This is a genomic window from Nocardioides immobilis (assembly GCF_003515065.1).
GTDB lineage: Bacteria > Actinomycetota > Actinomycetes > Propionibacteriales > Nocardioidaceae > Nocardioides > Nocardioides immobilis.
The window spans coordinates 223,208-338,164 of the sequence record NZ_QXGH01000011.1 but is presented as its reverse complement, the minus strand read 5'-3'; the positions used below and the strand labels follow the sequence as shown (position 1 = coordinate 338,164).

The following is a 114,957-nucleotide window of genomic DNA, read 5'->3' as shown; positions in this document are numbered from 1 at the left end:
GGTCATCACCGGTGGTGGCCCCGGCGCGATGGAGGCTGCCAACAAGGGAGCGGCCGAAGCGGGCGGCGAGAGCATCGGCCTCGGCATCGAGCTGCCGTGGGAGGCCAAGCTCAACGACTACGTGACCTTCGGCCTCAACTTCCGCTACTTCTTCGTCCGCAAGATGATGTTCGTGAAGTACACCCAGGGCTTCGTCGTCCTCCCGGGCGGTCTCGGCACGCTCGACGAGATGTTCGAGGCGATGACCCTGTCCCAGACCCTCAAGATCACGACCTTCCCGATCGTCCTGATGGGCGTGGAGCACTGGAGCGGCCTCATCGACTGGATGAAGGGCTCGATGCTCGACGACGGGCGGATCAAGCAGACCGACCTCGACATGCTGACCCTGACCGACGACGTCGACGAGGCGGTGGCGTTGATGGTCGCCGCTCGCGACCGACACGCCTGAGAGACGTGCCGAGGACCGATCGATGCCGCAAGTGATGATGTGGGTCTTCGCCGTACTCATCGTGCTGGCGATGGCCGGCATCGCGCTGCTCGCCGCCGGACACGGCGAGCCGATGCAGCCGGCGTACGACGACCGTCCCGACGCCCGGGTGCCCCAGGACCGGCCGATCGCGCCCGACGACCTGCGGCGGGTGCGCTTCTCGCTGGCACTGCGCGGCTACCGGATGTCCGAGGTCGACGCCCTGCTCGCGCGGCTCGCCTACGAGCAGGAGCTCCGCGCCGCGGAGCAGGCCGAGCAGGAACGCCACCACCGGGCGCCCGATCAGACCGATGCGCCAGGCACCGACCCGCCCTTCCCGGTGCTGCCGCCGAGGCCCCCGACGGCGTGAGATGTGTGCCGCTGGTGCGCGGGTCAGGGGGCATGGGCGATAATGGTGCGGCTGAACCGAGCAGAGCCGATCTGCCAGTGATGATGGGAAGAGGGGTGCCGCATGGCGGCGATGAAGCCTCGGACCGGTGACGGTCCGCTGGAGGTCACCAAGGAGGGTCGGGGCATTGTCATGCGTGTCCCCCTCGAAGGCGGTGGCCGCTTGGTCGTCGAGCTGAATGCCGAGGAGGCAGGTGCACTCGGTGACGCTCTCAAGAACGTCGTCGGGTGACGGACCCCGTTCTTCCTAGCCAGGTTTCACCCCCCGAGTTCGCCCTGAGCGAGCTCCTCCCGGCCGCCATCGTCGGCGTCGACACGGTGGCGCTGCCGGTACTGCCCGGCCCGGCGGACGACGAGACGGCCGTCCTGCTGGGCCCCGGCGCCGCGGACGTGATCGACGCGATCGATGTCGACCTGCTCGCCGTCGCCGAGCTGCGCCGGATGACCGGCGCCGTCGGCGAGGTCGTCGAGGTGCCGGTCCCGGTCGGCACCGCGGCCAACCCCGACCTGCGGCTGGTGCTGCTCGTCGGCGTGGGCGCCGCGCGGCCCGTCGATCTCCGTCGCGCCGGCGCCGCACTGGCCCGCGCGGCGCGCGACCGCGCTGCGGTGGCGACCTCGATCCCGGCGGTGGCGCCCGACGATGACGCCGCGGCCAGTGGCGACGCCCTCGAGGCGTTCGTCACCGGCACCATGCTGGGTGCCTTCGAGTTCCACTGGCGGTCGACCGGCCCCGAGCGGCAGCCGGTGCGGCAGGTCGTGATCGCGACGCCGCCGGACCTGCTCGATGCGGACCAGCCGGCCCTCGAGCGCGCCATCGCGATCGGCGGCGCCGGCTGGCGCTCCCGGATGCTGGCGACGGTCCCGAGCAACCTCAAGAATCCCGCCTGGCTGGCGGCGCAGGCCGAGCAGATCGCCGAGGCGGCCGGGCTCGAGGTCCGGATCTGGGACGAGGCCGATCTCGCCAGGGAGGGCTTCGGCGGGATCATCGGCGTCGGGCAGGCGTCAGCGACGCCGCCGCGCCTGATCCGGCTGGACTACACGCCGGCCGGGGTGTCCGCCCGGGCGGCGAAGAAGCTCCCGCACGTCGTGCTCGTCGGCAAGGGCATCACGTTCGACACCGGCGGGCTCTCGATCAAGCCCGGACCGAGCATGGTCTCGATGAAGCGTGACATGACCGGCGGCGCCGTCGTACTCGCCACGATGGCGGCGCTCGCCGACGTCGGCTGTGCGGTGCGCGTGACCGGACTGGTGCCGGCCGCCGAGAACGCGATCTCCGGCACTGCGATCCGTCCCGGCGACGTGATCCGGCACTGGGGCGGCCGCACGACCGAGGTCAACAACACCGACGCCGAGGGGCGGCTGGTCCTCGCCGACGCCCTCGCGTACGCCGCCGCCGAGCTCGCCCCGACCGTTCTCGTCGACATCGCCACCCTCACCGGCGCGATGAAGGTCGCGCTCGGCCAGCAGGTCGGCGGCTTCTTCGCCACCGATGACGGGCTGGCAGCCGCGCTCCGCGAGGCGGGGGAGCACGCGGGGGAGCCCGTGTGGCGGTTCCCGCTGTACGCCGGCTACGAGGACCGGATCGCCTCGAAGATCGCCGATGCCGACAACTCCTCCGGAGCGCCCCAGGCGATCACCGCGGCCCTGTTCCTCCAGCACTTCACCGGCGGCCTGCCGTGGGCCCACCTCGACATCGCGTCCGTCGGCGACGTCGAGAAGGAGCTGCACGAGTGGACCGTCGGGCCGTCCGGCTTCGGCGCCCGCCTGCTGCTCACCTGGCTCGGGCGGGCCGAGCCGCTTGCCGGGATCGACACCGAGGAGAAGAAGAAGTGAAGGGTCTCACCGTCCGCTGGTCGCTCGGCGACGCGCCCGAGGGGGTCGAGGAGCAGCTGGCGACGTACGTCGCCGACACCTCCCACGCCCGCTTCACCGGCATGGCGGGCCTCGCCTACAAGACCTGGCGGATGGTGCCGGGCGCGTGGTTCGAGGGCTGCTACGTCTTCGCCGACGACGCCGCCCGGGAAGCGTTCCAGGAAACCTTTACGGCGAGCGCCGCCGAGTCGCCCGGTTCCCAGATCATCGGCAGCGCACCGATCCTGATCGAGCCCTGCGACATCGTCGCGATCGCCGAGGGTGCGTCCGGCTTCACGGCAGCGCCGCGCGCCTGAGCCGGCCCTCGAGGCTTGACTTCGAGTGCACTCCAAGTCCGACACTGGTCGGATGAGCTACTCGATCGCCGAGGCGGCCTCGCGCTCCGGGCTCACCGCCCACACGCTGCGGTACTACGAGCGCGACGGGCTGATGCTGGCCGGTGTCGACCGGTCCGCGTCCGGCCATCGCCGCTACACCGAGCGCGACCTGACCTGGATCGAGCTGATCACGCGGCTGCGCGCAACGGGCATGCCGATCCGTGAGGTGAGGAAGTACGCCGACCTCGTGCGCACCGGCGACGGCAACGAGGCCGAGCGCCTCGCCCTCCTGGTGGCGCACCGTGAGCGGGTCGAGGCGCAGCTGGCCGAGGTGACCGCGCACCTGCGGGCCATCGACCACAAGATCGGGATCTACGAGGGGAAGGTCGAGCAAGCCCGAACCAGTGCTTGACTTCGAGCGCGCTCGAAGCCGTTGAGTGGTCGTCATGACACTCAACACCCGCAATCTCGGTACCGACTCGTCACTGACCGTCTCCGCGCTCGGCCTGGGCTGCATGGGCATGTCGGAGTTCTACGGGACGGCAGACGAGGGCGAGGCGATCGGCACCATCCACCGCGCGCTCGACCTCGGCGTCACCCTTCTCGACACCGCCGACATGTACGGCCCGTTCACCAACGAGCAGCTGGTCGGCCGCGCGATCGCCAGCAGTCAGCACGGTCGCGACGTCGTACAGATCGCCACCAAGTTCGGCAACGAGCGACTGCCCGACGGCACCCGGGTCGGCATCAACGGCCGGCCGGAGTACGTCCACGCCGCCTGCGACGCCTCGCTGGCGCGGCTCGGCGTCGACGTGATCGACCTCTACTACCAGCACCGGGTCGACAAGACCGTGCCGATCGAGGAGACCGTCGGCGCGATGGCCGAGCTCGTCACGGCCGGCAAGGTCCGCCACCTCGGCCTGTCCGAGGCGTCGGCGGCAACCATCCGGCGGGCGCACGCGACCCACCCGATCACGGCCCTGCAGACCGAGTACTCGCTCTTCACCCGTGACATCGAGGACGAGATCCTGCCGACCATCCGCGAGCTCGGGATCGGCCTGGTTCCCTACTCCCCGCTGGGCCGCGGCCTGCTCACTGGCACGATCACCGAGTCGGGCGGGGCCGCCGGCGACGGCGACTTCCGGCGGTCGGCGTACTTCCCGAGGTTCCAGGGCGACGCCCTGGCCGCCAACCTCGCGCTCGTGGACAACGTGCGTGCGCTCGCGGAGGAGAAGGGCGCGACGCCCGGCCAGGTCGCGCTGGCGTGGGTCCTCGCCCAGGGGCCGGACGTCGTGCCGATCCCGGGCACCAAGCGGACCCGCTACCTCGAGGAGAACGTCGCGGCCGCGGCCGTCCAGCTCACCGACGACGACCTGGTCGCCCTCGAGAAGGCGGTGCCGCGCGACGCCGTCGCCGGCGACCGGTACGGCGACATGTCACACATCGACGCCTGATCCGGTCACTCGTCGCCTTCGGGGATCCACACCTTCTTCGCCATCAGCAGGCCGTCGCCGACCGGCAGCAGCACCGGCACCAGGCCGTCGGTCGCGGCGACCTCCTGGACGAGGGAGCGGATGGCGACCGTCTCGTCGTCGCGCTGGGCCGGGTCGGCCACGCGGTCGTGCCACAGGGCGTTGTCGAACGCCACCACGCCGCCGGGCCGCAGCAGGCGCAGGGCCTCGGCGAGGTAGGCGCCGTACTCCCGCTTGTCGCCGTCGGCGAACACGATGTCGTAGTGGCCGTCCGTGAGCCGGGGGAGTACGTCGAGAGCGCGGCCGGCGATGGTCCGCACCCGCTGCGGGGCGATGCCCTCGTCCTTGAACGTCTCGCGGGCCAGCCGCTGGTGCTCGGCCTCGACGTCGACGGTGGTCAGCACGCCGTCGGGACGCATGCCCCGCAGCAGCCACAGCCCGGAGACCCCGGCACCCGTGCCGATCTCGACGACGGCACGCGCCTCGAGCACGGCGGCGAGGAACCGCAGCGCGGCTCCGGCGCCGGAGCCCACTGCGACCGCGCCGACCTCCTCGGCGCGCGCCCGCGCGGCGTCGAGCACGTCGTCCTCGGCGATGTAGGTCTCGGCGAAGGTCCAGCTGGTCGGGCTGATCGGAGAGAGCGGAGAGGCGGCCACGGTGCAACCGTAACGGTCCGGATGCCTGGTTCCGTGGAGCCTCGGCGCGGAACGCCGCGTCGGACCACGGCGGTCGGAACATCGGGGTCCGGTCGTTCGTTGGGTGGAGAGATGCGGTCTCAGGGACTCGTGGACGCTTTCACAGGGTTTCCTCAGGCCGCGGGCATACCGTCATCGGACCAGAGGGAGGCGCACGCAGGTGCGGAGAAGGGCAGGAACGATGAGCGTCGAACGATCGGCCGGTGAGCCGACAGTCGGCCGCGCCCCTGCCGAGCTCCCCCTCGACTGGGAGTCGATCGTCGAGCAGCACTCCGACCGCGTCTTCCGGCTCGCGATGCGACTGACCGGCAACCGCCACGACGCCGAGGACCTCACCCAGGAGGTCTTCGTGCGGGTGTTCCGCTCGCTGCACACCTACCAGCCCGGCACGTTCGAGGGCTGGCTGCACCGGATCACCACCAACCTCTTCCTCGACCAGGCCCGCCGCCGTCAGCGGATCCGCTTCGACGCGCTCTCCGACGAGCGCGCGGCCCGGATCGCCGTCGCCGGCCCCGCCTCGGCGTACGACGACCGCACGTTCGACGACGACGTCGAAGCCGCGCTCGGCGCGCTGCCGCCCGACTTCCGCGCTGCCGTCGTGCTCTGCGACATCGAGGGCCTCACCTACGAGGAGATCAGCGAGATCCTGGGCGCCAAGCTCGGCACCGTCCGGTCCCGCATCCACCGTGGCCGAGCCATGCTCCGCGCCGCGCTGGCCCACCGCGCACCTCAGGGCGACCGCACCCGCTACGCCGGTCCGGCGCCCGTCGTCACCGGTCGGGGCCGCTCATGATCGGCCACCTCGGCGCCCGCGTGAGCGCCCTCCTCGACGGCCAGCTGTCGCAGGCGGAGGCCGAGGAGGCGTGGTCCCACGTCTACTCCTGCCACTCCTGTCGTGACCTCGTCGAGCGCGAGGGTTGGGTCAAGACCCGGCTGGCCGGTCTCTCCGGCGGCGCCGCCTCGTCCGACCTCAAGGGGTCGCTGCTCAACCTGACGCCCGGCGAGCGGTTCCTCGTCGAGGCCCGCGGCCGCGGCGGTGTCCGCCGCGGTGTCGGCGGCGCCGTGCTCGGCGGCGGGGCGCTCGGAGCGGCGATGGTGGGCGTGCTCGCGCTCGGGCTGACCCCCGGCTCGACACCCTCCAACGACCGTCGTCCCCCGGCCTCGCGGGTCGAGACGCCGACGGCCAGCGACGCCAGCGCGACCGACCCCACCGGCGTCGTACCCGCCCACGTCGGCGTGCCGGCCGGCGCCGCCGATCAGCTCGGCGGCCTCCCGTGGCAGCCCGCTTCGGCCGTGCCGACGTGGGTCATGCAGCTGCTTCCCCGGTAGTCCGGTCCCGGCGGCTATGACCATCGGCGATGATGGGTCCGTGAACGACGGACCCGACCTCGACCCCGACGCGACGCCGGAGCCCGGGTCGACCGAGCCCGAGCCGACCCAGCCGATCGGCGCGCATGCCGCCGCCGAGGAGCGCTGGGCGCCCCCTGGCGGCGCGCCCGTCGGTCCTCGCCACAGCGCGGGTGAGCCCAGCGCCGCTGAGCACGTCCCCGCGGAGCCCGCTCCGGCGGCGCCGCCGTCCGCGCCGCTGGGAACGCACTCCGCCGAGACCTACCCGCCCCCGCCGCCGATCACCCAGGTGATCCCTCCGGCTGCGAAGAGCCCGGCGCGAGCCCGGCCGTCCGGCTGGGTGTGGCCGCTCGTGGCGGCGCTCGCGCTCGTCGTCGGCACTGTCGGCGGCGTGCTCGGCGGCATCGGCTACTCCGAGTGGAACGACGACCCCGACACCGGACCCCGCGCCTCGTCGCCGGGCAGCGGCGTCGACTACTCCGACCTCAACACCCAGCCGCCGCTGGAGAAGCCCGGCAGCGTCGCCCGGGTCGCGCAGGAGGTGCTCCCCAGCACGGTGCAGATCATCGCCGAGTTCGAGGGCGTCGAGGCCGGTGCGACGGGGTCGGGCTTCGTGCTCGACGACCAGGGTCACATCGTCACCAACAACCACGTCGTCGCCGATGCCGCCGAGAACGACGGACCGATCGAGATCGTTGACCAGGACGGCAACCGCCAGCACGCGACCGTCGTCGGGCGCAGCCCGGTCTACGACCTCGCCGTGCTGCACGTAGCCGGCGGCGAGGACCTCGCGCCGGCCTCGCTCGGACGGTCCGGCCCGCTGCGCGTCGGTGAGCCGGTCGTGGCGATCGGCGCACCACTCGGGCTCAGCTCGACCGTCACGTCGGGCATCGTGAGTGCCCTGAACCGACCGGTGACCACCGGCAGCACGGCGGACGACTCGTCGTTCATCAACGCGATCCAGACCGACGCGGCGATCAACCCCGGCAACTCCGGCGGGCCGCTGGTCAACCTCCAGGGTCAGGTCGTCGGCGTGAACTCCGCGATCGCGACCAACGGCGGTGGCTCCTTCGACGAGGAGGCCGGCAACATCGGGGTGGGCTTCGCGATCCCGGTCGAGCAGGTGGTCACCACCGCCGACCAGATCCTCGAGACCGGTGAGGCGCAGTACCCCGTGATCGGCGCCCGCGTGCAGACCGGCGGACCCGCCCAGTTCGACGGCGCCACCGTCGACGAGGTGCTCGAGAACTCGCCGGCCGAGGAGGCCGGCCTCAAGGACGGCGACCTGATCACGCACGTCAACGGGACCCGGGTCACCGACGGGATCGGGCTCATCGTTGCGATCCGCACCCACCAGCCCGGCGAGACGATCGAGTTCACCGTCGAGCGCGGCGAGGACCAGCAGACGATCTCGGTCGTTCTCGACGGCGAGGTCGGCTAACCCCGCGAAGTGTCACTCCTGGTCGCGCGAGGTGTCAGGGTTGGTCGCTCGAGGTTTCAGCTTTGGTCCCGCGAAGTCGCGGGGTTGGGCGCGCGAGATGTCGATTTCGGCTGTGTCTGGATTGAGTGGTGCGTCTCGGCGCGCCAACCGTGACACCTCGCGCGATCAAGGCTGAGGTCTCGAGGTACCAACCGTGAAACTTCGGCGGACCAACCGTGACACTTCGGCGGACCAACCGTGACACTTCGTGGGCTACTCCGGCACGTCGGAGTCGACGAAGGGGTGCGTCTCGACGTACTCCTCGGTGGCCTTGTAGGCGCCCTGGATGTACTCCTCGAGCTTGCTGGCCTCGACCCGCCACTGCCCGCGGCCACCGATCTTGATCGCGGGGAGCTCGCCGCGGCGCACCATCGCGTAGACCTGCGCCCCCGAGGTGTTGAGCACGTCGGCGACATCGGCGAGGGTGAGGAAGCGCGGGGTACCGGCCATGGCCACCATCGTCCCATCCGGCGCCGCACGATCGCAGCATCGCCCCGCGGACCTGTGGACGGGCAGGTGACGAGACGGCCGCGGGACTGCATCATGTGCACGTGTCCAGTCTCGGGAAGACGGTCACGTCGACGCCTCCGGTCGCCACGCGCGTGACCAGGGCGGGGTGGCGTGACCCGCGGTTGTGGATCGGCCTGCTGATCGTGGCCGGTTCGGTGGTGCTCGGTGCGCGGCTGCTGGCAGCGGCCGACGACGCGGTCCCGGTGTGGGCGGTCGTCGACGACCACGGCGTCGGCGCGCCGATCGGCGCCGACGACGTCGTCGCCGTCCGGGTGCGGTTCGCGGACGACGCGGAGCTCGACCGGTACCTGCCGGCCGACGACCCGCTGCCCGCGGACATCGTGCTGTCGCGGGGGATCGGCGGCGGCGAGCTGCTGCCGCGGGCGGCGATCGACACCGCGCAGGACGTCGGCACCGTGGAAGTCCCCGTCGACCTCGAGCCCGGCCGGGTGCCGCCGACCGTCGACGCCGGGTCGGTCGTCGACGTGTGGGTCGGGGGTGGCAGGGACACCGGCGCCGAACCCGACCTGTTCCACGTCACCGTCGTGGCCGCGCCGCCGGTCGAGGAGAGCTTCGCCGTCACCGGCACCCGCCAGCTGGTCCTTGCGATCGACCCGGCGGACGTGGGGACGTTCCTCGCCGAGCTCGACGGGAAGGACGACCCCGTCGTCCGCATCGTCCGGGTGCCCTGAGCCGATGATCGTCACCCTCCTCGTGTCGACGGGCGCGGCCTGGGAGAGCCGCGCGCTGACGGCCCTCAACGAGCACCCCGGCGTCGTCGTGCTCAAGCGCTGCGTCGACCTCGACGACCTGCTGGCGGCCGCGAGCGCCGGCCAGGCCCAGGTCGCCGTGCTCGGCGCCGAGCTCCCCGGGCTCGACGGCGCCGTCGTCGACCAGCTCCGGCAGTACGGCGTCCGCGCGGTGGCTGTCGCTGCCGACGACGACGTCGCGCGCGCCCGCGCCCACCGGATCGGGATCGACGCCGTGGTCGCCGTCGACCGCCTCGGCGACCTCGCGGACGCGGTCGTGTGCGACCCGGGCCCGGCGCTGTCCGCGGCACCGACGGTCGCGGCCCTCGCGGGGCAACCACCGCCGAGGGCGGCGGCGCCGGCTCCGCAGGCGGGCCGGGTGATCGCGGTCTGGGGTCCGGGTGGCGCCCCCGGACGCACCACGCTCGCCACGGCGCTCGCGGCGGAGCTGGCCCAGCGTCGGCTGACCACGCTGCTCGTCGACGCCGATCCCTACGGCGGTGCCGTCGCCCAGCAGCTCGGCGTGCTCGACGAGGTCTCCGGGCTGCTGTCGGCCGCCCGGCTGGTCGCAGCGGGCTCGATCGACGAACGGTTCGCGACCGTGCAGCGGCGGCTCACCGACCACCTGCGGGTGATCACCGGGCTGCCCCGTCCGGACCGGTGGGTGGAGGTGCGTCCTGGCGCGCTCGCCGAGATCGTGGAGCAGGCCCGGCGCGAGGCCCAGGTCGTGCTCGACACGGGCTTCAGCGTCGAGCAGGACCCGGTTGCCGACGTCGGGGTGCGGCCCGAGCGCAACGGGCTCACCGTCGAGGCGCTGGAGGCGGCCGACGAGATCCTCCTCGTCGGCTCCGCCGACCCGGTCGGGCTGGCCCGGCTCGCGCGCGCGGTCACCGAGGCCCACGAGCTCCTCTCCGCCCCGGTCCTCCGACTGGTGGTCAACCGGATGCGGCCCACCCTCGGCTGGCGGGAGGCCGATGTCGTCAGCATGCTGGCCGGCTTCGGTCACAACGTGGGCGTGCACTTCCTGCCCGACGACCAGCCCGCGGTCGACCGGGCGCTGGTCGCCGGCCGCACCCTCGTCGAGTCCGGCGAGTCACCGCTGACCCGCGCCGTCGCCGGGCTGGTCGACGCGATGGCGGGGCTTCGCGTCGCTACGCGCTGAACAGCAGGTAGAGCCCGCCGGCCGTGAACGTCACCATCGCGGCGAGCAGCGGGAGCTGGCCGGTGATCTGGTGCTTGCGGGGGAGCAGCGCGATCGCGCGGTCGTGGGCGACGACGGCTGCGGCGACGTGGCCGATCACCACCGCCAGCACCTTGACCGTGGCCAGCACGCTCGGGTGGTACGCGAACCAGTACGTCGGCTCGACGCCGGCCGTCCAGAAGATGTCCCAGCCCTTGCCGAGCGGGTCGCTGGCACGGGCGAGCGTCTGGGTGCCGACGTCGACGAACAGCGTGAGGTAGTGCGCGATGATGTAGGCCGCGACGATCGGCACGATCGAGTGCGCCAGCCGGCGCGGCAGCTCGGCGCGGCGCACCTCCGGGCCGACGCCCGTCAGGGCGGCTCCAGCGGCGAAGATCAGGCCGGCGCCGACGCAGAACCCGAGCAGCGCCAGGTTGTTGAGGGTGTAGCCGGTGACCGACGCATCCTGGATCGTGCGGATCCAGTACGTCGACTCGCGGAACGAGTCGAACGCCGTACTGCCGAACAGGACGGCCACGACAGCGACCAGGCCCGGCCGGGACGGGATGGTGGCCGCGCCCGCGAGCGGGCTCCGCAGCGCCGGGCCGCCCGCCTCGCCGCGGCCCCAGACGGACAGCGACCCGGCGAGGGTCGAGTAGACCTCGAACGGGTCGGCGTTCTCGTAGAACCGGGAGCCGAAGACGGCGCCGCCGACGAGCATCGCGGCGACGTAGATCGCACACCACAGCCGGACCGTCCCGAGATCGGTCGGGGTCCGGTTGACCAGCTCCATCCAGACGAACGAGTAGAGGCCGATCGCGGCCGGCCAATGGCCGAGCCAGGCCGGGTAGTCGAGCACCCCGCGCTCGGGGTCGCCGCCGGAGACCCGGGCCAGTGCTGAGTTGATGGTGCGCATCGGGCTGATCGCGCGCCACACCGGCCCGAACAGCAGCGACGCGAACACGACGCCGACCCACAGCCAGACGTAGATGATGCCGAAGAACGGGTTGGTGAGCTGGTCCTCGCCGAAGACCGCGGTCATGGCGGTGAAGGCGAAGGCGATCAGGCCGACCAGCCTCAGGACGATGAGGCCCACCAGCCGAAGGACCCGCCAGACCGAAGTCTCCTCGCCGGGCTCGGCGTCGACCTCTTCCAGACCGGTGGCGTACCGGGGCGTGCGCCAAGCGACGACCAGCACGGTGAACGAGATGACGAGAGCCGCCACCGCGCCGGAGATCGCGAGGCCGAGCGAGATCGGGAGGTCGGCCTGACCGCCGATGCCATGAGCCTCGAGCACCCCGCCTGTCACTTCACCTCGAGCTGGACGATCACCTGGTCGAGGTTGTGCGACTCGACCTCGACGACCCCGGGACGGGCGATCTCGATCTCGAACGTCCTCGTGCCGGCCTCGTAGGTGATCTCCTCCTCCGGGTCGGAGTGGATGTGGATCGCGCCGGGCTCGTCGGCGGTGATCTCGAAGTCGATCGGCTGGCCTGCCCCGACCTCGATCCGGTCGCCGTTGGGCTCCACCTCGCCGTCCTCGAACGTGATCTGGACCACGACCGGCTCTTCCGATCCCTGGTCGCCGTCGGAGCCGCCGTCGGAGCCGTCGTCGGTGCCGCACGCCGAAAGTGCCGCTCCCACGAGGCAGATGAGCGCGATCCACTGCGCCTTCGTAGCTCTCACGTGATCCTCCTGCTCATGCGCCACCCGCGTCGCACGCGGACAAATACCGTTGTGGCCACAGTCCTCTGCCAGAATCTCACGCAACAAGTCGTGGGGCTTGACGGGGGGCTCGTCGCAGAAGGTAGGTAGTGCCGTGGTCGATCGTGTACGCGCACGCGACCTTGCTTTCTTGACCTCCGAGACCGCCGAGACGCCGCTCCACAACGCCACGATCGAGATCTTCGACCCGGGTGACTCGGGATTCGACTACACGCGCCTGGTTGAGCTGATCCGCGACCGGATCGCGTTCGTGCCGCGCTATCGCCAGCGGATCCAGGTCGTCCCGGGCCACCTCGCGGCTCCGCTCTGGATCGACGACGAGAACTTCGACCTGGGCTTCCACGTCCGGCGCTCCGCGCTGCCGCGCCCGGGTACGTCGGGCCAGCTCCTCGAGCTCGCGTCGCGGATCGTCTCCCGGCCGGTCGACCGGACCCGTCCGCTGTGGGAGGTCTACTTCGTCGAGGGCCTGGAGGATGGCCGGGTCGCGATCCTGTCGAAGACCCACCAGGCGCTCGTCGACGGCGTCCACACCGTCGACCTCGGGCAGCTTCTGCTCGACGCCCAGCCCACCCCGCGCGAGTTCGAGCCCGACGACTGGGAGCCGCGGCGCGCCCCGGCGCCCGGTGCGCTCGTCGCCGGCGCGGTGCGGGACGCGATCATCGACGGCCAGACCGTCGTCAACACGGTGCGCGGCACCGGCCGGGCCATGGTGCGCGAGGTCGACGAGCGCACCAAGCGGGTGCGCAGCGTCCTCGGCGCGGTCACCGGGCGCCGACCCAAGTCCCGCGGGATGATCAGCGGCGAGCTGTCCCAGCAGCGCCGGGTCGTGACCGTGCAGACCTGCCTGTCCGACTACCGCAAGGTCCGCCAGGCGCACGGTGGCACGGTCAACGACGTCATCCTCGCGACCGTCACCGGCGGCCTGCGGTCGTGGCTGATGACCCGCGCCGAGTCGATGGGCGGCATCCGGCAGGTCCGGGCCGTCGTACCGGTGTCGGTCATCGACGAGGAGCTCGAGGCGACCTCGCTCGGCAGCCAGATCGCGGCGCACTTCGTCGACCTGCCGATCGGCGAGGCGAGCCCGGTCGTCCGCCTCCACCAGGTCTCCTACTCGTTCCAGGCCCACAAGGAGACCGGGCGCAGCGTGGCGGCCAACCGGCTGGCCGGCGTCGCGGGCTTCGCGCCGACGACCTTCCACGCGATCGGCTCGCGGGTGGCGGCGGACGAGCTGCGCCGCGGCTACCAGCTGTCGGTGACCAACGTCCCCGGGCCGCAGGCGCCGCTCTACGCGGCGGGCGCGGAGATGCTGGCGAGCTATCCCGTCGCCCCGCTCGTTCCCGGTCACCCGCTGGTCATCAGCGTCACGTCCTACAACGGCGGCGTCTTCTACGGCATCACCGCTGACCGCGACCTCGTGCCCGACGCGGACCTGCTCGGCATCTGCCTCCGCGAGGCGCTCGACGAGCTGCTCGAGGTGTCGTCCGCCGGGCGCCAGCGCGCGCCGCGCGGTCGTCGTACGACGAACGCCCGGACGAAGCCGAAGGGCAAGGGCACCACGAGCTGAACCGGCGGGCGCCCTGTGGTTGGGCCGCGGTTGATTGTCTGACAGCATCGGGAGCATGGACGCCATCACGTTCCCCCCGGCTCCCACGAACGAGCCCAACCTGACCTATGCGCCCGGCACCCCGGAGCGCGACGCCCTCTCCGCCGAGATCCTCCGGCAGGAGGCGACCGAGCACCGGATGGACGCCTACATCGGCGGTGAGTGGGTCGCGGGCGGCGGGTCCGAGCTCGCGGTCGTCCAGCCGCACGACCACGCCCATGTGCTCGGCGTGCTGAAGCACGCCACCCAGGCCGACGCCCAGCGCGCGGTCGATGCGGCGACGGATGCCGCTCCTGAGTGGCGGGCGATGCCGTTCGACGAGCGGTGCGCGATCCTGCTCAAGGCGGCGGAGCTGCTGGCGGGTCCGTGGCGGCAGCGGCTGAACGCCGCGACGGTGCTGGGCCAGTCGAAGACCGCGTTCCAGGCGGAGATCGACGCGGCGTGCGAGCTGATCGACTTCTGGCGGTTCAACGTCCACTACGCCAAGCAGATCCTGACCGAGCAGCCGATCGCCAACAGCCCGGGCGTGTGGAACCGCACGGACCACCGGCCGCTGGAGGGCTTCGTCTACGCGATCACGCCGTTCAACTTCACCGCGATCGCGGGCAACCTGCCGACGGCGCCGGCGCTGATGGGCAACACGGTGATCTGGAAGCCGAGCCCGACCCAGCAGCACGCGGCGTCACTGACGATGGAGCTGCTGGTCGAGGCCGGCATGCCGCCGGGTGTGATCAACATGCTCCCGGGTGACGGGCTCGCGGTCTCCGAGTTCGCGCTCGCGCACCCGGACCTCGCCGGCATCCACTTCACCGGGTCGACCCCGACGTTCCAGCGGCTGTGGCAGACGGTCGGCGCGAACCTGCCGTCGTACCGCACCTATCCGCGGCTGGTCGGGGAGACCGGCGGCAAGGACTTCGTGATCGCCCACCCGTCGGCCGACCCCGAGGTGGTCACGACGGCGCTGATCCGCGGTGCGTTCGAGTACTCGGGACAGAAGTGCTCCGCGGCGTCCCGCGCCTACGTCGCGCGGTCGGTGTGGGAGCGGATGGGCGACGACCTGATCGCCAAGACCGACGCGCTGTCGGTGGGTGACCCCACCGACTTCTCCCACTTCCTCGGCGCGGTGATCGACGACCGGGCGTTCAAGAAGCACACCGCTGCGATCGAGCGCGCGAAGGCGACATCGGGCCTCCAGGTCGTCGCCGGCGGTACGACGGATGACGCGGTCGGCTGGTTCGTCCGGCCGACGATCGTGGTCGGTGAGGACCCGACCGACGAGATGTTCACGACCGAGTACTTCGGGCCGATCCTCGCGATCCACGTCTACGACGACGCCGACTTCGAGAAGGTCGTGATGCAGGCCGAGTCCGCGGCGCCGTACGCCCTGACCGGCGCGATCATCGCCCAGGACCGGTCCGCGATCCGGTGGGCGCGGATGACCCTGCGGTTCGCCGCCGGCAACTTCTACATCAACGACAAGCCCACCGGCGCAGTCGTCGGCCAGCAGCCGTTCGGCGGCGGCCGGGCCTCGGGCACCAACGACAAGGCCGGCGCCGCGTCCAACCTGCTGCGCTGGACCTCGCCGCGGTCCATCAAGGAGACGCTGTCGCCCCCGAAGGACCACACCTACCCGTACATGGGGTGATCATCTCGGTGGTCGAGGAGGTCGCGCAGCGTCTGTCCCGAGACCTGCGAAACTACCGCCGTGACTCCCTGGCACCTCGGCACCCTGCACCCCGTGGAGCAGGTGCTGACGATCGTGCTGGCCTTCGGCCCGTTCCTCATCCTCGGCGCGGTGGTCGTCGTCCAGCGCCGCAGGGACGCGCGCGAGGAGGCCGAGGAAGCCGAGACGGACCCGCAGTAGCTAGCGGGCCAGCCAGGCCACGCCGGTGCGGTTCTCGGCCCGCATCGCGCTGCCGAAGATCTTGCCGATCAGCGCCTCGATCTTCCCGGCGATGAGCGGGATCCGGACCGTGATGTCGAGGGTGACGGTCTCGGTGGTGACGCCGTCCTTCTCGGTGAGCACGGCGGTGCCGACCAGCTCGCCGGGCTTGCCGGGGATGGTCACGTGGATGTCGCCGTGCTCCGGGCTGGGCCAGGTCTCCGACTGCACGATGTCGGTCTCGGAGCCGACGAACTTCTTCGCGAAGCCCGGCACCCGGTCGGTCGGCTGGGAGTACGCGATCTGGACCTTCATCGGGTCGCCCTGCACGCCCTCGATGGAGACCGAGTGCTTGGTCGCGCGCTGGTCGACGCACACCTCGTTGCGGAAGGCCGGGTCCGCGAGCATCGCGGCGACGTCGGCCAGCGGTGCGTCGTACTTCAGCTCGTGCACGATCCTGGTTGCCACTTCAGCGGTCTCCTTCCAGCCAGGCGACGCCGACGGCCTGCTCGACCTCGAGTCCCCGACCGATGTTGTCGGCCATCACTTGTTCGAGCTTGCCCCCGAGGATCGGCACCTTGACGGTGACCTCCAAGTCGGTGACGTGACGGGTCCTGTCCCCGTCCGCGACGAGGGACACCGTGCCGACCGCCTTGGTCGGCTTGCCCGGCGCGAGGATCTCGATCGTGCCCGTCGTGGGGGAGGACCAGACCTCGGTGACGATGGCGCGCGTGGTGGGACCGGCGATCTTCTTGGCGATCGCCGGGAGCCCCTCGGTGTCCTGCACCTGGTCGATCACGACCCGGCGGCCCTCGGTGCCCTCCGGAGTGACGGTCACGTCGGACGACACCACGCCTTGCGCGACGCCGACCTTCTCCCGCCAGGCGGGGTCGGTGAGCATGGCGAACACGTCCGCCACGGGGGCGTCGTACGTCGCCGTCTGCTGGAACCTCATGGCGCACATCTTGGCCTATCGGCGGACACATCTCACCGGCGCCCGGCACTTTCCCCGGGCGATGTTGTGAGCCTCAAGCCCGCGGTCCTAGTGTGAGTTCGTGTCAACGACGACGCACCACACCGACCGGGACCAGATCTTCGACCAGGCCGCCGAGGTGGCCCGCCATGGCAAGGGCGCCTCGGCCCCACCGGGTGACGAGCTGGTCCCACTGCTCGCGGCGTACTACCGCCACGTCGGCACCGAGGAGCTCGCCGCCCGCTCCGACGTCGACGTCTACGGCGCGTACGCCTCGCACCACCACCTGGCCGCCGAGCGACAGCCCGGGACCACGAAGGTCCGCGTCTACACGCCCACCGTCGCCGAGCACGGCTGGTCGGCGGGCGGGCACTCCGTGGTCGAGGTGGTCACCGACGACATGTCGTTCCTCGTCGACTCGCTCACCATGGAGCTGGCGCGGCAGCACCGCGACGCCCACCTGGTGCTGCACCCGACGCTCGACGCGGTGCGCGACGACAAGGGCAAGCTGACCGCGCTGCGCCCGGTGGCGACGGGGTCGGCGGCGCCGCCCTCCGGGGCGCTGCGCGAGTCGTGGATGCACGTCGAGATCGACCGGATCGCGGAGGACTCCGACGAGGCCGACCGGCTCGCCGACGACGTACGACGGGTGCTCGGTGACGTGCGCGCCGCGGTCGAGGACTGGTCGGCCATGCAGGAGCAGGCGCGCACCATCGTCGCCGACCTCGAGTCGGACCCGCCGCCGCTGCCCGAGGACGAGGTCAGCGAGGGCCGGGCCCTGCTGGAGTGGCTCGCCGCCGAGCACTTCACCTTCCTCGGCTACCGGGAGTACCAGCTGGAGCAGGTCTCGGCTGATGGCGGCACCGAGGACGTCCTCCGGCCGGTGCCCGACAGCGGCCTCGGCATCCTCCGCGACGCCAGTGCGGGCGACCACAAGTCGTCGTCCTTCGGGCGCCTGTCCGGCGCGGTGAAGGCGAAGGCCCGCGAGAAGACGCTGCTCGTGCTCGCGAAGGCGAACTCCAAGGCGACCGTCCACCGCCCGGCGTACCTCGACTACGTGGGGGTCAAGGTGTTCGGCGCCGACGGCGAGGTGGTCGGCGAGCGGCGCTTCCTCGGCCTGCTGTCGAGCGCTGCCTACACCGAGTCGGTGCTCCGGGTGCCGTTGCTCCGCGACAAGGTCGACGCCGTGCTCGAGACGACGGGCCTCGACCCGCGCAGCCACGACGGCAACGCGCTCCTCGACACCCTCGAGACCTACCCGCGCGACGAGCTCTTCCACACCCCGGTCGAGGAGCTCGCCCCGATCGCGGAGGCCGCGATGCAGGCGCGCGAGCGCCGCGCCGTCCGCCTGTTCATCCGGCGCGACATGTACGGCCGCTACCTCTCGGTCCTCATCTACCTGCCCCGCGACCGCTACAACACCAGCGTCCGGCAGAAGTTCGTGCGGATCCTGTCCCAGGTGATCGGTGGCGGCCGGATCGACCCCGACTCGATCGAGTTCAACGTCAGCATCAGCGAGTCGACGACCGCGCGGGTGCACTTCGTGGTCCGGATGCCGGCGGGGGAGACGATCCCCGACAGCATCGACACCGCGGACGTCGAGCGCCGGCTGATCGACGCCTCGCGGTCGTGGCACGAGGACTTCCTCACCGCCGTGTCGGCCGAGTACGGCGAGGAGGTCGGCGCGATCCTCGGCCGGCGCTACGTCGACGCGTTCCCGGAGGCCTACAAGGAGGACTTCCCGGCGCGGACCGCGGCGGTCGACCTCGGCCGGCTCGAGGCGATCCAGGGCGACGCCGGCGTCGACCAGACGCTCTACTCCGAGCTCGACGCGCCCGAGGGCGAGGCACGGCTCAAGGTGTTCCGCGTCGGGTCGCCGCTGTCGCTGTCCGAGGTGCTCCCGATGCTGTCGTCGATGGGTGTGGAGGTCGTCGACGAGCGACCCTACGCACTGGCCGGCCTCGAGCGGGTCTCCCACATCTACGACTTCGGGCTGCGGTACGGCGCGCCCCTGCCGGACCAGGCGCGTGCGCTGTTCGCCGACGCCCTGCGCGCGATCTGGGACGGCTACACCGAGATCGACGGGTTCAACCGGTTGGTGCTGCGGGCATCGCTGACCTGGCGGCAGGCGATGCTGCTGCGGGCCTACGCGAAGTACATGCGGCAGGGCAACTCGCCCTTCGCGATCGACTCGATCGAGGGCGCCCTGGCCGACAACGTCGACCTGGCCCGGATGCTGGTGACGCTCTTCGAGACCCGCTTCGACCCCGACCTCGGCGACGCCGCGCGGGCGAAGGGCGAGGCCGACCTCGACGAGCGGATCAAGAAGGCGCTCGACGACGTCGTGAGCCTCGACCACGACCGGATCCTGCGCTCCTACCTGACGCACATCCGCGCGACGCTGCGCACCAACTACTTCCAGTACGCGGGGGACGGCAAGCGCCCGAAGTCGTACCTCTCGCTCAAGATGGAGCCGTCGGCGATCCCGGACCTGCCGGAGCCGCGGCCGAAGTTCGAGATCTTCGTGTACTCGCCGCGGGTCGAGGGGGTGCACCTGCGGTTCGGCGCCGTCGCCCGCGGGGGCCTGCGCTGGTCGGACCGGCGCGACGACTTCCGCACCGAGATCCTGGGCCTGGTCAAGGCGCAGATGGTGAAGAACACCGTGATCGTGCCGGTCGGCGCGAAGGGCGGGTTCTACGCCAAGCAGCTGCCCGACTCCTCCGACCGCGACGCCTGGCTGGCCGAGGGGATCGAGTGCTACAAGACCTTCATCCGTGGCCTGCTCGACGTCACCGACAACCTGGCGGCGGGGGAGACCGTCCCGCCCGAGCGCGTCGTACGACGTGACGGCAACGACTCCTACCTCGTCGTCGCGGCCGACAAGGGCACGGCGACGTTCTCCGACATCGCCAACGGCGTCTCGAAGGACTACGGCTTCTGGCTCGGCGACGCGTTCGCCAGCGGCGGGTCGGTCGGCTACGACCACAAGGCGATGGGCATCACCGCCCGCGGCGCCTGGGTGTCGGTACGCCGCCACTTCCGCGAGCTCGGCATCGACTGCCAGAACGAGGACTTCACCGTGGTCGGCGTCGGCGACATGTCCGGCGACGTCTTCGGCAACGGCATGCTCTGCTCCGAGCACATCCTCCTGGTGGCGGCGTTCGACCACCGTGACATCTTCATCGATCCCGAGCCGGACGCTGCGAGGTCGTACGCCGAGCGCAAGCGGCTGTTCGACCTGCCGCGGTCGAGCTGGCAGGACTACGACAGGTCGCTGATCTCGGAGGGGGGCGGGGTTTTCCCGCGCTCCGCGAAGTCGATCCCGGTCAACCACCAGATCCGGGCATGGCTCGGGATCGCCCGGAACGTCGATGCGATCACTCCGGCGGAGCTGATGAAGGCGATCCTGCTGGCGCCGGTCCACCTGCTCTGGAACGGCGGCATCGGCACCTACGTCAAGGCGTCGACGGAGACCAACGCCGACGCCGGCGACAAGGCGAACGACGCGATCCGGGTCAACGGCACCGAACTGCGGGTGCGGGTCGTCGGTGAGGGGGGCAACCTGGGCTGCACCCAGCGCGGCCGGATCGAGTTCGCCCGCGACGGAGGCAAGATCAACACCGACTTCATCGACAACTCGGCCGGTGTCGACACCTCCGACCGCGAGGTCAACCTGAAGATCCTCCTCGACCGGGTGGTCCGCGACGGCGACTTGACCCAGAAGCAGCGCAACAAGCTGTTGGCCTCGATGACCGACGACGTCGCAGAACTGGTGCTGCGCGACAACTACGAGCAGAACATCGCGCTCGCCAACGCCACCCGCAACGCGCCGTCGCTGCTCCACGTCCACGAGCAGTGGATGCGCCAGCTCGAGACCGAGGGGCGCCTCGACCGCGATCTCGAGGCGCTCCCCGGCAAGGCCGAGGTCAAGCGCCGGCTCGAGCATGGCGGCGCCCTCACCCAGCCGGAGCTCTCGGTCCTGATGGCCTACACCAAGATCGTGCTGGCCGAGGAGCTGCTGGCCTCCGACCTGCCGGAGGACCCCTACCTCCTGCTCGATCTGGTGTCCTACTTCCCGGAGGCGGTCCGCGAGGGCTTCACGCCGCAGATCGAGGAGCACCCGCTCCGGCGCGAGATCATCGTGACGCAGGTGGTGGGCGACCTCGTCAACGGCGCCGGCATGACCTACTGGCCGCGGCTGGCGGGGGAGACCGGCGCCTCGGCCGCCGAGCTGACCCGCGCCAACTTCGTCGCGCGCGAGATCTACGGGTCGCTGCCGCTGCGCGAGGAGCTCGCCACCTACGACAACAAGATCGACGCGGCCGTGCAGACCCGGATGCGGGTCGACATGCGCACCCTCGTCGAGCGGGCGTCGCGCTGGCTGGTCACCAACCGCCGGCCGCCGCTCGACAGCCAGGCCACGGTCGACCTGTTCGCGGGACCCGTCCAGGCCGCCATGCTCGAGCTGCCGCAGCTGCTCATCGGCCGCGAGCTGGCGGCGTACGACTCGCGGCGCTCCGCGCTGGTCGAACAGGGCGTGCCGGAAGACCTCGCCGCGCGGGTGGCGTCGTACGACGTCGCCTACGCGCTGCTCAACGTCGTCGAGATCGCGACCCGTGACGACCTCGAGCCGCGCGACGTCGCGCGGGTGCACTTCGCCCTGGGCGAGCGGCTCGGCATCTCGGTGCTCCAGCAGCGTATCGTCGACCTGCCGCGTGCCGACCAGTGGCAGACGATGGCCCGGGCGGCACTCCGCGACGACCTCCATGCGGTGCACGCGCGGCTCACGGCCGAGGTGCTCGCCAGCACCTCCGCCGACGAGGACGTCGATGCCAGGGCCGACCCGGACGAGCTTCGGGACGAGGCGACCCGCCGGGTCGCCGAGTGGGAGGCAGCCACGGGCGGCGTGGCCGAGCGGGCGGTCGAGACGCTCGGTGCGATCTGCGCGGACGAGGACACCGACCTCGCCCGGGTGTCCGTCGCGCTCCGGGTGGTGCGCGGGCTGCTCGCCTGAACCAGCCCCGGTCCCGTCCGGGCGGTCACTCCCAGGAGAAGCAGAGGATGTACGTCGCTCCGGCGTCCCAGAACGCTCGGTCCGGCACGTCGGCGTACGCGAAGTGCTCGGGGTCGGTGCTCGGACAGAGTGCCCGACCGCCGTCGTCGGTGAGCTCGGCGGTGGACGGCGGGTCACCCACGTGGACGACGGACTCGGTCACCCGGTACTCGTGGGGCAGGTCGCACGACGTGTAGAGCCCTGCGCTGGAGGTGTAGTCCTCGGCGCACAGCGCCACCTCGTCGGCGAGGGGGAGGTCGTCGACGGTGTCCTCAACGGGGTCGGGCAGTGGTTTGGTCTCGCCGCCCGCGCGGAGGGTCAGGTCGCACCGGGCCCAGTCGGCGCCCGCGTCCGCTTGGTCAGCGGTGGGGACGAAGTAGATGACGGTCCATGAGGAGCGGGCGAACGCCTCCACGTGACCGCCGAGGTAGGAGATGCTGGTCCGCGCGCACTCGGATCCGATCGCCGCCCACACGGAGTCCGGGTTCGACCGGTCGACGGACTCCGGCAGGGTCGCGACGTCGGTGGTGATCGTCGTCGCGGCCTCGTCGTCGCACGGCACGGGGGGCTTCGTGTCGTGGTCACCCGAGAGGTCGGCCGACGTCAGGGCGTGGCAGGTGCCGACCTCCGGCGTGCCGAGCGCGGCGCGCTCGGCGCCCGGATCGTCGCTCGGCGGCGGATCATCGTCGTCCCCGCCGGCGAACACGACCACGCCGACGACGCCCGCGACCACCAGCACGAGCACGGCAGCGAGGGCGCCGTAGAGCCAGCCGGGCACCCCGCGCCGAGCGGGTGGGGGCACGGGGGAGTAGTAGGTCGGGGGAGGTGCAGGCGCCCACGGCTGCTGCGTCTGGGGCTGACCCTGGGGCTGACCCTGGGGCTGACTGTGGGGCTGGCCGACGGACGGCGCCACCGTCACCTGGCCGGGGCCGCCGGGCGGCGGCGGGACCGGCATCGGCGGCGGCGCCAGGGTCGGAGGCAGCGGTGCCGAGGACGGGACCGGCTGGTCCCACTGCGCCCGGTACGAGCGGACGTCGGCGTCGTTCACCATGCCGGTCGCGTAGGCGAGCACCGCGCAGGCCCAGGCCGACCGGCGCTCGTCGGTCGCCCGTTTGCGAGCGAGCGTCGTCGCGGTCTCGGTGATCGCGCCGTGCGGGCTCGCACCGACCTCCCGCAGCTCACGGAGCCGCTGGAACGCGCCGAGCTCGACCGCATCGACGACCAGGCGGATCTCGCCGGCCCCGGCGCCGTCCGTGTCGATGTAGTCCGACAGCGCCGACACCAGGTGCTCGGTGTCGTCGAACGCCGCGGGGCTGCGGCGGTAGATGTCCTCGACTGCGTGGTGGATCTCCATCACCGTGAACGGTATTCCGGCGCGACGGTGAGAGCGGTCGAATCGCCGAATTCGCCGCCGCAGAAGTCCGGCGACGAGACCGGTCGGGCCGGTCGTCGTACCTTTAAACGATTCGCGTCTGTCGGTGCGCAGACCTATGGTCGGAGCACCGATGACGACCTCCACGCCTCAGCTTCCTGGTCGGTCGGAGCGTGACCCGCTCGGGCCTGATCCGGACAATCCGCCTCCCGCAGGCGTCCACTCCTTGTGGCGCCTGCGGTCCTACCTCCGCCCGCATCGTGTGGCGCTGGTGATCATGGTGACGACCGCGCTCGCCGGCATCGGGGTAGCGATCGCGATCCCGCTGGTGATCAAGGCGCTCATCGACGGCCCGATCACGGACGGCGAGGTCGACCCGGTGCTCCCGCTGGGCCTGCTCGTGCTCGCCCTCGGCGTGCTCGAGGCGTTCCTCACCTGGTGGCGGCGGTGGATCCAGTCCAACGCCGTCCTCAACGTCGAGACCGCGATGCGACGCGACCTCTACGCGCACCTGCAGGCACTGCCGATGAGCTTCCACAGCCGGTGGCAGTCGGGTCAGCTGCTCTCGCGCGCCACCACCGACCTGTCGTCGATCCGCCGGTTCTTCGGCTTCGCGATGCTGTTCCTGTTCATCAACATCCTCCAGGTCACCGCCGTGACCGGCGTGCTGCTGGCGATGTACTGGCCGCTCGGCCTGGTCGTCGCGTGCACCGCCGCGCCCATCGTCTGGCTCTCGATGCGCTTCGAGAAGGAGTACGTCGTCGTCTCCCGCCGGGTGCAGGACGAGCAGGGCGACCTGGCGACCCGGGCAGAGGAGGCCGCCGTTGCGATCCGGGTGATCAAGTCGTTCGGACGGAGCCGCTTCGTCAGCGACCAGTACGAGACAGCCGCCCGCCAGCTGCACGCGACATCGATGGACAAGGTCCGGCTCTCAGCCCGGTTCTGGACCTTCCTCGAGGTGATCCCCAACTGTGCGGTCGTCGTCGTCCTGCTGTTCGGGGCGATCGGCGTCGGCCGCGGCGCGCTCACGCCCGGCGAGCTGGTCGCGTTCATCACCTTGATGCTCTCGTTGGTGTGGCCGGTCTCCTCCCTCGGCATCATCCTCGCGATGGCGCAGGAGGCGATGACGTCGGCCGCTCGCATCCTCGAGATCTTCGACACCGAGTCCGACATCGTGAGCGGCACCCGCACCATCGACGAGCCGCGCGGCCACCTGCGCTTCGAGCACGTCGACTTCGCCTATCCAGGCGCGCTCGACGAGCCGGTGCTGCGCGACCTCAATCTCGACATCCAGCCCGGCGAGACCGTCGCCGTGGTCGGTGCGACCGGATCGGGGAAATCAAGCCTGACGGCGCTCGTGCCCCGGCTGTTCGACGTGACGGCCGGCGCGGTCACCATCGACGGCGTCGACCTGCGCGACCTCGACGTCGCTCATCTGCGTCAGCTGGTGGCGACCGCGTTCGACGACCCGACCCTCTTCTCGATGAGCGCGCGCGAGAACCTCACCCTCGGGCGGGACCCCGAGACGAACCCAGCGTCCGACGCGGAAATTCAAGAGGCGCTCGACGTCGCCCAGGCCGGCTTCGCCCGCGACCTGCCCTGGGGCCTCGACACCAGGATCGGCGAGCAGGGGATGGCACTCTCCGGAGGACAACGGCAACGACTCGCGCTCGCCCGCGCGGTGCTGTCGCGCCCCGCCGTGCTCGTGCTCGACGACACCCTGTCGGCGCTCGACGTCCACACCGAGGCGCTCGTCGAGGAGGCGCTGCGCCGGGTGCTGGTCGACACCACGGGCATCATCGTGGCCCACCGGGCGTCGACGGTGATGCTCGCCGACCGCGTCGCGCTGCTCCAGGACGGCACGATCACCCACGTCGGCGAGCACCGCGAGCTGCTCGCCACCGTGCCCGCCTACCGCGAGCTGCTCGCGGCCGACCCGTCGCTCGAGGAGGCTGTCTCATGACCGCCACCGACTGGCGCGGCGTTGCCAAGGCCGACGAGGACGAGCGAAACGAGCGCATCGAGCGGAAGTTCGTCGGTGGCTCGGGCACCTTGCTGCGGGAGCTGCTGCGACCCTACAAGTGGGCGATGTGGGTGCTGGTGGGGATCGTGCTGGTGGAGAACGCCGCCCGCCTCTCGATCCCTTACCTCGTCAAGGAGGGCATCGACACCGGCATCCCGCCGATCCGTGCCGACAACAACCTCGAGCCGCTGTTCGTCATCGTCGGCATCGTGCTCCTCGCGACGCTCACCCAGGCCGTCGCGCGCAACCTCTTCCTGGTCCGCTCGGGCAAGGTGGGCCAGGACGTCCTGTTCGAGGTGCGCCGGCGGGTGTTCCGGCACTTCCAGGCGTTGAGCCCCGCGTTCCACGACGACTACACGTCCGGCCGCGTGATCTCACGGCAGACCTCCGACGTCGACGCGATCTACGAGATGCTCGAGACCGGCTTCGACGGACTCGTCACTGCCGCGCTCACGCTCGTCGGCACCGCCGGACTGCTCCTCTTCCTCGATGTGAAGCTGGGTCTGGTCGCGCTGTGCTGCGGACCGTTCCTGTTCTGGGTCACCAACTGGTTCCGCAAGTCGTCTGCCAGTGCCTACCGGGTCACGCGTGAGAAGGTCGCGCTCGTCATCGTCCACTTCGTCGAGTCGATGGGCGGGATCCGCGCGGTGCAGGCCTTCCGCCGGGAGCCCCGTAACCAGGAGATCTTCGACGACGTCAACGACCAGTACCGCGCGGCCAACCTGACGTCGTTCCGACTGGTCGTGTGGTTCATGCCCGGCATCCGGCTGATCGGCAATGTCACGATCGCGGTCGTCCTGATCTACGGCGGCTACCTCGCCTACCACGGTGAGGTCACGGTCGGCGTGCTGGCCGCGTTCCTGCTCTACCTGCGGCAGTTCTTCGAGCCGATGATGGAGATCAGCCAGTTCTACAACACCTTCCAGTCGGCGTCGGCGGCGCTGGACAAGCTCGCCGGTGTGCTCCGGGAGCAGCCGGGCGTGCCCGAGCCGACCCGGCCCGAGGCCCTGCCCGCGCCGCGCGGCGAGGTGCGCTTCGACGCCGTCGACTTCGCGTACGTCGACGACCGGCCGGTCCTCGAGGGCCTCGACCTGCGGGTGCCGGCCGGCCAGACGCTTGCGCTCGTGGGCACGACCGGGGCCGGCAAGACCACGGTGGCCAAGCTCGCGACCCGGTTCTACGACCCGACGGCCGGCCGGGTCCTCCTCGACGGGGTCGACCTCCGCGACCTCACCTCCGACGTGCTGCGCCGCGCGGTCGTGATGGTCACCCAGGAGAACTACCTGTTCTCCGGCACCATCGCCGACAACATCCGGTTCGGCCGGCCCGACGCGACGATGGAGGACGTCCAGGGCGCGACGCGGGCGCTCGGCGCGCACGACTTCATCTCCGCGCTGCCGGACGGCTACGAGACGGCGGTGGCCAACCAGGGCGGCCGGCTGAGCGCCGGGCAGCGGCAGCTGGTGGCCTTCGCCCGCGCGTTCCTCGCCGACCCCGCGGTGCTGATCCTCGACGAGGCCACCTCGTCGCTCGACGTGCCGTCCGAGCGGCTGGTCCAGCAGGCGTTGCGCACCGTGCTCGCCGGCCGGACGGCGGTGATCATCGCCCACCGCCTCTCGACGGTCGAGATCGCCGACCGGGTGATCGTCATGGAGCACGGGCGGATCGTCGAGGACGGCACCCCGGCGGACCTGATCGCCTCCGGCGAGGGCAGGTTCTCCGACCTGCACGAAGCATGGCTGGACTCGCTGGCCTGACGCGCAGGGTCCCGGTCGCGGTGGCGGAATTCGTCCGGAAGGCTGATCCTCGCGGTTAGGGCACCACGCACGGGATAGACGCAATAGGCTGACGCAGGCTGAACCACCCCCCAGGAGGATGCATGTCCCACGTCATTGCCTGGTCCGGCGCAGCGGAGCCGATCGTGACGGCCAAGCTGCTCGACATCGCCGTGATCCTCGGGCTGCTGGCACTGATCATCGTGGTCGCACGACTCGCCGGCGCCGCCGTCGGCAAGATCGGGATCCCGCCGGTCGTCGGCGAGATCGCCGCCGGCGTGCTGCTCGGCCCGAGCCTGCTCGGCATGGAGCTGAGCGGCGACCTGTTCCCGATCGAGCAGCGTGGCTTCCTCGAGGTGCTGGCCCGGGTCGGGCTGGTGCTCTTCATGTTCGTCGTCGGCCTGGAGCTCGACATCTCGCTGGTCAAGGGTCGCGGCAAGGTCGCCGGATCGGTCTCGGTCTGCTCGATCGTGCTGCCCTTCAGTCTCGGCATCGGACTGGCGAAGGTCTTCGTCGAGACCGACGCGACGGCAGCCCTGAAACCCGACGGCGTCGACTTCTGGCCGTTCGCGCTCTTCATGGGCGCGGCGATGTCGATCACCGCGTTCCCGGTCCTCGCCCGGATCCTGACCGACCGGCGGATGCACCGCACCGAGACCGGGGGACTGGCGCTGGCGTGCGCCGCGACGGACGACATCATCGCGTGGACGCTGCTGGCGGTCGTGCTCGCAACGTCGGGCATCGAGGGCAGTCACGGACACCTGCCCGGGTGGGCGATCTACCTGGCGATCCCGTTCGTGCTCTTCGCGATCTTCGTGGTCCGTCCCGCGCTGACCTGGCTGACGTCGGCGTACAGGAAGGCCGGCGAGCTGACCCCCACGATCCTCAGCGTCGTCCTGGTCGGCATGCTGCTGTTCGCGGGCGCCACCGAGGTCATCGGGATCCACTTCATCTTCGGGGCGTTCCTCTTCGGCGCGATCATCCCGCACGAGAACGCAGCCGCCCTACGACACGAGATCCTGGTCCGGCTGGAGCAGATCGCGGTGCTCCTGCTGCTGCCGGTCTTCTTCCTGATCTCGGGCCTCAAGGTCAACATCCAGGGTCTCGGCTCGGAGCACATCCTGCCGCTTGTGGCGATCCTCGCGGTAGCCATCGTCGGCAAGTACGTCGGCGCGTACGTGGGCGCCCGGATCCAGCAGGTCCCGCACTGGCAGGCCAGCTCGCTGGGGCTGCTGATGAACACCCGCGGCCTGACCGAGCTGATCATCCTCAACGTCGGCCTCGAGAAGGGCCTGTTGAGCCAGGAGCTGTTCACGCTGATGGTGATCATGGCGCTGGTGACCACGGTGATGACCGGCCCGCTCCTCAACTTCACCTACCCGCAGCGACGCGTCGCCCGCGACATCGCCGAGGCGGAGCGGGCCGCCCTCGGCGACGAGGCGGTCGACCGGATCTTGGTGCTGAGCCGGCCCGGTGCCGACAACGAGGTCCCGCTCGAGGTCGCGGTCGCGATGCTTGCCGGTGCCCAGCCCGCCGAGATCGTCATCGCCGACCTCCAGCCCCAGGGCCGCCTGCTCGACCTCGGCAGCGGCCTGTCCGGCGAGCTCGCCGAGATGGCCGAGGCCATGGAGCGCCAGCAGGTGCTGGTGCGCCGCGGCGAGGAGGTCGGCGTGCCCGTCCGGGTGATCGCGCACCCGAGCGCCGACGTCGAGGAGGACCTGGCCGAGCTCGTGCAGGTGCTCGCCCCGCAGGGAGTGGTGGCCTGGTCCGACGACCCCTCGCTCGACGCCGTGCTCGCGGTGGTCGACTGCCCGGCCACGGTGGTCGCGACGGGCACCGAGCGCTTCCCGGACAGCGTCCCGGTCTCGGTCGCCTTCACCCCCGACAGCAACGGCGACGCAGCGGTCGTGCTCGGGGCGCGGCTGGCGGTGGCGCGACAGGTTGCGCTGCAGCTTCCGGCTGAGGGCGGTCGCCGCCTCGCCACCATCCGGGCCGCGCTCGAGGAGCGGGGTCTCCGGGTCACCGAGCCGATGACCCCCGACCCCGACTCGGGGCTGACGGCAGCGGTGATCGACGTTGCCGCCGTGGACGCGGTCCCGACCGCATCCCTCGGAGCTCGCAGCGAGCCGGACGCCGTACCCGTCGACTTCGCCACCGTCGACCTGGGTGCCACCGCCGCGATCGGCGCGGAGTAGCACAACGCGAAGCGGGGAGCCGCCGATGGCGACTCCCCGCTGGCTGCGTCTTCGCTCAGCCTCCGGCGTGCGTGTTGAACGCCAGCGTGCGGTGACCGATCCGCATCCGGGTGCCCTGCACCAGGATGTGCTCCCCACCCGGTGGCATCCGCTGCCAGTCGGGCGTCTTCGGCACGTGGATGAACGTCCCGTTGGTCGAGTTGTTGTCGATCAGTACGACGTCCCACCCGCGCAGCTCGAGCCGGGCGTGCACCCGGGAGACCTGGTTGGACTGGTCGATGATCGGCAGTCCGCGGAACTCGCCTGCCTGGACCCGCTCGTCGGCGTTCGGGTCGCGGCCCAGGAGGTAGGGGGTGTCGAGCTGGAACACGGAGCCGTCATCGAGCACGACGACACCCAGCGGCGGTCGGACGCCGGCCACGAGCACCGGTGTCTGCTGCACCATGTTGATGCCGCAGACGGCGCAGAAGAGCTGGCGCGGGTCGTTGAAGTGGCGGTTCTTGCAGTAGACCCCGCGCACCTCCTGCCGCGGCGCGTCGCCAGCCTCCTGGATCACGCTCACGTCGTCGACGAGCGGCAGCGGCTCGAAGTCGTCGTCGTCCATCTCGCCGATCAGCACCGACTGGAACTGGATCTGCTCGTCGGGCTGCGGCGGCGGCAGCGGCCGTCCGGCCGGCGGAGCGGCCTGTGCCGGGTGCGGGTGGTCGTGCTCGGCGTGGTCGTGGTCGTGTCCGTGGTCGTCGGCCATCACCGGCTCGGGAGCGGGCGGCGGCTCGGGCGCAGGCGGGGGAGCGGGAGCGGCGGGCGGCTCCGGCGCGGCCGGCGTCTCGGGCCACACCGGCGTCTCGGGCACGGCCGGCGCCTCGGCGGCCGGCATCTCGCCGGTCGGCTCGTCGCTCGCCACCTCGGCGGGCGCACTCATGGTGTCGCTCATCGCGGGCGCCATCATCATCGAGTCACCCGTGGGGGCCCCGCTCGGCACGACCAGGGCGCCGGCCTGGATGACGCCGCCGTCGAGGCGGTACGACGACCCGGGGTCGGCCGGGCTCGCACCGGGCAGGGTCACGGTCACCTCGTCGATCGGCCACGGGATCAGCCGCTCGACCCAGGCGAGGGAGTCGGCGCCCGAGATCCGCTCGTCACCGACGGTCACGACGACGTCGCCGTCGACGAACACGGCGAGGCCCGTCGAGTGCGGCGCCAGCGCCGCGAAGCCCGGTGACTGCTCGACGGCCGTCGACAGCATCAGCGCGTAGCCGCGCACGAGCTGGCGGCCCTGACCGCCGTTGGCGGCCACCATCTGCGCGTGGTCGACGTACGGCCGCACCACCTCGGGGTCGGTCGAGCCGACCAGGAGCACGACCGGTCCGATCCGGGCGAGGGTGCCGTCGCCGGCACCGGGGACGACGGTCGCGCGGGTCCAGTCCTCTGCTGACTGCTTCACGTCACACGATCCTTCCGCCGAAGAAGCGCCACCGGATGAGCGGCACCCGCATCGGTCCGTTGGTCCAGAGCCAGATGATGAACCAGATGACCGAGAAGTCGATGAAGAACGCCCAGAAGAAGAACGACGGCAGGTTCCCCTCGTTGACGCCGTCGACCATGCCGGGGACCAGGCCCAGGTCGAGGAGCAGCCAGACCAGGGCACCCTCGTTGATGGCGGTGATCAGGCCGAACAGGGTCGGCCAGTCCTTCTCCCAGCGGAACTGCTGGATCACGTGGTAGATGAGCTCCCACACGATCCCGAGCACGAGAACCGTGGCCAGGATGATGTAGGTGATCCGGTAGAAGTCACCGTCGAACCCGGGGAGCCCGGGCCGACCGTCGGGCAGGACCGGCGTGATCAGGAACGTGATGATGCCGCCGAAGACGACGAGCATGAAGATGCGGGTCTGCAACCGCCCGTTCAAGGTGGGCAACATCAGTGGGCTCCTCGGCAGGTCCAGGGGGCAGGGGAGTGGTCGGGCTGTCGGGTCACGGCGCGCTCCCGAACAGCCACTTCCACCACTGGATCGTCGAGCGCACCGGACCGATCCGCTTGCAGAACTTCCGCTTGTGGAGGTCCTGGTAGATCTCCTGCGCGGCGACCTGCAGGCCGAGGAAGGTGTCGACGCCCGGGAAGTAGCCGCCGAGGGTGGTGGCGCCCGAGGCGTACATCGCGCCGTTGCCCGAGCGGGTGCCGATCAGCTCGAAGTTGCGGTCCACGTTGAGCCGGCCGGAGGGGTTGCGGCTCGCGCCGCCGTGCTCCAGCAGGTCCTTGAGCAGCCGGTGCTCGGCGATGTCGGCCTCGAGCCCGGTGCAGTCGATGACGAAGTCGACCTCGACCGGGACCGTGCCCTGCGCCGTCCGCACGTGGTTGACGATCCGCTCGCCGTTGGGCTGCATGTCGTCGACGGTGCCGACGAGCGGGGTGTACCAGCCCTCGCGGCGGCCCTGGTTCATCTGCTTCTGCCAGAGCTTGCGCCACGGGGTGTTGGTGCCGCCCATGCGCTTGTAGATCTCGGCGCGCTGCTCGCCCTCGAGTCCGCGGACCTGCTTCTTGAGCTGGCCGCCCCACACCGACTTCGGGTAGTTGAAGCCCTGGTAGGCCCAGCCGTTCTCGCCGCGCCGACGCATGAAGATCCGGGTCTTCCCGCCGCCGGGGCGCGAGTCCTCCTCGTTGCCGTAGCCGTCGTTGGTGCCGTGGTAGTAGGTCCGGAACAGGTGGACGATGTTGGTCTGCGCGCCCTTGAGGAGGCGGTCGTCCATCAGCCGCTGCAGCACCCGGGATGCGACGATGCCGCCCCCGCGCACCATCACGGTGCTGGGCTGCTGCAGGAGCCGCTCGTAGACGTGCTCGTGCGCCTCGTAGGCGTTGACGATGTGGCGGTAGTCGTTGTGCTCGGTGCGGTAGCGCTGGAGCTCCGGGAGGAACTTCAGGCCGGGGTAGCCCACGGCGAGGTGGACGTACTGCGACCGGAAGGCCACTCGCTTGGTGGCGGAGGCCCCCTCGGGCGGCGTGAGGATCGTGAAGTAGCCGCCGCCGTAACGGCGGCGCACGATCCGGACCAGGCCCTTGACGAGCATCTCGTCGTAGCCGATCCGGTTCTTCTCGCGCTCCATCGTCTCGAAGGCCTGGCCGGCCTTCGGGGTGTAGTAGTCGGAGAAGATCGGCTCGGTGAACAGGCCCCAGAGGACCTTGAGGTTGAAGTTGCGGACGCCTTCGCTGAAACCGTACGACGGGAAGCCCCAGATGTTGTCCGGCCGCGACGCGGAGTCGGACCGGAGCCGCTCGCCGCGCGGGATCTGGGAGACCCGGGTGAGGTACTCGTAGGTCTGCCACGGGTGGTCGAGGGTGCCCAGGACCCGCATCTGCGAGGTGGGCACGCCTGCGATCCGCAGGTAGTCGACCGTCACGAAGCTGCCGATGCCCGAGCCGACGGTGACGAACGGGACGTCCACGATCGGGATGCCGGCGCCGGCGACGAGCTCGTCGGTCCAGAAGTCGGTCGCGAGCATCTGGTCGGTGAGGTCACCGGCGGGCATCGGCTGAGCCGGCAGGTACGTGTTGGGGTCTGTGGTCGGTACCACCGATGCTGCAGTGGGCTCGATCAACGTGCCTCCTTGGTCGTTGGGAGGTTCCGCCTCAGGTGCGTCCGGAACGCTACACCGGCTACCCCTCACCGCGCCTCCGAATCATGAACAGGGAAAGGTTCGGGGCGAAAACCGTCCGGCAGGATGAATACCCGAAACGGGGTTGCGGTTTTGGGCGACCGGATCGGTGGCACATGCCATGCTGTTGACCCGAAGGGCGACGCTGCCTCCGTGCACGGAACGTTGGTGGCGCTGCCGCCCGTCAAGAGCCATCGGAGGAGCGCGTGCAGGGCATCGCGGACTATGAGTTCATCCGGCCGCTGGGGGAGTCGAACTACGGCACGAATTATCTGGCGAACGCGCCGGCGCGCCTCGGCATCGAGGCCGACGAGGTCGTCGTCAAGGTCATCGCCGGCCCGACGTCGGACGACGCGTTCCGACGGGCCACCCGGGAGCTGAAGCACTTCAGCGTCGCCGACTCCGACCGGCTGGTCGCCGTCTACGACGCCGGCCGTCACGGCGGGGCGTTCTACTACGCGATGGAGTACCTCCCGCTCGGGTCGCTGGCGAAGCCCAACGTGTCGCTCGATCCCGGCCGTGCGGTCGCCGCCGTCCGGGACGCGGCGCTCGCCGCGCACGCACTGCACGAGCGCGGCATCGCCCACCGCGACATCAAGCCCGACAACATCCTGATCGCTGACGACGGCGGCCGGCTCTCCGACCTCGGCCTGTCGCAGCTGCTGTCACCCGGCATGGTCATGACCGGACTCGGTCAGATCGGGCTGGAGTTCACCGACCCCTCGATCATGCTGGGTTCGGCCGCCTCGCGGGCCAGCGACGTCTGGTCGCTCGGCGCCTGCCTCCACTACGCCCTGACGGGCCGTGGTGTGTACGGCGACCTCCGGAGCACCGAGCCGCTGCTGCTGGTCCGCTCCATCCTGGCGTCGCAGCCGACCCTCGCCCCGGACCTGCCGCCGGCGGCTGCCGAGCTGATCAGTGCCTGCCTCGCGACCGACGTGACGGCACGGCCGCGGACCGCTGCCGAGGTCGCCGAGCGGGCCTCCGGCATCGCGACCGGACTGGGAGCCGGGGTCTGACCGACGGGGTGTGGTGACGCACCCGCGGCCGCGGGGTAACTAGGATTCCCGACGCCGGCCGGCGACGAGATCACCAACGGGGAGATTCATGGAACTGCACGAGAGCCTGTACGCCTTGGGGCGGAGCCAGGGCCGGGAGCTGTTCAACGACGCCGACAGCTTCCGTGGGGCGCTCGACGACTACCTCGACGAGGACAGCGCGTCCACGGGTGACATCAACCTGCTGGTCGACGCCGTCCGGCTCGGTGCCTACCAGGCCATGATCTCGATGCTCGACAGCGGCGCCGACGCGGACCGCGCGGTCAGCGAGGCCGGCGGCCGGCTCGCGCGCGACCGCGGCAGCGCGGACGTCGGGGGCGCCATGTGGGCGCTCGCCGTCCTCGGCTACGCGACCGGCAAGGTCTCCGACGTCCAGGTGCGGCGCTACCGCACGCAGCACAACTCGGCGCCCGCGCCGCCGCCCGGCGGCCCGGCGACCATGCTGCCGCCGCCGGGCGCTCCCGGCAGCACCCCCGCTCCGGGCCCCGGCCCGAGCATGGGCGCGCCGCCGCCGACCTCCCCGGTCTGGCCGAGCTCCGGCCCCACCCCCGGCGTCCAGTCCGGTGTGCCCGGGTCGGCGCCGGGCCCGACCTCGCTCGGGTCCTACGGCGCCCCGCCGCCCCCGGCGTCGTACGGCGGCTACGGCCACGCGGCGCCGCGCAAGAAGCGCAAGGTCTGGCCGTTCGTCCTGATCGGCGCGGTCGTGCTCGCGCTCGTCGTCGGTGGCGGCATCTTCGCGATCATCAAGGCCACCGATGACAGCGACGGTGACGGCGACAACGACGCGAAGACCGGCTCCACCACCAACACCGAGGACGAGGGGCCGGACGTGTCCTTCGAGGCGCTCAACGAGCGCTACCAGAGCCTCGGGACGATGGTGACCTCCGGCATGGACGACTGTGTCGCGGCAGACCCGCAGTCGGGCCAGGAGGAGAAGATCTCCTGCACCTTCCCGCAGGGCACGCTGGTGCTGACGACGTACTCCTCCGACGCCGAGCTGAGGGCGGCACGTCAGCGCCGGCTCAACTACGCCGAGGGAACGATCGTCTCCGACGTCCAGTCCGGCGCCTATTACCGGTTCGACCCGACGACGGCCGACCCGGAGAGCACCGGGACCCCGATCATCTACTGGGACAGCCAGGCCGGCGTGCAGTCGGCCGAGCTGGCCGGGGCGACCGGAGTCACCGCCGACCAGCTCGACCCGGCGTTCGAAGCCGTGTCGGCGACGGTCACGCCGCCCGACGGCCCGACCGACCTCGCCGTGGACGAGTTCATGACCACGTTCACCATCATCAACTGCAACCGGATCCCGACCGAGACCAGCGGCGAGACCGAGGAGAGCGAGTGCCGGCGGTCCGGACGGCGCACCTGGGTCGGCAAGTTCGCCAAGGTCAACGACCTTCGGCAGTATCGGAACAACGCCAGGACACTCGCGCGCCAGGACGACGACATCGTGGTCGACTACTGGTTCACCGACGAGAACAACAACGACCAGCAGGACGACGACGAGCCCGAGCAGGGCAAGATCTACGGCTACGTCGAGGAGCAGGACAGCGGCAGCGAATACGGCGTCCTCTACATCGACGACCTGGACTGCCGCTGCTATCTGCAGATGTACGACAAGGGACAGGGCGACCCGCTCAAGCTCTACAACCTGATCTTCCCCTGATCGCGTCTTCTCAGGGTGCGTCGAGGGTGTCGGCGAGCTCGGGACGCGAGAGCGTGCCGCCGGGACCGGTGGGACGGTCGGTGGCGCCGGCGCCGAGGTTGCTGCGCGCGATGATCACCATCGAGGTGTCGTCGCCGCCGATCTGGGCCGGCTCCTCCAGCCACTGGGGCAGCTGCTCGCGGATCCACTCGAGGCCGCGGGTGCGGCCGAAGTCGACGAGCTGCTCGCCGGTCTGACGCCACCACCCCCCGGCGTCGACGCGCGAGGTGCCGAAGCCGTCGGTGCAGAGGAACATGAGCGCGACGTCCTCGACGCGCGTGTCGATCACCGCCGAACGGAGCGCGCGCAGCGGCTCGGGCTCGCAGAGCGAGCTGGTGCGGACGCCGTCGAGGTCGGGGTCGTCGGGGACCGCGCGCAGCGCCTCGCCCTGGTCGGTGACCAGGACCGCGTCACCGTCGCCGATCTGGAGGACGACGAGGAGGTCACCCGAGACGGCCGCCGCGAGCAGCGTGGTGCCGTAGGGGCGCAGCGGGTCGTTGACGGCTGCGTCGTACCGCTCGTCGGCGGCGTCGAACGGGTTGGCCTCGATGTGGTGGCGGACCTTCGTGACCCAGGTGTCGACGATCGCCTCGGCAGCCGAGGTGACGATGTCGCCTGCCGTCTCGGGGTCGGTGAGCTCGCCGACGATCCTGCGCAGCTCCTCGACGGCACTGACGGCCGCCAGCGCCGAGCCGATGTCGCTCCGGAAGTGGGCCTTGTGCCCGTGCCCGTCGGCGACCGCTGCCACTGCCTGCGCGCCGTCGGTCCAGGTGAGGACGGCGTCCTGCAGCGGGAGCTCGTCGCGGAGATGCACGGATCCGATCCGTGAAGCGGAGAGGACCGTCCACCCTGGGTGCTGCTCGAGGCTCACCCGAGCGTGCTCCAGATCGGGTCGCCGATCGGGCTCGGCGGCGCAGCGGTGAGACCGCCGCCGCCAACGATGGGCCGCGACGCGACCTTGCTGGCGGCCTTGGACGCCCAGACGATGTACTCGACCAGCTGCTCGGGGTTGTCGGCGCGCAGCAGCGGGACGTCCTCGTCACCGATGAACCGGCGCAGCGAGTGCATGTCGGCGTCGCGGCCGACGCCGAGCGCGAGCCGCACCGCGGTGGCGCCCCACCGGTTGTTGAGCAGGGCCTGGAGGCCCTCGGCGAACGTGGTGCCGCTGCTCTGGGTCGGGCGGCCGTCGGAGACCAGGATGATGGCGGGAGGATAGGCGCTGGTGCCCTCGTCGAGGAGCGCGAGCGCTTCGGTCAGGGTGAGCAGCGCGCTGCCGAGCTCGGTGAATCCGCGCGGCACCGCCTCGAGCCGCTCCCAGTGGATCTGGTCGACAGGCGTCGGCTCCTCGATCACCCAGCGCGGCTCGTTGGCGAACGCGAGGACCCGGATCAGCATCTCGGCGTGGGGGTTGGCGCGGGCCTCGTCCTTGAGGTGGGGGAGCACCTCGGAGATGGCGTTGTTGAGCGCCTGGATGCGTCCACCGCGCATCATCGAGCCGGACACGTCCAGCACGAATATGAAGTGGAGGGGCTTGCGCGCCAGGGCGCCGCCCAAGCGGTCACTCATGCCATCTCCTGATACCGGGGTTTGGACGCCGCCGTCGCTGCTCAGGCTATAGATTGTCACACACGGACCCCCGATCTGGTGGGGTTCCGGCGGCGGAACGAGAGGCACGGAGGTCGGCGACACCCATGGTGCTGGCAGAGGGCGTCGAGGTCGACCTCGGGCCGCTGGGTCGCGCGCGGGTGACATCGCTCCTGGGCCAGGGTGGTCAGGGCTACGTCTTCGAGGTACGACGCGACACCGGTGAGCCGCTCGCGCTGAAGTGGTACAAGCCCGAGAGCGCCACGACCGAGCAGTACCAGGAGATGCAGCAGCTGGTCGAGATCGGCTCGCCGCACCGCCGGTTCCTGTGGCCGCTGAGCATGGCCCGGGTGCACAGCCAGCCGAGCTTCGGCTACGTCATGCACCTGCGCGACCCGCGGTTCCTCGAGCTCAGCTACCTCCTGCTCAACGGCGACCGCGACGGCAACCCGCTCGACGTGTCCTTCTCGTCGATCATCGAGCTGTGCCGGCAGCTCAGCTACAGCTTCCTGCGGCTGCACGCACGCGGCCTCTGCTACCGCGACATCTCCTTCGGCAACGTCTTCTTCGACCCGTCCAGCGGCGACGTGCTGATCTGCGACAACGACAACGTCGGCATCGACAACGGCACCGGACGGGTGCTGGGGACGCCGTACTTCATGGCGCCCGAGGTGGTCCGCGACACGACGTACCGGACGCTGCCGAACACCGACACCGACCGGCACTCGCTGGCGGTCCTGCTCTTCTACTCGCTGTTCCTCGGCCACCCGCTGGAGGGCAAGCGCACCGATGCCGGCATGCGGGACGCGCACTGGCTGATGAGCCACTTCGGCACCGAGCCGCTGTTCTGCATGCACCCGACCGACGACAGCAACCGGCCGGCCGACATCGTCCAGCAGTACTGGCACATCTACCCGCAGTTCCTGCGCGACCTGTTCGTCCAGGCGTTCGTCGACGGCATCGAGCGCCCCGGAGCGCGGGTCACCGAGGGCCAGTGGATCAAGGCGATGGACCGGCTCCGCGACGGTCTGCTCGCGTGCCCGACCTGCGGCACCACCAACTTCTGGAGCAGCGGAGAGCCGGACCCGGTCTGCTGGCAGGACGGCACCGTGGTGCGGCCGCCGTACCTCCTCCAGGTCGGGCGGCGGACGGTCGCCGTCGGGCCCCAGGCCGCCATCCGGTCCGACCACCTCGCGTCCGGCGTCGACCACCCGGTCGTCCTGGGCGACCTGCGCCAGCACCCACAGGAGCCGGAACGGTGGGGCCTCCACAACGCCTCCGACTTCCCCTGGCCGGTCGCCTATCCCGGCGGCCAGAGCTTCGTCCTCGATCCCGACCGCACGATCGAGCTCGTCACCGGAGCCCGGATCCAGATCCGGAACGCGACCGTCCAGGTTCGGCAGCCCGTCGCCGCTCCGCCCGGCTCTCCCGCCTAGGCTGGTCACCATGTCTCCGCTGGTGGTCGAGGTGGACGGTCGGGTCCTCCGCCTCGAGGGGAACTCCGTGATCCGGATCGGTCGGGCGATCGACGCCGAGGTCGTCCTGACCGCCGGTTCGGTGTCCCGCCAGCACGCCGAGCTCCGTCCGGTCGACGGGGAGTGGGTGCTGGTCGACAGCGGCAGCCAGTTCGGGACGTACGTCGACGGGGTCCGCGTCGTCGAGCACACGATCAGGCGCAAGACGGTGGTTCGGTGCGGTCCGGTCGCCGCCGGCTCGGAGCTGACCATCACCCCCGCGGCGCTCGCGGCGGTGGACGAGAAGTCCGCGGTCCACCCGCCTGCTCCGCCTCCGCCTCCGCCTCCGCCTCCCGCGCCGGCCGAGTCGTTCGACGAGCCCACCATGCCGCCGATGCCCGGCGAGCGGCCGGTCGCGCAGTCCCGCTTCGCGCCGCCCCCGCCGCCTCCCACGCCGGCCTCCCTCCCGACACCACCCGCATCGCCCGCCTCCGTTCCGGGCCCGTCCGGCACCCGCGTCGCCGGTGCCCCGGTCCCACCACCGCAGGTCGTCCCGGCCGGGTTCGACCAGACCCAAGTGCTGGCGGCCCAGCCGGCCGCGCCGGCCGCCCCAGGCGGGCCGCCTCCGGCGCGCTCGGGCCCCGACCTGCTGCTCGTCGCGGAAGGACAGGAGCACCGGTTCCGGCACCCCGCGCAGATCACCATCGGGCGGCTGCCGGACAGCACGGTGGTCCTGAAGGACCCCGCCGCGTCGCGCCTGCACGGCACCGTGGCCAGCGTGCCCGGCGGCTGGACCTACACGAACCACTCCAACGAGGGCACGTTCCTCGACGGGCGCCGCGTCACCACGAAGAAGTTCGACGACCGCACCGTGCTGCGGCTCGGCCATCCGGTCGCCGGACCCGAGGTCACCCTGGTGCCGATCCTGTCGGCCGTGGAGGAGGAGAAGCGGATCGCCCGGCGCCGCCTCACCCGCCGGCTGCTGGTCGCGGGGATCGCCGCCGGCGTACTCGTCCTGGTCCTGGGCATCGCCGCGGTGGCCGTCGTGGTGGGGCGCGACGACGACAACGACGGCTCCGGCAACGACGACGCGGCGACGTCCGACTCCACGGACGCCCCGACCGACGTCACGACGGACCCCGGATCGCCCGACGACCTGACCGAGGCCGAGCTGGACGCGGCGAAGGCCGCGACGGTGAAGATCATCGCCGAGAGCCACTCGCTCGAGTTCCCCGACCAGGAGTTCGCGTACGCCGGCTCCGGGTCGATCATCCGCGAGGACGGGCTGATCCTCACCAACGCCCACGTCGCCGCGCCTGAGACGCCGGGGATCGTCGAGACCTACGGACCCGAGGCGGCGATCGCCAACCCCGAGTTCCTGCTGATCTCGATCACGGACGGCGCGACGGACACGACGGCGCCGCCGGAGTACCGCGCGTGCCTGGTCGAGGCGGACGGCTACCTCGACGTCGCCGTCGTCCAGATCTGCGCCAAGGCGGACGGATCGCCCCTCGACGAGGAGCCCGACCTGCCGACGGTGCCGATCGGCGACTCCGCCGATGTCCGCGCCGGCGACGACGTCACGGTGCTCGGCTTCCCGGGCGTGGCCGGCTCGGGCGACTCGATCACGGTCACCACCGGCGCGATCTCCACGGTGCTCAACGACCCCGATCTCGGGCCGCGCTCGGAGTTCGACACCGAGGCGCGGATCGCGCCGGGCAACTCGGGCGGCATGGCGGTGGACAACGACGGTCAGCTCATCGGCCTCCCGACCGCCCTCGAGTTCGACCAGGGCACTCCGATCGCCAGTGGCCGGATCCGCGCGATCGATGTCGTCCGCCCGTTGATCGAGCGCGCCGAGCAGGCGGTCGGCTGAGCCCGGCCGACGCGCGTTCCGGGGGCAACCTGGCTTCCGGCATCATGATCGGGTGCTGATCGTGCGCGAGGTGCCCCGTCCCGGGGTCCGCGTGTCCGCAGGACTCGCAGCGGCGGAGACGACCGCCGCGCTCGGGATCGCGCACACCGCGGCCGGCGGAGCGCTGCCCTCGGCGGGGTGGCTGCTGGCCATCGCAGTCACGGCGTACGGCGCGAGCCTGCTCGTGCTGCGCGGCCGGGTGCCCGTGCGCGTGGCGATGCCGGCGCTCGTCGGGCTGCAGGTGGTCCTGCACGCGTGGCTGGTCGCGATCACGGCCGACACCGGCGTGCACCCGCACGGCTCGGCCTCCGACCCCCTGCTCGGCCTGACCTGGCCGATGCTGCTCGCGCACCTGGCGGCAGGCGTGGTCGCTGCGGTCGCCTGGGCGCTGCGGCGGCGCGCGGTCGACGTACTCCTCGGCTGGTCGGACACCCCCGGCCCCGAGATCCCGCACCGCGCCCGGGTCGCCGCGCGCGCCGTACGACCGACGCCGCCGGGACGCTCGGCGCGGACGTTGCCGACGCGCGGCCCACCGCGGCCGCTGCACGCGGCCGCCTGACCGAGTCCTCGACGAACCCTGTCCGGATCGGTCGGTCGGCTGCGCCTGCCTGCCGCACACCGATCCCCAGACAAGGAACACACCATGCATCTCAGACACATCGTCCTGCCGGCGGCCGCAGCCGCCGGCGCCCTCGCGCTGGCCGTCGCGCCAGCGTCCGCACACGTGACCATCACGCCCGACACGACGGCGGCCGGCTCCTACGCCGTGCTGACCGTCAGCGTCCCGCACGGGTGCGAGGGCTCGCCGACGACCAAGGTTGCGATCCGGCTGCCCGACGAGATCTACGCCGTCACCCCGACCCGCAACTCGTTCTGGGAGACGGACACGGTGATGAAGCGGCTCAGTGAGCCGATCGCCGACGCCCACGGCAACGAGATCACCGAGCGGGTCGAGCAGGTCGTCTACACGGCCCGCACGCCGCTGCCCGACGGGCAGCGCGACACGTTCGAGCTCTCGCTGCAGCTGCCCGACGCCGAGGGCGAGACACTCGCGTTCCCGGTCCTCCAGTCCTGCCAGCGGGGCGAGACCGGCTGGACCGAGGTGGCCGCTGAGGGGCAGGACGCCGAGGAGCTCGAGCACCCCGCGCCGCTGGTGACGATCACCGCGGCCGAGGGCGGCCACGGCGGCGAGGCGCCGGCGGTCTCCACCGACGCGGACGGGGGCGACGGCTCCGACGACGACGGCGACGGCCTCGCCCTGGCCGGGCTCGGCACCGGCATCGTCGGGATCGTGGTCGGCGGCCTCGCCCTGGCGCGCACCCGGAAGGCCTGAGCCGATGGTGAGGCGTGCGCTGACGGCGGTGCTGCTCGCCGGGCTCCTGGTGGGCTCGGCGGGCGCGCCGGCGTCGGCGCACGCCTCGCTGGTCTCGTCCGATCCTGCGGAGGGCGAGCTCCTCGCCGAGGCGCCGGACGAGGTGACGCTGACCTTCGACGAGCCGGTGTCGGTGGTCGACGACGGCATCCGGGCCTACGACGCGGCCGGCGATCCGCTCGACGTCGAGGCCGGGGCGCGCGACGAGGTGGTGACGGCCGACCTGCCCGCCGACCTCGCCGACGGGACGTACGTCGTCACCTGGCGGTTCGTCTCCAGCGACGGCCACCCGATCGCCGGGTCATTGACCTTCCACATCGGCGCCCCGAGCGAGAGCGTCGCCCCACCTCGCGACGGGCCCGCGACCGACGACACGGCGATGCGGGACGTCGCGAGCATCGTCCAGGCGCTGTCGTACGTCGCCCTGCTGCTCGCGGGCGGCCTCACCATCTTCCTGTCCTGGACTGCGCGGGGCATCCGCCTCCACGACGCCGTACGACGGCGGCTGCTGCGGCTCCAGCGCGGATCGGCGCTCGCCGCGGTCGTGATCGCCGCGGTCGGGGTCGCCGTGTCCGGCGCCTACCAGCGCGGAGCCGGCATGGGCGGCCTGATCGAGACCGCCTCGCTCGACCCTTCGCTCGTCGGTGACGACCTCACGGTCCTCGTCCTCCAGGCGATCGGGCTGGGGCTGGCGGTCGTCCTGGCCGGCCGCTCCACCCCGTCCCTCGCCGGCGACATCGGCGCCGCCCTGGCCGTCTGGTCGCCGGCGCTGGTCGGCCACACCCGCGCCTACGAGCCCGTGTCGCTGCTGGTCCTCACCGACGCGCTGCACCTCAGCGCCGGTGCGGTCTGGCTCGGCGGCCTGGTGGGCCTGGCCGTCGTACTGCCCTCCGTCGCCGGCCGGGAGCGCGACGGCGCCCTCGTGCTGAGCCGGTTCTCGACCGTCGCCGCGGCCCTGCTGGCCGTCCTGGCGGTGGCCGGCGTCCTGCTCGGGTGGCGGATCCTGGGCTCCTGGAGCGGTCTCGTCGACACGACCTACGGCCGGCTGCTGCTGGTCAAGGTCGGGATCGCGCTGGTGGTGGCCGGCGTCGCAGCCTGGAACCGCTACCGGCTGCTCCCGCAGGTGAGCGACGGCCCGCACGAGGCGCGGCGGCGGGCGACGTACGGCGTCCGCCGGGTGGTCCTGCTCGAGGCGGCGCTCCTGGTCGGGCTGCTCGGCGTGACCGGCTTCCTGGTGGAGCAGCCGCCGCGCGCCGAGTCCGGGGTGGCCGCGCCGGCTCCGGCGACCACCGTGGCGCGGGCGGTCGCCGGCGACCTGCAGGTGCTGGCGGTGCTCGACGCGACCGGCGGCCGCCAGCGACAGCTGCTGGTGCAGGTCCAGGACCTCGGTGGCGAGCCGGTCGACCTCCACGACCGGCCGGTGGTGTCACTCCGCAGCGCCGAGGTGGACCTCGGCGCGGTTCCGGTCGCACCGACCGGAGCGGGCACCTTCGTCGCCGACGTGACCTTCCCGACCGCGGGGGAGTGGGAGGTGCAGGTGAGCCTGCGCGTCGGCGAGTTCGAGAACCCCGTCACCACGCTGACCGTCGAGGTCGACTGACGATCAGGCGGCAGGCTCGACGGTCGCCGTGACCGGCACCGTGTGCAGCAGCCCCTCGACCCGGACCTGCACGACCAGCCGGTAGTCGCCGGCCCGCTCGAACGTGGTGTGGAAGGTCAGCCGGGTCCCGTCGTCGGTCGGCTCGGGCTCGCCGTACGGATGCACGTGCACGAACACCCGGTCACGCGCGGTGCGGCCGCCGGTGCGGAAGCCGGACACGTGCGCGGAGGTGCCGAGATAGGTCCCGAGCGTCACCGGCTCGCCGTCGACGGTGGTGACGACCAGGTGGAGCCGGCCGTTGTCGCCAACGGCGCCGGTGCCGTCGACCCGCACCTGGATCAGGCCGTCGTCGCCGGCGTCGCTGGTCGGCAGCGGTGCCGCGCGCCAGCTGCCCGGCACCGTGGCCACCGCTCCGAGCACGACAGGTCGTTCCGCCCCGCTCGGCAGGAAGTCGGCGATGACCCGGTAGCCGCCGGGGTCGTCGAGGTCCACCGGCGCGGTCCAGGTGCCGTCCTTCGCCAGCGTGGGGTGCAGGTGGCGGTAGACGGCGTAGTCGGTGCGGACGACGTAGAGGTGCATCTGCTTCGTCTGCTGCTCGGTGAAGTCGGTGACCGGCCGACCGTCCGGGCCGAGGATCCGGAAGGTCATCGCGCCGGGTCCGTCCGCTCGCCGGGGGAGCCGGACCTCGGCCAGCCGGTAGCCGCCGGCTGTCGCGCGGGTGCCGTCGCCGACCGGGGCCGGGTCGGCCTCGCCCGGTGCGTGCGCGTGGCCGGCGCCCTCGGCCGGTGGGTTGAGCACGATCCGGTCGGGATCGGCCGGGGGCTCCTCGGCTTCGCACGCGGCCGTCAGTGCCAGGGCGAGGACGCTGACGACCGCCCAGGAGAGGCGGCCCGCGGTCGTCGTACTCATCTCGCCGCCGAGTCTAGGGAGTCGGTCCTCGTGGCCTGCCGAGGGCGGCGGCCGACGGGAGACCTTCCGGGCCTGGCGGGCGATGTCCGGAGAATGTTCGATTCGTGCAGGAAGGTGCAGTGCAAGAACTTGAGCGTATGCGGGGGGAATGCCGCGTCACTAGGTTCCGGCAGGGTGCCCGATCGGACGCCCGAGGACGCGGCCCCACCCGGGCCGCCCGAACCACCAAGGTGACACACATGTCCACAGCAACACCCCGCGTCATCACGCGGGCGATCGCCACTGCCGCAGTGGCGCTCGCAACAGGCGGTGCCCTCGTCGGCTCAGCCACCTCGTCCGGGGCCGCGCCCGGGGCTCCGGACGCCCACCCGCTGAGCATCCAGAAGGACGACCTCGCGCCGGTCGTCGGGCGATCGGCGGCCGGCGCCATCGACGGCCGCTACATCGTCGTGCTCAACCAGCAGGCGTCGCGGACGGTCGCGGCCGACGCGCGTGCCCTGGCTGTCGACAAGGGCGGCCGGATCACGCACCAGTACCGGACGGCCCTCAACGGCTTCTCGGCGAAGCTGCCCGACCGCGCGGTGCAGGCGCTCCGGGCCAACCCCGCCGTCGCCTACATCGAGGCGGACCGGCGGGTCTCCATCGACGGCGACCAGACCGGCGCCACCTGGGGTCTCGACCGGGTCGACCAGCGCAACCTGCCGCTGAGCTCGACCTACCACTACGACCAGACCGGCGCGGGTGTGAAGGCCTACATCATCGACACCGGCGTGCTCACCACGCACAGCGAGTTCACCGGCCGCACCGCCACGGGCTACTCGGCGATCGGTGGCACCCCCACCGACTGCAACGGTCACGGCACCCACGTGGCCGGCACCGTCGGCGGCACGACGTACGGCGTCGCCAAGGGCGTCACGATCATTCCCGTCCGGGTCCTCGACTGCAACGGAAGCGGCACCGACTCCGGCGTGATCGCGGGCATCGACTGGGTCACCTCGAACCACACCAGCGGCCCGGCGGTCGCCAACATGAGCCTCGGCGGCGGCGTCTCCTCGGCGCTCGACACCGCCGTCAACAACTCGATCAACGACGGCGTCTTCTACGGGGTGGCGGCCGGCAACGACTACGGCGCCAACGCCTGCAACGGCTCGCCGTCGCGGGTCGCGGCCGCGGTCACCGTCGGGTCCACCACCAGCAGCGACGCCCGTTCGGACTTCTCCAACATCGGGTCCTGCCTCGACATCTTCGCGCCGGGCTCGAGCATCAAGTCGGCCTGGCACACCTCGACGACCGCGACCAACACCATCAGCGGTACGTCGATGGCCACGCCGCACGTGGTCGGTGCAGCGGCGCTCTACCTGCAGGCCCACACCGCCGCGTCGCCGTCGTCGGTCTCGTCCTGGCTGACGACCAACGCGACCACCGGCAAGGTCACCAACCCCGGCACCGGCTCACCGAACCGGCTGCTCCACACGCTCGAGGGCACCACCCCGCCGCCGCCCCCGCCGCCGACGGGCAACCTGCTCGCCAACCCTGGCTTCGAGTCCGGCAACACCGGCTGGAGCGCGACGTCCGGCGTGATCACCAGCTCGACCAGCCGTCCCGCTCGGACCGGCTCCTGGAAGGCGTGGCTCAACGGCTACGGGTCGAGCAGCACCGACACCCTCAGCCAGAGCGTCACGTTGCCGGCGAGCGGCACCAAGACGCTGGCGTTCTACCTCCGGATCGACTCGGCGGAGACGACCACGGCGACGGCGTACGACACGCTCAAGGTCCAGATCGTCTCGGGCGGCGTGACCACCACGCTCGCGACGTACTCCAACCTCAACAAGAACTCGACGTACGTCCTGAAGTCCTTCAGCCTCGCGGCCTACGCAGGGAAGACGGTGACGGTGCGGTTCGCCGGAGCCGAGGACTCCAGCCTGCAGACGAGCTTCGTCATCGATGACACGTCCGTGAGCTAGCCGAAGTGGGTGCGCGCCCGGTCGATCAGGAGCACCATGTGATCCATGGCGGCGTTGATCGACCGGGCCGCGCTCGACTCGGCGACCGCGTACGGGACCCTGGGTGAGGACGGACGGTCGGGGGCTGCCCTGCAGCGGCTCACGCTCGCCGACGGGCGTCGTGTGGTCGTCAAGCACTACGACCCCGCGGCCGACCTGGTGATGCAGATGGTCGGCGACGACCACGGTCGCGAGGTCGCGCTCTTCCTCTCCGGCGCGCTCGACGACCTCCCGCCGACGGTGCACCACCCGATCCTCAACGCCTGGTACGACGGCGACGGCCGCGGGGTCGTCGTCATGCGCGACCTCGGCGACGCCGTGATCACCTGGGACCATCTGCTGCCTCCGGCACAGGTGCGCGTGATCCTCCGCGGCCTGGCCGACCTCCACGCCGCGCACCGCGGCCGGACGGAGCCGACCGACACGTCGCTCGACCGCCTCATCGGCATCTTCCAGCCGGCGCGGATCGCGCGCTTCGCCGGCAACGGGCTCATCGACGCCGCGCTCCGGGGGTGGGAGTACTTCGCGGAGGTGGCGCCGGACGAGGTGGGACAGAGGGTGCTCGCCCTCGCGCTCGACAGTGGCTCGCTCCTCCGGGCGATGCGGGACCAGACGCCCACTCTGCTGCACGGGGACGTGGCGACCGTGAACCTGGCGCTCGAGGGCGACGGCGTGACGCTGTTCGACTGGGGCCTCGCCGCGGTCGGGCCGGCCGAGTTCGACGTCGCCCGGATGCTCGTCGGCTGTGCCCATGTCTTCGACCTGACCTTCGACGAGTTCCTGGCGCTGCAGCGGGAGGTGGCGGGCGCGGACCACGACGAGGCGTCCTTGGAGCTCGCGCTGCTCGGCGGCCTCACCTGGTTGGGGTGGAACAAGGCGCTCGACATCGTGGAGCACCCCGACGAGGGCGTGCGCGCCCGGGAGCGGGCCGGACTGGACTGGTGGCTGGCGCAGGCCGGCCGAGCCTTCGAGAGAGGACTGGTGTGATGGACACCGAGGAGATGCACCGCCGTACGGTCGAGTGGTGGAAGGTCTGTGTCGACGGCGTCGACGACGAGCAGTGGGGCGAGCCGACGCCGTGCGCCGACTGGGACGTGCGGGAGCTGGTCAACCACGTGACGGGCGAGGACCTGTGGACGGTGCCCCTCCTCGAGGGCAGCACGATCGAGGACGTCGGCGACCGGTTCGACGGTGACGTCCTCGGTGACGCACCGGTGGCTGCCGCCCGTTCGGCGGCCGACGCGGCGGTGACCGCCGTCGGCGGGCTGCTGCCGCAGTGCGACACCGTGCACCTGTCGTACGGCGACGAGCGGGCCGACGAGTACGTCTGGCAGCTGGCCGCCGACCACCTCATCCACGGGTGGGACCTGGCGGTCGCGATCGGGGCCGACGCCCGGATCGATCCCGAGCTGGTGGCGGCGCTGGCCGAGTGGTTCGCCTCGCGTGAGGAGATGTATCGCGGCGCGGGCGTGGTGGGCGACCAGGTCGCGCTCAACGGCGACGACCAGCACGACCTGCTCGCGCGGTTCGGTCGCGATGAGGGTTGGACGCCTTCCGGCTCGTAGAATCGGTACCTATGCCTGAGTCCCTCTTCTCCCGCCTCGAGCCGCACCTGCTGTCGGTGTCCAAGCCGATCCAGTACGTCGGCGGCGAGCTCAACTCGGTGAGCAAGGAATGGGACGAGACCGAGGTGCGCTGGGTGCTGATGTACCCCGACGCCTACGAGGTCGGGCTGCCCAACCAGGGCGTGCAGATCCTCTACGAGGTGCTCAACGAGCGGCCATGGATCCTGGCCGAGCGCACCTACGCGGTGTGGCCCGACATGGAGGCGGTCATGCGGCGGGAGGGGATCCCGCAGTTCACCGTCGACGGCCACCGCCCGGTCGGCGCGTTCGACGTGTTCGGCGTCAGCTTCTCGACCGAGCTCGGCTACACCAACCTGCTCAACGCGCTCGACCTCGCCGGCATCCCGATCCACGCCGTCGACCGCACCGACGACCACCCCGTCGTGATCACCGGTGGGCACGCCGCGTTCAACCCGGAGCCGATCGCCGACTTCGTCGACGCGGTCGTCCTCGGTGACGGCGAGGAGGTCGTGCTGGCGATCTCCGAGGTCGTCCGTGAGTGGAAGGGCGAGGGGTCCCCTGCTGGATCGATGGGAAGCGGGCGGCTCGAGCTGCTCCGGCGTCTGGCCGTGAGCGGTGCCGTCTACGTGCCGCAGTTCTACGACGTGTCGTACGACGCCGAGGGGTTCATCGCGAGCGTCGTACCCAACCAGCCCTGGGCGCCGGACCGGGTCCGGAAGCACACGCTGATGGACCTCGACTCCTGGCCCTACCCGGCCAACCCGCTGGTGCCGCTCGCCGAGACCGTGCACGAGCGGTTCAGCGTCGAGATCTTCCGCGGCTGCACGCGCGGCTGCCGGTTCTGCCAGGCGGGCATGATCACCCGCCCGGTGCGTGAGCGCTCGATCGAGACCATTGGCGCGATGGTCGACAACGGCATCAAGAAGACCGGCTTCGAGGAGGTCGGGCTGCTCTCGCTGTCCAGCGCCGACCACACCGAGATCGGTGAGGTGGCCAAGGGTCTGGCCGACCGCTACGAGGGCTCCAACGTCTCGCTGTCGCTCCCGTCGACCCGGGTCGACGCCTTCAACATCACCCTTGCCAACGAGTTCTCCCGGAACGGCCGGCGCTCCGGCCTGACGTTCGCGCCCGAGGGCGGCAGCGAGCGGATGCGGAAGGTGATCAACAAGATGGTCACCGAGGAGGACCTGATCCGCACCGTTGCGACGGCGTACTCCCACGGCTGGCGCCAGGTGAAGCTCTACTTCATGTGTGGCCTCCCGACCGAGACCGACGAGGACGTGCTGCAGATCGCCGAGCTGGCGAAGAAGGTGATCGCCAAGGGTCGCGAGGTCTCCGGCCGCAACGACATCCGCTGCACGGTCTCGATCGGCGGGTTCGTGCCGAAGCCGCACACGCCGTTCCAGTGGGCGGGTCAGCTCGACGTGGCGACGACCGACCGCCGTCTTCGCGAGCTGCGCGAGGTCGTGCGTGCCGACAAGCGCTACGGGCGTGCGATCGGCTTCCGCTACCACGACGGGCAGCCCGGCATCATCGAGGGACTGCTGTCGCGCGGCGACCGCCGGGTCGGCCGGATCGTCGAGCAGGTGTGGCGCGACGGCGGCCGCTTCGACGGCTGGAGCGAGCACTTCTCCTACGATCGCTGGACCGCTGCCGCCGAAGCCGCGCTCGACGGCACCGGCGTCGACCTCGACTGGTTCACCACCCGCGACCGCGAGTACGACGAGATCCTCCCGTGGGACCACCTCGACTCCGGCCTCGACAAGGACTGGCTGTGGTCGGACTGGGAGGACGCGCTCGCCGTCGGCGACGGCACCTCCGACGTCGAGGTCGAGGACTGCCGCTGGACCCCCTGCTACGACTGCGGGGTCTGCCCGGAGATGGGCACCGAGATCCAGATCGGTCCCACCGGCCACACGCTGCTGCCCCTCACCCCGGTGTAGCCAGCCGGAAGTTCTGGCGGATCTCCGGCCGGCCTGTCGACCTCGTCGGCAGTGAATCGTGCCGCCGACCGGCGGCTGACCGACGTCCTACGGCTGCTCGGGCGTCGCCATGTCGAACGCGCCACGCAGGTGCCTGCCGTCACCGTTGACGACCAGGCAGGCGACCTTGTCGTTGGTCACGGGTTGGGCGGTCTCGGTCAGGGCCCAGATGAAGTAGTCGCCCGCGCGCAGGATCTCCTTCTGCCGCTCGCTGAACAGGTTGCGGCAGTTGACGTCGATCTGGCTGTCGTCGTCGAAGTCGTAGCCGGCAGCCTCGTCGGCGTCGAGGACCTTGACGGCCAGGACCTCCGCGTCGTGGGCGGTCGAACAGTCCACGACCTCCAGCCCGGACACCGGGTCGGTCGTGCCCGGATCGAGCCCGGAGCCGTTGACGCACTGTCCCTCCGCGAGGTCGTTGGCGTAGATCTCCGTGCGCAGGGGTGCCGGGTCGCCTACGTCGTCCGAGCTGCCGATGCCGCCGATGATCCCGACGAGGCCGCTGATGCAGCTGCCGAACGTCGTCACGACCACCGCGATCGCCACACCCCACGGCCAACGCCGGTTCTTGGTCGGTGCCGGCGTGAGCAGCGGCGCCCCGATGGCCGTTCCGTACGGCGTGCTGCCGTACGGCGCGTTCCCGTACGGCACGAACGGCGCGGCGGCCGCAGCCTCGGACGGCTCGCCGTCGGGCGTGGCATCCGGCTGGTACGGCGTGAAGCCGCCCGCGTCGTCGTACGGATCCTTTCCCTGGCCCACGGGTCGCAGCGTAGGGCCTGCCGGAGCCGGGGAGGAGCAGTTCTGGTCAGCCGGTCCTGCCCAGCACGTCGGCAGCCGAGACCGTCGCGTGGCGGTCCTCGATCACGTCGGCGAGGCGGCGGATCTCGTCATCGCTCATCTCGACGCCGACCTGGTCGGCGCCACGGCGCAGCTCCTCGGCCACGGTGCCCTCGGTAGCGCCGTCCTGCCACGAGGTCACGCGGTCGACGACGGCCTGGATTGCTTCGATCCTCTCGTCTGCAGTCATGCCGGAGCGGTACCCGATGTCCTGGGGGCGATCCGGTCACGGAGTCTTCACGCCGGTGTCGACCCCCGGACGCTGAGTCAGGCGAGGTTGATGGCCATGCGTTCGACTCGGAGAAGCATGCTGCAGGCCGGCGTCGTCGCCGGCGCAGCCACCGTGACCGTCACGGGGCCGCTCGGCCTCCTCGACACCCGGGCCAGCGCCGCGGCCGCGCCGCTGCGCCGGGACCCGTTCACGCTCGGCGTCGCCTCGGGAGACCCGCTCCCCGACGGCTTCGTCATCTGGACCCGGCTCGCTCCGTCGCCGATCGAGCCGGACGGCCTCGGCGGCATGCCGTCCCGCAGCTATGAGGTGCTGTGGCAGGTGGCGACCGACGAGCGGTTCGCCGACGTGGTCCGGTCGGGCACGGCGACGGCGTCACCGGCGTGGGCGCACGCGGTCCACGTCGAGGTGGCGGGCCTCAAGCCGGGGCGGGAGTACTACTACCGGTTCCGGCAGGGCGGATGGACCAGCGCGATCGGCCGCGGCGTCACGACACCGGCGCCGGGCGCCGCCGTACCGTCGATGACGATGGCGTTCGCCTCGTGCTCGAACCTCCCGGCCGGCTACTTCTCGGCGTACCGCGCTCTCGCGGACGAGCGGCCGGACCTGGTCCTGCACCTCGGCGACTACCAGTACGAGGGCGGCGGCGACGGCGTCGGCCGGCACCACGCGGGACCGGAGACGGTGACGCTCGCCAACTACCGGCAGCGGCACGCGCAGTACAAGACCGACCCGGACCTCCAGGCGGCCCACGCCGCCGCGCCGTGGCTGGCCGTGTGGGACGACCACGAGGTCGACAACAACTACGCCGACGAGGTCGCCGAACGGGCCGTCGAGCAACCGGGCTTCGCCGAGCGCCGGGCGACGGCGTACCGCGCCTACTACGAGAACCTGCCGCTCCGGCGTACGTCGGTGCCGAGCGGCCCGGACCTGCAGCTCTTCCGCCGGGTGCGGTGGGGGACCCTCGCCAACTTCCACATGCTCGACTCGCGCCAGTACCGGTCCGACCAGGCGTGCGGCGACGGCTACAAGGACTGCGTCGAGGCAGCCGACCCGTCGCGCTCGCTGCTCGGCGCGGAGCAGGAGGCGTGGCTGGCCGACGGGTTCGCCCGGTCGGAGGCGACCTGGGACCTGCTCGGCCAGCAGGTGTTCTTCGGGAAGCGCGACCGCGACCCGGAAGCGGCGACCACGGTGTCGATGGACGCGTGGGACGGCTACCCGGCGACCCGGCAGCGGGTCGTGCAGTCGTGGATCGACGCCGGTGTGCGCAACCCGGTCGTGCTGACCGGAGACGTGCACGCGCACTGGGCCTCGGACGTGTACGCCGACTTCGCCGACCCTGCTTCGGCCGTGGTCGGCTCGGAGCTCATCACGTCGTCGGTCTCCTCCGGGGGCGACGGGTACGACGAGCCGACGGGCACCCACCCGTGGGCCGCGTGGAACCCCAACCTGCGCTTCTGGACCAACCTCCGCGGCTACGTCAGCACCACGATCACGCCGGACGCGCTCACCGCGCGCTTCCGGTGCGTTCCGAAGGTGACCGAGCCCGGCGCCGCTGCCTTCACGCGCGCGACGTTCGTGCTCGAGGACGGGGTGCGGGGTCTCCAGGAGGAGGGCACGAGCCTGCGTCCGCGTCGTACCAACGCTGCTCCGGGCCGCGACGCGATCGTCCGCGACACGATCCGGGAGGAGACCAACTAGCTGTTAGCGCTTGGATCCCTTGACGGACTCCGTCAGCTTCCGCTTCGAATGAGCGGCGAGGCAGCTGATCGTCCGGTCGCCGAGCACCGACCACGACTGCTTGGTCGGTGAGTAGTAGAAGATCTCTAGCACCGAATCGCCGTACGACACGCCCACGTAGCGCCGGAACGCGCCGAAGCATTTGTCGATGTGCTCGCCGAAGGCGTCCTTGCCGGGGAAGTCCGTGCCGGGCACGCGGAACGTCGCGTAGACCTCGAGATCGTGCTTCTGGTCGCACGGGATGAGGGTGACGGTCGAGCTCCCGCCGCTGCCCGGCCCGAGCGTTCCCAGGACGACGGGGTCGTTGAAGCAGTCGCCCGTCCGGAGCTTGAGTGAGCTGATCTCGGTCGGCTCGCCGGAACGACGCGCGTCCTCGGCCTCGTCCTCCAGGGATTCGTTCATGCCGTCGCGGACGCCGTCCCAGAAGGCACCGCTGGTGACGACCGCGACCTGCAGGCCGGTTCCGGCGAGGCCGGCGAGAAGAGCGAGGATCGCAATCCAGCGGGGCCGGAAGCGCTTGCGCGCCAGGGTGATGATCGCGAGCACCGCGCCCACGAGTGGCAGGAGCGGGAAGCAGAAGACCACGGCCAGGCCGAAGGCGGTCCAGCCCAGTCCGCCGTCGGTCGATGGGCGGGGTGCCTGACGAGGCGGTGCGCCGAAGTACGGATTCGCAGGCGGGGCCGGCGTGGGAGGTTGCGCCGGACCGTAGGTCGACGGTCCGGGCGGAGTCAGGCCGTTGTCCGGAGTTTCACTCATCTTCGAGACCCCCACAGTCTCCGGCGTTCAGTCGATGGGTCTGTCGAGGTCGTCGCCGTCCGCGCGCTCGAGGTAGCAGATGAAGTCGTCGCCCGACTCGGGCTCCGACGCCTCGAAGACGATGTCGAGGGCGTAGCCGCCGGCGCCGAACGCCTCGGCGTACTCCTGGCCGAGCAGGACCTCGCACACGTCGGCGGGCCCGCCGTTCTCGTAGGCCTCGACCTGGTCGCTGCTGAAGTCGCCGGCGACGACGATCTCGGCCTCGTGCGGCTCGTCGCAGTCCTTCTTGAAGAGCGTCGCGTCCTTGTCGGAACCGACTTCGTCGACGTCGACGCACTGGCCGACGTCGGCGCTCGAGAGCAGCACGGTGCTGGTGCCGAACCAGGTGAAGAACCCGACCACCCCGACGAACGCCAGGGTGCCGACGGCGCCGATCGCGATCGCGGAGACGGCCGCCCACCGGCCGGCCCGGACCCCGTCCTTGGTACGGCTCAGCCCGACGATCCCGAGGATCAGGCCGACCACGCTGGTGCAGCACAGCAGGCTCAGGACGAACCCCGTGATCGAGACCGGGTCCGTGCGCCGGCCGACGGGGCTGCCCGGTCCGTACGGCGACGCGGGCGCGCCGCCGTACGGAGAGGTGCCGTAGGGACTGGTGCCGTAGGGCTGGTACGGCGGCTCGCCCGGTTCGGGGTCGTGCGGCCCGCCCCAGGGTCCACTCATCGAGGCGTCAGAGGATCGGCTCGTCGAGCTTCTTGCTCGACTCGACGTAGCAGACCAGGTGGTCGCCGATGTCGACGTTGTTGGGGTCCTCGATGACGGCCTTGTACTCGAGGCCCTCGACTTCAGCGAGCTTGATCTGATCCTCGTCGCTGATGATCTCGTTGCAGTAGGCGACCATGCCGCTGATCGCGTCCTTGTTGTCGGCGTCGACCTCGGCGACGGCGACGACCTCCGCGTCGTGGTCCTCGGTGCAGTCCTTCTCGTAGAGCAGCACCTCGTTGCCCTCCTCGGTCACGTCCATGCACTGGCCGACCTCGGCCTCCTCCGGCAGGAGCAGCGAGTCGAACCAGGCGACGCCGGCAATCGCCGCGATACCGACGCCGATCCACACCAGGAGGCCGACCAGGCCGAGCACCAGTCCGGTGATCGCCAGCCCGCGGCCCTTGCGCTGACCGCCCTTGGTGCGCTTGATGCCGACGATGCCCAGGATGAGGCTCACGGGCGCGCAACAGAGCAGGCCGGTGACGAGGGCCGCGATGGAGACGCCGTCGGTCTTGGGCTGCTCGAAGCCGCCGGCTCCCGGGGCGTTGAACGATGAGCCACCACCGCCGCCGCCGTAGGGGTTGGGGGGCTGCTGGCCGTAGGGGTCGTTGCCGTAAGGGTTGCTCACGGGGAGCAGCGTACGGCCTGCGCGCCTCGGCTCACGGAAGATTCCCTGGTTCGGGGCAGGTGTCGGTGGCGTCCGTGACGATGTCCTCGTGCGCCACATCGACGACGACGAGCGCCGGGCCCGGTTGGCGCGGCGCCACGGCCTGGTGGACGGCTGTCCGGACGTGGTCAGCGCCACGCGGGCGATGACCGTCCTGCACGCCACCGAGGCGGCGACCGTGCACCTGGCGCTGTGGGCGCGCGTGCCCGGCGTGACCCTGGCCGACGTCGATGCCGCGCTGTACGACGACCGGGTGCTGGTCAAGCAGCTCGCGATGCGCCGCACGCTGTTCGTGTTCCCGCGCGACCTGCTGCCGGCGGCCTGGGGGAGTGCGGCGGCCCGGGTCGCGGTCCAGCAGCGCAAGCTGCTGGCCCAGCGGGTGGTCGGAGCCGGGCTCGCCGACGACCCGACCGCCTGGATCGACTCCGTGCTCGCCGACGTGCTGGCCGAAATGGCCGACGGGGTGCCGCGCACCACCCGGGAGCTGCGTGACCTGGTGCCCGCGCTCGAGGGCCGCTTCTCCCTCGGCTCACCGGACAAGAAGTGGGGCGGGGAGTTCCCGATCGGCGCGTGGGTGATGACGACGCTGGGCGCGGAGGGCCGGGTGGTCCGGGGCGTCAATGCGGGTCACTGGCGGCTCAACAAGCCTACCTGGGTGCGCACCGACCACTGGCTCGCGGAGGCGATGGTGCCGTGGCCGGAGGACAAGGGGTACGCCGAGCTGGTCCGGCGCTGGCTGGCGACCTTCGGTCCTGGCACCGAGACCGACATCGTCTGGTGGCTCGGCGCGACCAAGACGATCGTCCGACGGGCGCTGGCCGACGTCGGCGCCGTCCAGGTCGCGCTCGACGACGGGGTGGGCTGGGTGCTAGCGGGCGACGACGAGCCGGTCGAGCCCGTTGCCCCGTGGGCGGCGCTGCTGCCGACCCTCGACCCGACGGTGATGGGCTGGAAGGAGAGGTCGTTCTACCTCGACCCGGCCGACACGCCGTACCTCTTCGACAGCAACGGCAACGCCGGCACCACCGCGTGGTGGGACGGCCGGGTGGTGGGCTGCTGGGTCCAGGACGAGGACGCGGTGGTCCGGGTGGTGCTCCGCCGCGACGTCGGTGCCGAGGCCACGGAGGCGCTCGAGGCCGAGGCCGCGCGGCTCACCGGCTGGCTGGGCGGGGTGCGGATCACCAACGTCTACGCCTCCCCGCAGATGAAGGGCGCGCGGCTCGGTTGACCTACCCTTCTGGCTCGTGAGTCGTCAGCAGCCCGAGCAGCAGGCCCCGCCGGTCCAACGGCTGCGGATCCGCTACGCCAAGCGCGGCCGGCTGCGGTTCACGAGCCACCGTGACGTGAGCCGGGCGGTGGAGCGGGCGGTCTTCCGCGCCGAGATCCCGATGGCCTACTCGTCGGGGTTCCACCCGCACCCGCGGATCTCCTACGCCGGCGCGTCGCCGACCGGCGCGGCGAGCGAGGCGGAGTACCTCGAGCTCGGGCTGGCCGAGACCCGCGATCCCGCGGAGATCGGCCGCGCGCTCGACGCTGCGCTGCCGGAGGGGCTCGACATCGCGGCGATCGTGGAGTCGCCGGGCGGGTCGCTCGCCGACCTGCTGGTGGCCAGCTCGTGGCTCGTCGAGCTGCGCGGCGCCGAGCGGGCCGACGTCGAGGCCGCGGTCGCCGCCTTCCTCGGCACCGAGTCCGTGGCGGTCGAGCGGATGACGAAGAAGGGCCTCCGTACGTTCGACTGCCGCGCGGCGGTCGTCGCGCTGGACGTCACCGACGCCGAGGGGGAGCCGGCGCTCGCCCTGGTGCTGCGACACGCCGTGCCCGCCGTACGACCCGACGACGTCCTGTCCGGCCTCGCCGAGGTCTCTGGGTTCACTCCGCCGGCGACCGCTCTGCTGACCCGGCTCGCGCAGGGCCCGCTCGACGAGACCACCGGGTCGGTCGGCGACCCGTTGGCCTGACGAGCAGGTCCGAGGGGCTTACCCGTCCCGCCGAGATGCCGACCGTTCATCCGCTGTGTGCGATACTCGCCACAGATCGGCCCCCGACGGCGCACCTCCGACGAGGACCCGACGGACCGATTCGACGACGTTCTCGCCGGTTCTCGTAGCACCTAGACGGGTCCGGCACGGTGGAGGTCAAGACCTCGCCAGACCGCGACGCAGGTAGACGGATCGGTGACAGCGATCCGGCGCCCGGGATGACATCCGGACCCGCGCGACCGCGGCAGGCAGGCCCTGGCCGCCAGTGACGCTCCGCGGAGGGTGTCGTCCCACTGAAGGCTTGCGCCGTCGGTCCCCAACCCCTGAGGACCCGTGCGGCGATGGACACGCCCGGACCGGCCGTGAGGCAGTCGGGCGGAGGAGCAGCGCATGGCTGACACCCCGGTCGACACCGTCGACACCCCTGTGACCGAAGCAGCACCCGCCGAGACCGTCGCTCCGGAGGTCGCCGCCGACGCGACTCCCGAGGAGAAGCCGGCCAAGAAGGCTGCCGCGAAGAAGACGGCGGCCAAGAAGGCGCCGGCGAAGAAGGCCGCCGCTGCCAAGAAGGCGCCGGCGAAGAAGGCCGCCGCCAAGAAGACCCCGGCCGCGTCGAAGGCCGCGAAGGCGGAGGCAGAGCCCGAGCCGACGACCGACGCGTCCGGCGAGGCACCGGGCACCCCCGAGGACGACGCGCAGTCGACGTCCGGCACGGCGGTCCTGTTCCAGCCGCCGGCCAAGAAGGCGCCGGCGAAGAGGGCCAAGCCGAAGCCGAAGGCGGAGCCGACGGACGGCGACGAGGACGAGAAGGCCGAGCCGGCCGACAAGGCCGAGGACGCCAAGGCCGGCGACGCGCCGGCCAAGAAGGCACCCGCCAAGAAGTCCGCGAAGGCCCCGAAGCCGAAGGCCGAGACGGTCGAGGACGACCAGGACGCTGCCGACAGCGGTGACGAGTCCGACGACGGCGACGCCGAGCAGGGCGAGGGCGGCGAAGGTGGCACCAGCTCGGCCGCCCGCCGCCGGCGTCGCCGTGGTGGCCGCCGCCGTCGCAAGCCGGCCGGTGCCGGCGCTGGAGGCGGGGCGAACGGCGACGACGACGCCGACGACACTGACGAGTCCGCTGACGGCGACTCGAAGGCCGCCGGCGATGCCGGCACCGACGAGAGCGCCGACTCCGCCGATGCAGGCGACGCCGACGCCGAGGGTGGCGAGCAGGGCGAGGGCGGTTCGTCGTCCTCCTCGCGTCGCCGCCGGCGCCGTCGCCGCGAGGGCGAGGGCGGCTCCGACGCCGACGACGCCACCACCGTGACCCGGGTCCGCAAGCCGCGGTCGCCGGAGGACGAGATCACGTCGATCGCCGGCTCCACTCGCCTGGAGGCGAAGAAGCAGCGCCGCCGCGACGGTCGCGAAGCCGGCCGGCGCCGCGCGCCGATCGTCAGTGAGGCGGAGTTCCTGGCCCGCCGCGAGTCGGTCGACCGGGTCATGGTCGTCCGCCAGCGCAAGGACCTCACCCAGATCGCCGTGATGGAGGACAAGGTCCTCGTCGAGCACTACGTCGCCCGCGAGTCCCAGACCTCGCTGATCGGCAACGTCTACCTCGGGCGCGTGCAGAACGTGCTCCCCAGCATGGAGGCCGCGTTCATCGACATCGGCAAGGGCCGCAACGCGGTTCTGTACGCCGGTGAGGTCAACTGGTCATCGCTCGGCCACAAGGACGGCCAACCGCGCAAGATCGAGTCCGTCCTGACGTCCGGCCAGAGCATCCTCGTCCAGGTGACCAAGGACCCGATCGGCCACAAGGGCGCCCGGCTGACCAGCCAGGTCAGCCTCGCCGGCCGGTTCCTCGTCTACGTCCCGGACGGCACGACCTCCGGCATCTCCCGGAAGCTGCCCGACACCGAGCGCGGACGTCTCAAGACGCTGCTCAAGGAGATCGTCCCCGAGACGGCCGGTGTCATCGTCCGGACCGCCGCCGAGGGTGCCTCCGAGGACGAGCTCACCCGCGATGTCGAGCGGCTGAAGGCCCGCTGGGAGGACATCGAGAGGAAGGTCGCCAAGGGGAACGCGCCGCAGCTCCTGTACGGCGAGCCGGACCTCACGCTCAAGGTGGTCCGCGACCTCTTCACCGAGGACTTCGCCAAGCTCGTCGTCCAGGGCGAGGACGCGTGGGAGACCGTCCACGACTACGTCGAGCACATGGCCCCCGACCTGGCCGACCGGCTGGAGCACTACCGAACCTCCGCCGAGGGCCAGCCGGACAAGCCGGACGTCTTCGCGAGCTACCGGATCGACGAGCAGATCGCCAAGGGCCTCGACCGCAAGGTGTGGCTCCCGTCCGGCGGTTCGCTGGTCATCGACCGCACCGAGGCGATGACCGTCGTCGACGTCAACACCGGCAAGTTCACCGGGTCGGGCGGTAACCTCGAGGAGACGGTCACCAAGAACAACCTGGAGGCCGCCGAGGAGATCGTCCGGCAGCTCCGGCTCCGCGACATCGGCGGCATCATCGTCGTCGACTTCATCGACATGGTGCTCGAGTCCAACCGGGACCTCGTCCTGCGCCGGCTCGTCGAGTGCCTCGGCCGCGACCGCACCCGCCACCAGGTGGCGGAGGTGACCTCGCTCGGCCTGGTCCAGATGACCCGGAAGCGGATCGGCACCGGTCTGGTCGAGGCGTTCAGCGAGAGCTGCGACCACTGCCAGGGCCGCGGGATCGTCGTCCACGAGCTGCCCGTCGAGCCGCGGCGCGGTTCCGGCGACGACGAGTCGCGCGGCGGCGGTCGACGTCGCCGTGGCAAGGGCAACGGCCGACCCCAGGCCGACGAGCCGGTCTCGAAGGCGGTGCCGTCGCCGAAGGACGTCGCCGCGATGGCCAAGCCGCCCGCCCCGGACGAGGACGAGGCCACCGACGAGGTCACCGACGAGGTGACCCCGGCCGCCGAGGTGGTCGAGGTCGCCGCCGACACGAGCGTCGAGGTTGTCGAGCCGGCCGAGGTTGTCGAGCCCGCCGAGGTAGTCGAGGCCGCCGAGGCCGCTGAGCCGGCAGAGGTTGTCGAGGCGACCCCGGTCACCGCGGAACCCGAGCCGGAGCCGGAGGCGCCGGTCGAGCCGGCCGCGCCGAAGGTCGTGACCCGCACCCGCCGGAGTGCCGCCAGCCGGCCCGCCGGCCCGCCGACCAGCACCTCGACGCCCGAGCCCGAGTCGACGCCGGAACCGGTGGTCGAGCCCGAGCCCGTGGTGGCGCCCGAACCCGAGCCCGTGGTGGCGCCCGAGCCCGTGGTCGAGCCGGACCCGGTGGTCGAGCCCGAGCCCGACGAGACGCCCGTCGTACCGGAGGTGGAGGCAGCTGCCGACGCACCGGTCGAGGAGCCCCACGTCGAGCACGTGCCGATCAAGAAGAAGGGCACCCGCAAGCGCTGACGGCAGGCTCTCCCGTTGGTCAGCTCTGGACCCGGAAGTCGCGCCGCGCGGGAGTGGAGTCCCGGTTCCCGGCGGCGTCGTAGGCCCGCACCCAGAAGATGTGGTCACCCTCCGCGAGGCCGGCGTACGTCTTCGGTGACGTGCAGGCTTCCCAGTCGAGCTGGTCGAGCCGGCACCGGAAGCGGTGGGCTGCCTCGCCCAGCGTGTCAAAGGTGAACTGCGCCGTCGTCTGGGTGATCGTGCCGCTGGGTCCGCTCACGATCGCCGTGTCCGGCGGCACGGTGTCGACGGTGAAAGCACGGTCGGCGGGCGTCGGGTCGACGTGGTCGAACTGGTCGGTGGCGCGCACGGAGAAGCTGTGGGGTCCCTCGGGCAGGGGCGTCGCCGGCGCGAACGGCGACGTGCACGTCGCGTACGCCGCGCCGTCGAACGCGCACTCGAACGTCGCCGGCTCGGTAGCGGAGAACGTGAACGTGGGTGTGGCGCTGCGGGACCACTCCACCGGTCCGGAGTCGATCTGAGTGTCCGGTGGTGAGACGTCGACGGTGAACGTCGCGGTCGCGGGCGAGGGGTCGAGGTTGCCGACGGCATCGACGCCGGTGACGCTCACGGTGTGCGGCCCGTCCCCCAAGGGAGGCGTGGTCCACGGCGAGGAGCACGGCGTGGAGGTGCCGGTGTCGACTCGGCAGGCGTACGTAGTCGCCTCCACGCCGTGGAACGTGATAGTCGGCGTCGGGTCGCTGATGGTGCCGCTCGGCGCGGAGTCGATGACCGTGTCCGGCGGCACCGTGTCGACGCTGAAGGTCCGCTGGGCCGGGGTCGGGTCGGTGTCGGGCGCGCCGTCGGCGTCGGTCGCCCGGACCCGGAAGGTGTGGGTGCCGTCGGAAAGGACTGGCGTCGTGTGCGGGGACGTGCACGTGGCGTAGGCACCGTCGTCGACGGCGCAGGCGAAAGTGGATCCCGGCTGGGAGGAGGAGAACCAGAAGGTCGGCGTGTTGTCGCTGGTCGGCCCGCTCGGTCCGATGCTGATGGTCGTGTTGGGCGCCGTATCGACGGTGAACGTCCGGGTCGCCGGGGTCAGGTCGACCTGGGCAGAGTCGTCGATCGCGCGCACGCGGAACGTGTGGGCGCCTTCGCCCAGGGTGGCGAGGGTGCGCGGCGACGTGCAGGGGGTGTAGGTCCCGGTGTCGACCTGGCACTCGAACCTCGACCCGGTTTCGCTCGCCGAGAAGTAGAACGTCGGGGTCGCGTCCGCGGTCGTGCCGATCGGGCCGCTGGTGATGGTCGTCTGCGGCGGGCTGTCGGTGAATCCGTGCACCCGGGCCGCGGCGAACCCGGCGGAGCCGTCGCCCGCGATGACGATCTTGCCGTCGCTGTCGAAGGCCAGCGACGTCGCGTGGTCGGCGCCCGGCACGTCGAGGTCCACCGTCTGCAAACCGTTGTTGGAGAACGTCGTGTCCAGGTCCCCGGCTGACGTGTATCGGGCGATCGCCGCGTCCGGGGTGGTCGTGTTGAGCTGGCCAGCGATGACGATCCGCCCGTTGGCCTGGATCGCGACGTCGTGCGCCTGCGCCCCGTCCAGCGGTTCGGTCAGCTTCCCGTCGCCGTCGAAGGTGCTGTCGAGGAATCCGTTGGCGTGGAACCTGGCGAGGGCGAAGTCGACGTTGGTGCCGCCGCTCGGGAATGTCGTGCGGCTGCCCGCCGCGACGATCTTGCCGTCGGCCTGGATCGCCACGGCGTTCGCGATGTCGTTCCCCCCGAGGCCGACCACCGCCTTGCCGTCGAGGTGGAAGCCGCTGTCGAGGGATCCGCTCGTGTTGTAGCGCGCGGCCAGGAAGTCGAAGTCGCCACCCTGCTTGCCGTCGCCGACCGCCACGAGCTTGCCGTCCGGCTGGAGGTCCAGGTCGGCGAGTGTCTCGTCGTCGCCGAAGCCGGTAGTGACGATGCCGTCTCCGCCGAAGGTGGTGTCGAGCGCGCCGGAAGTGGTCAGCCGCGAGATTCCGAAGTCGCCGTCGCCGCCGATACGAGCCAGGCCGCCGAGGAGGATCTTGTTGTCGCCCTGGACCGCGACGGCATGGGCCCAGTCGTAGTCGTCGTCGAAGTCGACGACGTGGAGGCCGTTCGCTGAGAACCCGGTGTCGCGGGTGCCGTCGGGGTTGTAGACCGCGACCGCGAAGTTCCAGCTGGTCGCGGTGCCGCCGTACGTCGCGCCCACGACCACGATGTCGCCGTCGGACTGCAGGGCGACGTCGGTCGCCACTGCCGGCGCGGCGCCGAACTCGGTGACGAGCCTGCCGTCGCCGGAGAACGACGTGTCGAGGGTGCCGTCGGGGTCGAGCCGGGCCACGGCGAAGTCGCTCTGCCCCTGGGATCCGGTCGAGCCGACCATCACGATGCGGCCGTTCGGTTGGATGACGACACCCTCTGCGCTGCTCCCGAACGACAGCTTGGCGATGCCCGAGGTCCCGAACGAGAGGTCGAGATCACCCGGAGCGGCGGCGTGGGCCACGGGCGCGGCAATGAGCGCGCTCAGCATCACCGCGCCAACGGTGCCGAGAACGAGCATCCGAGTGCGCCGTAGCATGAAAGTCTCCGTTCCACACGACCATGCGCCCGGGGCTTCTCCGGCGTCAAGCGCCGTTTTGCTGTCGCCGTGCGCGATCCGTACTATTGAGCGTCGGCGCGCCCTGCGTGCCTCTTTGCTGCATCCACCTGGGGCGATCCCGCATCTGCCCTCGCGAGCCCGAGGCCGTGGTGTGCCGCAGACCCAGACGACGAGGTTCAGAAGAAGGAGACCGCGGTGTACGCGATCGTGCGCGCAGGCGCCAAGCAGCAGAAGGTCGTTGTCGGCGACGTCATCGAGATCGACAAGGTCTCCACGGCCGTCGGCGACACCCTCACGCTGCCCGTGGTCATGGCGGTCGACGGCGAGTCCGTCACCACCACCGGTCTCGGTGAGGCCGCGGTGACCGTCGAGGTGCTCGGCGCCACCAAGGGCCCGAAGATCGTCATCCAGAAGTACAAGAACAAGACCGGGTACAAGAAGCGGCAGGGTCACCGCCAGAAGTACACCCAGGTCAAGGTCACCGACATCAAGCTCTGAGTCCCACCGACTCGTCACCTGAAGGACTGAACTGATGGCACACAAAAAGGGCGCAGCGTCCACCAAGAACGGCCGCGACTCCAACGCTCAGCGGCTCGGCGTCAAGCGCTTCGGCGGCCAGGTCGTCAACGCCGGCGAGATCATCGTCCGCCAGCGCGGCACCCACTTCCACCCGGGCGCCAACGTCGGCCGCGGTGGCGACGACACCCTGTTCGCGCTCGCCGCGGGCGCGGTGGAGTTCGGCCGCAAGCGCGGCCGCAAGGTCATCAACATCGTCCCGGCTGCTGAGTGACGCTCAGCTCCCACTAGGGCTTCGAGAGGGCGTCCCGGCCGGGGCGCCCTCTTCTCATTTCTACAGCCTGTCTCTACTGAAAGACTGATCCCATGGCCGTTCCCACTTTCGTCGACCAGGTGACGCTCCGTGTCACCGCGGGTCGCGGGGGCAACGGCGTCGCGTCCGTGCACCGCGAGAAGTTCAAGCCGCTCGGCGGTCCCGACGGCGGCAACGGCGGACCGGGCGGGTCGATCATCCTCCGCGTCGACCAGGACGTCACGACGCTCCTCGACTACCACCACAGCCCGAAGCGGAAGGCCGAGAACGGCGGTCACGGCGCCGGGGACCACAAGAACGGCTCGCACGGCCACGACCTGGTGCTCCCGGTCCCTGCCGGCACGGTGGTCGCCCTGCCCACCGGGGAGGTGATCGCCGACCTGGTCGGTCCCGGCACCGAGCTGGTCATCGCCGAGGGCGGCAAGGGCGGGCTCGGCAACGCGTCGCTCGCCTCCAAGTCCCGCAAGGCCCCCGGATTCGCGCTCCTCGGCGAGCCCGGCGAGGAGCTCGACATCGTGCTCGAGCTCAAGGTCGTCGCCGACGTCGGCCTCGTCGGGTTCCCGAGCGCGGGCAAGTCCAGCCTGATCGCCGCGATCTCGCGGGCGCGGCCCAAGATCGCGGACTACCCGTTCACCACTCTCGTCCCGAACCTCGGCGTCGTGAGCGCCGGCGACGTCACGTTCACCGTCGCCGACGTACCCGGCCTGATCGAGGGTGCCGCCGACGGCCGCGGCCTCGGCCACGACTTCCTGCGTCACATCGAGCGGTGCGCCGCGCTGGTGCACGTGCTGGACACCGCGACCCTCGAGCCCGGCCGCAACCCCGTCGACGACCTCGACGTCATCGAGGCCGAGCTGACCCGCTACGGGGGCCTCGCGGACCGGCCCCGGCTGGTCGCGCTCAACAAGGTCGACGTGCCCGACGGCCGCGAGATCTCCTCGATGGTCCTCGACGAGCTCCGCAAGCGCGGCCTGCGCGTCTTCGAGATCTCGGCTGCGTCGGGGGAGGGCACCCGGGACCTGATCTACGCAATGGCCGAGATCGTGATGGCCGCGCGCGCCGAGAAGGCCGCCGAGGTCGTGGAGCGGATCGTGCTCCGGCCGAAGGGCATCGACAGCGACGAGTTCACGGTCCGCAAGACCGGAGCCGGGTGGCGGGTCCGTGGGGTGAAGCCTGAGCGCTGGGTGCGCCAGACCGACTTCAGCAACGACGAGGCCGTGGGCTTCCTCGCCGACCGGCTCAACCGGCTCGGGGTCGAGGCCAAGCTGCTCGAGCTGGGTGCCGAGGAGGGCGACGCCGTCCTCATCGGCCACCCCGACAACGCCGTCGTGTTCGACTTCAAGCCGGGCATCGATGCCGGTGCCGAGAACCTCTCGCGGCGCGGCCAGGACGAGCGGTTCCAGGACGAGCGGCCGGCGCACCACCGTCGCCGGGAGATCCAGGAGCACCTGCCGGAGCGGGCCGAGGGCGAGACCCGCGCCGACGTGGCACGCCGCCTCGACCGGCCCGAGGAGTACGGTCCGCTCGCCTACGAGATCGGCTCGGACGAGGACCCCGACGCGTCTGACGAGGAAGCCTGGCTCGAACAGGATCCTGGTGAGTGACCGGGCGGTCGTGACCGCGGCCCGCCGGGTCGTGGTCAAGATCGGCTCCTCGTCGCTCACGACCGCCGAGGGCGGTATCGATCCGCAACGCGTGAGCGCGCTCGTCGACGTACTCGCCTCGGTCCGCGCCGCCGGCGCCGAGGTCGTGCTCGTCTCCTCGGGCGCCATCGCGGCCGGCCTGGCCCCGCTCGGCCTGCGGAAGCGGCCGCGTGGCCTGGCGGCGCAGCAGGCTGCGGCTTCGGTCGGCCAGGGCCTGCTCGTGCATCGCTACACCGAGGAGCTGGCCCGGCACGGGCTGACCGCCGGGCAGGTGCTGCTCACCCTCGACGACGTCACCCGGCGCTCGCACTACCGCAACGCCCACCAGACCTTCACCAAGCTGCTCGAGCTCGGCGTCATCCCGATCGTCAACGAGAACGACACCGTGGCGACCACCGAGATCCGGTTCGGCGACAACGACCGGCTCGCGGCCCTGGTCGCGCACCTCGTCCACGCGGACCTGCTGCTCCTGCTGTCCGACGTCGACGGCCTGTACGACGGACCCCCGCACCGGCCCGGCACCAACCTGATCCCCGAGGTGCGGTCGGCGGCCGACCTCGACGGCGTCGCGATCGGTACGACGGGCGCGGCCGGTGTCGGCACCGGCGGGATGGCCACCAAGCTCGACGCGGCGAGCATCGCGACCGGCTCGGGCATCACCGTGGTCCTCACCTCTGCGGAGCACGCTGCTGCCGCCCTCGCGGGTGAGCAGGTCGGCACGCTCTTCCACGCCAGCGGCCGCCGCCGCCCCACCCGTCAGCTGTGGCTGCGGCACGCGACCGAGGCCAAGGGCACCGTCGTGCTCGACGCGGGCGCCGTCCGGGCCGTGGTCGAGCGGCACGCCTCACTGCTGGCCGCGGGCATCACGTCGGTCGCCGGCACCTTCGTCGCCGGCGACCCGATCGACCTGGCCGGCCCCGACGGGACCGTCATCGCCCGGGGCCTGGTCAACTTCGACGCCGCCGAGCTGCCCGACCTGCTCGGCCGCTCGACCAAGGAGCTCAAGCGCGAGCTCGGTGCGGCGTACGAGCGCGAGGTCATCCACCGCGACGACCTCGTCCTGCTCTGAGCCCCCGCGAAGTGTCAAGGTTTGTCCCTCGAAGTGTCGAAGGTGGTCATGCGAGATGCCCATCTGGGCGCCGCGCTTCGGCCGACCAAGGCTGACACTTCGGCGGGCCAAGACTGACACTTCGGCCGACCAGGAGTGACACTTCGGCGGGCCAAGACTGACACTTCGGCGGGGCTCACCAGGGGTAGGCGCCGGTCCCGCCGATCTTCGCGAGGGTGCGGAGCATCAGGGGGTCGGGGAGGAGCTGGGAGACCCGGTGCAGGCCGGCGGGTGCGTCGATGGCCCTTCCGGCCGCGCGCGAGAGCGAGACCACGCGGCGGGCCGGGGCGCGGCGCATCTTCTCGAACGCCGTGAACGCCGCGGCGGGGGAGTCCGCCTGCCGCAGCAGCCGGGCGAGCACCGCGGCGTCGATCAGGGCCTGGCAGCCGCCCTGCCCGAGGTGCGGCCGCATTGCGTGCGCGGCGTCGCCGATGACGACCACGCGTCCGTCGGTCCAGCGGCGGGGGAGCGCGCGGTCCATGACGTCGTTGCGGCTCACGGCCGCAGGCGCGGTGGCGTCGAGGACCTGCTGCACCGGGTTCGGCCAACCGGAGAACGCCGTCCGCAGGTGGGCCAGCTCGCTCTCCGCGGTGCCGCCGGCCGGCTCGCGGACCGTGGCGAACCAGTACGCCGCGCCGTCGCCGAGCGGCACCACCCCGAACTCCTGCCGCGACCCCCACAGCTGGACCGGCTCCAGCCCGCCTGTGTCGGCGATGCCGCGCCAGGCGGGGAATCCGGCGTACCGCTCCGGCAGCCCGGGGTCGAGCACCCGCGCGACCTCGGACCGGTAGCCGTCGGCACCGACGAGCGCGACGGCCGCGACCGGGTCGCCGTCGGTGACCACCTGGACGACGTCCTCGTCCTGCCGGTAGCCGCGGACCGCGACGCCGAGCCGCACACTGCCGGGCTTGATCCGGTCGTGCAGGATCTCGACGAGGTCCCCGCGCCGTACGGCGACGAGCGGCCCGCCGAGCACAGCCGCTGATCGCTCGAGGTCGAGGGAGCGCAGCACCCGTCCGGTCCTGGTGCGGATGGTTCCGGCGCCGAGAGCGTGCCCCGCGCGTCGGACGTCATCGCCCACGCCGATCTCGTCGAGGGCCACCATCGCGTTGGGCCAGAGCGTGATCGCTCCGCCGGCGCTGCCGAGCTCGGGCCGCTCGTCCAGCAGGAGGTACGGCATGGCGGTCTCGGTGCGCTGCAGGCCCGCCGCGAGTGCGAGGCCGGCGATGCCGGCGCCCGCGATCACGAAGGGAACGTCCACTACGACTGCACCTGCTCGCAGTCGACGGGCTGGTCGAGGTCGCCGTCGTCGTCGGTCGTGTCGGTGCCGGCGCCGGCGCCGGCGCCGCACAGCAGGATGTCCGAGCCCGGGCCGCCGAGCAACGTGTCGTTGCCGGTGCCGCCTTCCAGCTGGTCCTCACCGATGCCGCCCGACAGGTGGTCGTCGCCGGCGGTGCCGACCAGACGGTCGGCGCCGCCCTCGCCGTCGACGATGTCGTGGCCGACCCCGGTGCGGATCCAGTCGTCGCCCAGACCACCGTGGACCCGATCAAGACCCATCGCGCCGTTGACGAAGTCGTCGGCCGCGCCCGCGAAGACCACGTCGTTGCCGTCGTCGGCGAGCACGGACAGCCTGAGCTCCGCACCGAGAGCCGAGCCGTCGATGCGATCGTCGCCGCGCCGCGGCACGATCTCGAGCAACAGCGGGTCGGCCGGCGTCGTGGCGACCGGGATCCGGCAGGTCGCGGCGATGCCGCGCGCGACGGCGACCCGCCGGCAGCCGCGCGGCAGCGACACCCAACGCCTCATGGCCCGGTCGTGGAACCGGATCCGGGTGCCGTACCGGGTCATCACCAGCCGGTTGTCGTGCCCGGACGCGCGGTAGCGGAGGCCACCGTCGATCCGGGTGATCTCGCCCCACCGCTTGGCAAGGACCCGCTCGCCGGCGTCGCCGGGGGCCGTGGCGGTTGCCGTGGCGGGGACGACCAGGGCGACTGCGGTCGCGATGGTGAGGGCGGTGCGGAAGGTGCGGTTGAGCATGATGTCGACGTTACGCCGAATCTGACCCGCTCGCCGACCTCCCGGAAGCAGTCGGAGGTACGACGTACGCTTCGCGCCATGTCTTTCCGCCGCGCGACCGGGTTCGCCGTGCTGACCGTCCTGCTGTCCCTCGTCGGCGCGCTGCTCGTCGGCACCTCGCCGGCCCGTGCCGAGCTGCGCACGCTGACCACGACCTACGACTGCGATGCCGGGTCGTTCGGCAGCGGCAGCAGCGCCGTGACCGTGAGGGTCGACATCCCCAACCGGGTGCGCGCCGGCGTGCAGGTCGACGCGCGCCGGATCACGTTCCGGATCGTGGTGCCGGACGAGCTCGTCCAGCAGATGCGGGACAACAGCGTCGACGCGATCTCGGCGACTGCGACGGCGAAGTACCGGGTGGGCGCGAAGCGGGTGCCGATCCGCAACCTCACGATCCCGCGCACCGAGGTGCCGGCCGAGGGCGACATGGTGATCCGTGGCTCGGGTCGCGCGGGTGCGTTCACGATCAACGAGCCGGGGCGGTACGCCGTGAAGGTCCCGAGGGGGCTCGCCGCTGAGGTGACGGCCTACGGCGTCCCGATCGTCGGCCAGATCACCACGGACATGACCTGTGCGCTCGCCACCGGCGCACCGGTCAAGCTCGCCACGCTGAGGGTCGTCCGCTAGGCCCGGGGCCTCCGGTTCGGCGCGGGGAGCGCCCGCGCCGTACCCTGGGAGGCGCCATGAACGACGTCCGGACGGTCTACCTCGACCACGCCGCGACCACACCGATGGTCCCGGCCGCTGTTGAAGCGATGACCGCGCACCTCGCGGACGTCGGCAACGCCAGCTCGCTGCACGCTTCCGGCCGCCGCGCGCGCCGGGTCGTCGAGGAGTCGCGCGAGACGATCGCGCAGGCGCTCGGCTGCCGGCCGGGCGAGGTGGTCTTCACGTCCGGCGGCACCGAGGCCGACAACCTGGCGGTCAAGGGCCTGTACTGGTCGCGCCGGGCGGTCGATCCCGTACGCCGACGGATCCTCGCCAGCTCGGTCGAGCACCACGCCGTGCTCGACCCGCTGGACTGGCTGGCCGAGCACGAGGACGCCGGTCTCGAGCTGCTGCCCGTCGACGACCAGGGTCGGCTGGTTCCCGATGCGCTCGCAGCAAGCATCGCGCACGACCCCGGCTCCGTCGCCCTCGTGAGCGTGATGTGGGCGAACAACGAGGTCGGCACGATCCAGCCGATCGGCGACGTCGTCGCGATCGCAGCGGAGCACGGGGTCCCCGTGCACACCGATGCCGTCCAGGCGATCGGAGCGGTGCCGGTCGACTTCGCGGCCTCGGGCGTCGACGCGATGACCATCTCCGGCCACAAGGTGGGCGGTCCGCTCGGGGTGGGTGCGCTCGTCGTACGCCGCGAGATCGAGCTCACCGCCCTCGTCCACGGCGGCGGGCAGGAGCGCGACGTCCGCAGCGGCACGCTCGATGTGCCGGCGGTCGCCGGGTTCGCTGCTGCGGTCGAGGTCGCGGTCAAGGAGCAGGCCGACCATGCCGCCCGGCTCGCGGTCCTGCAGCACCGCCTGGTCGACGCCGTACGACGCGCGGTGCCGGACGCCGTCCTCAACGGGGCCTCGACCGGCTCGGCCGACGAACGGCTCCCCGGCAACGTGCACTTCAGCTTCCCCGGCTGCGAGGGCGACTCGCTGCTGATGCTGCTCGATGCCCGCGGCATCGAGTGCTCGACCGGCTCGGCCTGCTCGGCCGGCGTCCCGCAGCCCTCGCACGTCCTGCTCGCCATGGGACGCGATGCCGACGCCGCGCGCAGCTCGCTCCGCTTCTCGCTCGGCCACACCACCACCGAGGCCGACATCGATGCGGTCGCCGCTGCGCTGGGGCCGTGCGTCGAGCGCGCCCGCGCGGCGCGCGCATGATCGGGGGGCCGTCGTGAAGGTCGTCGCGGCCATGTCCGGCGGGGTCGACTCCGCCGTCGCCGCCGCCCGCGCCGTCGATGCGGGCCACGAGGTCACCGGCATCCACCTGGCGCTGTCCCGCAACCCGAAGTCCTACCGGTCCGGCGCCCGCGGCTGCTGCACGATCGAGGACAGCAACGACGCTCGCCGTGCCGCCGACGTGATCGGCATCCCGTTCTACATCTGGGACCTGTCCGACCGGTTCCACGAGGACGTGGTCGAGGACTTCATGGACACCTACGCGGCCGGGCGCACGCCCAACCCGTGCCTGCGGTGCAACGAGAAGATCAAGTTCGCCGCGGTGCTCGACCGGGCGCTGGCCCTCGGCTTCGACGCGGTGGCGACCGGTCACTACGCGCGGCTGGAGCCGACTGCCGACGGGGGAGTGGAGCTGCACCGGGCCGCCGACCACGGCAAGGACCAGTCCTACGTGCTCGGGGTGCTCGACGACCGGCAGCTGCGGCACTCGCTCTTCCCGTTGGGCGACACCCCGAAGGACGAGGTACGACGCGAGGCGGCCGCGCGCGGCCTCCTCGTCGCGGACAAGCCCGACAGCCACGACATCTGCTTCGTCGCCGACGGCGACAACGCCGGCTGGCTGCGGGAGAAGCTCGGGGACCGTGTCCCCAACCAGGGCGGGGCGATCGTCGACGAGGCCGGCGAGGTGCTCGGCGAGCACGAGGGCACCTACGGCTTCACGATCGGCCAGCGCAAGGGTCTGCGCATCGGACGGCCTGCGCCGGACGGCCGGCCGCGCTACGTGCTCGGCATCGAGCCCGTGTCCGGCACCGTGACCGTGGGTCCGCACGAGCGGCTCGCCATCGAGCGGATCCACGCCGACCAGCCGCGCTGGTGCGGTACGCCGCTCGCGCCCGGGTCGGTCTCAGAGGTCACGGTGCAGCTGCGTGCTCACGGCGACGAGCACCGCGCCGTGGTCCGTCTCGACGACACCGGAGACCACGTGGACATCGAGCTGCTCGACCCGGCCTACGGCATCGCGCCGGGCCAGGCCGCCGTGCTCTACCAGGGCAGCCGCGTCGTCGGCTCGGCCACCATCGACGCGACCGACCGGGTCTCCGCGTGACGCTGGCGACCGGCATCGGATCCTTCCCCGGGACCGAGCAGCGTGACTTCGACGAGGCACTGCGACTGGTGCTGGGCGAGCTCGGCGAAGGGGCGCTCCCGTTCCTCCCCGAGGTGCCGGGGCGTGGCGTCTGGGCGGGGATGGTCGGCCGCACGCTGGGGCTGGTCGGCGAGCTCGACGCCGACCTGCAGCCTGCGGGCTGGCGGCTGACCGGCACGTCCGGGGCGCCGGCCCTCGATCAGCGCCGGGCCCGCAGCCTGCTCGGCCAGGACCTCGACGCGCTCGAGGAGCAGGCGTCCGCCTACTCCGGGGCGTTCAAGGTCCAGGTCACCGGTCCGTGGACGCTGGCTGCGACGGTCGAGCGCCCGCGCGGTGACAAGGTGCTCGCCGACCACGGCGCCCGACGCGACCTGGCCCAGGCGCTCGCCATCGGCGTGGCCGACCACGTCGCCGACGTACGACGACGCCTGCCGGATGCGACGCGGATCGTGCTCCAGCTCGACGAGCCCGCCCTCCCCGCCGTCCTGGGTGGTGGAGTGCCGACCGCCTCGGGTTTCGGCAGGCACCGAACGGTGCACCCGCCGGAGGCGAGCGACGCGCTGGCCGGGGTGCTCGGCGCCGCCCGCGATGCGGGCGCCGAACCGTGGGTCCACTGCTGCGCCCCGGACACGCCGCTCGCGTTGCTGCGCGGGGCCGGGGCCGACGGACTGGCCGTCGACCTGGCCCTCCTCGACGCAGCCGGCCACGAGGCCCTCGCAGAGGCGCTGGACACCGGCGGGGCCGTCGCGCTCGGCGTGGTGCCCAGCACCGACCCGGCCGAGCCACCGACGGAGAAGGACGTCGTCGGAGCTGTCCACCGGTGGCTCGACATGGTCGGACTCGATCCGGGCGAGGCCGCGGACAGGCTGGTGCTGTCGCCCGCGTGCGGGCAGGCCGGAGCGTCGTCCGGGTGGGCACGGCAGTCGCTCGCCCTGTTGCGCTCGGCGGCCGCGTCCCTGTCCTGAGGGGTCAGCGGTAGGCGGCTTCGTCCACGCGGTCGTGGTAGCGGTGACCGACCTTGCCGCCGGCTGTTGCGGCGATCAGGGTGCCGACCAGCAAAGCGGCGCCGGTGATGATGCCGCCCCAGGTCGCGGTCTCGGTCGGGATGGGCAGCCGCGGTAGGTCGACCCGGTCCATCACGTTGTACTGGTCACCGAACACGACGCCGAGGATGACGGCCACGATCGTGACCAGCAGGCCGATCAGCCACACGGTCAGCCCCTGGCGCGCGCCGTCGAAGCGCGACATCCGGCCGGCGACGTACCCGCCGAAGTAGTAGGCGGCCATCATCACGACGAGCACCGCGATCGCTGCGCCGAGCCCGATCGCGCCGGCCTCGCGCTGCGCCTGGTCCTGGGTCAGGTCCGTGGCTTCGCCGATCGCGGACGCGATCGCACCGAGGATGCTGCTCAACAGCACGGTGAGCGCGATGGCGACCAGCCAGCCCGCGACGGCCGCGCCGATGTTGACGCCTCCGAACTTCGCGCGTGCGTGGTGGTGACCGGTGACCGCCGCCCGCTCGTCGACGTGTGCCGGGCGGTGGCCCGAGTGGTCGCCGTGAGTCGAGTTGTCGGCGTGGCCCGAGTGGTCGGTGTGGTCGGTGTGGTCGGTGTGGTTGCGTTCTCTGTGGTGGATGAGGTGAACCACGATCATTGCCTCCTTCGGCAGTCCGTAGGCGGACCAACAGGCGGTACCCGACACCTGGGACGGCATCCCACCCGGAGACGCGCGACGGCCCGCGCCCCTGGTCGGGGCGCGGGCCGTCGAAGCGTGGATGCGGGCGGTCAGCCCACGTGCACGCCACCTTCGGGACCATCCGTCGCCAGCTCGGTGTGCTTGACGTCGAGGAAGATCCAGATCACCGCGGAAGCGGCGAGCATCATCACGGAGCCGACCAGGAAGGCCGCCTGGGCACCGGAGGTGAAGGTGCCCTGGAACAGCCCGAGGTCGAGCACTGTCATGTCGGTGCCGGGGATGGTCGCACTCCCGGCCTGGCCGAAGCCGTCCTGCAGCGGCCGGGCGATCTCGTCGCCACGGTTGTTGCTGAAGTGCAGCGCGACCGTGCTCAGGATCGCGAGACCGAGCGCCCCGCCGACCTGCTGCATCGTGTTGAGCACGCCGGAGCCGATCCCCGAGTCCTCGGCCTTCACGTGGTGCACGGCCGTCAGGGTCAGCGGCACGAACACCATGCCCATGCCGACCGCCATCAGGACGATGTACGGGAACAGGCTGGTCCAGTAGTTAACGTCGGAGCCGATCGTGTCGCCGGCGGCGAGCGCCAGGATGGCGGCCGGGCTGTCATCCACGTTGATCCGCGAGAACATGAACAGCGCGATGCCGGCGAGCAGGGTACCGGTGCCCGCGAGGAAGCGGGGCTGGATCCGGCCGACCAGGTTGGACGAGAGGCCCGCGCCGATCACGATGCCGAACGAGAACGGCAGGAACGCGAAGCCGGCCTCGAGGGCGTCGAAGCCCATGATCTGCTGGATGAACAGGCTCAGGTAGAAGAACATCGCGAACATCGCGGCCGGAGCGATCATCATCGCCACGAAGCTGGTGGCCCGGGTCCGGTTGGCGAAGATCCGCATCGGCAGCAGCGGGTGGTCGACCCGCGACTCGATCACCAGGAAGGCGACGAGGAGCGCGACGCCGGCGACGAGCGAGCCGATGGTCTGGGCGTGGTCCCAGCCGTACGCCTCCTCGCCGGCCCGCGAGAGGCCGAACACGATGCCGAGCAGACCGAACGTGCCGGTGATGGCGCCCGGGATGTCGAGCCAGCCGGTGTGCTTCTCCGACTCCTTGAGCACTCGCGGCGCCGCGAAGGCGGCGAGCAGGCCGATCGGCACGTTGATCAGGAAGGTGAGGCGCCAGCCGTCGACGCCCAGCGGCTGGTCGAGGCCGGTGAGCCAGCCACCGAGGATCAGGCCGATAGCCGCGCCGATGCCGGACATCGTGGCGTACGCCGCCATCGCCCGGTTGCGCTGCGGACCGGCGGGGAACGTCGTGGTGATCAGCGCCAGCGCTGCCGGAGCGGCGAGCGCCGCACCCACGCCCTGGAGGCCACGGGAGCCGAGCAGCAGGGCCTCGTTCTGCGCGAGACCACCCAGCAGCGAGCCGACCGCGAACACGGTCAGACCGGTCATGAACAGCAGGCGCCGCCCGTAGAGGTCGCCGAGGCGGCCGCCGAGGAGCAGAAGGCCGCCGAAGGCGAGCGCGTAGCCGGTGACGATCCAGGTCAGGTTGGCCTGGGAGATGCCGAGGTCGGCACCGATGTAGGGGAGCGCGATGTTGGCGATCGTCGAGTCGAGCACGACCATCAGCTGCGCGGTGAGGATGAGCACGAGCGCCAGTCCCGCGTGGGGGACTCGGGGAGCCTGCTCCTGCTCCAGCGGCGCGACGGGGGAGATCGTCCCCTCGGCGCCGACCGATTCAGTGTGGGTCATCAGTTGGTTTCCTTGTGTGGTGTGAGGTGATGAGTCAGCCGCGGGTCACGGCAGGAAGGATGAGCTGGTCGACCACCTTGGCGATCAGCTCCTCGGTCGGCGGGTCGCCGAGCAGGAACGTGCGGTGCAGGACGATGCCGGGGAGCGCGGCTGCGACCAGCTCGAGGTCGAGGTCGTCCCGGATCTCGCCACGCTCCTGGGCGCGGCGGAACATCTCGGTCGTGATCGCCTTCTTCGGGCCGATGAAGTCGCGGCGGAACGCCTCGGCGAACTCGGTGTCCCGGGCCATTGCGGTGATGACGCTCCCGAGGATCGCGACCTGACGGCTGTCGGTCAGGCCGCCCATGCCGCAGAACGCGCCCAGCAGGTCCCCGCGGAGCGTCCCGGTGTCGGGGGCCGTCATCGGCTCCTTCTGCGAGGTGAGCGCGTCGATGACCAGCTGGGCCTTGCCGTTCCAGCGCCGGTAGAGCGTCGCCTTCGACGCCTTGGCCCGCGCCGCGACCGCATCCATCGTCAGCCGGTCGTAGCCGACCTCGGCGAGGATGTCGATGGCGGCGTCGAGGACCTCCTGCTCCCGTTCTCCCTCGACCCGTGGGCGCGACTGTGCGTCGGCCGTCTGACCAGCCTGGGCGGCGTGGGTGGGGGACATCGGGCACCTCTTGGTTAAGGCAGGGGATGGAACGGAACGGTTTCGTTTCAAGAGATAGTACGGAACGGTTTCGTTCCGTGCAAGTCGATTTTCTGGTCTTTTGTTCCTTGCCCAGGGGACACCGCTCAGGTGTCGGCTGTGACAGGCAAGATGTGCGCATGAGCGACTCGGTGCCCGCCGTACAGACCCCCTCCACCGAAGCCCGCGACGAGCACCAGCAGCTGGCGCAGGAGATCGAGGACGCGCGCTGGCGCTACTTCGTGCTCGACGAGCCGACGCTGTCCGACGCGGAGTACGACGTGAAGTGGCGCCGGATCAACGAGCTCGAGGAGCAGTTCCCGGAGCTGCAGACGCCGGACAGCCCGACCCAGAAGGTCGGCGGCACGTTCTCGACGGAGTTCACCGCTGTCGACCACCTCCAGCGGATGGAGAGCCTCGACAACGCGTTCTCCTTCGAGGAGCTGGAGTCGTGGCACGCGCGGATCGCGCGCGACGGCGCCGGCGAGGCCGCGATGCTGTGCGAGCTGAAGGTCGACGGGCTCGCGATCAACCTGCTCTACGAGAAGGGCCGCCTGGTCCGGGCGCTGACCCGCGGCGACGGGCGCACCGGTGAGGACGTCACGCCCAACGTGCGGACCATCGCCGACATCCCCGACGAGCTGGCGAAGAACGACGACTACCCGGTGCCCGACCTGCTCGAGGTGCGCGGCGAGGTGTTCTTGTCGATCACGGCGTTCGACAAGCTCAACGCCTCGCTGGTCGAGGCCGGCAAGCCGATGTTCGCCAACCCGCGCAACTCGGCTGCGGGCTCGTTGCGGCAGAAGGACCCGCGGATCACGGCGAGCCGTGACCTCGGCATGGTGTGCCACGGCATCGGCGCCCGCAAGGGCTTCGAGCCGACCGCCCAGTCGGAGGCGTACGACGCGCTCCGCGCCTGGGGCCTGCCGACCAGCGACCGGGTGCGGGTGCTCGCGACGATGGACGAGGTCAAGGAGTTCATCACCTACTTCGGCGAGCACCGTCACGACGTCACCGAGCACGAGATCGACGGGGTCGTGATCAAGGTCGACTCGGTCGCGCTCCAGCGTCGGCTCGGCTCGACCAGCAGGGCGCCGCGGTGGGCGATCGCGTTCAAGTACCCGCCCGAGGAGGTCAACACCAAGCTCCTCGAGATCCGGGTCAATGTCGGCCGCACCGGCCGGGTCACGCCGTACGGCGTCATGGAGCCCACCAAGGTCGCCGGCTCGACCGTGGAGCGGGCGACCCTGCACAACGCCTACGAGGTGAAGCGCAAGGACGTGCGGCCGGGCGACACGGTGATCCTGCGCAAGGCCGGTGACGTGATCCCCGAGATCCTCGGGCCGGTGCTGGCGCTGCGGCCCGACGACCTGCCGGAGTGGGTGATGCCGACCGAGTGTCCGTCCTGCGGCACCACGCTGGCCGAGCAGAAGGAGGGCGACAAGGACCTGCGCTGCCCCAACTCCCAGGTGTGCCCGGCCCAGGTCTACGAGCGGGTCTACCACGTGGCCAGCCGCGGCGCGTTCGACATCGAGGGGCTCGGCTCGGAGGCTGCGTTCGCCCTCGTCGAGGCCGGCGTGGTCGAGAACGAAGGAGATGTCTTCGCCCTCGATCACGACAAGCTGTTGCGCGCGCCGCTCTTCACCCGCGCGCCGAAGAAGGGCGAGGAGGGACCGCAGCTCAGCGCCAACGGCGAGGGGCTGCTGCGGAACCTCGAGCAGCGCAAGCAGGTGCCGCTCTGGCGGGTGCTGGTCGCGCTGTCGATCCGCCACGTCGGCCCGACCGCGGCCCGGGCGCTGGCCACCGAGTTCGGCAGCATGGACGCGATCCGCGCGGCGACCGAGCAACAGCTCGCGGCCGCCGAGGGCGTCGGCCCCACGATCGCCGAGGCGGTCATCGAGTGGTTCGCCGTCGACTGGCACGTCGAGATCGTCGACAAATGGGCGGCGGCCGGCGTCGCGATGGCCGACGAGCGCGACGAGTCGGTGGCCCGCACGCTCGAGGGGCTGACCGTGGTCGTGACCGGCTCCCTGCAGGACTTCAGCCGCGACTCCGCCAAGGAGGCGATCCTGTCCCGCGGCGGCAAGGCGGCGGGATCGGTGTCGAAGAACACCGACTACGTCGTGGTCGGCGACAACGCCGGCTCCAAGGCGGACAAGGCCGAGCAGCTCGGCGTACCCATCCTCGACGAGGCCGGGTTCGTCCAGCTGCTCGAGGGCGGGCCGGACGCGCTCTGAGTGCTGCGCATGCAGTGGCGGCCCGGTTGGGTTCCCCTGGACACTTGCTCCATGCGCACGATCACCGTCTCCCAACCGGGGCTCACCCGCTCTGCGCTGGACCTCACGGAGGCGGGCGCCTCAGGGGGCAGGTTCGAGTTCCACGGGCTCCTCAAGCGGTCGGTCCGGCTCGACCTGGGCGACCGGGAGGTGACGTTCACGACGACCGGGCTGCTCGGGCACACCATCCGGATCGAGGATGCGGAGGGCGTCCTGGGTGAGTTCCGTCAGAGCGGCATCCTCGGCAAGGGCGAGGCGGTGGTCGACGGGCGCCGCTACCGGCTCAAGCGGCGCGGGGTGCTGAGCCATCGCTTCGTGTGGCTCGATGGCGACGACACCGAGGCGGTCCGGGTCAAGCTCGGCGGCTTCCTCCGGACGTGCGGCACCGTCGAGGTCGCCGACGGCGTCGCGCCGAGCGACGCAGCCGCGCTGATCGGCCTGGGACTGATCGCCGCCCGCCGCACCGCGGACGGCGACTCAAGCGGGGGCGCAGCGGTCACCTGAGACGACGCCTCACGAACCGTCGGTGAGCGGGTGCCGGCGCAACCGGGTCTGGATCAGCCGGCGCTCTGCATCGTTGCCGGTCAGCTCGAGGGCGCGCCGGTCGGCGACGTCGGCGTCCTCGTGACGTCCTGCGCGGCGCAGCAGCTCGGCCAGGGCCGCGTGCCACAGGTGGTAGCCGGCGAGCTCGCCTTCGAGCGCCTGCAGCTCGAGCAGCGCACGCTCGGCCTGGCGCGGGCCGAGCTGGGCGAGGGCGATCGCGCCGTTGAGGCGGACGACGGGTGACGGGTCGTCGCGGATCAGGAACCCGTAGAGCGTGACGATCTGCAGCCAGTCCGTCTCCTCCCAGGACGGCGCCTCGGCGTGACACATCGCGATCGCCGCTTGCAGCTGGAACGGCCCGGGGGAGCGCAGCGACGCGGCTCGCTCGAGGTGCTCGCCGGCGCGCTTGATCGCCGCGGCGTCCCACAGCGTCCGGTCCTGGTCGCGGAGCAGGACCAGGTCGCCACCCGGGGTGAACCGGGCCGCCGCGCGCCCGTGCTGGATCCGTAGCAACGCGGCCAGGCCCCAGGCCTCGGCGTGCTCCGGCAGGCTGTGCGCGACGACCTCGGCGAGCCAGACGGCGTCGGCGCCCAGGTCGCGGTCGTGGGTGCTGCCGGCCGAGGCGACGAAGGCCTCGTTGAAGGCGAGGTAGACGACAGTGAGTACGTCGGGCAGCCGCTGGTCGAGGTCGTCGGGCACCTTGAGCTCGATGCCCGCGGCGACGATCTTGCGCTTGGCCCGCACGATCCGCTGCGCCAGGGTCTGCTCGTTGACGAGGAACGCACGCGCGATCTGCGGGGTGGTGAGGCCGATGACGGCCCGCAGGGTCAGTGCGAGCCGGACCTCCGGGGCGAGCGCCGGATGGCAGCAGGCGAAGAGCAGCGGCAGCCGGTCGTCCGCCTCGTGGTCGACGACCAGGTCCGGGGCGGACGCCTCGTCCTCACGGGTCACTCCGAGCCGTTCGACCGCGCGGTCCCGGCGGCCTCGGGATCGCAGCAGGTCGAGGGCGTTGCGCTGGGCGGCCGTGGTCAGCCACGCGGCGGGGCGGCGCGGCGTACCGTCCCTGCGCCACACGGTGAGGGCCTCGACGACGGCCCCCTGTACCGCCTCCTCGGCGACGTCGAAGTCGCCGAAGCGGCGGTACAGGGCGGTGACCAGGCGGCCGGACTCCTCGCGGATCGTGGCCGCGAGCAGGGCGTCGCTGGTCATCGGACGGTCACTCGAACTGGCTGTAGTCCTCGACCATCGGCCGGATCTCGACGGCGACGCCGGGCAGCTCCAGGTGCGGCCAGGTCTTGGTGAGGGCGATCGCGGCGTCCATGTCGGGGACGTCGATCACGCTGAAGCCGCCGATGACCTCCTTGGCCTCGTTGAACGGGCCGTCGACGACGACGCCACCGTGCTTCACGGTCGTCGCGGTCTCGACCGGCTGCAGCTCGGCGCCGGAGTCGGTGATCACGGCAGCGTTCTCCTGGAACCAGGCGTAGATCTTGCCGTACACGGCCTGCGCGTCGGCTTCGCTCACGTCGGCGAGCTGGGCGGGGTCGCTGGTGAACATCAGCACGTACTTCATCTCGGGGTCCTTTCGCTGTGAGTGGATACTTCACCTCTTCGTCGCCGCTCGCCCACGGAAATCGACAGCCGTCGCCCCCAAATTTTGATGGGAGTTCTTTCCCAGCCTGCAGACTGGGGCCGTGAGGCGACTTCTCGCTGCGATGACGTGCTGCGTCTGCGTCCTCGTCGGCTGCACCGATCCCGGCTCCGAGCCGTCCGACGCGAGCCCCAACCCGGCGCCCGCGCCGTCCCCCGACGACGAGTCGCGGTCGTCGTCGTCCGTCGACGGGTCCGCAGAGCCGACGGAGACGACCGAGCCGCCGCACCCGGTCTCGTTGCCGGCCCTCCAGGACAAGGAGTACGACGGCGGGCGGCTCCGGCTCGGCACGGAGGTCTACTCCACCTCGACCCAGGTCCAGCACGAGGTGACCTACCGCGGTGGCGGCCTGACCATCTCGGGGCGGATCGCCGTACCCGAGGGGGACGGTCCGTTCCCCTCGATCGTGCTCGCCCACGGCTACATCGACCCCGAGGTCTACGTGAACGGCCAGGGGATGACCCGGGAGCGGGAGTGGTTCGCCGACCACGGCTACATCGCGCTCCACGTCGACTACCGCAACCACGCGGGCTCGGACGACACCTCGATCGGCGAGGCGGACCTACGGATGGGCTACGCCGAGGACGTGATCAACGCCGTGCTCGCGCTGCGTGCGTGGGACGGACCGGTCGACGACGACCGGATCGCCGTCGGCGGCCGGTCGATGGGCGGTGGTGTGGTCTACAACGTGCTCGTCGCACAGCCGGGCCTCGTCGACGCCGGTGTCGCGTGGGCGCCGGTCAGCTCCGACGCCGTCGACAGCTACAACCGGTGGATCGCGCACGACCCCGAGCGTCAGGACATCGTCGACGCGATCGACCGGCTCTACGGCCTGCCGCGCGACAACCCGGAGTTCTGGGACGGCATCAGCGCCCGCACCTACTTCGACGACATCACCGAACCGGTGCTCATCCACCACGGCACCGCCGACGACACCTGCCCGATCCGGTGGAGCCGTGAGACCGCTCGGCTGATGGAGCGCGACGGCGTCGACGTGACCCTCGCCGAGTACCCCGGCGAGGGCCACGCCTTCGGCCCGCAGTTCTTCGCCTCGATGGAGAGCGCCGACCGGTTCCTCCGCCAGCACCTGCGCTGACGGAGGAACCGCACCGGTCAGGACTCGTAGGTCACGCCGCCGAGCCGCAGCTCGTTGGTGCTCTCCTCGACGTACGTCTGCTCGCGCCACTCGCACTGGTCGGGGTTCGCGTTGCAGTTCTCGAAGAACTCCGGGTCGGTGTGGCACTCCAGGCCGCCGTCGGGGCAGATCGGGTCCCGGTAGGTCATGGTGACCGGCTCCGGGTCGGGGATGTCCGGCTGGGCGTAGGGCTCGGTCGTGCACTCACCCGTGGCCGAGTCGCAGGTCTCGACCTCGTTCTTCCCGACGCGGAACAGGCCGCCACCGGGCGTCCAGCCCCACTCCCAGCTCGGGCCGGCGAACGTGACCGCCTCGCCGGAGGCGACGTCGTACACCTCCATCTCGACCTCGGACCCGGCCTCCGACTCCTCCTCCTCGTCGACGTGCTCGGCGTAGCGGCCGTCGGGGGAGAGGTTGAAGTAGCCGGAGCCGTCGGTCGTCAGGAGCACCTCGCCGCTGGCGGCGTCGACGACGGCCGGCTGGCCGTCGACCTCGGTGGCGACGCGGCCGTTGTTGACGTTCCACGCGCTCGCGGAGTCGGACGGCTCGACGGTCCCGGTGCTCCAGCTCACCTCGAAGACCTCGTCGGCCGACATGGTCTCGACATAGACGGTGTCGTCATCGATCGAGACCGGAAAGAAATTCTCGGTCGTGGGGCCGACGGTGACGCGGGCTTCCTCGGCATCGGCCACGACGTCGTACACGACGACCTGGAGCTCGCCGTCGACCGCTTCGCCGTAGGTGACGTACGGCTGGTCGACGTCGCTGGCATGGACGGCGCCCTCGGTCTCGAGACCGAGCCGCTGGACAGAGCCGTCGGGCGTGACCAGGGAGAACCGCTGCGGTCCGCCGCCGTCGCTCGCGGCGTTGTCGCCGTGTCGGACGAGGACGCCGGCGGAGGTGTAGTAGAGCGACTTGACGGCGTTGTCCTGGATCTCGGCCCGGTGCGTCGGACCGTCGTAGAACACCTGGTTGCCGTAGGAGAAGACCGCGTTGTTGCCGACGGGCAGCGTTGCGGGATCCGGCGCCGTCCGGTCGCCGTCGCCGCCGGCGAAGGCGACCACGCTCCCACCGACGATCACCGCGACGGCGGCGGCGCCGGCGCCCACGGCCATCCGGTTGCGGCGGCGGAGGCCGCGACCCTGGCGGAGCACGGCATCGGTGGCGGGGGCCGGGACGGCGAGGTCGTCGGCCTCGTGGTCGAGCAGCTGCTTGAGTCGTTCAGTCATTGATCGCTCCTGCCGGGATGACGCTGTCGCCGAGCAGGGCTCGAAGCTTCGACAGTGCCTCGGAAGTCTGGGACTTGACGGTGCCGTCGGTGATGCCGAGGGCGTGGGCGACCTGGGCGACGCTCAGGTCCTCGTAGTAGCGGAGTACGACGACCGCCCGCTGCCGTGGCGGCAGGGTGGCGAGCGCGTCGAGCACGGTGCTCCGGTCGCTCAGGTCCGTCTCGTGCCCGGTCATCGCAGTCTCGGGAAGCACCTCGGTCGGGCGCTCGTTGCGCCAGCCCTTCTTGCGGAACCACGACGCCGCGGTGTTCACGAGCGTGGTCCGCGCGTAGCCCGGGGCGGCGTCGATGCTGCGGACGCGGCGCCAGTTCGCATAGGTCTTGGCCAGCGCCGTCTGCACCAGGTCCTCGGCGTCGGCGCGATCGCCGAGCATCAGGTACGCCGTGCGGTAGAGGCTCGCCCAGCACGCGTGCACGAGCTCGGCGAACTCCTCATCGGTCGGTGGTCGTGTCATCCACTCACCCTCTCCTCTGCCCAGGCTCGGGCCAGCTTCGCGGTCACCCTGACAGATGCCATGTGCCAGGAGAACGGTTGGACGCCGGGGCGGAAGGCGAGGAACCCGCCCCCGCCGAGGGGCGGGAGCGGGTTCCGGATGCGGATGCCGAAGGGTCAGCCGCGCATCACTTCGGCGCGACCTTCACGGTCATGACCCCGTTGCGCACCGAGACCACCCGGATGGTCGTCCCGGTGTCGGGCACGTCGACGCCGTACCAGCCCGGCTGGTAGCGGCCGGGGTGCTTGCCGTCGACCTGGTGGCCGTCGGTGGCCACCCACCAGGGGAGGGTGTCGTCGAACAGCGGGACGGCGGACTTCTTCGCGACCTTTCCGGTCACCCCGTTCAGGTGAAGGACGATCGGGTCGGTCGCCTCGAGGCCGAACGTCGAGTCGGCGCTCAGGATCCGGGGCCGCATCAGCGTCCCGTCGGGCCAGTGGCTGAGCTGCGGGTGGGCATCCACCGGCAGGATCAGGCCGTGGCCCGGGTGGTCACCGACATTGTTGTCCGCGTAGCTCTCGTCCCAGTAGGAGATGAGCAGCCCGTCCTGGTACTTGTACGACTCGACCCAGTCCGGCCGGGTGTTGAGGAACCCGAAGTTGTAGGCCGTCTTGAGGGACGTGTCGTAGCCGTCGTACTGCCGGTTCTCGGCGACGTAGGCGTTGAAGTACGTCGTCACCTCGGTGCCGGTCGTGCGCTTGAACCCGTTGAACGTCCAGCCCTCGTCGGACTCCGCGTTGCCGATGACGGTGCCGTCGACGGCGATGTCGTCGATCCGCAGGCCGCGCTCGGCGACCGCGCCGTCGGTCTGGTAGCGGAACCGGACGGCGTTGGTGCCGGCCGGCAGCGTGGCGGTCAGGGCCTGCCAGCCGCCCGACGTGCCGGTCAGGCCGCTGCGGCTGGTGTTGAAGCCGCTCTGACCGTCCCGTGCGGTGTCGGACAGGTTGGTCACGACCGGCGTCCAGTGGGCGCCGTTGTCGGTCGAGGCCTCGAGGAACGCGTAGTCCCAGTCGTCCTCGATGTCGTAGTTGACCTGCGCCGCCAGGGCGGTGCCGCTGGCGCCGGTCCTGGTCATGGTGGTGTTGAGGTTGTCGCCCTGGGACGACCAGAACATCTGGGTGCCGGCGTACGGCGTGCCGATGGTCGTCGGCACCTCCTTGTCCGGCAGCACCGTGAAGAGGGCCTGGGCACCGTCGTCCTGCGCCGGGGTGTTGTCCGACAGGGTGTGCTGGGAGGCCTCCCCGGCGAACGCGACGTCGTAGAACGGGCCGTTGTCACCCTGCGCGTTGAGCCAGCCGAGCTGGAACAGTTCCCAGGCGCCGAGGTCGGTCGGGTCGTCACCGATGCCCTCGGGGCCCCCGTTGCCGATGTTGGCGCCGCTGGACATCAGCGACCAGAACCCGGTCGAGTTCTCCGCGCCGCCGGTGTTGCCGGAGGTGTCGTAGAGATCGGGCAGGCCGAGGTCGTGGCCGAACTCGTGCGCGAAGACGCCGAGCCCGCCGTTCTCGGGCTGGATCGTGTAGTCGCCCACCCAGACGCCGGTCGGGTTGTTCGGGACCGGGTTCGCCGGGTCGCCGCCCAGGCCGAACGCGCCGCCGTTGGAGCCGACGTTGACGCCGGTCAGTCCTCCGGGGCCACCCGCCTGGAGGTTGGAGTACCACCGGTGGCTCCAGATCGCGTCGGACCCGTAGATCGGATCACCGGATGCCTCGTCGCCGCCGGCGTGCACGATCTGGAAGTGGTCGATGAAGCCGTCGGGCTCGTCGTAATTGCCGTCGAGGTCGACGTCGTAGCGGTCCTGCACGTCGAACGTCTTGAGGTAGTCGCGGATCTGGTCCATCGTCTGTCCGCTGTCGAGCCGGGTCTGGACCCAGATCGCCAGGGCGTCCCGCACGAGTGCCTTGGTCGACGCGCAGGAGGTCACCGGCGCGCCCGGCGGGGTGCCGCAGTAGCCGCGGCCGTAGAGCGCCTGGTTGTAGGGCACCTTGACCCACTCGGTGACGTCGCCCTCGACGGAGTAGCGGCCCGAGGACTGCTCCTCGTAGTAGGACGCCATCCGGTTGAAGTACATGTCCTCGTAGTGCTCACGGTTGAAGTCCGACTGCCACAGGGTGGTGTTGTCGGTGGTCCGGTCGGGCTGCGGGATCTGGTTGTGGAGCGGGCCGTCGAACCGCTGGGGCTGCGGGTTGGGCAGCGTGAACGGCGGCGTGTCGGTGAACCGCTTGTCGGTCGCCGTCTCGTACCGGCGGTCGCCGAACTCCGCGAGGACGACGAAGATCCGGTCGGTGCCCTCGAGCTCGAGCGGCACCTGCTGGCCCTTGCCCTTCGGGCGGGTGCGGTCGCCGGTCAGCTTCGCCTCGAGGGCTGCCTGCCGCTGGGCGTCGCGCTTCGCCTTGATCTTGAGCGGGTGCTTCGGCTCGTGGCCCGTGTCCACGACCTTGCCGCCGCCGGGCGCCGACGTGTGGTCGACGGGCTCGGCCATGGTGGCCGGGCTCGCTACGAGGAGGCCGCCGGTCAGGAGGCCTGCCGACGCGGCGAGGGCCCAGGCCCGCCGCGATGGAGATGACAACTTCACTGGTGTCGATCCTGTCTTCCGAGTAGGGCAGGACAGACGGGTCACGTGCGCCCCGCCCCCGAGTGGATGGACGCCGTTCCGGTCGGGACGGCTCGCCGGATCTTCTCTATGACCGGCGTCACTCGGGAACAGGGGCGGGGCGGGTGGTGCGGTTCGTTATCCGAACGTGACCGTCTCGCCCTCCGAGGCCCGGCGCGCGAGGCGGCTGTGGGTCCGCCCGTAGACCGCGTAGACGACGATGCCGATCGCCATCCAGACCAGGAAGCGCAGCCAGGTCTCGCCGATCAGGTTCAGCATCAGGTAGACGCACAGCAGCACCGACAGCGACGCGACCAGACCGACCGCGGGCGTCCGGAACGCGCGGGGGAGGTCCGGTCGGGTACGGCGCAGCACCAGCACGCCGACGGAGACCAGCACGAACGCGAACAGCGTGCCGATGCTGACCAGGTCGCCGAGCGTGGCGAAGTCCACGAAGCCCGCGAGGAGCGCGACGCCGACGCCGGTGATCGCAGTGACGCGGTACGGCGTGCCGTACTTCGGGTGCACCTTCGCAAGTGGCTCGGGCAGCAGCCCGTCGCGGGCCATCGCGAAGGTCACCCGGGTCTGGCCCAGCATCAGGATCAGCACCACGACGGTCAGGCCGATCGTCGCGCCGATCGCGATCACGTCGGCGATCCAGGTGATCCCGACCGAGTCGAACGCCGTCGCCAGTGGTGCGGCGTCGTCGGGGTCGATGTCGGTGTAGTGCTGCATCCCGGTGATCACCAGGCTGACCGCGATGTAGAGCAGGGTCACGATGGCGAGGGACCCGAGGATGCCGATCGGCACGTTGCGCTGGGGGTCGCGGGTCTCCTCGGCGGTGGTGGCGACGACGTCGAAACCGATGAACGCGAAGAACACGATCGAGGCGCCAGCGATCACTCCCGCGATGCCGTACGTCGCCGGCTCCCAGCCGAACAGGCTGGAGATCAGGGGCGTCTTCCAGAACGTCCCGTCGGCACCGTCCGATGGCACGCTCTCCGGGATGAACGGCGTGTAGTTGGAGGCCTTGATGTAGGTGACGCCCAGGACGATCACCAGGCCGACGACGGCGAGCTTGATCGCGACGACCACCTGGTTGACCCGGCTGGACAGCTTGATCCCGCCGACCAGCACGCCGGCGACAGCGAGCGCGATGAGTACGGCGGGCAGGTTGACGAGGCCTTCGGAGGCGGAACCGATCGCGGTCGGGATCTCCAGCGCGGTCCCGTCGAGGACGTTCTGGAGGTAGCCGGAGAAGCCCGCTGACAGCGCCGCCGCGCCGACCGTGAACTCCAGCATCAGGTCCCACCCGATGATCCACGCGATCAGCTCGCCGAAGGTCGCATAGCTGAACGTGTAGGCGCTGCCCGCGACCGGCACGGTCGAGGCGAACTCGGCGTAGCAGAGCGCCGCGAGAGCGCAGGCGAGGCCGGCGATCGCGAACGAGATCGCGATCGCCGGTCCGGAGTTGGTGGCGGCGACGCTCCCTGTGTAGACGAAGATGCCGGCGCCGATGATGACGCCGACGCCGAACACGGTGAGGTCGAGCGCCCCGAGGTTGCGCTTGAGCCGATGCTCCGGCTCGTCGGTCTCCGCGATCGACTGCTCGACGGACTTGGTGCGGAGCAGGGAAGCTCGCAGGTTCATGGGGGCGTCTCCTTCGTCCCGAGCCGGACACCTGACTATCAGAGGGCAACCCTAGACTGGCCCCCATGCCTGACATCACCCGTGACGAGGTGGCCCACCTGGCCGACCTCGCCCGGATCGACCTCGACGACGCCGAGCTGGACCACCTGGCCCCCCAGCTCGCTGTGATCCTCGAGTCGGTCGCGTCCATCCGCGGTGTCGCCGGGGAGGACGTCCCGCCGACCTCCCACCCGATCCCGCTCACGAACGTCTTCCGTGAGGACGTCGCGGTGCCGTGCCTGACGGCCGAGCAGGCGCTCTCGGGCGCCCCGGCGAGCGAGGACGGACGGTTCTCCGTCCCGCGGATCCTGGGGGACGAGCAGTGAGTGACTGGACGCGAAAGACCGCGGCCGAGCTGGCCGATGCCCTGGCTGGAGGCGAGGTGACCTCCGTCGAGCTGACCCAGGCGCACCTCGACCGGATCGATGCTGTCGACGGCGACGCGACGGCCGGCGTGCATGCCTTCCTCCACGTCGACGCCGAGGGGGCGCTGGCGCAGGCCGCCGCGTCGGACGAGCGCCGCTCCGCCGGCGCGCCGCTGCACCCGCTCGACGGCGTGCCGATCGCCGTCAAGGACGTGCTGACGACGCAGGGGCTGCCGACCACGTGTGGCTCGAAGATCCTGGAGGGCTGGATCCCGCCGTACGACGCGACCGTCGTCCGCAAGATCAAGGCCGCCGGCCTGCCGATCCTCGGCAAGACCAACATGGACGAGTTCGCCATGGGCAGCTCGACCGAGCACTCGGCGTACGGCCCGACCCGCAACCCGTGGGACCAGACCCGGATCCCCGGCGGCTCCGGTGGTGGCTCGGCCGCGGCGGTCGCGGCGTACGAAGCGCCGCTCGCCGTCGGCACCGACACCGGCGGCTCGATCCGCCAGCCAGGTGCGGTGACGGGGACGGTCGGCGTGAAGCCGACGTACGGCGCGGTCTCGCGCTACGGCCTGGTCGCGCTGGCCAACAGCCTCGACCAGGCGGGGCCGGTCACCCGGACGGTTCTCGACGCGGCGCTGCTGCAGGAGCTGATCGGCGGGCACGACCCGCTCGACTCGACCTCGGTCGACCAGCCGCTCGCGCCCCTGGTCGACGCCGCCCGCCAGGGTGCGACGGGTGACCTCGCCGGTGTGCGGGTCGGAGTCATCACCGAGCTCTCGGGCGAGGGCTGGCAGCCGGGCGTGATGGCGCGCTTCCAGGAGTCGGTCGACCTGTTGGTCAAGGCGGGTGCAGAGGTGGTCGAGGTGTCGTGCCCGACCTTCGTGCACGCGCTCGCGACGTACTACCTGATCCTTCCGGCGGAGTGCTCCTCCAACCTCGCCAAGTTCGACGCGATGCGCTACGGCCTGCGGGTCGTCCCGGAGACCGGCAAGAACGGCGGGCTGCCGAGCGCCGAGGACGTCATGCGGGTGACCCGCGACGCCGGGTTCGGCGACGAGGTGAAGCGCCGGATCATCCTCGGCACCTACGCCCTGTCCAGCGGCTACTACGACGCCTACTACGGCCAGGCGCAGAAGGTGCGCACGCTGATCAGCCGCGACTTCGAGGCGGCGTTCGAGGAGGTCGACGTACTCGTCTCGCCGACGGCGCCGACCACGGCGTTCGAGCTGGGGGAGAAGCTCGACGACCCGCTGGCGATGTACCTCAACGACCTCGCCACTATCCCGGCCAACCTGGCCGGCGTGCCCGGCATCTCGGTCCCGGCCGGGCTCGCCGACGAGGACGGGCTGCCGGTCGGCTTCCAGATCCTCGCCCCGGCGCTGGCCGACGACCGGTGCTACCGCGTCGGCGCCGCGCTCGAGGCCCTGCTGACCGCCGAGTGGGGCGGGCCGTTGCTGGCCCAGGCTCCCGATGTCGAGGAGATCCGATGACCGACACGCTGGTCCCGTTCGACGACGTGCTGGCGTCGTACGACCCGGCGCTGGGCCTCGAGGTCCACGTCGAGCTCAACACCGTCACCAAGATGTTCTGCGGCTGCCCGACGGAGTTCGGCGCCGACCCGAACACCCAGGTGTGCCCGACCTGCCTGGGCCTGCCCGGCTCGATGCCGGTCGTCAACGGCAAGGCGGTGGAGTCGGCGATCCGGATCGGGCTGGCGCTCAACTGCGAGATCGCGGAGTGGTGCCGGTTCGCGCGGAAGAACTACTTCTACCCGGACATGCCGAAGAACTTCCAGACGTCGCAGTACGACGAGCCGATCTGCTTCGACGGCTTCATGGACGTCGAGGTGGACGGGGAGACCCACCGGGTCGAGATCGAGCGCGCCCACATGGAGGAGGACACGGGCAAGTCGCTGCACGTCGGTGGCGCGACCGGCCGGATCCACGGCGCGGACTACTCGCTCGTCGACTACAACCGGGCCGGCATCCCCCTCATCGAGATCGTGACCAGGCCGATCACCGGCGCCGGCGCGAAGGCGCCGGAGGTGGCGCGCGCCTACGTCGCCCAGCTGCGCGACCTGATCGTCGCGCTCGGCGTCTCGGACGCCCGGATGGAGCAGGGCTCGATCCGCGCCGACGTCAACCTGTCGCTCGCGCCCAAGGGCACCGACGTCCTCGGCACCCGGACGGAGACGAAGAACGTCAACTCGCTGCGCTCGGTCGAGCGCGCGGTGCGCTACGAGATGTCGCGGCACGCCGCGGTGCTGGGCGCGGGGGAGAAGATCCTCCAGGAGACCCGGCACTGGCACGAGGACACCGGCGTCACGACGTCGGGTCGGGAGAAGTCCGACGCCGAGGACTACCGGTACTTCCCCGAGCCCGACCTGGTGCCGGTCGCGCCGTCGCGCGAGTGGGTCGAGGAGCTCCGCGGCACGCTGCCGGAGAACCCGACGGCCAAGCGCGCCCGGCTGCAGGCGGACTGGGGCTTCTCGGACCTGGAGATGCGCGACACCGTCGGTGCCGGCGCGCTGGCGCTGGTGGAGGAGACCATCGCCGCCGGGGCGACGCCCCAGACGGCGCGCAAGTGGTGGCTGGGCGAGCTCGCCCGGCGGGCCAACGACACCGACACCGCGATCGACCAGCTCGGGGTGACGCCGGCCGACGTCGCCGCCGTGCAGCAGCTGGTCCAGGCCGGGACGATCAACGACAAGCTCGCGCGCAAGGTGTTCGAGGGCCTGTACGCCGGCGAGGGCACCCCTGCCGAGATCGTCGAGAAACGCGGCCTCGCCGTGGTCTCCGACGAGGGCGCGCTGTCGACCGCCGTCGACAACGCCATCGCCGCCAACCCCGACGTGGCCGACAAGATCCGCGAGGGCAAGGTCGCCGCCGCCGGCGCCCTCATCGGCGCGGTCATGAAGGAGATGCGCGGTCAGGCCGACGCCGGCCGGGTGCGCGAGCTGATCCTCGAGAAGCTCACCTGAGCCTGAACTTCGCTCCGCGGCCGTGTCCCGGGGTGTTGACATCTGCGCGTGCCACGTTCAAATTGGAACCATAGCGGTTCATATTGGGACCGCCGGAGCGTTTCCGGGAGGTCACCATGGGAGTTCAGACGCGGTTCGGCAGGTTCTGCGTGGCTGTGAGCGCGGGCATCCTCGTGCTGGCGGTCGCGCCGGCGCCGGGAAGTCAGGCGGACGACGAAGGCCGGGGCGAGGGGTCTCCGGTGCCGCAGCGCGCCGAACGATCGGTCCGCGTCACGAAGTCGGGCGTCGTGGTCCAGACGGTGCGGGTCGGTGAGTCAACGGTCACGACGTACGGCCCTGACGCTCCGCCGGTGACGGTCACGCAGCGCGGCAAGTCGGCAACGGCGCGCCTCTCGGTCGAGCCGTCGCCCCGGAGTCGGCGCAGCCTCGATCCCACGGTGTTCGAGATGACGCTCGCCAGTGGCCACTTCAGCCGCGAGGAAGCCTGCGAGTTCGCGAAGGCCATCGACCCGCGCGGGTGCGTGACGTCGGCGACCTTGCGGTCGCGGGAGGTGGCGGCGCCGCGCGACGGACGCCGAACGGCCGCCAGGAGTGACTTCCTGGACACCCGCTGCTGGACGCTCGAGCACGAGCCTGGCGACGGCACGAAGTACAACTACAACTGCAACTATCGGCGCATGGACTTCCTCAACCAGAAGCTCTGGTTGATCTCGAACCGGATGCAGGCCACGGGTTGGGAGGAGGAGGGCGGAACATGCTGTGACTACCTGCAGGGCGTTGGAGTTCGCGCCGAGTACGAGGACAGTGCGGCGCATGCGGTCGAGTGGTCTCCCGGTGAGACGCGCGCGATCGAGGACTCCTGCCGAAGCACTACGACGTCGGTCACCTCGTCACGCACCGGCACCAGTTACTCGGTGACCAACGAGATCTGTCCCGAGGAATTGTCCCCGTGGCACTCGCCGGCGTTCCAGTACTTCGGCGCGAAGTGGACCGGCCCGGGCGCCCCGCACGAGGACCGGCGTGGAGCCATCGCCACCTCCCTGGTCCGCGTTGACCGGCCCGGCACCCGCGCTTACGCGCTCGCGGCGTGGTTGAAGTGGGGGTGACCGACCTGAGCCGTCGGAGCGCGCTGGCCCGCGTGGTCAGTCACCGTACTTTTCCCCTTGTCGTCGCCTTCCTGCTCGGAGCGGCGCTCATGGCTGTCGTCCCACGGCTGAGCGCCGCCGGCGACCCCGGCCTCGAGATCGGCGACTCGTTCGAGGCTCCCGTCGAGACGTACTTCGACGAATCCGGTCCCGAACCGAACGTGATCTGTTTCGAGCGCGAGGACGACAACTGCGGACGTCCGCTCTTCGCCGGCGACGTGGCGCCGGACATCCAACCCGGCGATCGGGTCCGCGCCACGGAGATCTGGCTGCGTGACGACGAGGGCATCAAGTGGCTTGCCTTCTTCGTCGAGCCGGAGGCGGACGCGTAGACCGGCGAGGACGAGCGGGTCCCGAGAGCAGCGGGCGAGGTGCCACGATCCGGTCCGACGTTCGGCTGGATGGTGAGGTTCTCGCCGAGCGGGATTACGCTGCGGGGACCAATCCAATACGCCCGTGGCGGGGGAAGCCGGTCCGAGTCCGGCGCTGACCCGCAACCGTAGGCCGCACTTTCGGGAGTACGGCGAGCCGGAGCACCTGTCGCGGCGCGTCCTGACGCCACGCTGTCGCGGAGTGCAGCGGGTCGGGCCGACGACGGTTCCTACCCGTGCTGCAGCGGGAAGGAAAACATGTCCAGCTCCACCCCTCGCCGATTCGGGACGGCCGTGCTCGGCGGCTCGCTCATGGCCTCCGGCCTGGTCCTCGGTGGGCCGACGCCCGCCTCCCACGCGCACGGCGAAGCAGATCCCGCGCCCGCTGCCCTCGCCGCCGAGTGGCTCGCCGACGAGGAAGCGGCTCTGACCGGCTTCGGCGGTTTCGGTTGGGGCGCCTCGATCGACGTCGCGCTCGCGCTGAAGGCCGTCCCGGGACACCAGGCAGACGTCGACGCCCTTACCGACGCGCTTGCGTCGCACATCGGGGACTACGTCACCGGCGAGAGCTTCGGTGACACGGGCAGCACCTACGCCGGCCCGGCCGCGAAGGCCGCTGCCTACGCGGCTGCCGTCGGCGAGGACCCCACCGCGTTCGGTGGGGACGACCTCGTCACCCGGGTCGAGGGGACCGTGCAGGAGTCCGGCCGCATCGAGGACGTCTCCCTGTACGGCGACTACGCCAACGTGTTCGGCCAGATCTTCGCCGCCCGTGCCCTCACCGACCACGGCAGCCTCGAGGCGCCCGCTGTCGTCGACTTCCTTCTGGACCAGCAGTGCGCGTCGGGCGGGTTCCGTCTCGACTTCACGCGCACCCCCGACGGTGACCCCAACACGCCGGATCCGGCGACCGACGCCGGATGCGCCGACGACGCGAGCTCGGTGTCCAACGTGGATGCGACGGCGCTCGCGGTGGTCACGCTGGAGCCGCTCGCGGCATCGGACACCGGGATCGCCGCTGCCCTCGAGGACGCCGTGGCGTGGCTCGTGGCCGAGCAGCGCCCGAACGGATCGTTCGACGACGGCGACCGGATCGGACCGAACGCGAACAGCACCGGTCTGGCGGGCAACGCCCTTCTCGCCGCGGAGCAGCACGAGCCGGCGGAGAAGGCGGCGGCATGGCTGCGCAGCCTCCAGTTCAACGGCACCCGCTGCGACGGCGCGGCGAAGCCGGAGATCGGTGCCGTCGCCTACGACGGCGCGGAGCTCAGGGCCGCCTTCGACGGCGGCATCGTGGACCGCGCCAAGGCGGCGCGCGTCGTGTCGCAAGCGATCCCCGCCCTCCTCGCCGCACCCGAGAGCGAAGAGTCCCTCTCGTTCAGCGCGCGGCCCTTCCTCAACGGAGGCGGCAAGGCTCGGATCCGCGTGACCGGGCTCGCCCACGGCGAGCCGGGCTGTGCCGGTGTCGGCCGGTTCACCGACCGCGTGGTCGGCGACGCGGACGGCCGGGTCGTCGCTCTGGTCCGGGTGCCGAACCGCACCGGGTTCGTGCCGCTGGCGGTCGACAGCGCTGACAACTCCGTCGGCGCCGAGTGGGTCGCTCTGGCCGCCAAGGATCTTGACTTCGTCCGTCGCGCAAGGGTCGCCCGCGGCGGAGAGCAGCGCGTCGTCGTCACCGGGCTCTGGTCGGGAGAGAGGGTGGTCGTCCGTCAGGACGGTGACGTGGTCGAGCGAGGCAGGGCCACGACCCGTGGCCGCTTCGTTGCTGTCTTCCGCGCTCCCCGCGCGACCGGACGCCACCAGCTCAAGGTGGTCGGCCAGTTCGTGGACCGGGTCGGCCGCGCGTCGTACCGCGTGGGCTGATCGGCGATGATCCGTACGACGCTCTCGGCGGCTACCGCAGTCCTCGTGGCTGCGGTGGCCGGCGTCGTGGTTCCGGCCGGCGAGGCCACGGCCTTCGCAGCGGCGCCCGCGTGCAGCGGCGACACCGGTGTCACGGTCATCGTCGACTTCAACGAGCTGGGCGGCGGCGTCACTGCCGCCTGCGACCCTGACGGTGCGGGCAAGTCCGCGTCGGAGGTCTTCGACGACACGGGCTACCCGCTGGTCTTCGCCCAGCAGGACCCGGGGTTCGTGTGCCGGGTGTCGGGGAAGCCGGCCGACAGCCCGTGCGTCCGCACCCCGCCAGCGACGGCGTACTGGAGCCTGTGGTGGTCCGACGGCGAGTCCGGCCGGTGGTCCTATGCGACCAGCGGGGTCAACGTGCTCGAGGTACCCGACGGGGGCTTCGTCGCCTTCGCCTGGCACCAGGGCCAGGACAACGCCGCCCCGCCCGACGCCAGCCCGACCCGGTCGGACCCGGAGCCGACCGACGACGGCGGCAACGGGGGCAATGACGGCAACGGCGGCGGCAACAACAACGGAGGTGGCGGGCAGAGCGATGACGGTGGTGGCCAGTCCACCGCCGGCACCGTGACCACGTCCGCGCCGACGGACACGTCCGAGGCCACCGCGAGCCCGACCGACGCGAAGTCGCCGGGGGAGGGGAAGAAGCGCCGCGACCGTGAGCGCGACGACCCGTCGGCGTCCGCGACGTCGAGCAGCGCCGTGCCCGGTGCCGGCGAGATCACCGCGGGACCGCCGGAGAGCGACCTCGGCACCGACGCCTCAGCCGACGACGGCGGGGCCCTCCCCACGTGGATCGGGCTGGGGCTCGCCGTACTCGTGCTCGGTGCCGCGGCGCTGGTGACCCTGTTGCGCAGGCGCCCGGAATGAGACTGCCGCGTGACCTCCACCCGGTCGCCTGGTGGTGCTGGGCGGTCGGTCTCGCGGTGGGCGCGTCGTGCACGACCAACCCGTACCTCCTCGGGCTGTTGCTGGCGGTCGCGACCATCACCGTGTTCGCCTGCCGCGGCGACCAGCCGTGGGCGCGGTCGTTCCGGCTCTACCTCTGGCTCGGCCTGGTCGTGCTGGTGATCAGGGTGCTGTTCCGGGTGCTGGTGGGCGGCAACGACGCGGGCCACGTGCTGCTCTCGATGCCCGAGATCCCGCTGCCGGACTGGGCCGCAGGCATCAGCCTGCTCGGCCCGTTCAGCCGCGAGGAGCTGCTCGCCGCGATCTATGAGGGCCTGCGGCTCGCGACGCTGCTCATCGCGGTCGGCGCGGCCAACGCGCTCGCCAACCCGAAGCGGCTGATGAAGTCGATGCCGCCCGCGCTCTACGAGGTCGGTACGGCGATGGTCGTGGCGATCACGGTCATCCCGCAGCTGGCCGACAGCGCCCGGCGGGTGCGCGCGGCGCAGCAGCTCCGGGGCGGCGAGCGGGGCCGGGGTCATCGGGTACGCAGTGTGCGGCGTCTTCTTGTCCCGATCCTCGAGGACGCCTTCGAGCGGTCGCTGTCGCTCGCGGCCGGCATGGACGCCCGCGGCTACGGCCGCGCCGGTACGGCGACCGCGGGCCAGCGCCGCAGCACCGGCGCGCTGATGATCCTCGGCCTGATCGGCATCTGCGTCGGCGTCTATGCGTTCCTCGACTCCACCGCGCCGCGGCTGCTCGCCTGGCCGATGCTCGCGCTCGGTCTGGTTGCTGCCCTGGCGGGCTTCGTGCTCGCCGGTCGCCGGGTGCAGCGGACCCGCTACCGGCCCGAGCGCTGGCACACCACCGAGGTGCTCGTCGCGCTCTCCGGCGTGGTCGTCGGCGCCGGTCTGTGGCTGGTGCAGCGCGGTGAGCCGCTGGTCGCGCACCCGGGCGTGCTCGCCGTACCGGAGCTGAGCCTCGTCGCCGTCGTCGCGATCCTCGTCGGCATCGCGCCGGTCTTCGTCGCGCCGCCGCCGCTGACCGCGCGGAACCGGGCGCCGGTCGCGCCGGAGCCCGCCGAAGAGCCGGCGAAGGTGGCTGCGTGATGTTCGAGCTGCGTGAGGTCACCTTCCGGTACGGCGACCGGCCGGTCCTCGACCGCGTCGACCTGGCGATCGACCACGGCGAGCTCGTGCTGCTCGCGGGGCCGACCGGCGTCGGCAAGTCGACGCTGCTCGGCGTGGTCGCCGGCCTGGTGCCCGCGTTCACGGGTGGCACCCTCACCGGCGACGTGGTCATCGACGGCGAGAGCGTGCTCGACCGGCCGGCGCGGGAGCGGGCCCACGTCGTCGGCTACGTCGGCCAGAACCCCCCTGCCTGGTTCGTCACGGACACGGTCGAGGAGGAGCTCGCCTTCGGCATGGAGCAGCTCGGGCTGGCCGCGCCGACGATGCGCCGACGGGTCGAGGAGACCCTCGACCTGCTCGGCATCGCCGATCTCCGGCATCGCGACCTCCGGACGCTCTCGGGCGGTCAGCAGCAGCGCGTCGCGATCGGCTCCGTGCTGACCACCCACCCGCGGCTGCTGGTGCTCGACGAGCCCACGTCCGCCCTCGACCCGACCGCAGCCGAGGAGGTCCTCGCCACCCTCACCCGGCTGGTCCACGACCTCGGGGTCTCGGTCCTCGTGGCCGAGCACCGGCTCGAGCGGGTGGTCCCGTTCGCGGACCGGCTGTGCCTGCTGGGCGCGGGCGGACAGCTGCGGGTCGGCGACCCGGCCGAGCTGCTCGTGGACTCGCCGATCGCCCCGCCGCTGGTCGAGCTCGGCCGGCTCGCCGGCTGGTCGCCGCTCCCGCTCACCGTGCGGGACGCGCGTCGTCGTACTGCTGACCTGCGCGCGCGGCTCGGCCCGCCGCCGGTCGTCGTACCTGAAGTTCCGGCCCCGGAATCGACCGAAACAGGGCCGGAAGTTCAGGTACGACGCTTGCTGGTGACCCACGGGTCGGTGCCGGCGCTGCGTGACGTCGACCTGTCCCTGACACCGGCGACGGTGACGGCGTTGATGGGGCGCAACGGTGCCGGCAAGTCCACGCTGCTGTGGGCGCTCCAGGGGCGGTACAGCGCGACCCGTGGCACGGTCCGGGTCGCGGGGAAGGACCCGCACCGGCTGAAGCCGGACGCGCGGCGCCGGGCCACCGGACTGGTGCCCCAGAGCCCCGCCGACCTGCTCTACCTGGAGACGGTGGCGGAGGAGTGCGCGGCCGCGGACCGTACGGCGTCCGCCGCCCCCGGCACCTGCGCCGGACTCCTCGAGCGGCTGGCCCCTGGCATCGACCCGGCCGGTCACCCGCGCGACCTCTCGGAAGGCCAACGGCTCGCGCTCGCGGTCGCGATCGTGCTCACCGCCGGTCCGCCGGTGCTGCTGCTCGACGAGCCGACCCGCGGGCTGGACTACCCCGGCAAGCACGCGCTCGCGGAGATCCTGCGCGGCCTCGCGGCCGACGGGCGCACCATCCTGGTCGCCACCCACGACGTCGAGTTCGTGGCCCAGGTCGCCGACGAGGTGGTCGTGCTCGCCGAGGGCGAAGTGGTGTCGAGCGGCACGGTCCGCGACGTCATCGCCGAGTCGCCGGCCTTCGCGCCGCAGGTGACGAAGGTGCTCGGGCCCGGCTGGCTGCGGGTCGACGAGGTCGCCGCGGCACTGGCGTCCAGCGATCCGACCGCAGCCGAGGTGCCGTCGTGAGCGCGGTCGACCAGCGGGTCGCCGTACCTCTCCGGCTGCGGTCCGCCGTCGTCCTCGGGCTCGCCTCGCTGATCGGGCTGATGATGCTCGGCTGGCCGTTGCTGCTCGAGGCGGACCCGACCCAGCGGGTGGATCCGCCGTTCCTCTTCCTCGGCCTGCTGCCGGTGATCCTGGCCGTCGTGCTCGCCGAGATCAGCGAAGGTGGCATGGACGCCCGGGTGCTCGCGATCCTCGGCGTGCTCAGCGCCGTCAACGCGGTGCTGCGCGGGGTCAGCGCCGGTACCGCCGGCCTGGAGCTCGTGTTCTTCCTGCTGATCCTCGGCGGACGGGTGTTCGGGCCGGGGTTCGGCTTCGTGCTCGGCTGCACGTCGCTCTTCGCGTCGGCCCTGATGACCGCCGGCGTCGGTCCGTGGCTGCCGTTCCAGATGCTCGTCGCGGGCTGGGTGGGGATGTTCGCCGGACTGCTCCCGCGGCGGGTGTCGGGTCGCTGGGAGATCGTCATGCTGGTGGCGTACGGCGTGCTCGCGGCCTATGCCTACGGGCTGCTGATGAACCTCTGGGGCTGGCCGTTCATCCTCGGCATCCAGGTCCCCGGTCAGGACTCGACCGATCTCTCGTACGCGCCGGGTGCGCCCCTGCTGGAGAACCTGCACCGGTTCGTCGTCTACACGCTGCTCACCTCCACCGGCGGCTGGGACACCGGCCGTGCGATCACCAACGCGCTCGCCATCGCCCTGCTCGGCCCCGCCGTGCTCACCACCCTGAGGCGGGCGGCGCGGCGGGCACGGGTGGAGCGGCGGGGTGCAGTTTCATCAAGGGATGTTGCCGGACCGACACTTCCCTAGGGGTGCACGCCGTGGGAGGTCCAGGTTCACCGACATCCCTTGATGAAACTGCAGGTGTTGCCGTTGCCTACGGCTCGACCACCAGGATCCGGTCGTCCTCGGCAGCCGGGTCGCCCCGCCCGTCGTGGTTGCTGGTGGTGAGCCAGAGCCGGCCGTCGGGGGCGACGACGACGGTGCGGAGCCGGCCGAAGTCGCCGGTGAAGTACGGCGTGGGCTCACCCGCGCTGCCACCGTCGACGGGGATCTGCCACAGCCGCTCGCCGCGCAGCGCCGCCATCCAGAGGTGGCCATCCAGGTAGGCCAGCCCCGAGGGCGAAGCCTCGTCGGTCGGCCAGGTGAGCTCGGGGTCGTGGAACTCGGGTTCGCCGCCCTCGCCCTCGACGGTGGGCCAGCCGTAGTCGTCGCCGGCCTCGATCAGGTTGAGCTCGTCGAAGCTGCTGGAGCCGAACTCGCTCGCCCACAGCCGGCCGTCGTCGTCGAAGGCGAGCCCCTGCACGTTGCGGTGGCCCCAGGACCACACCTCGTCACCGAACGGGTTGTCCGGCGCCGGCTCGCCCTCGGTGGTGATCCGCAGGATCTTGCCGGCGTACCCGCTGCGCTCCCGGGCCAGGTCGTCCTCGCCCGTCTCGCCGGTGGAGACGAAGAGGAAGCCGTCCGGCCCGAACTCCAGGCGCCCGCCGTCGTGGATGAACCCGCCGGGGATCCCGGTGAGGATCGGTTCGGTCTCGCCGAGCTGCTCGCCGGAAAGCTCGGCACGCACGACCCGGTTGTCCTCGGCCGTGCAGACGTAGAAGTAGAGGAGGTGGTCCTCCTCGAAGTCGGGGGAGACGGCCACCCCGAGCAGCCCGGCCTCGCCCTGCGGCGCGGTCTCGGGGATCCGACCGACCTCGACCACCTCGCCTTCACCGGCACCCTCCGCAGGGGTGATCACCAGCACCCGGGCGGTGTCGCGCTCGGTGACGACGGCGCGGCCGTCGGGGAGGAAGTCGACGCCCCACGGGACAGCGAGCCCGCTGGCCATCGTCGCGACCACCTCGGCCCCGCCGCGCTGGTCACCGGTCCGCCCGTCGGAACCGTCCGGACCGCCGGACCCGTCAGACCCGCCGGACCCGTCGGACCGGTCCGTGGGCCGGTCGGTGGCCGTGGGCGACGTCGTACCGTCGGCGTCGCCCTCCGGCTCCTCGCCACCGCAGCCGGCGAGCAGAGCCGCGGCCGCGACGAGGGCGACCGCCGTACGTCGGGCACTCATGGGTCGACCCTAGACGGGTAGATCCAGACGGATCACGCAGCGGTGACGCCGACCTTCTCCAGGAACTCCAGCAGCAGCTCGTGCACCAAGTCCGGCTGCTCGAGCTGGATGAAGTGCGATCCGCGGAGCTCGATGTAGTCGGCGTCCTTCAGCCGCGCGGCCGCCGTCGCCATGTCGCGGGCACCGGCGAGAAGGTCGTACTTCGGTGCGATGAAGCGCGCGGGCACCTCGATGCCGCTCAGGGAGACGCGGGCGTGCTTGGAGGTGCCGAGCGCGATGTGGGCGTACCACTGGACCGGGGTCTTGATGAACTCCTCGATCCCGATCGCGGCGAGCTCGGGGTCGGCGACCGGGAACATGAAGCCGCTGTGCGTGATCAGCGCGATCGCCCGCGGCCCGATGGGCAGTCGGGTCGTGATCGGGCTGACCGCCCACCCGGTGAGCTTGCCGAGGCGGCAGGCGCTCACGGTGATCAGCCGCGCGATCGGGTGGGGAAGCCGCAGCGGCGCCAGCATGGTGCGGAAGGTGTCACCGGGGACACCGGCGACCGCGAACAGCCCCGCCACCCGCTCGGGGTGCCGGACCGCGAGCTCGAACATGGTGTTGACGCCCATCGACCAGCCCATCAGCACCGCGCGGTCGACCCCGAAGTGGTCCATGACGGACAGCCCGTCCTCGACGAAGTGCTCGATCTCGACGTGTCGCTTGTCGGCCGGGCGCTCGGAGCCGCCGACGCCGCGGTGGTTCCAGGAGACGACCCGGACCCCGCAGTCGGGGTCGAGCAGCGCGGGCCACATGTAGGCGTTGGTGCCGAGGCCGTTGCACAGGACGACGGTCGGTCCGTCGATCACGCCGTCGGGGTCGTTGGTCCACGCCCGGACGTGGGTGCCGTCGTCGGACAGAATGTCGTGGAACGACACCACTGCGGTCTCGGTGGCATCCGGGGTGGAGGTGGGCATGCTCAGATTCTGCCCGAGCCGGCGCCGATCCTGGGTGTGCCCTGCCGCATACCGCCCGCTGGGCGCGCTCAGGCGTTCGCGACGACTCCCGGCGCAGGCGCAGTCCCGGTAGCCGGATCGCGACGGGAGGCGGACAGTCTGGCAAGGTACGACGCCACCTCCTCACGCTCGGCGCGCCGGCGGGCGCAGGCGGTGAGGGCGATCATGGCGTTGCGGCGGGCTTGCTGCTGCGACGCGACCGGCCACTCGGCGATGGCCTGGCCGAGCCGGAAGAGAGGGCGCATGGAGGGGAACATGGCATCGCTCCGATGGGGGGAAGATCGGGGGGTGAGGACAAACTAGCGGCGGTCGTCTCGCCAGCGCATCACCGTCGTGTGACATGCCGGTGAAAAGATGCTCAGTGCGAGGCTGCGCCTCACGGCACCGGCGGTGGCGAGGGCGCCTCGTCCGGGGCGGCGGCCCGGGTGGCCCCGACGCTCGCCGCGACCACGAACCCGATCGCAGCCCACTGCACCGCGCTGAGGTGCTCGCCGACGACCAGCAGGCCGGCCAGCGCGGCGGCCGCCGGCTCGAGGCTCATCAGCACGCCGAACAGCGCGGGCCGCAGCCGGCGGAGCGCGATCAGCTCACAGCTGTAGGGGATCACCGAGCTGAGCAGACCGATCGCAGCGCCGAGCAGGATGATCCGCGGGTCGACGAGCGGGTCGCGGTCGATGGGGACGAGCGCCGGCGACAGCAGGAGTACGGCGACGACGCTGGCGACCGCGAGTCCGTCGAGCCCCTCCCACCGCCGCCCCGTGTGCGCGCTCAGCAGGATGTAGCCGGCCCAGGAAGCGCCCGCGACGAACGCGAACGCGACGCCGACCGGATCGAGGTCGGCCCGCTCGACGCCGAGGAGGAGGACCCCGATCGCTGCCAGCCCGACCCAGGCCAGGTCGCGCGGCCGGCGCGACCCGAGGACCGCCACCGCGAGCGGTCCGATGAACTCGATGGTGACCGCGATCCCGATCGGGATCCGGCTGAAGGACTGGTAGATGGCCCAGTTCATCAGCGCCAGCGAGACCCCGAACCCGAGCACGGTCAACCAGTCCCGGCGGTCGCGGCCGCCGAGCCTCGGCCGGGCGATGAGGAGCAGCAGCAGTGAGCTCGAGGCGAGGCGCAGCCACACCATGCCCGTCGGGGAGATCTCGTCGAAGAGGTTCTTGGCGACACCGGCGCCGAGCTGGACCGACGCGATGCCGATGAGCACCAGGCCGATCGCCGTACCCCGACCGGAAAGTCGGGTGTCGGAGACCGATGACATCGTGGGCGTCACTCGGTCAATCTAGGAGCAGCCACCGAGCAAGGGAGAAGCGGATGGGCACTGTCCTGATGGTCGGCACTCGCAAGGGATGCTGGATCGGTCGTTCCGACGACCAGCGCGACGAGTGGACGTGGAGCGGTCCGCACCACGACATGGAGGAGGTCTACTCCTGCATGGTCGACACCCGCGGTGCGAGTCCACGGCTCTTCGCCGGTGCCTCGTCGAGCTGGTTGGGCCCCCAGGTCCGCTGGAGCGACGATCTCGGCGCGACCTGGCAGGAGACCCCCGGCGGCGCGATCAAGTTCCCGGAGGGCAGCGGCGCCACCGTCGAGCGGGTGTGGCAGATCGTTCCGGGCTGCGAGGACGGCGTCGTCTACGCCGGCACCGAGCCGGGCGCGGTGTGGAAGTCCGTCGACGGCGGTGCGACGTTCGCCCTCGAGGAGGCTCTCTGGAACCATCCCCAGAAGCCGGAGTGGGGTGCCGGCTTCGGCGGCCAGGCGTTCCACACGATCCTGCCGCACCCGACCGACCCGGACTCGGTGACGGTCGCGATCTCGACCGGCGGCGTCTACCAGACCACCGACGGCGGCGCATCCTGGGCGCCCCGCAACCAGGGCATCCGCGCCGACTTCCTGCCCGAGGACCAGCGCTACCCGGAGTTCGGCCAGTGCGTGCACAAGGTGACCCGCCACCCGAGCCGGCCGGAGCGGCTCTACGTCCAGAACCACGGCGGTGTCTACCGCTCCGACGACGAGGGCGGGTCGTGGAAGTCGATCGGCGACGACCTGCCGAGCGACTTCGGGTTCCCGATCGTCGTGCACCCGCACCGCCCCGACACCATCTACGTCTTCCCGCTGGGCGGCGGCGACGGCCGCTACCCGCCCGACGCGAAGGCCCGGGTGTGGCGCTCGGACGACGCCGGCGAGTCCTGGACGCCGTACGACGAAGGCCTCCCGGACACGTTCTACGTCGGCGTCATGCGCGATGCCATGTGCACCGACAGCCACGACCCTGCGGGGATCTACCTCGGTGCCCGCAACGGCGCCGTGTGGGCGTCGACCGACGACGGCGCCACCTGGCGGCAGATCGTCAGCAACCTTCCCGACGTGATGTCGGTGAAGGCCGGGACCTGGAAGGACTGACGGGCATGGGTGCGTTCGAAGTGACCAGGAGCCAGTGGGTGGATGCGCCGCCGGAGGCGGTCCGCGCCCAGGTCGTCGACTTCCGGCGTTGGCAGGCGTGGTCGCCGTGGGAGGAGCTCGACCCCGACCTGGAGCGCGACTACACCGGGCCGGAGAGCGGCGTCGGCGCGCACTACGCCTGGTCCGGCAACAAGAAGGCCGGGATCGGCTCGATGGAGATCACCGCCGTCACCGACGAGCGGGTCGACCTCGACCTGCACTTCGAGAAGCCGTTCCCTGCGGACAACAAGGTCTACTTCGAGCTGCCCGCGATGGACGGCGGCACCCAGGTGACGTGGGGGATGCGGGGCGAGACCAAGGGCTTCTTCGGGCTGTTCACGAAGGTGGTCCCGATGGACAAGCTGGTCGGCAAGGACTTCGCCAGGGGGCTCCAGCAGCTCAAGGCCGAAGCCGAGAGAAGCGGCTGACCGGCGCCGTACCCCACACTGACGGCGCCGGCCAACCGCTGGCCGGGGTGCTGCTACTGCTACTTGGCGACCACCAGGCCGTCGATGATCACCGGCTTGTTGTCGCTGGTGACGATGATCTTGACGGTGCCGGTCTTCACCACCGGGAACTTCGCCACGTTCACGACCCTGCGCTTGGCCTCGCCCTGGAGGCTGAACGTGCCGAGCACCTGCCCGGCGAAGGTGACCTTGACGGTGCCGCTGTTGAGCGTCTTGTGCACCACGATCGCCAGCCGCTTGGCGTGCACGCCCTTGCGGGTCAGCGTCCGGCCCTCCACGTTCGTCCGGGTCACGGTGTTGAGGAAGTGGCCCTCGCCCACCGCCTGGGTCCAGCCCGTGCCGCCCAGCTTGCGGTCGTCGAGCGGGACCGTGTTGCACCGCGGCTGGGAGGTGGCGAAGTTGCCGACCGTGTCCTGGGAGCGGACCTGGAAGCAGTACGTCGTGCCCGGCGCGGCCGGGTACGTGACCTCGTCACCGGTCGCGTTGTCGACGATGAGCGTCGGGCGCCGTGGCCCGCTGCGTTCCAGGGAGCCGTGGTCGCGTAGACGTCGACGGTCGGTGCGATCTGCGACAGCGAGTCGTGGACGGACCAGCCGACCTTGAGCTGGTCGGTCGTGGAGATCGCCCTCGTCGGCTTGACCACCTTGGTGACCGGGCCCGAGGCGTCGAGGAACTCGGCGTGGACCAGGTTGTTGCCGGTGCCGACCACCACGACGTTGCCCTCGGCGTCGGCGTCGACGGCGTACTGGCCGATCGGGAGGCTCGGCCCGGCGTCATGGTTCTGCCACGGGGCCTGGAACCCGCTCGCGCGGTGCCACACGCGCAGGGCGGAGGGCGTCGACGAGATGACGGTGCGGAGGTCCTGGTCGGTCAGCACGGTCTCCGGGTGCTGGGGGTTCGCGGCGACCGGGTCCTGCAGCACGGCCGGTGCCGAGAAGGCGCCTCCGGCAGGGCGGACCGCGTAGTCGATCCCGCGGCCCTCGTTGCCCATGGTCTCCCACGCGACCAGCACGTCGCCGTCGGCGTTGGCGGTCACCGAGCCGTTGTTCGCGCTGAGGTCGGTGTCCGACAGCACGGTCGACTGGCCGGCCGCGCCGTTGGCGCCGATCTCGACGGCTCGGACCACGTCCGGCGTGCCGTTCTGCGTGCCGACGACGACGCCCGACCCGTCTGGCCGCAGCGCGACCGAGGAGTCGGCAAGGGGGGAGTTGGTCACGACCTTGACGGCCGGTGACCAGCTCGTCGAGCCCCCGAGGCGGCGGGTGGCGTAGATGTCACCGCTGCGGGCGAAGGAGACCAGGACGTCGCCGTCGGCGTTCGCGGCCAGGGCCGGTGCGAACTCGTCGTCGGTCCCCGAGTCGATCGGGCTGGACGTCACGCTGCCGACCTTCGGCCAGTCCGACACGAAGGCGGTGCTGTCGAGACCGTGGGCGATCCGGTAGGTGACGACCGCGTGCCCGGAGTCGTCGACCGCGACGTCGTGGAACAGCGTGTTGTCGCTGGGCGTCGGGACCAGGTTGGTCATCGGGCCCCACGTGCCGGCGCTGAGCCGCCGGCCGTCGACGACGATCAGGTCCGGTCCGCCGCCCGGGTGCTCCCAGGTGACGACCGCGTCGCCCTTCGGGTTCGCGGCAACCCGGACCTGGCTCGCGTCCTGGCCGGCCGGGCTCAGGACGGCCGGGTTGCCCCAGTCGCCGTTGACCGCGCGGGACACGTAGACCCGGTCGATGTCGCCGGCCGGGACGGTCCAGGCGGCGATGGCGTCGCCCGGACCGGTGCTGGCCACGTCGAGCGACGTCGCCGTACCGAAGACGCCGCCGTTGATGGCGCCGGAGTCGATCCACGCGACCGCGCCGGCGGAGCCAGGTGCGGCGAGGGTGAGGGTGCCGGCGGCGACGGCCGCGGCGGCGACTGAGGTGAGCATCTGCTTACGCATGGGTCATGCCTTTCGAATGAGAGGGGGTGTGTCCGAGGTGGGGGCGGTCGTCACTTGGCGACGATCAGGCCGTCGATGTTGACGGGCTTCCCGGTGGCGCTGGTGACCCTGATCGTCAGCGTCCCTGCCTTGACCGCGGGGAAGCTGGCGAGGCTGATCTGCTTCTTCTTGCCGGTGCCCTGGAGGCTGAAGCTGCCGAGGACCTGGCCGTCGAAGATGACCTTGACGGTCCCGCTGTTGGCGGTCTTCTGGACCAGCAGGGAGAGCCGCTTGGCCTTGACGTTCGTGCGGGTCAGCACGGCGCCGTGCTGCTTGGTGGTCGTCACCGTGTTCTTGAAGTGGCCGGTGCCGGTCGCCCGGTTCCAGTTGTCGCCGACCAGCGCCCGGTCGTCGAGGGGCACCGTGGTGCACCGCTGGGGAGTGGTGGTGAAGTTGCCGGCGGCGTCAGAGGTGCGGGTCTGGATGCAGTACGTCGTGCCGGTCGTGGCCGGGACCGTCGCCTCGTTGCCCGGTGCGTCGTTGACGACGACCTGCGGGGTGGTGAAGACCGTCTTGTTCCACGCGACCGACGAGGCGTACACGTCGGTGCCGGTCAGGGCGGACAGCGAGTCGGTCGCGGTCCAGCTGACCGGGATCGACTTGCCGATCGTCGCGAAGGCGAGCGCGTTGAGCGTCGCCGTCGGGCCGGCGGCGTCGAAGAACCGTCCGTGGATCCCGCCGAGGGGCTTGAAGCCGAGCTGGATCGCGTTGCCTTCCCGGTCGACGTCGACCGCGTCGTCGGCGTGGTAGCCGTTGCCGCTGTAGACGGGCACGAAGGGCTGCACGTTGTTGGTCTTCGTGTGGGTCACGACCTGGCCGTTGCCGCTGTGCTGGATGACCCGCAGGCCGCTGTCGGAGATGCGGGCCGTCGGGTCGGCGGCGTTGGGCATCGTGCCCGTCAGCACCTGGGCCGTGCCGGGGTAGGCGTTGTTGGCGGCACTGGCGTAGCGGACGGTCGTCGTCCCGTCCTTGTGCGAGGCCCAGGTGAACAGGGCCGACCCGGTGGCGTTGATGTCGACGCTGGGGTCGGAGGCGAACTCGTCGGTCGGCGACAGGGGCTCGGCGGGCAGGGCGGTGCCGTCCGGCAGCACCCGGCTGGTCTCGATGACGTAGGCGTCGCTGTAGACCGCGGCGTAGATGACCTGGCCCTGGCCGTTGTCGCTGATCGCGACCTCCGGGGACGCCGCGACGTTGCCGGAGTTGCTGGTGCTGTCACCGAGGTTCCAGCCCTGGCCGGGCGTGCGCCGTACGACGGTGACGACGTCCTCGGCGAGTCCGCTGTAGGTGTAGGCGATGAGCGCCTCACCCTTCTTGTTCACGTCGAGGGAGGGGCCCCACGAGTCGGCCTCGGAAAGGGTCTGGGGAGCGCCGGGCACCTGGCCCTCCGGCCACTCGGTGACGAGGAGCTTCTGGGGGGTGGCGTCAACCTCGTCGACGGACGCGGTGGCGATCACCAGGCCGTTGGCCGCGATGCCGATGTCGGCGTTGCCGACGATGTCGCTGCCGGCCGGCGTGAGCAGCTGCTGCCCGAGCCAGGCGGTCGAGCTGAACTGCCGGCTGGCCCGGAGCCGGATGTCCCCGGAGACGTTCTCCTCCCACCCGACGACGGCGTCACCGTTGCCGTTGGCCCCGAGGACCAGGCCGGTGGCGTCGACGTCACCGCGGACCTCGTCGTGACCGACCCAGGCTCCGTCGACCGCGGTGTACGCGTGCACGGCGCCGTTGATGATCGCTGCCGCGACCGCGTCGCCGGGACCGGTCGAGACGACCTCGACGTCGGTCGCCGCGCCTGCGGGGAACGGGATCTGCGTGGTCGGCTTCCAGGCGGCGCCGTGGGTGGGGGCGGCCGGGAGGCCGATCGAGAGAGCGCTCGCGCCGAGGATGGCGGCGGTCGCACCGAGGATCTGCTTGCGCATGGGTCTGCCTTTCGTGGAGGGCGGCCCTTGTCGCGGGCCCTGTGGGGAGGTGACTCCACCGTCGTTGTCGGGCGGGGTCCGCCACATCCGCAAGCACCACGCAACCAACGCTCGCGACTACGTATCCACGGCTTCCGTACCTCAGTAGCGCCTGCGCATCTACGATCAGGCCGTGCGTTGTCCGGTCCTCGTCTCCCGGACGGACGAGATGGCACGGCTCCGGGATGCCCTCGCCCTGCCCGGCTCCGGTCACGGTGGGGTGTGGGTGCTGCGCGGCGAGCCCGGCGTCGGCAAGTCCCGCCTCGCCGCCACCGTGCTCGCGGAGGCGGAGGAGGCGGGCATGGCTGTTCTCGCCGGTCGCGCCGTCCGCTCGGCCGCGCCGATGCCGATGCGGCCGCTCGGTGAGGCGCTGCTGGCGTGGCTGCGCACGGGTTCGGTGCCGGAGGACCGGCGGTTGGCGCCGTACCTCCCTGCCCTGGGGCGGCTCGCGCCGCAGCTCGGCACGGCGCCCGACGACGGCGGGTCGTCGGTGATGCTGGTCGGGGAGGGGATGCTGCGGCTCGCCTCGGCGCTCGATGGTCCGGGAGCGCTGCTGCTGGTCGAGGACCTGCACTGGGCCGACCCCGAGACCCTCGGCGTGCTGGAGTACGTCGCCGACAACGTCCGCGACGTACCGCTGGTGGTCGTCGCGACCACCCGTCCGTACGACGCGCCCGTGGTCACCGAGCTGGTCGGCGCCCTGCAGTCGCGGGGTGCGGCCACCCCGATCGAGCTCGCCCCTCTCGACGAGGACGAGGTGGCGCCGACATGCTGGGCGCGTGCCTGGGCAGTGCTGTTCCTGACGGGCTGGCGGAATGGGTGCTCCGGTTCTCCGCCGGCTTCCCGCTGCTCGTCGAGGAGGTGCTCGCCGACCTGCAGTCGTCCGGGGGCCTCGTGCAGGAGGGTGCCGCCTGGCGGCTCACGGCGGAGCCGTCAGCGACCGTGCCGCCGTCCTTCGCGCGCTCGGTCGAGACCCGGCTCGACGCCGTGTCGCCCACTGCTCGCGAGGTGGTGGAGGCGGCGGCGCTGCTCGGCACCGACTTCGACTGGCAGGTGGTCGGTGCGGCGCTCGGCCTCGACGACCGCACCGCCGGTACGGCGATCCGGGAGCTGCGCCGCGAGCGGCTCGTGGTGCCCGACGGCGACCGGTTCACGACCCGCCACGCGCTGACGAGGGAGGCCGTGCTCGCCACGGTGCTGCCCCCGGACCGGCGCCGCCTCGCGGCGATGCTCGCGACGGCGGTCGACAGTCTCGGCGCCGAGCGCGACGCGGGCTCGGAGCAGGCGCTGGCAGAGCTGTTCGAGGCGGCGGGCGACGGTGCGAGAGCGGCCGAGCACTGGCTGGGGGCAGCGCGCCACGCGATCGCCCGCGGCGCCCTCACGAGCGCCCACGAGGCGCTCGCACGCGCAGCGGCCCAGCCCGGCGCCGCCCTCGACCTCGACATCCGTGAGGCCGAGGTCGAGGTGCACGCGCTGGCCGGCGACATCCCCCGCGCCGTGACGGCGGCCGAGAGCCTGGTCGAGGAGCTGGTGGCGCTCGGTGACGAGGCCGATCGGCTGGCCCGGCTCCGGCTCCGGCTGGCGAGGGCGCTGCTCGTCGGCGGCCGGTGGGACGAGGCGGAGGAGACCCTGGCCCAGGCCGCGGGCGACTCCGCCCTGGTCCACGTCCTGGAGGCCCGGTTGGCCCTCGGCCGGGAGCAGGAGGACCTCGCGGTCGAGCGGGCCCGGGCCGCGCTGGAGCAGGTGGGGACCGATCGGCCCGAGGTCGCCTGCGAGGCGTGGGAGATCCTCGGCCGGGCGGCTCGCGGGCGAGACGTGGTCGAGGCGGAGGCGGCGTTCGAGGAGGGGTTCCGGCTGGCCGACCGCAGCGGGCTGGTGCTGTGGCGGTGCCGGCTGCTCGCGGCGCTCGGCGCACTCGACATCGTCCAGCGCCGCCCCCACGACGAGCGGCTGGTGGCCGCCAGGAGCGCCGCGCTGGCCGCTGGTGCGATCGCGACCGCCGCCCGGGTCGAGCTCGACCTCAACATGCTGCGCACCCGCTACTTCGAGCTCGACGAGGCGATGGCCGCCATCGACGTCGCGATCGAGATGATGGGCCGGCTCCGGCTGCCCGACCTCTCGCTCGCGCTCATCGTGCGCGCCCTGACCCACGGGCTGATGGGCCGGGACGACGCCATGGCGGCCGACCTGGCCGCCGGCTTCGAGATGCCCCACGACGAAGGGGCTTTCGCGGTCGTCGTGCCCGGACACGTCCTCGGCCCCGTCGCCCTCGCCCGCGGGCGGTACGACGAGGCGCGCGAGCACTGGGTCGCCGCGATCAAGGCCGCCCGCAGCTACCCGTCGTTCCCGTTCTCCACCCGGGGGCTGTGGGCCCTGCTCGAGACGGTGCTCGACACCGCCGGCGACGGGGGAGCGGCCGCCCGGGAGGAGATCCGCAACGGGCCGCAGGCCACCTCGCCGTACAACCACTTCGTGCTGCGCTACGCCGACGCTGTCGCGTTGGGCCGGGCGGGGGACAAGGAACAGGCGGAGCGGGTCTTCGCCGACGCCGAGTGGCCGTTCCCGGGCCGGGAGCCGTGGATGGAGCTGCACGCCCGGGGGCTCGTCGCCCGCGCCGCCGCCGCGGACGGGTGGGGCGCCCCCGAGCAGTGGTTCCGGCAGGTCCTCGACGGGCTGGTCGACTTCGGGCAGACGGAGGCCGCCTCCGCGTGCCGGGTCGCGATGCGCGAGGCCGGGATCGCCGTACCCCGCCGGGCGGTGGGCAGCGACCGGGTGCCCGCCCACCTCCAGCGCATCGGCGTTACCGCGCGTGAGTACGACGTGCTCGAGCTGGTCGTCGACGGCCTCCCCAACAAGACCATCGCCGACCGCCTCTTCCTCTCGGTCCGCACCGTCGAGACCCACGTCGCACGCCTGCTCCAGCGCACCGGTGCGGCCGACCGCGGGGAACTCGCCGCGCACCTGGCGGGCTGAAATCGGCATAGTCCCTGACGTTCCTGTCGCGGATCGCCGGATTTCACGACAGAAACGTCAGGGACTATCTCTCCAGCCGCAGCCCCGGACGCGGGGCGAAGTCCAGGTCGGCGACGGTGTCGACGCGGCCGACGTTCCACGAGCGGGCGGGGTTGGAGGGCAGGGCGAGGGTGGCGCGGGCGACCTCGGCGGCCTCGGGTTCGCTCTCGAACTCGACGGTGATCGTGCAGTGCTGGCGGTCCTCGGCGAGGAACCAGTGGCTGGAGACGAAGCCCGGTTGCTGGCGCATCCACGGCGCCATCTCGAGGCGCAGCAGCCGTACCACCTCGTCCGCGCGGTCGGGATCGAGATCAAGGCTGATGAGGAGTGTCGTCACGGTGGTGCGCCCCCGGTCCTGTTGTGCTGGATGTCCACCCTCAGATTCGCGGGTGGGCAGGCGACGTACATCCGTACTGACTACCGATACAAGATTTGACTACCTGGCGCCCCGCTGCGGGGCCGCTCGGCGGACAGGGGCGGAGGACGAGCGGCCACCCCGACTACCCTCGACGCATGGCTCGACCGACTGATCAAGGCGCCGACTCCTCGGGCTCCCAGCCCGACATCAAGCCCCGCTCCCGCGACGTCACGGACGGACTGGAGCGGGCCGCGGCCCGCGGCATGCTCCGCGCCGTAGGCATGGGGGACGACGACTTCGCCAAGCCCCAGATCGGCGTCGCCTCGAGCTGGAACGAGATCACCCCCTGCAACCTGTCGCTGGACCGGCTCGCGAAGGCCGTGAAGAACGGCGTCCACGCGGGCGGCGGCTACCCGCTGGAGTTCGGCACCATCTCGGTGTCCGACGGCATCTCGATGGGCCATGAGGGCATGCACTTCTCGCTGGTGTCGCGCGAGGTCATCGCCGACTCGGTCGAGGTCGTCATGCAGGCCGAGCGGCTCGACGGCTCGGTGCTGCTCGCCGGCTGCGACAAGTCGCTGCCCGGCATGCTGATGGCGGCGGCCCGGCTCGACCTGGCCAGCGTCTTCCTCTACGCAGGCTCGATCATGCCGGGCAACGTGGACGGCCGCGACGTGACCATCATCGACGCGTTCGAGGCCGTCGGTGCCTGCCTGGCCGGCAAGATCACCCGCGAGGAGGTCGACCGCATCGAGCGGGCGATCTGCCCGGGTGAGGGCGCCTGTGGCGGCATGTACACCGCCAACACGATGGCCTCGATCGGAGAGGCGCTCGGCATGTCACTGCCCGGCTCGGCCGCGCCGCCGGCCGTCGACCGGCGCCGCGACGGCTTCGCCCACAAGTCCGGCGAGGCGGTCGTCGAGCTGCTCCGCCGGGGCATCACGGCCCGTCAGATCATGACCAAGGAGGCGTTCGAGAACGCCATCGCCGTCACCATGGCGCTCGGTGGCTCGACGAACGCCGTCCTCCACCTGCTCGCGATCGCCCGGGAGGCCGAGGTCGACCTGCACCTCGACGACTTCAACCGGATCGGCGACAAGGTGCCGCACCTGGGCGACCTCAAGCCGTTCGGACGCTACGTGATGAACGACGTCGACAAGGTCGGCGGCATCCCGGTCGTGATGAAGGCGCTGCTCGACGCCGGCCTGCTGCACGGCGACTGCTTGACGGTGACCGGTAAGACGATGGCGGAGAACCTCGCCGACATCGCCCCGCCGGAGGTCGACGGCGACATCATCCGTGCCATGGACAAGCCGATCCACAAGACCGGCGGTCTCACCATCCTCAAGGGCACTCTGGCGCCCGAGGGCGCGGTCGTGAAGAGCGCCGGCTTCGACGAGTCCACCTTCACCGGCACGGCGCGCGTCTTCGACGGCGAGCGGGCGGCGCTCGACGCCCTCGCGGACGGCAAGATCCAGCCCCGCGACGTGGTCGTGATCCGCTACGAGGGCCCCAAGGGCGGCCCGGGGATGCGCGAGATGCTCGCCATCACGGGCGCGATCAAGGGCGCCGGCCTCGGCAAGGACGTCCTCCTGATCACCGACGGCCGGTTCTCCGGCGGCACGACCGGCCTCTGCGTCGGACACATCGCGCCGGAGGCCGTGGACGCCGGCCCGATCGCGTTCGTCCGCGACGGGGACCCGATCACCCTCGACGTCGCCAACCGGACCCTCGAGCTGCACGTCGAGCCCGAGGAGCTGGAGAAGCGCCAGGAGGGCTGGGCGCCGTTGCCCCCGAAGTACACCCGCGGGGTGCTGGGGAAGTATGCCAAGACCGTGCAGTCCGCGGCGCTCGGAGCCGTCACCGGCTGAGCCGGCGCCGCCAGACGAGCACGCCGGCCCCGAGCACGACCGCGACGAGAAGGCCGGCGGGCACGAGGACGTCGTACGGCGTGCCGGGGTCGTCCCGGCTCTCCGCCGCCTCGGCCTCGGGTGCCGCCGGCTCCACGACGGCGACGGCAGCAGGCGAGGGCTCCGCGCCTGCGCCGAGCGCGACCAGCTGCTTCCTCAGTGCCGGTGTCCGCACCCAGCCGCCGGCTCCCTCGACCGGGAGGGAGAGGAAGTGCACCCACGCCCCGCCCTCGGCGAACGGGTAGGCGTGCTGGACGGCCCACCGGCTGCGGCCGACCGTCCACGTCAGCACGTAGCGGGGCCCGAGCTGCTCGGCAGTCAACGGGGACGACGGAGCGAGCCGGCTCCCGTCCCAGTGGTGGCCGATCAGCGCCGCTTCGGAGAGGGTCCCGACGTCGATGTCGCCGCCCCGCTCGGTCCAGCCGAAGGCCGCGTCGACTCCCGGGCCGGAGACGTGCACGTCGGTCGGTCCCTTCGCCACCGCCGGGGAGGCGGTTGCGGCGAGGAGCAGCGCCAGGAGCAGGGAGAGTACGGCGAAGCGGGCCGATCGCAGGGAGGTCCTCATGCAGTGACTACCCCGCCGGGCGCGGTGCGGTTCCCGCTCAGCGCACGGAGCGTGCGATCGCGGTGGCCCCGGCCACGTCGAGCCCCTCGCCCTCGAGGCGGAACGTCACCCCGCCCGACTCCCAGACCAGGCTGCGACCCGCCAGCCGCGCCGTCATCGGCACCTCGTCGCCGTCGCGGTCAACGTAGGTGAGGTCGTGCGCTGCGCCGATCCAGAACGCCCGGGCGCCCGCGACCCGGACCACCTCGGCGCCCGTCGTACCCACCTCCTTCGAGAACACCGGCCCGAGCCGGCCGTCGAACTGGTCGAGCAGGACGCCGTCGCGCCAGCTCATGGACACCACCCGGCCGTCGTCGGCGACCGTCACCTCGTCCGGCGGCCCGAGCCGGGCCGGGACTCCGACCGCGAAGTCGACCGCGGCCCGTGCGTCGGCCACCGAGGCGGGCTGCGGGTCCGGGAGCGGGGATCGTGGCTCCACCGGTGCGTCTGGGGTCTCTGACGAGATCTCGATCCCGGCCACGCCCAGCAGGTCTGCCGCTGCCGCCCGCACCTGCGGCACCAGCAGGGTGGAGGCAGCCGCCGCGGCGACCACCGCCGCGACCACCCCACGGCGGTTCCGGGGCCGGCGCTCGTCGAGCCGGGCCAGCACCCGCTCGGGCAGGTTGGGCTCGAGGTCCGGCGCGACCCGGTCCGCCAGCGCGGCGAGCTCACGCTCGATCATGGCTCACCTCCATCTCGGTCAGCTCGGCGCGCAGCCGCGCCAGCGCCCGGGAGGCGCGCGACTTCGCCGTACCGTTCGGGATCCCCAGGGCGGTTGCGGTCTCCGCCTCGCTGAGCCCGAGCAGCCACCGGCACACCACGACGTCGCGCTCGGCCGCCCGCAAGGACCGGACCGCGGCCAGCAGGGTGCGCTGCCGCTCGGCCGCGAGCGCGTCGAGGGCGGGATCCGGCCCCTCCCGCAGCTCCAGGGCGCGGAGAGCCAGCGCGTCGCGGCGCTTCCGGCCGCGCACCGTGTTGCGGGTCTGGTTGGCCACGATCCGGATCAGCCACGGCCGGAACGGTGCCTCCGGCCGGAACCGGTCGAGTGCCTGCCACGCCTTCACGAACGCCTCCTGCACCACATCGTCCGCATCGGGTCCTGCGCCGAACCAGGCCGCCGCCCGGGTCGCGGCAGCACCGTGCCGGGCGACCAGGTGCGCGAACGCGTCCCGGTCACCCGCCTGGGCGCGGCGTACCGCCTCGGTCTCGTCCGTCGCTGGCTCCGGTCCTGGTGGCTGGTGTCGTCATTACACCGCGGATCGCCGATCGGTTCCCGTCGCTGTGCCACCATCGCGGCCATGGCCTCATGGCGTGACATGACCTCCGAGCGTGCGCAGGCAGACCT

The 114,957-nt window shown here is 71.6% G+C and carries 99 protein-coding genes and 3 pseudogenes (2 of these 102 only partly in view); 61 read left to right on the top strand and 41 right to left on the bottom strand.

The window, feature by feature from the left end; genetic code table 11:
- The 7 genes from D0Z08_RS07205 to D0Z08_RS07175 form a co-directional block, all read left to right on the top strand.
- Positions 1-448, top strand: the 3' portion of a protein-coding gene (locus D0Z08_RS07205; RefSeq protein ID WP_118924086.1) for an LOG family protein. 281 nt of this gene lie to the left of the window's left edge; the window shows 448 of its 729 coding nt (coding positions 282-729); the start codon falls outside the window, past its left edge; it ends in the stop codon at positions 446-448.
- A gap of 22 nt (positions 449-470) precedes the next feature.
- Positions 471-836: a DivIVA domain-containing protein gene (locus D0Z08_RS07200; RefSeq protein WP_245993729.1), complete on the top strand. Its 366-nt coding sequence runs from the start codon at positions 471-473 to the stop codon at positions 834-836.
- 102 nt (positions 837-938) lie between these two features.
- Positions 939-1,106, top strand: a complete 168-nt coding sequence (locus tag D0Z08_RS07195; RefSeq protein WP_091024313.1) for a DUF3117 domain-containing protein — start codon at positions 939-941, stop codon at positions 1,104-1,106.
- Positions 1,103-2,707: a leucyl aminopeptidase family protein gene (locus tag D0Z08_RS07190; protein ID WP_118924084.1), complete on the top strand. Its 1,605-nt coding sequence runs from the start codon at positions 1,103-1,105 to the stop codon at positions 2,705-2,707. The genes D0Z08_RS07195 and D0Z08_RS07190 overlap by 4 nt, the downstream gene beginning before the upstream one ends.
- Positions 2,704-3,042, top strand: coding sequence for a hypothetical protein (locus tag D0Z08_RS07185; protein WP_118924082.1), 339 nt, complete (start codon positions 2,704-2,706; stop codon positions 3,040-3,042). The genes D0Z08_RS07190 and D0Z08_RS07185 overlap by 4 nt, the downstream gene beginning before the upstream one ends.
- Positions 3,043-3,094: 52 nt before the next feature.
- A complete protein-coding gene (locus D0Z08_RS07180) occupies positions 3,095-3,475 on the top strand; it encodes a MerR family transcriptional regulator (RefSeq protein WP_118924183.1) in 381 nt (126 codons plus the stop codon).
- Positions 3,476-3,509: 34 nt separating this feature from the next.
- On the top strand, positions 3,510-4,517 hold the full coding sequence (locus D0Z08_RS07175; RefSeq protein ID WP_118924185.1) for an aldo/keto reductase: 1,008 nt from the start codon (positions 3,510-3,512) through the stop codon (positions 4,515-4,517).
- A gap of 5 nt (positions 4,518-4,522) precedes the next feature.
- On the opposite strand, the gene D0Z08_RS07170 is transcribed toward D0Z08_RS07175, so the two are convergent.
- Entirely contained in the window at positions 4,523-5,191 is a 669-nt protein-coding gene (locus tag D0Z08_RS07170; RefSeq protein ID WP_182481209.1) for an O-methyltransferase, read from the bottom strand.
- Positions 5,192-5,411: 220 nt separating this feature from the next.
- Here D0Z08_RS07170 and sigE point away from each other — a divergent pair, with 220 nt between their 5' ends.
- The 3 genes from sigE to D0Z08_RS07155 are packed head-to-tail and all read left to right on the top strand — an operon-like array spanning position 5,412 to position 8,018.
- Positions 5,412-6,023 carry an RNA polymerase sigma factor SigE gene (gene sigE, locus D0Z08_RS07165; RefSeq protein ID WP_118924080.1) on the top strand — a complete coding sequence of 204 codons (612 nt, stop codon included), beginning with the start codon at positions 5,412-5,414 and terminating at the stop codon, positions 6,021-6,023.
- Positions 6,020-6,559, top strand: coding sequence for a hypothetical protein (locus D0Z08_RS07160; protein ID WP_118924079.1), 540 nt, complete (start codon positions 6,020-6,022; stop codon positions 6,557-6,559). The genes sigE and D0Z08_RS07160 overlap by 4 nt, the downstream gene beginning before the upstream one ends.
- Positions 6,560-6,599: 40 nt before the next feature.
- On the top strand, positions 6,600-8,018 hold the full coding sequence (locus D0Z08_RS07155) for a S1C family serine protease (RefSeq protein ID WP_118924077.1): 1,419 nt from the start codon (positions 6,600-6,602) through the stop codon (positions 8,016-8,018).
- A gap of 252 nt (positions 8,019-8,270) precedes the next feature.
- Here the strand turns inward: D0Z08_RS07155 and D0Z08_RS07150 are convergent, their stop codons facing one another.
- Positions 8,271-8,507 (bottom strand): helix-turn-helix domain-containing protein, encoded by a 237-nt coding sequence (locus D0Z08_RS07150; protein ID WP_118924075.1) that lies wholly within the window; start codon positions 8,505-8,507, stop codon positions 8,271-8,273.
- A 101-nt stretch (positions 8,508-8,608) separates the two neighbouring features.
- On the opposite strand from D0Z08_RS07150, the gene D0Z08_RS07145 reads away from it, so the two are divergent.
- Both D0Z08_RS07145 and D0Z08_RS07140 read left to right on the top strand, forming a co-directional pair.
- Positions 8,609-9,259: a flagellar biosynthesis protein FlgA gene (locus tag D0Z08_RS07145; protein ID WP_147381355.1), complete on the top strand. Its 651-nt coding sequence runs from the start codon at positions 8,609-8,611 to the stop codon at positions 9,257-9,259.
- Between the two features lie 4 nt (positions 9,260-9,263).
- On the top strand, positions 9,264-10,478 hold the full coding sequence (locus D0Z08_RS07140; protein ID WP_118924071.1) for a CpaE/TadZ family protein: 1,215 nt from the start codon (positions 9,264-9,266) through the stop codon (positions 10,476-10,478).
- Here D0Z08_RS07140 and D0Z08_RS07135 read toward each other — a convergent pair.
- Together D0Z08_RS07135 and D0Z08_RS07130 are read right to left on the bottom strand one after the other, a co-directional pair.
- Entirely contained in the window at positions 10,468-11,805 is a 1,338-nt protein-coding gene (locus D0Z08_RS07135; RefSeq protein WP_118924069.1) for a hypothetical protein, read from the bottom strand. The genes D0Z08_RS07140 and D0Z08_RS07135 overlap by 11 nt on opposite strands.
- Positions 11,802-12,182 carry a cupredoxin domain-containing protein gene (locus tag D0Z08_RS07130; RefSeq protein WP_245993727.1) on the bottom strand — a complete coding sequence of 127 codons (381 nt, stop codon included), beginning with the start codon at positions 12,180-12,182 and terminating at the stop codon, positions 11,802-11,804. The genes D0Z08_RS07135 and D0Z08_RS07130 overlap by 4 nt, the downstream gene beginning before the upstream one ends.
- Before the next feature lie 169 nt (positions 12,183-12,351).
- Between D0Z08_RS07130 and D0Z08_RS07125 the strand changes: the two genes are divergently transcribed.
- Genes D0Z08_RS07125 through D0Z08_RS32000 form a run of 3 tightly spaced genes read left to right on the top strand, consistent with a single transcriptional unit; the run spans position 12,352 to position 15,688 of the window.
- Positions 12,352-13,785, top strand: coding sequence for a WS/DGAT/MGAT family O-acyltransferase (locus tag D0Z08_RS07125; RefSeq protein ID WP_245993726.1), 1,434 nt, complete (start codon positions 12,352-12,354; stop codon positions 13,783-13,785).
- Positions 13,786-13,840: 55 nt separating this feature from the next.
- The gene (gene pruA, locus D0Z08_RS07120; protein ID WP_118924065.1) at positions 13,841-15,469 is read left to right on the top strand and encodes an L-glutamate gamma-semialdehyde dehydrogenase; all 1,629 of its coding nucleotides are present in this window, start codon (positions 13,841-13,843) and stop codon (positions 15,467-15,469) included.
- A gap of 60 nt (positions 15,470-15,529) precedes the next feature.
- On the top strand, positions 15,530-15,688 hold the full coding sequence (locus tag D0Z08_RS32000; RefSeq protein ID WP_182481208.1) for a hypothetical protein: 159 nt from the start codon (positions 15,530-15,532) through the stop codon (positions 15,686-15,688).
- Here the strand turns inward: D0Z08_RS32000 and D0Z08_RS07115 are convergent, their stop codons facing one another.
- Both D0Z08_RS07115 and D0Z08_RS07110 read right to left on the bottom strand, forming a co-directional pair.
- The gene (locus D0Z08_RS07115; protein WP_118924063.1) at positions 15,689-16,174 is read right to left on the bottom strand and encodes a DUF2505 domain-containing protein; all 486 of its coding nucleotides are present in this window, start codon (positions 16,172-16,174) and stop codon (positions 15,689-15,691) included.
- Between the two features lies 1 nt (position 16,175).
- Positions 16,176-16,661 carry a DUF2505 domain-containing protein gene (locus D0Z08_RS07110; RefSeq protein WP_182481207.1) on the bottom strand — a complete coding sequence of 162 codons (486 nt, stop codon included), beginning with the start codon at positions 16,659-16,661 and terminating at the stop codon, positions 16,176-16,178.
- A 100-nt stretch (positions 16,662-16,761) separates the two neighbouring features.
- Here D0Z08_RS07110 and D0Z08_RS07105 point away from each other — a divergent pair, with 100 nt between their 5' ends.
- A complete protein-coding gene (locus tag D0Z08_RS07105; protein WP_118924059.1) occupies positions 16,762-21,693 on the top strand; it encodes an NAD-glutamate dehydrogenase in 4,932 nt (1,643 codons plus the stop codon).
- Positions 21,694-21,718: 25 nt separating this feature from the next.
- On the opposite strand, the gene D0Z08_RS07100 is transcribed toward D0Z08_RS07105, so the two are convergent.
- The gene (locus tag D0Z08_RS07100) at positions 21,719-23,086 is read right to left on the bottom strand and encodes a septum formation family protein (RefSeq protein ID WP_118924057.1); all 1,368 of its coding nucleotides are present in this window, start codon (positions 23,084-23,086) and stop codon (positions 21,719-21,721) included.
- 151 nt (positions 23,087-23,237) lie between these two features.
- Here D0Z08_RS07100 and D0Z08_RS07095 point away from each other — a divergent pair, with 151 nt between their 5' ends.
- The 3 genes and pseudogenes from D0Z08_RS07095 to D0Z08_RS33700 all read left to right on the top strand — a co-directional run.
- Positions 23,238-25,067 (top strand): ABC transporter ATP-binding protein, encoded by a 1,830-nt coding sequence (locus D0Z08_RS07095; protein WP_118924177.1) that lies wholly within the window; start codon positions 23,238-23,240, stop codon positions 25,065-25,067.
- Positions 25,064-26,884, top strand: coding sequence for an ABC transporter ATP-binding protein (locus D0Z08_RS07090; RefSeq protein ID WP_118924055.1), 1,821 nt, complete (start codon positions 25,064-25,066; stop codon positions 26,882-26,884). The genes D0Z08_RS07095 and D0Z08_RS07090 overlap by 4 nt, the downstream gene beginning before the upstream one ends.
- Before the next feature lie 122 nt (positions 26,885-27,006).
- Positions 27,007-28,257: pseudogene (locus D0Z08_RS33700) on the top strand (cation:proton antiporter domain-containing protein); the annotation flags it as partial.
- 895 nt (positions 28,258-29,152) lie between these two features.
- Here D0Z08_RS33700 and D0Z08_RS07080 read toward each other — a convergent pair.
- Genes D0Z08_RS07080 through D0Z08_RS07070 form a run of 3 tightly spaced genes read right to left on the bottom strand, consistent with a single transcriptional unit; the run spans position 29,153 to position 32,691 of the window.
- The gene (locus tag D0Z08_RS07080; protein ID WP_118924051.1) at positions 29,153-30,541 is read right to left on the bottom strand and encodes an FHA domain-containing protein; all 1,389 of its coding nucleotides are present in this window, start codon (positions 30,539-30,541) and stop codon (positions 29,153-29,155) included.
- A gap of 1 nt (position 30,542) precedes the next feature.
- Complete coding sequence (locus D0Z08_RS07075) at positions 30,543-31,019, bottom strand: hypothetical protein (protein ID WP_118924049.1); 477 nt, start codon at positions 31,017-31,019, stop codon at positions 30,543-30,545.
- Positions 31,020-31,071: 52 nt separating this feature from the next.
- Entirely contained in the window at positions 31,072-32,691 is a 1,620-nt protein-coding gene (locus D0Z08_RS07070; protein ID WP_220454086.1) for an FAD/NAD(P)-binding protein, read from the bottom strand.
- A 263-nt stretch (positions 32,692-32,954) separates the two neighbouring features.
- Here D0Z08_RS07070 and D0Z08_RS07065 point away from each other — a divergent pair, with 263 nt between their 5' ends.
- A complete protein-coding gene (locus D0Z08_RS07065; RefSeq protein ID WP_118924047.1) occupies positions 32,955-33,767 on the top strand; it encodes a protein kinase domain-containing protein in 813 nt (270 codons plus the stop codon).
- Positions 33,768-33,855: 88 nt separating this feature from the next.
- Positions 33,856-35,475 (top strand): hypothetical protein, encoded by a 1,620-nt coding sequence (locus tag D0Z08_RS07060; RefSeq protein WP_118924045.1) that lies wholly within the window; start codon positions 33,856-33,858, stop codon positions 35,473-35,475.
- A 10-nt stretch (positions 35,476-35,485) separates the two neighbouring features.
- Here D0Z08_RS07060 and D0Z08_RS07055 read toward each other — a convergent pair whose 3' ends face one another.
- Positions 35,486-36,328, bottom strand: a complete 843-nt coding sequence (locus D0Z08_RS07055; RefSeq protein WP_182481206.1) for a protein phosphatase 2C domain-containing protein — start codon at positions 36,326-36,328, stop codon at positions 35,486-35,488.
- Positions 36,329-36,381: 53 nt separating this feature from the next.
- Positions 36,382-37,080 carry a vWA domain-containing protein gene (locus D0Z08_RS07050; protein WP_182481205.1) on the bottom strand — a complete coding sequence of 233 codons (699 nt, stop codon included), beginning with the start codon at positions 37,078-37,080 and terminating at the stop codon, positions 36,382-36,384.
- Positions 37,081-37,205: 125 nt separating this feature from the next.
- Here D0Z08_RS07050 and D0Z08_RS07045 point away from each other — a divergent pair, with 125 nt between their 5' ends.
- The 5 genes from D0Z08_RS07045 to D0Z08_RS07025 all read left to right on the top strand — a co-directional run bounded on the left by D0Z08_RS07045 (position 37,206) and on the right by D0Z08_RS07025 (position 43,439).
- Complete coding sequence (locus D0Z08_RS07045; RefSeq protein ID WP_118924041.1) at positions 37,206-38,534, top strand: protein kinase domain-containing protein; 1,329 nt, start codon at positions 37,206-37,208, stop codon at positions 38,532-38,534.
- Positions 38,535-38,544: 10 nt separating this feature from the next.
- The gene (locus D0Z08_RS07040; protein WP_118924039.1) at positions 38,545-40,428 is read left to right on the top strand and encodes an FHA domain-containing protein; all 1,884 of its coding nucleotides are present in this window, start codon (positions 38,545-38,547) and stop codon (positions 40,426-40,428) included.
- Between the two features lie 52 nt (positions 40,429-40,480).
- Positions 40,481-41,026, top strand: a complete 546-nt coding sequence (locus D0Z08_RS07035; protein WP_118924037.1) for a cell division protein FtsQ — start codon at positions 40,481-40,483, stop codon at positions 41,024-41,026.
- 84 nt (positions 41,027-41,110) lie between these two features.
- Positions 41,111-41,800, top strand: coding sequence for a YcnI family copper-binding membrane protein (locus tag D0Z08_RS07030; RefSeq protein WP_118924035.1), 690 nt, complete (start codon positions 41,111-41,113; stop codon positions 41,798-41,800).
- A 4-nt stretch (positions 41,801-41,804) separates the two neighbouring features.
- The gene (locus D0Z08_RS07025) at positions 41,805-43,439 is read left to right on the top strand and encodes a copper resistance CopC/CopD family protein (RefSeq protein ID WP_118924033.1); all 1,635 of its coding nucleotides are present in this window, start codon (positions 41,805-41,807) and stop codon (positions 43,437-43,439) included.
- Between the two features lie 3 nt (positions 43,440-43,442).
- Here D0Z08_RS07025 and D0Z08_RS07020 read toward each other — a convergent pair whose 3' ends face one another.
- Positions 43,443-44,348 carry a hypothetical protein gene (locus tag D0Z08_RS07020; RefSeq protein ID WP_118924031.1) on the bottom strand — a complete coding sequence of 302 codons (906 nt, stop codon included), beginning with the start codon at positions 44,346-44,348 and terminating at the stop codon, positions 43,443-43,445.
- A 239-nt stretch (positions 44,349-44,587) separates the two neighbouring features.
- Here D0Z08_RS07020 and D0Z08_RS07015 point away from each other — a divergent pair, with 239 nt between their 5' ends.
- From D0Z08_RS07015 to D0Z08_RS07000, 4 genes are read left to right on the top strand one after another with little or no spacing between them, the layout of a single operon-like run.
- On the top strand, positions 44,588-46,312 hold the full coding sequence (locus tag D0Z08_RS07015) for a S8 family peptidase (protein WP_118924029.1): 1,725 nt from the start codon (positions 44,588-44,590) through the stop codon (positions 46,310-46,312).
- A 45-nt stretch (positions 46,313-46,357) separates the two neighbouring features.
- On the top strand, positions 46,358-47,338 hold the full coding sequence (locus D0Z08_RS07010; RefSeq protein WP_118924027.1) for a phosphotransferase: 981 nt from the start codon (positions 46,358-46,360) through the stop codon (positions 47,336-47,338).
- Positions 47,338-47,916 (top strand): TIGR03086 family metal-binding protein, encoded by a 579-nt coding sequence (locus D0Z08_RS07005; RefSeq protein ID WP_118924025.1) that lies wholly within the window; start codon positions 47,338-47,340, stop codon positions 47,914-47,916. The genes D0Z08_RS07010 and D0Z08_RS07005 overlap by 1 nt, the downstream gene beginning before the upstream one ends.
- Before the next feature lie 11 nt (positions 47,917-47,927).
- Positions 47,928-49,880 (top strand): TIGR03960 family B12-binding radical SAM protein, encoded by a 1,953-nt coding sequence (locus D0Z08_RS07000; protein WP_118924023.1) that lies wholly within the window; start codon positions 47,928-47,930, stop codon positions 49,878-49,880.
- Between the two features lie 87 nt (positions 49,881-49,967).
- On the opposite strand, the gene D0Z08_RS06995 is transcribed toward D0Z08_RS07000, so the two are convergent.
- A complete protein-coding gene (locus tag D0Z08_RS06995; protein WP_118924022.1) occupies positions 49,968-50,675 on the bottom strand; it encodes a hypothetical protein in 708 nt (235 codons plus the stop codon).
- A 46-nt stretch (positions 50,676-50,721) separates the two neighbouring features.
- Positions 50,722-50,943, bottom strand: coding sequence for a hypothetical protein (locus D0Z08_RS06990; protein ID WP_118924020.1), 222 nt, complete (start codon positions 50,941-50,943; stop codon positions 50,722-50,724).
- A 96-nt stretch (positions 50,944-51,039) separates the two neighbouring features.
- On the opposite strand from D0Z08_RS06990, the gene D0Z08_RS06985 reads away from it, so the two are divergent.
- Positions 51,040-52,683, top strand: coding sequence for an alkaline phosphatase D family protein (locus tag D0Z08_RS06985; protein ID WP_118924018.1), 1,644 nt, complete (start codon positions 51,040-51,042; stop codon positions 52,681-52,683).
- A gap of 3 nt (positions 52,684-52,686) precedes the next feature.
- Here D0Z08_RS06985 and D0Z08_RS06980 read toward each other — a convergent pair whose 3' ends face one another.
- The 3 genes from D0Z08_RS06980 to D0Z08_RS06970 are packed head-to-tail and all read right to left on the bottom strand — an operon-like array spanning position 52,687 to position 54,871.
- Positions 52,687-53,478 (bottom strand): septum formation family protein, encoded by a 792-nt coding sequence (locus tag D0Z08_RS06980; protein WP_147381354.1) that lies wholly within the window; start codon positions 53,476-53,478, stop codon positions 52,687-52,689.
- A gap of 27 nt (positions 53,479-53,505) precedes the next feature.
- On the bottom strand, positions 53,506-54,201 hold the full coding sequence (locus D0Z08_RS06975; protein ID WP_118924014.1) for a DUF4190 domain-containing protein: 696 nt from the start codon (positions 54,199-54,201) through the stop codon (positions 53,506-53,508).
- A gap of 7 nt (positions 54,202-54,208) precedes the next feature.
- The gene (locus D0Z08_RS06970; protein WP_182481204.1) at positions 54,209-54,871 is read right to left on the bottom strand and encodes a DUF4190 domain-containing protein; all 663 of its coding nucleotides are present in this window, start codon (positions 54,869-54,871) and stop codon (positions 54,209-54,211) included.
- A gap of 88 nt (positions 54,872-54,959) precedes the next feature.
- Here D0Z08_RS06970 and D0Z08_RS06965 point away from each other — a divergent pair, with 88 nt between their 5' ends.
- From D0Z08_RS06965 to D0Z08_RS06955, 3 genes are all read left to right on the top strand, one after another.
- Positions 54,960-56,138, top strand: coding sequence for a winged helix DNA-binding domain-containing protein (locus D0Z08_RS06965; protein WP_118924010.1), 1,179 nt, complete (start codon positions 54,960-54,962; stop codon positions 56,136-56,138).
- 16 nt (positions 56,139-56,154) lie between these two features.
- On the top strand, positions 56,155-56,868 hold the full coding sequence (locus D0Z08_RS06960) for a TIGR03936 family radical SAM-associated protein (protein ID WP_118924008.1): 714 nt from the start codon (positions 56,155-56,157) through the stop codon (positions 56,866-56,868).
- A gap of 411 nt (positions 56,869-57,279) precedes the next feature.
- Positions 57,280-60,309, top strand: a complete 3,030-nt coding sequence (locus tag D0Z08_RS06955; protein ID WP_118924007.1) for an Rne/Rng family ribonuclease — start codon at positions 57,280-57,282, stop codon at positions 60,307-60,309.
- 19 nt (positions 60,310-60,328) lie between these two features.
- Here the strand turns inward: D0Z08_RS06955 and D0Z08_RS06950 are convergent, their stop codons facing one another.
- A complete protein-coding gene (locus D0Z08_RS06950) occupies positions 60,329-62,893 on the bottom strand; it encodes a hypothetical protein (protein WP_118924005.1) in 2,565 nt (854 codons plus the stop codon).
- 216 nt (positions 62,894-63,109) lie between these two features.
- Between D0Z08_RS06950 and rplU the strand changes: the two genes are divergently transcribed.
- From rplU to proB, 4 genes are all read left to right on the top strand, one after another.
- Positions 63,110-63,412 carry a 50S ribosomal protein L21 gene (rplU, locus tag D0Z08_RS06945; protein ID WP_118924003.1) on the top strand — a complete coding sequence of 101 codons (303 nt, stop codon included), beginning with the start codon at positions 63,110-63,112 and terminating at the stop codon, positions 63,410-63,412.
- Between the two features lie 34 nt (positions 63,413-63,446).
- Entirely contained in the window at positions 63,447-63,704 is a 258-nt protein-coding gene (gene rpmA / locus D0Z08_RS06940) for a 50S ribosomal protein L27 (protein WP_118924001.1), read from the top strand.
- 92 nt (positions 63,705-63,796) lie between these two features.
- Positions 63,797-65,347, top strand: a complete 1,551-nt coding sequence (gene obgE / locus D0Z08_RS06935; RefSeq protein WP_118923999.1) for a GTPase ObgE — start codon at positions 63,797-63,799, stop codon at positions 65,345-65,347.
- Positions 65,340-66,455, top strand: a complete 1,116-nt coding sequence (proB, locus tag D0Z08_RS06930; protein WP_118923997.1) for a glutamate 5-kinase — start codon at positions 65,340-65,342, stop codon at positions 66,453-66,455. Before obgE ends, proB begins: the two co-directional genes overlap by 8 nt.
- A gap of 175 nt (positions 66,456-66,630) precedes the next feature.
- On the opposite strand, the gene D0Z08_RS06925 is transcribed toward proB, so the two are convergent.
- A complete protein-coding gene (locus D0Z08_RS06925) occupies positions 66,631-67,755 on the bottom strand; it encodes an FAD-dependent monooxygenase (protein ID WP_182481203.1) in 1,125 nt (374 codons plus the stop codon).
- Positions 67,755-68,534 carry a calcium-binding protein gene (locus D0Z08_RS06920; protein WP_118923993.1) on the bottom strand — a complete coding sequence of 260 codons (780 nt, stop codon included), beginning with the start codon at positions 68,532-68,534 and terminating at the stop codon, positions 67,755-67,757. Before D0Z08_RS06920 ends, D0Z08_RS06925 begins: the two co-directional genes overlap by 1 nt.
- Before the next feature lie 78 nt (positions 68,535-68,612).
- Between D0Z08_RS06920 and D0Z08_RS06915 the strand changes: the two genes are divergently transcribed.
- From D0Z08_RS06915 to D0Z08_RS06900, 4 genes are read left to right on the top strand one after another with little or no spacing between them, the layout of a single operon-like run.
- Entirely contained in the window at positions 68,613-69,200 is a 588-nt protein-coding gene (locus D0Z08_RS06915; protein WP_118923991.1) for a DUF6801 domain-containing protein, read from the top strand.
- Positions 69,201-69,256: 56 nt separating this feature from the next.
- On the top strand, positions 69,257-70,444 hold the full coding sequence (locus tag D0Z08_RS06910) for a cysteine desulfurase family protein (RefSeq protein WP_118923989.1): 1,188 nt from the start codon (positions 69,257-69,259) through the stop codon (positions 70,442-70,444).
- A 13-nt stretch (positions 70,445-70,457) separates the two neighbouring features.
- Positions 70,458-71,567: a tRNA 2-thiouridine(34) synthase MnmA gene (gene mnmA, locus D0Z08_RS06905; protein ID WP_220454085.1), complete on the top strand. Its 1,110-nt coding sequence runs from the start codon at positions 70,458-70,460 to the stop codon at positions 71,565-71,567.
- Positions 71,564-72,571 (top strand): methionine synthase, encoded by a 1,008-nt coding sequence (locus D0Z08_RS06900; RefSeq protein ID WP_118923985.1) that lies wholly within the window; start codon positions 71,564-71,566, stop codon positions 72,569-72,571. The genes mnmA and D0Z08_RS06900 overlap by 4 nt, the downstream gene beginning before the upstream one ends.
- A gap of 4 nt (positions 72,572-72,575) precedes the next feature.
- On the opposite strand, the gene D0Z08_RS06895 is transcribed toward D0Z08_RS06900, so the two are convergent.
- The 3 genes from D0Z08_RS06895 to D0Z08_RS06885 form a co-directional block, all read right to left on the bottom strand.
- Positions 72,576-73,259, bottom strand: a complete 684-nt coding sequence (locus D0Z08_RS06895) for a hypothetical protein (protein WP_118923983.1) — start codon at positions 73,257-73,259, stop codon at positions 72,576-72,578.
- A 131-nt stretch (positions 73,260-73,390) separates the two neighbouring features.
- Positions 73,391-75,049, bottom strand: a complete 1,659-nt coding sequence (locus D0Z08_RS06890; RefSeq protein WP_118923981.1) for an MFS transporter — start codon at positions 75,047-75,049, stop codon at positions 73,391-73,393.
- A 34-nt stretch (positions 75,050-75,083) separates the two neighbouring features.
- Complete coding sequence (locus D0Z08_RS06885) at positions 75,084-75,698, bottom strand: TetR/AcrR family transcriptional regulator (protein WP_118923979.1); 615 nt, start codon at positions 75,696-75,698, stop codon at positions 75,084-75,086.
- 158 nt (positions 75,699-75,856) lie between these two features.
- On the opposite strand from D0Z08_RS06885, the gene ligA reads away from it, so the two are divergent.
- Positions 75,857-77,953 (top strand): NAD-dependent DNA ligase LigA, encoded by a 2,097-nt coding sequence (ligA, locus tag D0Z08_RS06880; protein WP_118923977.1) that lies wholly within the window; start codon positions 75,857-75,859, stop codon positions 77,951-77,953.
- A 51-nt stretch (positions 77,954-78,004) separates the two neighbouring features.
- Complete coding sequence (locus tag D0Z08_RS06875; RefSeq protein ID WP_118923975.1) at positions 78,005-78,496, top strand: hypothetical protein; 492 nt, start codon at positions 78,005-78,007, stop codon at positions 78,494-78,496.
- A 9-nt stretch (positions 78,497-78,505) separates the two neighbouring features.
- On the opposite strand, the gene D0Z08_RS06870 is transcribed toward D0Z08_RS06875, so the two are convergent.
- Both D0Z08_RS06870 and D0Z08_RS06865 read right to left on the bottom strand, forming a co-directional pair.
- Positions 78,506-79,744 carry an RNA polymerase sigma factor gene (locus tag D0Z08_RS06870; protein WP_118923973.1) on the bottom strand — a complete coding sequence of 413 codons (1,239 nt, stop codon included), beginning with the start codon at positions 79,742-79,744 and terminating at the stop codon, positions 78,506-78,508.
- Between the two features lie 7 nt (positions 79,745-79,751).
- On the bottom strand, positions 79,752-80,108 hold the full coding sequence (locus tag D0Z08_RS06865; RefSeq protein ID WP_118923971.1) for a YciI family protein: 357 nt from the start codon (positions 80,106-80,108) through the stop codon (positions 79,752-79,754).
- A gap of 121 nt (positions 80,109-80,229) precedes the next feature.
- Here D0Z08_RS06865 and D0Z08_RS06860 point away from each other — a divergent pair, with 121 nt between their 5' ends.
- On the top strand, positions 80,230-81,282 hold the full coding sequence (locus D0Z08_RS06860; RefSeq protein WP_245993724.1) for an alpha/beta hydrolase family protein: 1,053 nt from the start codon (positions 80,230-80,232) through the stop codon (positions 81,280-81,282).
- Between the two features lie 17 nt (positions 81,283-81,299).
- Here D0Z08_RS06860 and D0Z08_RS06855 read toward each other — a convergent pair whose 3' ends face one another.
- From D0Z08_RS06855 to D0Z08_RS06840, 4 genes are all read right to left on the bottom strand, one after another.
- On the bottom strand, positions 81,300-82,550 hold the full coding sequence (locus tag D0Z08_RS06855; protein ID WP_118923967.1) for a hypothetical protein: 1,251 nt from the start codon (positions 82,548-82,550) through the stop codon (positions 81,300-81,302).
- Positions 82,543-83,064 (bottom strand): SigE family RNA polymerase sigma factor, encoded by a 522-nt coding sequence (locus D0Z08_RS06850; protein ID WP_118923965.1) that lies wholly within the window; start codon positions 83,062-83,064, stop codon positions 82,543-82,545. Before D0Z08_RS06850 ends, D0Z08_RS06855 begins: the two co-directional genes overlap by 8 nt.
- A gap of 166 nt (positions 83,065-83,230) precedes the next feature.
- Positions 83,231-85,678, bottom strand: coding sequence for an immune inhibitor A domain-containing protein (locus D0Z08_RS06845; RefSeq protein ID WP_220454083.1), 2,448 nt, complete (start codon positions 85,676-85,678; stop codon positions 83,231-83,233).
- 156 nt (positions 85,679-85,834) lie between these two features.
- Positions 85,835-87,346: an amino acid permease gene (locus tag D0Z08_RS06840; RefSeq protein WP_118923963.1), complete on the bottom strand. Its 1,512-nt coding sequence runs from the start codon at positions 87,344-87,346 to the stop codon at positions 85,835-85,837.
- Positions 87,347-87,411: 65 nt separating this feature from the next.
- Here D0Z08_RS06840 and gatC point away from each other — a divergent pair, with 65 nt between their 5' ends.
- The 10 genes from gatC to D0Z08_RS06790 all read left to right on the top strand — a co-directional run bounded on the left by gatC (position 87,412) and on the right by D0Z08_RS06790 (position 98,639).
- Complete coding sequence (gatC, locus tag D0Z08_RS06835) at positions 87,412-87,711, top strand: Asp-tRNA(Asn)/Glu-tRNA(Gln) amidotransferase subunit GatC (protein ID WP_118923961.1); 300 nt, start codon at positions 87,412-87,414, stop codon at positions 87,709-87,711.
- Positions 87,708-89,249 (top strand): Asp-tRNA(Asn)/Glu-tRNA(Gln) amidotransferase subunit GatA, encoded by a 1,542-nt coding sequence (gene gatA, locus D0Z08_RS06830; RefSeq protein ID WP_118923959.1) that lies wholly within the window; start codon positions 87,708-87,710, stop codon positions 89,247-89,249. The genes gatC and gatA overlap by 4 nt, the downstream gene beginning before the upstream one ends.
- Positions 89,246-90,739, top strand: a complete 1,494-nt coding sequence (gene gatB, locus D0Z08_RS06825; protein ID WP_118923957.1) for an Asp-tRNA(Asn)/Glu-tRNA(Gln) amidotransferase subunit GatB — start codon at positions 89,246-89,248, stop codon at positions 90,737-90,739. The genes gatA and gatB overlap by 4 nt, the downstream gene beginning before the upstream one ends.
- 116 nt (positions 90,740-90,855) lie before the next feature.
- On the top strand, positions 90,856-91,845 hold the full coding sequence (locus D0Z08_RS06820) for a hypothetical protein (RefSeq protein WP_147381352.1): 990 nt from the start codon (positions 90,856-90,858) through the stop codon (positions 91,843-91,845).
- A complete protein-coding gene (locus D0Z08_RS06815) occupies positions 91,842-92,216 on the top strand; it encodes a hypothetical protein (RefSeq protein WP_118923953.1) in 375 nt (124 codons plus the stop codon). Before D0Z08_RS06820 ends, D0Z08_RS06815 begins: the two co-directional genes overlap by 4 nt.
- Before the next feature lie 297 nt (positions 92,217-92,513).
- Entirely contained in the window at positions 92,514-94,118 is a 1,605-nt protein-coding gene (locus D0Z08_RS06810) for a prenyltransferase/squalene oxidase repeat-containing protein (protein WP_118923951.1), read from the top strand.
- Between the two features lie 6 nt (positions 94,119-94,124).
- Complete coding sequence (locus D0Z08_RS06805; RefSeq protein ID WP_118923949.1) at positions 94,125-95,030, top strand: hypothetical protein; 906 nt, start codon at positions 94,125-94,127, stop codon at positions 95,028-95,030.
- A complete protein-coding gene (locus tag D0Z08_RS06800; RefSeq protein WP_118923947.1) occupies positions 95,027-96,157 on the top strand; it encodes an energy-coupling factor transporter transmembrane component T in 1,131 nt (376 codons plus the stop codon). The genes D0Z08_RS06805 and D0Z08_RS06800 overlap by 4 nt, the downstream gene beginning before the upstream one ends.
- Positions 96,157-97,794, top strand: coding sequence for an ABC transporter ATP-binding protein (locus D0Z08_RS06795; RefSeq protein ID WP_118923945.1), 1,638 nt, complete (start codon positions 96,157-96,159; stop codon positions 97,792-97,794). Before D0Z08_RS06800 ends, D0Z08_RS06795 begins: the two co-directional genes overlap by 1 nt.
- Positions 97,791-98,639 (top strand): ECF transporter S component, encoded by an 849-nt coding sequence (locus D0Z08_RS06790; RefSeq protein ID WP_425454045.1) that lies wholly within the window; start codon positions 97,791-97,793, stop codon positions 98,637-98,639. The genes D0Z08_RS06795 and D0Z08_RS06790 overlap by 4 nt, the downstream gene beginning before the upstream one ends.
- 67 nt (positions 98,640-98,706) lie before the next feature.
- Here the strand turns inward: D0Z08_RS06790 and D0Z08_RS06785 are convergent, their stop codons facing one another.
- The 4 genes from D0Z08_RS06785 to D0Z08_RS06770 all read right to left on the bottom strand — a co-directional run bounded on the left by D0Z08_RS06785 (position 98,707) and on the right by D0Z08_RS06770 (position 102,162).
- Positions 98,707-99,888, bottom strand: a complete 1,182-nt coding sequence (locus D0Z08_RS06785) for a PQQ-dependent sugar dehydrogenase (protein WP_118923943.1) — start codon at positions 99,886-99,888, stop codon at positions 98,707-98,709.
- Positions 99,889-99,920: 32 nt separating this feature from the next.
- The gene (locus D0Z08_RS06780) at positions 99,921-100,847 is read right to left on the bottom strand and encodes an alpha/beta fold hydrolase (RefSeq protein WP_118923941.1); all 927 of its coding nucleotides are present in this window, start codon (positions 100,845-100,847) and stop codon (positions 99,921-99,923) included.
- 68 nt (positions 100,848-100,915) lie between these two features.
- The gene (locus tag D0Z08_RS06775; RefSeq protein WP_147381351.1) at positions 100,916-101,131 is read right to left on the bottom strand and encodes a hypothetical protein; all 216 of its coding nucleotides are present in this window, start codon (positions 101,129-101,131) and stop codon (positions 100,916-100,918) included.
- Positions 101,132-101,262: 131 nt separating this feature from the next.
- The gene (locus D0Z08_RS06770; RefSeq protein WP_245993723.1) at positions 101,263-102,162 is read right to left on the bottom strand and encodes an EamA family transporter; all 900 of its coding nucleotides are present in this window, start codon (positions 102,160-102,162) and stop codon (positions 101,263-101,265) included.
- A gap of 41 nt (positions 102,163-102,203) precedes the next feature.
- On the opposite strand from D0Z08_RS06770, the gene D0Z08_RS06765 reads away from it, so the two are divergent.
- Positions 102,204-103,292, top strand: a complete 1,089-nt coding sequence (locus D0Z08_RS06765; RefSeq protein ID WP_118923937.1) for a WD40/YVTN/BNR-like repeat-containing protein — start codon at positions 102,204-102,206, stop codon at positions 103,290-103,292.
- A 5-nt stretch (positions 103,293-103,297) separates the two neighbouring features.
- Positions 103,298-103,759 (top strand): SRPBCC family protein, encoded by a 462-nt coding sequence (locus tag D0Z08_RS06760; protein WP_118923935.1) that lies wholly within the window; start codon positions 103,298-103,300, stop codon positions 103,757-103,759.
- A gap of 59 nt (positions 103,760-103,818) precedes the next feature.
- Here D0Z08_RS06760 and D0Z08_RS06755 read toward each other — a convergent pair whose 3' ends face one another.
- The 3 genes from D0Z08_RS06755 to D0Z08_RS06745 are packed head-to-tail and all read right to left on the bottom strand — an operon-like array spanning position 103,819 to position 107,689.
- Positions 103,819-104,091 (bottom strand): hypothetical protein, encoded by a 273-nt coding sequence (locus tag D0Z08_RS06755; protein WP_147381350.1) that lies wholly within the window; start codon positions 104,089-104,091, stop codon positions 103,819-103,821.
- The gene (locus D0Z08_RS06750) at positions 104,088-105,734 is read right to left on the bottom strand and encodes a hypothetical protein (RefSeq protein ID WP_147381349.1); all 1,647 of its coding nucleotides are present in this window, start codon (positions 105,732-105,734) and stop codon (positions 104,088-104,090) included. Before D0Z08_RS06750 ends, D0Z08_RS06755 begins: the two co-directional genes overlap by 4 nt.
- A 50-nt stretch (positions 105,735-105,784) precedes the next feature.
- Complete coding sequence (locus tag D0Z08_RS06745; protein WP_118923929.1) at positions 105,785-107,689, bottom strand: hypothetical protein; 1,905 nt, start codon at positions 107,687-107,689, stop codon at positions 105,785-105,787.
- Positions 107,690-107,897: 208 nt separating this feature from the next.
- Here D0Z08_RS06745 and D0Z08_RS33695 point away from each other — a divergent pair.
- A pseudogene (locus tag D0Z08_RS33695) lies at positions 107,898-108,317 on the top strand (ATP-binding protein); the annotation flags it as partial.
- A gap of 179 nt (positions 108,318-108,496) precedes the next feature.
- Positions 108,497-110,701, top strand: a complete 2,205-nt coding sequence (locus tag D0Z08_RS06735; RefSeq protein WP_245993721.1) for a helix-turn-helix transcriptional regulator — start codon at positions 108,497-108,499, stop codon at positions 110,699-110,701.
- 64 nt (positions 110,702-110,765) lie between these two features.
- On the opposite strand, the gene D0Z08_RS06730 is transcribed toward D0Z08_RS06735, so the two are convergent.
- Positions 110,766-111,077 carry an antibiotic biosynthesis monooxygenase gene (locus D0Z08_RS06730; protein WP_182481202.1) on the bottom strand — a complete coding sequence of 104 codons (312 nt, stop codon included), beginning with the start codon at positions 111,075-111,077 and terminating at the stop codon, positions 110,766-110,768.
- A gap of 176 nt (positions 111,078-111,253) precedes the next feature.
- Here D0Z08_RS06730 and ilvD point away from each other — a divergent pair, with 176 nt between their 5' ends.
- Positions 111,254-112,969 carry a dihydroxy-acid dehydratase gene (ilvD, locus tag D0Z08_RS06725; RefSeq protein ID WP_118923922.1) on the top strand — a complete coding sequence of 572 codons (1,716 nt, stop codon included), beginning with the start codon at positions 111,254-111,256 and terminating at the stop codon, positions 112,967-112,969.
- Here ilvD and D0Z08_RS06720 read toward each other — a convergent pair.
- From D0Z08_RS06720 to D0Z08_RS06710, 3 genes and pseudogenes are all read right to left on the bottom strand, one after another.
- Positions 112,959-113,573: a hypothetical protein gene (locus D0Z08_RS06720; RefSeq protein ID WP_118923920.1), complete on the bottom strand. Its 615-nt coding sequence runs from the start codon at positions 113,571-113,573 to the stop codon at positions 112,959-112,961. The genes ilvD and D0Z08_RS06720 overlap by 11 nt on opposite strands.
- A 37-nt stretch (positions 113,574-113,610) precedes the next feature.
- Positions 113,611-114,294 carry a hypothetical protein gene (locus tag D0Z08_RS06715; RefSeq protein WP_118923918.1) on the bottom strand — a complete coding sequence of 228 codons (684 nt, stop codon included), beginning with the start codon at positions 114,292-114,294 and terminating at the stop codon, positions 113,611-113,613.
- A pseudogene (locus D0Z08_RS06710) lies at positions 114,281-114,769 on the bottom strand (RNA polymerase sigma factor); the annotation flags it as partial. The gene D0Z08_RS06715 and the pseudogene D0Z08_RS06710, both read right to left, overlap by 14 nt.
- A gap of 141 nt (positions 114,770-114,910) precedes the next feature.
- On the opposite strand from D0Z08_RS06710, the gene D0Z08_RS06705 reads away from it, so the two are divergent.
- Positions 114,911-114,957, top strand: partial view of a hypothetical protein gene (locus D0Z08_RS06705; protein ID WP_147381347.1) — the start only. Its footprint extends 403 nt past the window's final position; 47 of the gene's 450 nt are visible here — the first part of the coding sequence; its start codon is at positions 114,911-114,913; its stop codon lies off the right edge, out of view.

Bases quoted from the DNA above. Each gene is read 5' to 3' on its own strand.
- D0Z08_RS07200 (WP_245993729.1), top strand. From the start codon at position 471: ATGCCGCAAGTGATGATGTGGGTCTTCGCCGTACTCATCGTGCTGGCG.
- D0Z08_RS07195 (WP_091024313.1), top strand. From the start codon at position 939: ATGGCGGCGATGAAGCCTCGGACCGGTGACGGTCCGCTGGAGGTCACC.
- D0Z08_RS07180 (WP_118924183.1), top strand. From the start codon at position 3,095: ATGAGCTACTCGATCGCCGAGGCGGCCTCGCGCTCCGGGCTCACCGCC.
- D0Z08_RS07175 (WP_118924185.1), top strand. From the start codon at position 3,510: ATGACACTCAACACCCGCAATCTCGGTACCGACTCGTCACTGACCGTC.
- sigE (WP_118924080.1), top strand. From the start codon at position 5,412: ATGAGCGTCGAACGATCGGCCGGTGAGCCGACAGTCGGCCGCGCCCCT.
- D0Z08_RS07160 (WP_118924079.1), top strand. From the start codon at position 6,020: ATGATCGGCCACCTCGGCGCCCGCGTGAGCGCCCTCCTCGACGGCCAG.
- D0Z08_RS07150 (WP_118924075.1), bottom strand. From the start codon at position 8,507: ATGGCCGGTACCCCGCGCTTCCTCACCCTCGCCGATGTCGCCGACGTG.
- D0Z08_RS07140 (WP_118924071.1), top strand. From the start codon at position 9,264: ATGATCGTCACCCTCCTCGTGTCGACGGGCGCGGCCTGGGAGAGCCGC.
- pruA (WP_118924065.1), top strand. From the start codon at position 13,841: ATGGACGCCATCACGTTCCCCCCGGCTCCCACGAACGAGCCCAACCTG.
- D0Z08_RS07110 (WP_182481207.1), bottom strand. From the start codon at position 16,661: ATGAGGTTCCAGCAGACGGCGACGTACGACGCCCCCGTGGCGGACGTG.
- D0Z08_RS07100 (WP_118924057.1), bottom strand. From the start codon at position 23,086: ATGGAGATCCACCACGCAGTCGAGGACATCTACCGCCGCAGCCCCGCG.
- D0Z08_RS07095 (WP_118924177.1), top strand. From the start codon at position 23,238: ATGACGACCTCCACGCCTCAGCTTCCTGGTCGGTCGGAGCGTGACCCG.
- D0Z08_RS07090 (WP_118924055.1), top strand. From the start codon at position 25,064: ATGACCGCCACCGACTGGCGCGGCGTTGCCAAGGCCGACGAGGACGAG.
- D0Z08_RS07075 (WP_118924049.1), bottom strand. From the start codon at position 31,019: ATGTTGCCCACCTTGAACGGGCGGTTGCAGACCCGCATCTTCATGCTC.
- D0Z08_RS07060 (WP_118924045.1), top strand. From the start codon at position 33,856: ATGGAACTGCACGAGAGCCTGTACGCCTTGGGGCGGAGCCAGGGCCGG.
- D0Z08_RS07050 (WP_182481205.1), bottom strand. From the start codon at position 37,080: ATGAGTGACCGCTTGGGCGGCGCCCTGGCGCGCAAGCCCCTCCACTTC.
- D0Z08_RS07045 (WP_118924041.1), top strand. From the start codon at position 37,206: ATGGTGCTGGCAGAGGGCGTCGAGGTCGACCTCGGGCCGCTGGGTCGC.
- D0Z08_RS07040 (WP_118924039.1), top strand. From the start codon at position 38,545: ATGTCTCCGCTGGTGGTCGAGGTGGACGGTCGGGTCCTCCGCCTCGAG.
- D0Z08_RS07030 (WP_118924035.1), top strand. From the start codon at position 41,111: ATGCATCTCAGACACATCGTCCTGCCGGCGGCCGCAGCCGCCGGCGCC.
- D0Z08_RS07025 (WP_118924033.1), top strand. From the start codon at position 41,805: ATGGTGAGGCGTGCGCTGACGGCGGTGCTGCTCGCCGGGCTCCTGGTG.
- D0Z08_RS07020 (WP_118924031.1), bottom strand. From the start codon at position 44,348: ATGAGTACGACGACCGCGGGCCGCCTCTCCTGGGCGGTCGTCAGCGTC.
- D0Z08_RS07015 (WP_118924029.1), top strand. From the start codon at position 44,588: ATGTCCACAGCAACACCCCGCGTCATCACGCGGGCGATCGCCACTGCC.
- D0Z08_RS07010 (WP_118924027.1), top strand. From the start codon at position 46,358: ATGGCGGCGTTGATCGACCGGGCCGCGCTCGACTCGGCGACCGCGTAC.
- D0Z08_RS07005 (WP_118924025.1), top strand. From the start codon at position 47,338: ATGGACACCGAGGAGATGCACCGCCGTACGGTCGAGTGGTGGAAGGTC.
- D0Z08_RS07000 (WP_118924023.1), top strand. From the start codon at position 47,928: ATGCCTGAGTCCCTCTTCTCCCGCCTCGAGCCGCACCTGCTGTCGGTG.
- D0Z08_RS06990 (WP_118924020.1), bottom strand. From the start codon at position 50,943: ATGACTGCAGACGAGAGGATCGAAGCAATCCAGGCCGTCGTCGACCGC.
- D0Z08_RS06985 (WP_118924018.1), top strand. From the start codon at position 51,040: ATGCGTTCGACTCGGAGAAGCATGCTGCAGGCCGGCGTCGTCGCCGGC.
- D0Z08_RS06980 (WP_147381354.1), bottom strand. From the start codon at position 53,478: ATGAGTGAAACTCCGGACAACGGCCTGACTCCGCCCGGACCGTCGACC.
- D0Z08_RS06975 (WP_118924014.1), bottom strand. From the start codon at position 54,201: ATGAGTGGACCCTGGGGCGGGCCGCACGACCCCGAACCGGGCGAGCCG.
- D0Z08_RS06955 (WP_118924007.1), top strand. From the start codon at position 57,280: ATGGCTGACACCCCGGTCGACACCGTCGACACCCCTGTGACCGAAGCA.
- D0Z08_RS06950 (WP_118924005.1), bottom strand. From the start codon at position 62,893: ATGCTACGGCGCACTCGGATGCTCGTTCTCGGCACCGTTGGCGCGGTG.
- rpmA (WP_118924001.1), top strand. From the start codon at position 63,447: ATGGCACACAAAAAGGGCGCAGCGTCCACCAAGAACGGCCGCGACTCC.
- obgE (WP_118923999.1), top strand. From the start codon at position 63,797: ATGGCCGTTCCCACTTTCGTCGACCAGGTGACGCTCCGTGTCACCGCG.
- D0Z08_RS06920 (WP_118923993.1), bottom strand. From the start codon at position 68,534: ATGCTCAACCGCACCTTCCGCACCGCCCTCACCATCGCGACCGCAGTC.
- D0Z08_RS06915 (WP_118923991.1), top strand. From the start codon at position 68,613: ATGTCTTTCCGCCGCGCGACCGGGTTCGCCGTGCTGACCGTCCTGCTG.
- D0Z08_RS06910 (WP_118923989.1), top strand. From the start codon at position 69,257: ATGAACGACGTCCGGACGGTCTACCTCGACCACGCCGCGACCACACCG.
- D0Z08_RS06895 (WP_118923983.1), bottom strand. From the start codon at position 73,259: ATGATCGTGGTTCACCTCATCCACCACAGAGAACGCAACCACACCGAC.
- D0Z08_RS06890 (WP_118923981.1), bottom strand. From the start codon at position 75,049: ATGACCCACACTGAATCGGTCGGCGCCGAGGGGACGATCTCCCCCGTC.
- D0Z08_RS06885 (WP_118923979.1), bottom strand. From the start codon at position 75,698: ATGTCCCCCACCCACGCCGCCCAGGCTGGTCAGACGGCCGACGCACAG.
- ligA (WP_118923977.1), top strand. From the start codon at position 75,857: ATGAGCGACTCGGTGCCCGCCGTACAGACCCCCTCCACCGAAGCCCGC.
- D0Z08_RS06875 (WP_118923975.1), top strand. From the start codon at position 78,005: ATGCGCACGATCACCGTCTCCCAACCGGGGCTCACCCGCTCTGCGCTG.
- D0Z08_RS06870 (WP_118923973.1), bottom strand. From the start codon at position 79,744: ATGACCAGCGACGCCCTGCTCGCGGCCACGATCCGCGAGGAGTCCGGC.
- D0Z08_RS06865 (WP_118923971.1), bottom strand. From the start codon at position 80,108: ATGAAGTACGTGCTGATGTTCACCAGCGACCCCGCCCAGCTCGCCGAC.
- D0Z08_RS06855 (WP_118923967.1), bottom strand. From the start codon at position 82,550: ATGACTGAACGACTCAAGCAGCTGCTCGACCACGAGGCCGACGACCTC.
- D0Z08_RS06850 (WP_118923965.1), bottom strand. From the start codon at position 83,064: ATGACACGACCACCGACCGATGAGGAGTTCGCCGAGCTCGTGCACGCG.
- D0Z08_RS06840 (WP_118923963.1), bottom strand. From the start codon at position 87,346: ATGAACCTGCGAGCTTCCCTGCTCCGCACCAAGTCCGTCGAGCAGTCG.
- gatC (WP_118923961.1), top strand. From the start codon at position 87,412: ATGCCTGACATCACCCGTGACGAGGTGGCCCACCTGGCCGACCTCGCC.
- gatB (WP_118923957.1), top strand. From the start codon at position 89,246: ATGACCGACACGCTGGTCCCGTTCGACGACGTGCTGGCGTCGTACGAC.
- D0Z08_RS06820 (WP_147381352.1), top strand. From the start codon at position 90,856: ATGGGAGTTCAGACGCGGTTCGGCAGGTTCTGCGTGGCTGTGAGCGCG.
- D0Z08_RS06810 (WP_118923951.1), top strand. From the start codon at position 92,514: ATGTCCAGCTCCACCCCTCGCCGATTCGGGACGGCCGTGCTCGGCGGC.
- D0Z08_RS06805 (WP_118923949.1), top strand. From the start codon at position 94,125: ATGATCCGTACGACGCTCTCGGCGGCTACCGCAGTCCTCGTGGCTGCG.
- D0Z08_RS06800 (WP_118923947.1), top strand. From the start codon at position 95,027: ATGAGACTGCCGCGTGACCTCCACCCGGTCGCCTGGTGGTGCTGGGCG.
- D0Z08_RS06795 (WP_118923945.1), top strand. From the start codon at position 96,157: ATGTTCGAGCTGCGTGAGGTCACCTTCCGGTACGGCGACCGGCCGGTC.
- D0Z08_RS06785 (WP_118923943.1), bottom strand. From the start codon at position 99,888: ATGAGTGCCCGACGTACGGCGGTCGCCCTCGTCGCGGCCGCGGCTCTG.
- D0Z08_RS06780 (WP_118923941.1), bottom strand. From the start codon at position 100,847: ATGCCCACCTCCACCCCGGATGCCACCGAGACCGCAGTGGTGTCGTTC.
- D0Z08_RS06775 (WP_147381351.1), bottom strand. From the start codon at position 101,131: ATGCGCCCTCTCTTCCGGCTCGGCCAGGCCATCGCCGAGTGGCCGGTC.
- D0Z08_RS06765 (WP_118923937.1), top strand. From the start codon at position 102,204: ATGGGCACTGTCCTGATGGTCGGCACTCGCAAGGGATGCTGGATCGGT.
- D0Z08_RS06760 (WP_118923935.1), top strand. From the start codon at position 103,298: ATGGGTGCGTTCGAAGTGACCAGGAGCCAGTGGGTGGATGCGCCGCCG.
- D0Z08_RS06750 (WP_147381349.1), bottom strand. From the start codon at position 105,734: ATGCGTAAGCAGATGCTCACCTCAGTCGCCGCCGCGGCCGTCGCCGCC.
- D0Z08_RS06745 (WP_118923929.1), bottom strand. From the start codon at position 107,689: ATGCGCAAGCAGATCCTCGGTGCGACCGCCGCCATCCTCGGCGCGAGC.
- D0Z08_RS06735 (WP_245993721.1), top strand. From the start codon at position 108,497: ATGCTGGGCGCGTGCCTGGGCAGTGCTGTTCCTGACGGGCTGGCGGAA.
- ilvD (WP_118923922.1), top strand. From the start codon at position 111,254: ATGGCTCGACCGACTGATCAAGGCGCCGACTCCTCGGGCTCCCAGCCC.
- D0Z08_RS06720 (WP_118923920.1), bottom strand. From the start codon at position 113,573: ATGAGGACCTCCCTGCGATCGGCCCGCTTCGCCGTACTCTCCCTGCTC.
- D0Z08_RS06715 (WP_118923918.1), bottom strand. From the start codon at position 114,294: ATGATCGAGCGTGAGCTCGCCGCGCTGGCGGACCGGGTCGCGCCGGAC.